Source organism: Cobetia amphilecti (genome assembly GCF_032923285.1).
Taxonomy (GTDB): Bacteria; Pseudomonadota; Gammaproteobacteria; order Pseudomonadales; family Halomonadaceae; genus Cobetia; species Cobetia amphilecti.
In genome coordinates, this window is sequence record NZ_CP136695.1 from 805587 (window position 1) to 920929 (window position 115343).

Genomic DNA, 115343 nt, shown 5'->3' on the forward strand with positions numbered 1-115343 from the left:
AGATGACAATGGTACTGCCTATAAAAGACTGGTTACACATTGTGAGAAGCGAAGATACACATGCAAAGCAGAATCTTGGGTTGGATGTTGTTTTAGCCCAACTAAAGCTAAGCTCCGATTTTCTTCATACCACGAAGGCAAGTGGAGCCAATCAGATGAAATGGATAGGTTAGTTGCGGATCTAAAGCCTATTTCACCAGAGCATCACATAGAAGACGTAAGAAAAATTTCCTTTGGTAAGCAGCCGCAGATAGAAGGTAGAAAAGTTGGAAGAAATGAACCTTGCCCATGCGGCAGTGGTAAGAAATATAAACGATGCTGTATATCTTAATTATGATTTAGTAGTAAAAATCCAGTCGTTTGTTAGCCTCGCATTCATCGCGAGGCTTAGTCGTATTAAAGCTGCTTATTGATTGAAAGAGTATATAAAGTCCATCTTGGGGAAAAGTGTATTTTGGGTTTTAGTAACAAGAGTCAATACCGCTTACTTTGATTCGATATTTAGGTTGCGTTCTTTAGGTTGCGTTATTTGGTTGAAGATTTGCTCGGTAATACCGGAGTGTTACTTGGAGTTTTTTGTTGTCACCTCGACGTTGATCTGGTTTGCCAGTAGACTTGTCTATTGATGATGGTCTTGGTTTCAAATCCATGATTTGACCCTTTTATTTAAGAAGGTTAATCTTGGCTGTATAATTTTTGTGCAGTATTGATGGCTTTCAAGATGTGTATGAAAATTAATACAAAAATATTCCCAAGGTCTATTGCTGGTAACTCATGATTTGGTGCGTTTTAAAAATGTACTGCGACAAGTTGGAAGTACAAGATGGATAGAATTACCTCGGGACCACGAATGCTTACTGTTGAAGAGAGGCAAGAGCTTCGTCGTGACATGGCAGAATCGTCAGCTTGGGCCAAAGCTGAACTAAAACGTCGACGAGCTGGAAATAATCAAAAAAATTTTGAGCATGGTATAGATGATGGTATCGAGAAAGGTGGCCTTTCTAACTAGCTGTTATTTCGATGTATTTTCTGCTCATTGATGTTCGAGTGGGAATGATCGCCTGACGATCACCCCTCGCTGAGCTGACGCAGCGTTTCGTCCTGACGGTCTCTTGAACTGATCGAGACGAGAACGCAGCAAGCAAAAAGCCCTTCTGGCCATTGGCCGGAAGGGCTTTTTTGTGGGCGCGATTCAGGAAACGCTTACCGCCTTGTTTACTCCAGCTCGGCTCATTCCTGCTTGGCTGGCGCCTGCCTGGCCTTGCTCAGGTCGAGCCGGACACCGTGGGCGGAGTGGAAGAAGCCGAAGTCGGCCATCAGGCGGGTGTCGCCTGCGGGAGTTTGCCATTCGACTTCGGCGCGGTGATTGCGGACTTCGTGCATCACGGCGTCGTATTTCAGCAGCAGTGAGTCCGGTTCGGCTTCCTCGGTCTTCACATCCCATTGTGTGACGACCAGCAGGTAGTCGCCGAGTTGTGGCTGATAGGTAGAGGTGAGATGCGCCTCGGTGAGCGTCAGCGGCAGCGCGTCGCCGTCCTTGGAGAGCGCCAAGTGCCGACTGAGATAGTCACCGAGTTGATCTGTCAGCGTCTGCGCCAAGGGGGCATCGGGCTTGGCGTCACCAAGCGCTGCCAGTTGTGGCGCGGCGATCAGCAGATCTTCACGCGGGAACTGGAGAGTGAGCTTGAGCGTGTGCTTTGGCTGCTGCTCAAAGATGAGCGTGCTGCCGGGCAGGGCATGGGCGTGAGCCGTCTGGACGATGCCCATGCCGCTGACTCCCATGCCGCTGATTCCCCTACCATTGCCGCCAAGCGTAGTCCCGCCGATCATCACCGCGAGCGTGAGCAGCGCCGCGCGCCACGGCGAGCAGCGGGTCATTCGTTCTGGCCGCCGTAGTCGTCGGTGCGGTCACGCCATACCGAGTGCGGATGGTTGCCGACCTTGTCGGTGGACTTGTTGGACTGCAACGAGAACTCGATCCACAGCGACGGGCCGTGTATCCGCACATAATCGTTTTCGGCGCTGACCTGCGGCGTGCCGGAGAAGCCGAGATAGGTCTCGGGAAGCTCGGAGGTGTACTTCTTCATGTAGGCCGCGGCTTCGGGGGCGGAGATGTCGTCCACGTAGGTCTCGATGGCCGTCAGCAGCAGGGCTTGCTGGTCATCATCCAGTTCGGAGACCGGCAGGCCTTCATAGCTTTCGGGGATGGCGTCGTCGGCCTGGGGGCCAGCGAGGATGTCGCGGTAGGTGCCTTCCAGCGTGGCCTCGGCCTTCTGGTCATCGGAGAGCGAGCTCAACAGGGTGGCGAAGGCATCGCGTTCCTGGGTCAGCGGCTCGTTCACGCGACCGTTCATCTCGAAATAGGGGAAGGGTTCCACGCCACGGAAGGAGGGCGTGGCACCGGCCAGCTTGCCGTCGGTGTAGGTGCTGGCGAAGGCCATGTGGTGGCCGCCGTAGTACAGCTCCCAGGTGCCGGTCTCGCCGGGCGTGCCGAGGAAGGCGAACTTGGTGTTGTAGGAGGAGTAACCGGCCTTGTAGTCGGTGCTGACGGTGTTGATGTAGTCATCGGCGTTGAGCGTCTGGAGCATCTCGTCGAAGCCTTCATCGGGCGCGTGGCCGGTGGCTTCCAGCATGATGGCTTTGACGAGGCCGCGCTGCTTGATGTTCAGCTCGCCCAGCAGCACGCCGGGGCGTTTCGGGAAGGCGCCAGCGGGCAGATTGCTCCAGTTCTCGGCCTCAGCGAGCGAGTAGTCATGCTGCAGGTTCTGCAGGATGTCATCGCCGGAGATATCCGCCTTGAGCAGGTCAATCAGGCACAGCATGCGCTCATAACCTGGCGTGTCGCCGCACTCGGCGGCGCTCTCGGGGATGGGCACGCTCTGCATCTGGGTGCTGGTATCGCCCATGCGCGCGCGCAGTGCCTCGCTCAGGGCCTGGTCTTCCGCTGACATCGGCGGCGGGCCATCGTGATCGGGCGGCGGCCCGTCGTGCCCTTGTTGTGCGAGGACGGGGAAGGACAGAAGCGCGGCCAGCGCGGCTCCTCCGGTCACTGCGAGACGTCGGGACATCGTTGGGCCTATTTTCCGGGGACAGGAGGAAAACCTTAGCCCGCCTGACGTCGAGCAGGAAGCCTTCACCCGATGATTTCTTTGTGCACATGCGGTGGGCTGTGCGTCGGCTGGCGACGACAGCCACGGGCCATGTCACGGCTCACGCCAGTGTCAGATCACCGTCGTATTCGAAGCGTCTTTCCTCGCCGGTGACGGGGTCAATGAACTCGAATCCCTTGGAGAGCAGCTGCAGGGGGCGCGCGTAGTCATCCGGCGAGAGCGGTTGCAGTACGGGGTAGTAGCGGTCATTCAGAATCGGCCAGCCCAGAGTCTGCATATGCACGCGTAGCTGGTGGGTTCTGCCGGTGACAGGGTGCAGCTCGAACAATGCTTGGCTCTCTGTCTGCTGCACGCAGCGAATCACCGAGTGGCTGTTGGCCGCGCCGTCGGTGACATGAATGCGGAAGCGTTGCTCGCTCTGCTCGAGACGATTCTTCACCTCCCACTGCTGGCCCACCAGGGATTCATCGCTGTGGGTCTCGGCGATGGCCTGATAGGTCTTGTGGATATTTCGTGACTTGAACAGCTGATGGTAGAGGGGGCGCGTGTCGGGATTGACGGAGCACAGCACCAGCCCCGCCGTGACTCTATCCAGCCGATGCACCGCCTGCAGCGCCTCTATTCCGGTGCGCTTGCGCAGCCGCTGCTGCAGGCACTCGTTCACGTACAGGCCGCCGGGCGTCACCGGCAAAAAGTGCGGCTTGTAGGCCACCAGAATGTGCTCATCCTGATAGAGAATCCGCTCCGCGAAGGGAATGCTCGGCTCGCTTGCCACCTCGCGGTAATAGAACACGCGCAGATGTGGTTGGTAGGGCGACTCTGGCGTAATCCGCGAGCCATCATCGCGATGCACCTTGCCCTCGGCCATGCGCTCGCGCCAGCGTGACTCGGCAATCGCCGGAAACTTGAGCAGCAGATACTCCAGCACCGTCGTCACACCGGGATTGACCTGAGGCAAGCTCAGCTTGGAAGGACGCGCGGAAATGGACATGGAAGGCCTGAGGTCGTGGGGAGCGGCTTGAGGGAGCCATTGTACAGGGTGAGGCGGGGAGCGGCGTTGTCAGTATTTTTGGCGCTGTTATAGGTAGGGAGTGCTGGGATCAAAGGTCTATTCAAGGCGCTGAGATACAACATCAAAAAAGCCCTCCCGGCGTCGCCGGGAGGGCTTTTTCATGCGTCTTGCGGATTACCTTCACCGATCGGGTGATCTGCGGGGTTCTACTGAGATCAGACCGTTACATCGGGTGTTGCTCTTCTTCGTAGAGCTCGGCCTTGGCGTCGCGTAGGACATCTTCGCAGGCGCTGTGGTTGGCCAGTTGCAGCATCAGATTCTGGCTGAGGGCGAAGCCCTTGCCCAGGCAGGTGTCGACCTCTTCGCGGGTGAGCGCCGGGGTGACATTGCAGTCAATCTTCATCGTACGACTACCGCCATCAAAGCGGTCGGCGAGGGCGCGCAAGCGCCAGGCAAGCCGTGTTTTCCAGCGGGCGGTGGGGTCGGGGCCTTCCGTCACGTCGAGCGTGCAACGCCATTCAGGTTTGTAGACCTTCATGTGAACCTCCTCGGCTGGTCGTTTTCAATGATCGATCGTGATGTTCTGCTCCGCGTGCTGTGCTTGATGTCGTGCCTTGTTGCTCGTACCAGAAATGCGTTCCAGTCGTGCATATGACAGTCGTGCTCGAGGCTCGCGCGTCATCTTGATCGACGACAGGCCGAGCCTCTCTCCCACCATACGAGTTTTGGCGCCGAGATACATCAGTCTGAGTGTAAACGTTGCTTATCCTGATGTATCTGCAACAGCTGCTCCAGCGCCAGATGCAGCCAGTCAAAAGTATCAAGTGGCCTCACGACCCGCGCTGGCACGCCACTTTGTTCAGCGGTGGCGGGGCTGTCAGGCGGAGTGTGCTCGCCCAGCAGCTCCGCCAGGCTCTCGATCTGGATGCCTTCGCGTAATGCGAATGTCTCAAGCTCGCCACTGGCCAGCCAGATCTCCTGAATCACCGTCGGCACCGCACTCATGGCACAGGCGTAGTCGAGAATCTCGCCGCGCTCGCGTTCTGCTGCAATGCGCGCGGCATGCGCCAGCAGTTGGGCGCTCAAGGCCGGAAAGCGCGCCTTTGCAATGCGTGCCGGCAGGCGAGAGTCGCCAAGCCCGGGCGCTTGCCAGCGGCGCAGCACAGGAGGGGGCTTGATTGAAGAGCCCGGCATTGAAGCGTCTGACGACGGGCAAGCAGACGGATGGTCAGTCTTGGAGGCCATGTGGATAAACTCCAGCGCGAAGGGCGAGCCGGCAGGCCGGTCGAGGGGCAAGTGGCAAGTGGCGAGGGTTGAGGGTCAGGGCGAGGCAGCAAAGGCCATAGCCGCTGATGAATCAGACAGCGAGAAAGGCAGAGTGTTGGATTGCGGGCGAGTCAGCGTCGCTTGCGCGGCAGTCACTGCTGCTGTTTTGCCCAACAATGGCAGCTCGGGGGCGCTAAGCCGGCAGACGAAGCAGGCGTTTGCGCCAAGTAGTCATGAGGCGGGGTGGGGCTGCCAAGTGATTAATTTTGCGAGAAAAAACATCAATCGATGCAACCAGACGGCCACTTCGTGCGTACACAGCAGCACGTGCCCGCTGCGTTGCAGCGCAGGCCCATTCCCCCTGGAGAGAATTGACATGACGAAGTACGCCGATCGAATCCGCATTTCCCTGTTGCTGCTGCGCCTCGGGGTCTTCCTCGTGATCACGATGTGGACACTGGACAAGTTCTTCAATCCTGGCCACGCCGCCGCCATCTTCGAGAAGTTCTATGCCATCGGTGGCATGGGCGAGGGCATCGTCATCGCGATTGCCGTCATCGAGATGGTGCTGTTGCTGCTGTTCGTCACCGGCGTGAAGAAGACCCTAACCTACGGTCTGGTGCTGTTGCTGCACGCCGGGTCTACCTTCTCTGCCTTCAAGCAGTATCTGGACCCGTTCGATCACCTGCTGTTCTTCGCTGCCTGGCCGATGCTGGCCGCCTGTGTCGCGCTGTTCATGCTGCGCGAGATCGACACCTGCTTCACCCTCGGTGGCAAGCAGGCGCGTCTTGAGGAAGAAGCGGCACGCTAAGTGACCGTGGCCGAGCTGGCTGCAAGGTTCGGCCACTGCCCTTGCTGAGATGACACACAAAAGCGCCGCTCGGGACATGCCCGGGCGGCGCTTTTGTGTGGGGAGGTATCGCCATCGTGCGTCTTCGTGTGGCCTTGCTTGCTTGCGCCGGGGAGAGTGGGGGTTCCAGCGTCGTTATGTGTTTTTTCTTGTTATGTTTATCCAAAAGGCAATCGGCTGGCTTATGTGCAGGTGATTAAGCCCATGATTGTGTCTGCTGTTCTCCATAATCAGCATTACGTAATCATCTGATGGCAAGGCCCACAGGCAGCACTGTGCTTGCTCAGGTCACGTCATGCCTTGCTACGCCATGCGGGATTTCTGCTGCAGGCCCAGTGAGTCACTCAGCACCTTGAGGGCGCTGGAGAAGTCCTCGGCTTCGCTCGCCTGTGCGAGGCTGTCCGCGCTGGACTTCTCGCTGACGACACTGTTTGCGCAGGTCTTGTCGCTGGTCATTCCACTGCCGCTGACGCTGGCCATGCCGCGATCGCTGGCGATCACCTGACCGACGGAGTGAGCAGTGTCGCTGCCGAGTGCGTCGTCACTGGCGTTGCGCGCGATGATGGCGTGGAGGGCCGGCAGGCTGGCGTGGTTGTGGAACTGCCAGACGCCGTAGATGCGGCCATCGAAGGAGGCTTCACTGCCCAGTGTCGGGTCGACGGCGAGACCGGCGCCCAGCCCGAACATGTAGAGGCCCGCAAGACGCTGGCCGTGGATATCGCAGGGGTTGCCGTTGGCATCGGAATCCAGCCCGCCATTCACTTCACGCAGCGTGATGGGCTGATGATGAGCGTCGCTGATGGTGGGTAGAATCGGCTGATAGCCGTTGCACTGCACCACGATGGGCGCGTCGGCGAGCACTTCGCTGGCCAGTTCCAGGCGTTGGGCACTGCCGGGGCCGGTCTGCACCAGCTGGATGTCCATCGCGCACTCTTCGATGCGGCCGGTGGCCAGAATTTCCTGACCGATGGCCAGCGCCCGGTAGCGCAGCCCGCCGGAGCGGTTGATGCGACCGCTGATCGGGCATACATCGCGCTCGGCATCATAGTGATAGCCTGCGGCGCGCGCTTCTTCGGCGTTCTCGAAGAACAGCCGAATCGGCGAGCGATGCAGCAGGGTGATCTCCTTGACGCGGGTATTGCGCAGCGCGTCGGCCAGCACGTCGAGCATCGAGAAGGCGCTGTGCGAGCCCCCCACCACACAGACGCGACCACCACGCCGCAGGCGCGGCAGCAGCAGGCTGCGCAGCTGTCCCGGCGGCATGCGCAACAGCTCATCGCCGCTGTAGATGCGTGCGCGCCGCGACGGTGTCAGTCCCTGACGATTGAGGCTCTGAGTCAGTTGCTCCGGGCACTGCTGGCCGCCCAGATTGAGCACCAGGTTCTCGGTGCGCAGCCGCGACGTGCGCTGGGCCACTTCCGGTTCATGCGAGAGAGTCAGAATGCTGGTGCCGTCGAGGTACTGCAGCGTGTCCAGGCTGGTGCCGCACCACATCTCGACGCCCGGCAGGGCGGTGATGTGCGCCAATACCAGGGCACTGGCGGCTTCCAGCAGCTCGCCGATCTCATCGAGTCGCGGGGAGGAATAGGGATCGGCCCGGATTCGCTCCAGGCAGGCTTCGCCTTCAAGCGGGGCCAGCACGTCGGCGAGTGCCGGGTCGCGCAGGCAGTCGAGGAACACATCGCCGACCGAGTTGGCGGTGATGCGATATTCGCCCAGTCGACCAGCGCCAAGCTTGCCGCTGGCGTGGGTACCGCCGGCATCGAGAATCAACAGTCCGTGGCGGGCCAGTGTCGTGATCTGGCCTGTCTTGAGGGCATTGAACAGAAATCCCATGCCTGCCGGGCCGACACCGGCCACGATACATCCGTAGCCCGTGATTCTTGAGAGGTCCTTCATGTCGTCTTGCTCCCTGGGTCGTAGTGACATCTTGTGGCTGTTTCGGTAGAGAGGTGTGATCCCCTCTGACAGCTGGCGGCTTGAAGACTGCGCCGCTCTATTGCTGCTCCCCTGTTGTCGGGGCAGCGGTGACCGTGGTGTTGCGGGTGGCAAAGATCGCCTGTCCGTGCGATATCATTTGCTCTTTGACGTGCTATTACAGCAACTTGCATGCGCGTTATGCCGTGCATTGCGGCAATGAAGCTGCCGGATTCACGTCAATGGTGTTTCCATGGTGTTGCCGGTTCTGAGTGCCGGTTCTGAGTGCCGGCGACCTGTGCCTTGCGCCGGGCTTGATGACCGGTTTCATGACCAGCGTGATGACCGGCTTCGCACGAGCTGTCAGTACGCTTGCAACGATCCAATTCGGGAGACCACCCCGAGATCGAAAACGCCTGTGCGACACAGACAGCATTTCGCTATCTGCAAGTCATTGATATTCATGACATCGATTCAGATGGAGCCTCTGGGCGCGCAGCGGCACCGCTGCGGTAGCCGAGCAATAGCCGAGCGGTATCCAGCAGCACATCACTGATGAGAGGTGGCATTCCTCATACCCGGCATGGGGATGGGCCCATCTCGGTATGCGCCAATCCTGGTGTGTCATTGGCACTGATAGTCTGAGGCAGATAACAAGAACGTCTTGATGATTATCCCGACACGAATGTCGGCGCCATTTTCGTGAAGTGCGCTGCAGGAAATGCACGGCGTGAAATATGCAGCGACTCAACCACCGCCTGATATGGGATTTCGTGACATGCCAACTGACCGTTGGTCATTTTGTTTAATTAACGATAATTAATAAATGATATTTGGCGGGAATCGAATCCTGTCGTGACGAAAATCATGCTTTGAGTTGAGTCACATTCGAGCTGGCTCATACGGTGTGCTGAGAGGTGAGTCTGGCGGGCAAGAGAGGGCGTTGCTCAAAAAGGCTATCTCGCCTGGGGAGCCGGTATCAGGTGCTGGCATCCGTGGCAGGCGTTAGTGGCCACGCTCTGCTATGCTCTGCGCCCGCGCGTAAGCCCGTTCGGCTCGTGCCTGTTCATCGATTGAAGGAATGTCCCCGTGACTGACGCCACCGCCACCCCTGCCTTTGCCTCTCTGGCGCTGGCGCCCGAGCTGCTCGACAACCTCGCCACGCTCGAATATCACACCATGACGCCGATTCAGGCGCAGAGCCTGCCGCCGATGCTGCAAGGCCGCGATGTCATCGCCCAGGGCCAGACCGGCTCCGGCAAGACCGCTGCCTTCGGTCTGGGGCTGCTGTCGCGTCTCAAGGTCTCGCGCTTCCGTGTGCAGTCACTGGTGCTGTGTCCGACACGTGAGCTGGCCGATCAGGTTGCCGGCGAGATCCGTCGTCTGGCGCGCGGCCTGCACAACGTCAAGGTGCTGACTCTGTGCGGCGGCGCCCCCTTCGGCCCGCAGCTGGGCTCGCTGGAACACGGCGCGCACATCATCGTCGGCACGCCGGGACGCGTGGATGAGCACCTGCGCAAGGGCAGCCTGAGCCTGGTCGAACTCAATACCTTGGTGCTGGATGAAGGCGACCGCATGCTCGACATGGGCTTCGCCGAGGTGCTGGATGCCATCGTCGCCGAGACCCCGGAGGAGCGTCAGACGCTGCTGTTCAGCGCGACCTTCGCCGATGGCGTGCGCCCGATCGCCGAGCGCATGCTGCGTGATCCGGTCAGCATCGAGGTGGCCTCCACCCACGATGACAGCAGCATCCGTCAGCTGTTCCACCGTGTCGCCGATGACGAGGCGCGCTTCGAGGCGCTGCGTATCCTGCTGCTCAAGTACCGCCCGGAATCCAGCGTGGTGTTCTGCAACACCAAGCGTCAGGCGCAGGAAGTCAGCGACGCGCTCAATGAGCACGGCTTCAGTGCCATGGCGCTGCACGGTGATCTCGAACAGCGCGAGCGTGACCAGACACTGGTGATGTTCGCCAACAAGAGCACCTCGATTCTGGTGGCCACCGATGTCGCGGCGCGCGGGCTGGATATCGAAGCGCTGGATGCGGTGTTCAACTACGAGATCGCGCGTGATCTCGACGCCCACGTGCACCGTGTCGGGCGTACCGGCCGTGCGGGCAGCTCCGGTATCGCCTGCACGCTTTACACCGAGAAGGAAGACTATCGCCTGACCAGGCTGGGCGAATTCCTCGAGCAGACGCTGGAAGTCGAGCCGCTGCCCTCGAAAAGCATGCTGACGCGCGAGCCGTTCCATGCGCGCATGGCGACGCTGCAGATCGACGGTGGCAAGAAGGACAAGCTGCGCCCCGGCGACATCCTCGGCGCGCTGACCGGTGACGGCGGCCTGGAAGGCAGCAAGATCGGCAAGATCAAGGTACTGGCGCGGACCACCTTCCTCGCCGTGGAGCGTGATGTCGCCAAGTCGGCACTCACCCAGCTGATGAATGGCAAGCTCAAGGGGCGCTCCTTCCGCGCGCGTCGTCTCAAGAGCTGAGGCGGGCGGCGTCGGCGCGATGCTCGAGCAGTGTCGGCGACGTGTCTGACCGGTAGCGGCGAGAAGCCTGAGAGGGGCTGAACCAGGCTTTTCATCTGCCATGCGACCTTGATATCACCCCAAGCGATGCCCGCCACCACGGCGGGCATCGTGCTTTTTGAGCAGCAGATTGACGCTCGCAGCCGCTGCGGGCGGTGGCTAAGCTTGAGGTAACGTCCCTGACCATCAGGGCGCTGATCCGGTACCTCGTGATGACTGCCAACGCCGTCGATAATCTTCGCATTCGTGAAGAACGTCTCATTGATCATGAGCGCATCTACCGCATTCATGAATCCGTCTTTGCCGGCCATCGTGAAGCGCGCCTGGGTGACAGATTGCGTCGAGGCAATCTGGCGCAGATTTCGCTGGTGGCCGAGCGTGTCACCGACCCGGAAACCGGCCGCCACCTCAGTGAAGGCGAGGGCGGCCTGCTGGGGCATGTGATGGTGTCGCGCGTGGAGCTTTCCGGCTATCCGGACCGCGTGCTGATGGCGTTGGCGCCGCTGGCGGTGCTGCCCCAGCATCAGCGTCACGGCATCGGCAAGCGGCTGGTGATCTCGGCAGTCAAGCGCTGTCGGCTGCTGGGGGCGGGGGCCGTGGTGGCGGCAGGCCATGCGGATTTCTATACCCATCTGGGCTTTCATCCGGCGTGTCATTACGGGCTCTACTGCCATCATGACGACGTGCCGGGTTCCTTCGTCGCCTTCGAGCTGCTGCCGGACTATCTGGAGGGGCTGGGCGGTGAAGTGCAGTTTCCCGATACCTTCTCTGAGCTGGGTATTTGATCAGCAACAGGCAACTCGGCGTTGCGTGACCCTTGAAACGGCAAGGCTCCCGCTCCATGTCATGGGTAACACCACGTGGCAGCCTGCGTGAGATGGCAGCTGTCGCGTCATTCCGACCGATGATTCAAGGAGAGACATCATGAAGCTCAAGACTCTGGGTAGTTCGCTGATGATTGCCATGCTCGGTCTCGGTGGCCTGTCGCTCGCCGGTTGCGAGGACGAAGGCCCGATGGAGAAGGCCGGTGAGAAGATGGACAACGCCGTCGAGGAAGCCGGTGATAGCGTCGAGAACGCCACCGATAGCTGAGGCTCGGCTGTCAGCGCCGCGATGAATCGCCGCTGACCTGAGCTGTCGACAGACACAAGAAGGCCCCGCCTCCCATGAGGTGGGGCCTTCTTGTGTCTGGCTAGGGGAGAAAGCAATCCGCTTATGCCGAGGCGGGCTGCTGCTCGCTCTGTTGCTTGCGGTCCGCGACGGCGGCGTCGTAGGCGCGGCTTTCCTCGGCTTCGGTGGCGGCGCTGAAACGCACCAGCAGCGCGAACAGCGAGATCACGATCACGCCCATGCCCAGGTACATCAGGCCTTCCTGGTAGGTCAGCTCCTCACTGCGGAACAGGAAGCCCGCGGCGACCGCGCCCGCGTTGCCGCCCGCACCGACGATACCGGCGACCGCGCCGAGTGCCTTGCGATTGACGAAGGGCACGATACCGAAGGTCGCGCCTTCCGCCATCTGCACGAAGAGGCTGAAGACCAGCATGATGCCGATGGCCACCGCGAGGGTTTCCATCTGGGCGAAGCCGACCAGCGCCACGCCTTCACACAGCAGCGCGATGAACAGCCAGCGCACGCGGCCCTTGAGGCCGGACTGGCGGGCGAAGAGATCAGAAAACACGCCGCCCAGGGTGCGGGCGAACAGGTTCATCAGGCCGAACAGCCCTGCGATGAGACCGGCGGTGGCGAGGTCGAGATCGAAGTGATCGAAGAAGTAGATGGCGGCGACGTTGTTGATGGTCAGCTCGACCCCGAAGCAGGCGCCATAGACGAGGAACAGGGCCCAGACGCGGATGTCGCGTGCTGCCGCGCCGAAGGTGGCGCGCATGCTGTATTCCTTCTCGGCCTTGGGCAGCTCACCGCGCTCACGCAGCTCGCTGAAGTTGCCGTCCGGCGCATCCTGGGTGAAGAAGTAGTAGGCGATACCGGTCAGGAACAGCACGATGCCCGGCACGACCATCGCCAGACGCCAGCCCAGGGTCTGCTCGACGCCCAGCATCAGCAGGCCGGCCATCACCAGCGGCATCAGCATCTGGGTGGTGCCGCCGCCCAGGTTGCCCCAGCCCGCGGTGGTGGCGTTGGCGGTGCCGACCACGTTGGGGCCGAACATCACGGAGGTGTGGTACTGGGTGATGACGAAGGAGGCGCCGATGGCACCGATGGCCAGGCGGGCCAGGAAGAAGGATTCGAAGCTGTCGGCGAAGCCGATGCACATCACCGGCAGCGAGCCGAGGCACAGCAGCCAGGTGTAGGCCTTGCGTGGCCCGATGCGATCACACAGCACGCCGATGGCGAGACGCACGATCACCGTGATGGCGACGGAGGCGATGATGGTGTTGCCGATCTGGGTCTTGGTCAGGCCGAGGTCGTCACGCACCACGGCCATCAGCGGCGCGATGCCGAACCAGCCGAAGAAGCAGACGTGGAAGGCGAACCACGACATGTGGAAGGCGCGCATTTGCGGGGTGTTGAAGCTGAACAGCCGGATGCGGCTGGCCTTGTTGCGGATATCCATGAGTGGGCTCCTGATTCAGCGTCGGTGCCGGGCACGAAGTCAGGTGTGCTCGGCGAGTGGTCGAACGGCTGTGAATGAACGACAGCAAGGGCGCCTCGTCATTGAGGGGCCTGGTTCGACGCACTCGTACTCCGAAGAGCCTGGTCCACGTCATGGATAGCGATGGCAGCAGTCGGTGATGCCATGGTTGCCGGCAGCAGAGCGTCTGTGCGGCAAGTGACAGGAACAAAGCAAGTAGCGCGCCAGTTGCGGGGGTGTGGGCGGGACAAGTCCCAGAAGATCAATGGCTTGGCGAGGGCAATAGGTTGGCATGCGCAGGCGGTGCCCCGGGCTGGGTGCGCGCTCGATGCGCGCTGGCGGTGCGTCATCGAGGCGCGAGGTACCAGTCTGGCGCACGCGAATGGCGCTGGGAGGGTCGGGCAGGCGCGTGCCTCATTGCAGTGCAGCGACGCTTTCGGCTCGGCCGCTCTGAAGGCCCTTGGCCGCAGGGTTGCACCAGATTGCGGCACGAATCCTGCTTGGGTGTACGGCAAGTCTCATGCCCGACCCAAGGAAACCTGACATGCCCGTGACCGTGCTGATCGTCGATGTCCGCAGTGAGCGCTCCGCCGCGCTGGAGCAGGCGCTATTGAGCGCCGGCTTCGAGGTGGCGCTGCGCGTTGACGAGCACGAGGACCTGCACGCGCTGGTCGAGCAGCATCAGCCCGATGCGGTGATCATCGACGCCGACCTGCCCAGCCGCGACACCCTGGAGCATCTCGGCCAGCTGGGGCGACGCTATCCCAAGCCGATGATCATGCTGGCCAGTGAAGATGCCCCGGACCTCGTGCGTGAGGCGGCCGGCGCCGGTGTCTCGGCCTATGTGGTGGACCACGTCATGCCAGCGATGGTGCGCAGCATGGTCGAGGTCGCCATCACCAGCTTCGAGGCGCACCGTGCGCTCAAGGGGGAGCTCAACCGTACCCAGACCACATTGGTGCAGCGGCGCAGCGTCGATCGTGCCAAGGCCGTGGTGATGGAGACGCGTGGGCTCAGTGAAGATGCCGCCTACCAATACCTGCGCAAGACCGCCATGAACCGGCGCCTGGCCCTGCATGAGCTGGCCGATGAGCTGCTCAAGGCCGCGCGTCGGCGCTGAGCCGGTCGCCGTACTGTCCTTCTCTCTCGATCGTTCAAGAGGTGTGCGTGATGCCCACAGATGTACCCCTGAATGGCCATCAGCTGACGCTGGGCCTGATGCCACTCAATGATGCCGCGCCCTTCGTGGTCGCTGAGCAGTTGGGGCTTTTCCGCGAGGAGGGGCTGGCGGTGACACTCAAGTGGCAACCCTCGTGGGCGGCGTTGCGTGATGACCTGCAGACCGGTGTGCTGCAGGGTGCGCAGATGCTGGCGCTGATGCCGCTGACCTCGACTCTGGGCCTGGATGGCCGCGCCACGCCGGTGATCAGTGCCATGACGCTCAATCTGGGCGGCAACTCCATCACGCTGTCGCGCGCGCTGATGGCCACCCTCGGCGAGGACGGCCACGACCTATCCAGTCCGTTGCAGGTCGCGAAGGCGCTGGCGGCGCATGTGCGCGAGCGCAAGCAGCGCGGTGAGCCGCTGCTCAAGCTGGCCAGCGTGCACCCGTTCTCCTCGCACCGTTATCTGTTGCGTTACTGGCTGGCGGCGGGCGGCATCAATCCGGACCGCGACGTCGAGATGCGCGCCGTGGCGCCGCCGCTGATGGCGGCGCAGCTGGCCAGCGGTGCGCTGGATGGCTTCTGTGTCGGTGAGCCCTGGAACAGCCTGGCGGCGGCGCAGGGCATGGGGCAGGTGGTGGCGGGCAGTCACGATATCTGGCGCTTCGGGCAGGAAAAGGTGCTGGGCGTGCGCGAGGACTGGGCGGAGCAGCATCCGCTGGCGCATCAGGCGCTGATTCGCGCGCTGCTCAATGCCTGCGCCTGGCTGGACCGCCCCGGCAATCGGGCCAGAGCCGCCGAGTGGCTGCACGACGAGGGCATGCCGGAGGTGCCGATGAGCGTGGTGACGCGCGGGCTGGAAGACGTCGATGTCGAGCAGTCGGTGGACGACTTCCAGCAGCACAATCCCGGCTGGACCATCTTCCATCGCTATGCGGCCAACTTCCCGTGGCGTTCCCAGACCCGCTGGTACATCGCCCAGATGCAGCGCTGGGGGCATCTGCAGGGCTTCAATGACGAGGATCTCGAGGCGACGCTGACACGCTGTGTGCGCCCGGACCTCTACCGCACGGCGGCCCGCAAGCTGGGCATGGTGGTGCCGGTGGCGGATGAGCGCAGTGAAGGCACGCATCCGGCACCCTGGTGGCTGAGCGGCGAGGCAGGCCAGGTGCCGATGCCGGCGGATGGCTTCATCGATGGCGCGGTCTTCGAATGATGTCGCAGGCGCGGTTCTTGCCGATCCGCGCTGGCGCGGGATTGCACAGCACTTGCAGAGTCGCCATCTCCTTTGCCGGATGACAGGGCAAACCTGACGGCTCAGACATGTTGGCAGTGCGGTTGTGATATTCTCATCGCACTGCCAGCACCGAGTCAGGGGATCGCATGACCACTCGCAAGTCTCAGATTCGCAAGGATAATGTCGGCCGCATCCTGCTCGCCGCCGAAAAGATCTTCGCTCTCAAGGGCTATGTCGGCGCCAGCATGGTCGATATTGCCGCCGAGGTAGAGCTGCCCAAGTCCAATTTGCATTACTACTTCAGCACCAAGGAAGCGCTGTATCGCGCGGTGCTCGATGGCCTGTTGGCGCTGTGGAAGGAAGATGCGCTGTGCTTCGAGGCCTACGACGACCCGCAGCTGGTGCTCTCCACCTACATTCGCGCCAAGATGATGCACTCGCGCCAGCGCCCCTATGGCTCCAAGGTGTGGGCCAGCGAGATCATGCAGGGTGCGCCGGTGCTGGGCGAAGAGCTGACGGTGTGGCTCGACGAGTGGGCCGAGATGAAGAAGTCACGCCTGCGCCAGTGGATCGGCGAGGGCCGCATCGACAACGTCGATGCCTCCGCCTACCTGTACATGATCTGGGCCAGCACCCAGCACTATGCCGACTTCGATCATCAGATCGCGGTGCTCAATCAGGGCAAGGCGCTGAGTGATCGGGAATTCGAGCAGGCGGTGCAGAACGTGACGCGGGTGCTGCTGAAGGGGGTCGGTTTGTCCGCCTGAGTCAGCAGGTGACTTCATGGTTTTATTGTCCTTAAGCTAATTATGGTCATCATTGGTGGGCCATAAAGCCAATCAAAAAGGGGCTGCCATTGCTGGCAGCCCCTTTTCCATTCTCATCTATTGCTAGCTGTTTCCCGGGATCAGAGGAGCACCTGACGATCAGGCCGCGCGATGCGGATTGCGTGGGTCCTCCATCCAGTTCATGTACGGCTTGCCGGTGTCCTGCACTTCCATGGTGATGCAGTCCTCGACCGGGCAGGTGATCTCGCACAGGTTGCAGCCTACGCAGTCGGCGTCCTTCACCTCATAGCGGGCGGTGCCGTTGTCCTTGGCCAGATGCATGATGGCCTGGTGCGAGGTGTCCTCGCAGGCGATGTAGCAGCGTCCGCAGCCGATGCACTTGTCCTGGTCGATGCGGGCGATCACCTGATAGTTCATGTCCAGCTGCTTCCAGTCGGTGGTGTTGGGCACCGCCGCGCGCGAGAACTCGTCGATACGCTGATAGCCCTTGCTGTCCATCCAGCGCCCCAGGCCGTCCTTCATCTCCTCGACGATGCGGAAGCCGTGCAGCATCGCCGCCGTGCACACCTGCACGCTGCCCGCGCCGAGGGCGATGAATTCCGCGGCATCCTCCCAGTTGGAGATGCCGCCGATGCCGGAAATCGGCAGGTTGGCGGTTTCCGGCGTGCGCGCTATCTCGGCCACCATGTTCAGCGCGATGGGCTTCACGGCGCTGCCGCAATAGCCGCCGTGGGTGCTGCGGTCACCGACGATGGGATGCGCGACCATGCGGTCGAGATCCAGATGGGTGATGGAGTTGATGGTGTTGATCAGCGAGACGGCATCGGCGCCGCCACGCCAGGCGGCCTTGGCCGGTTCACGCACGTCGGTGATGTTGGGGGTCAGTTTGACGATCACCGGCAGCGAGCTGTAGGTCTTGCACCAGCGCGTGACCTGCTCGACATACTCCGGCACCTGGCCCACCGCCGCGCCCATGCCGCGTTCCGGCATGCCGTGGGGGCAGCCGAAGTTGAGTTCGATGCCGTCACAGCCGGTGGCCTCGACCTGCGGCAGGATGGTCTTCCAGGCCTCTTCCTCGCACGGCACCATCAGCGAGACGATCAGCGCGCGGTCCGGCCAGTCCTTCTTGACCTGGGTGATCTCGCGCAGGTTGATCTCCAGCGAGCGGTCGGTGATCAGCTCGATGTTGTTGAAGCCGCTGACCTCGCCATTCGGGCCATAGTGCGCCGAGTAGCGGGAGGAGACGTTCACCGCCGCCGGGTCTTCACCCAGCGTCTTCCAGACCACACCACCCCAGCCGGCCTCGAAGGCGCGCACCACGTTGTAGGCCTTGTCGGTGGGCGGAGCGCTGGCCAGCCAGAAGGGGTTGGGGGCGCGGATGCCGGCGAAGTTGACCGACAGATCGGCCTTGTAGCTGGCGACGTGATCGCCGCTTGATCCAGCACCTGCCGGGTGGGCGTTGTCGTCATTGAGCGGGGTATGAATGGTCATCAGGCGGCCTCCACCTTGAGCATCAGATCGTGATGGATGGCCTCGGCGGCCAGCTTGCCGTGGGCGACGGCTTGAACGGTCAGGTCCTGCCCGCGGGCGATGCAGTCACCGCCGGCATAGACGCCGGGCAGACTGGTGCGCAGCATCTCGTCCACCTCTATCTTGGCCCCCTCGCGGGCCAGCCCTGCGGCATGCGCATCGCTCAGGCTCGCGTCATCGAAGCCCTGACCGATGGCGGTGAAGACCCCATCGCAGGCCAGCGTGAAGGTCTCGCCGGTATCGACGAGGCGGCCATCCTCGACCCGCGTGCGCGCGAACTGCATCGCACTGAGCGCGGCATCACCACCCTCACTGCCGCTTGCCACATCGATGGCCAGCGGGCGCGCCCAGGTGTGGATCATCACGCCATTGGCGCGCGCGATTTCCTGTTCGTGATGGGTGGCGGACATCTGCTCCTCGCCACGCCGGTAGACCAGGTCCACCGTCTGCGCGCCCAAGCGTTTGGCCTGCACGGCGATGTCGATGGCGGTGTTGCCCGCGCCGATCACCACCGCGTGCTTCGGTACTGCCAGGGCGTTCAGTTCGCCGCTCTGACGCAGCACCTTGATGAAGTCGGTGGCCGCCATCAGGCCGCTGGCATCCTCGCCGGTCAGGCCGAGGGCATGGCTGGTGCCAAGGCCGAGGCCCAGGAAGACGCTGTCGAATTCGCGTGTCAGAGAGGCTAGCGCCAGGTTGTCGCCGAGGCGCTGACCGTGGCGGATCTCGATGCCGCCGATCTCGAGCAGGAATTCGACCTCGCGGGCGGCGAAGTCATCGGTCAGCTTGTAGCGGGCGATGCCGTATTCGTTGAGACCGCCGGCCTTTTCCTCGGCCTCGAAGACCACCACGTCGTGGCCGAAACGCGCCAGACGATGGGCGCAGGAAAGCCCGGCAGGCCCGGCGCCGACCACCGCGATACGCCGACCGGTACTGGCGCCACGCGTGAACGGATGGGCTTCGAACTGGGCGTTGTCCAGCGCATGTCGCTGCAGCAGGCCGATCAGCACCGGCTGGCACTCATCGCCCTGATTGCGCACACAGGACTGCTCGCAGAGGATCTCGGTGGGGCAGACGCGGGCGCAGCTGCCACCGAGGATATTGGCATCCAGAATCTCGCTGGCGGCGCCTTCGAGATTGTCATCGTGGATACGGCGAATGAAGGTCGGGATGTCGATGCTGGTCGGGCAGGCCTTGATGCAGGGTGCATCGTAGCAGTACAGACAGCGCGAGCTCTCGATGAAGGCCTGGCGCTTGCTGAGCGCCGGATGCAGGTCTGTGAAACGCGCACTCAGCGCCTCTTCCGCGAGCCCGCTCGGGGCCCAGTGGGAAGGAGTGGAGGATGTGGTCACGGTGTGGCTCCTGCCCGCGCTCAGGCGCGGGGTCGTTGTTGTTGATCTTGCAGGCGAGTCGGGTTGCGCTTCTTGGCTGGCAGCGGCTTGTTTGGAAGTGCTAAGGGACCGGCAGCGCGTCAGGTGCGCCGCCAGGTCGTCGTTCAGTCGTGCCGTACTGGTCTCAGCCGTTTCGTACTGTTCTCGGGTGGGTCGTTCGCCGACCGTCAGCTGCGATCCACGGCACTGACGACGTTGCTCTCGGCGCGGGCCTTGAGCTGGTCGAACACGCTGGGGTAGGCCGGACGCTCGACATACTGGCCGTGGCCGCGCTTGGCATGCAGTTCGCCATCGCGCCATGCCCAGTCGCCGCGGCTGATGGTGTGGCGCGGAATGCCCTTGACGGTTCGGCCTTCGAAGATGTTGAAGTCGATGTTCTGGTGGTGGGTCTTGGCCGAGATGGTGCGCTCGGCGTTGGGGTCCCAGACCACGATGTCGGCGTCGCTGCCGACGCGGATCGCGCCCTTGCGCGGATAGAGATTGAAGATCCTGGCCGCATTGGTGGAGGTCAGGCCGACGAAGTCCTCGGCGGAGAAGCGCCCGGTGTTGACGCCTTCGTGCCACAGCATCGCCATGCGGTCCTCGACCCCGGCGGTGCCGTTGGGAATCTTCGAGAAGTCGTCCTTGCCCATTTCCTTCTGCTCGGCGCAGAAGCAGCAGTGATCGGTGGCGGTGGTCTGCAGATCACCGGACTGGATGCCGCCCCACAGTGCCTGGCGGTGCTCCAGCGAGCGGAACGGCGGGCTCATCACGTGGCCGGCCGCGAATTCCCAGCTCTTGTTCTGATAGACCTCTTCATCGATCAGCAGATGGCCTGCCAGCACCTCGCCGTAGACCGGCTGACCGTGCTCGCGGGCGTAGCGGATCTCCTCCAGCGCATCGGCGGTGGAGACGTGGACCAGATACACCGGCGTGCCCAGGGTTCCGGCGATGCGGATGGCGCGGCTGGCGGCTTCGCCCTCGACCTGCGGCGGGCGCGACAGCGGATGCGCCTCCGGGCCGGTGATGCCGTCGGCCAGCAGCTTCTGCTGCAGGTGGTAGACCAGCTCGCCGTTCTCGGCATGCACGGTGGGAATCGCGCCCAGTTCCAGACAGCGCGCGAAGCTCGAGACGAGGGTGTCGTCCGGCGCCATGATGGCGTTCTTGTAGGCCATGAAGTGCTTGAAGCTGTTGACGCCGTAATCGGCGACCAGCGTCGCCATGTCCTGGCTGACGCTCTCGTCCCACCAGGTGACGGCGACGTGGAAGCTGTAGTCGCAGCACGACTTCTCGGCCCATTCGCGCCAGGTGTGATAGGCCTCCATCAGTGGCTGCTGCGGGGAGGGGATCACGAAATCGATGATCATGGTGGTGCCGCCGGCCAGCGCCGCGGCGGTGCCGGTCTGGAAGTCTTCGCTGGCCACGGTGCCCATGAAGGGCAGCTGCATGTGGGTGTGCGGGTCGATGCCGCCGGGCATCACCAGGCAGCCGCTGGCGTCGATCACCTCGCAGTCGTCCGGTACGTCCAGGTCGGTGCCGATGGCGGTGATGGTCTCGCCGTCACACAGCACATCGGCGGTGTAGCGCTCTTCGTGGGTCTGGATGCTGCCGCCCTTGATCAGGATTGCCATGAGTCTCTCCCGGCCGCATCGCGCGGCCTTGTCCGGCATTGAGTGTCAGGTCGTCTTGTTGTTGTCGTGCGGGTCGTCAGTCCGTCACTCGCCGTCGGTGAGGCGGGTATAGGCATCGGGGCGACGGTCACGGAAGAACTGCCAGTTGTTGCGCACCTCGCGCACCATCGCCATGTCGAGGTCGTGGATCAGCAGCTCATCCTCGGTGGCGCTGGCCTGGGCTTCGATCTGGCCGCGTGGATTCACGAAGTAGGAGGAGCCGTAGAACTCGCCGATATCCCAGGGCTGTTCATGGCCGACGCGGTTGATGGCGGCGATGTAGCAGCCATTGGCGGCGGCGGAGGCGGGCTGCTCCAGCTCCCACAGGTATTGGGAGAGGCCCGCGACGGTGGCGGAGGGATTGAAGATGATCTCGGCGCCGTTGAGCGCCAATGCGCGCCAGCCTTCCGGGAAGTGGCGGTCGTAGCAGATGTAGACGCCGATGCGCCCGTAGGCGGTGTCGAAGACCGGCCAGTCGGACTTGCCCGGCTTGAAGAAGAATTTCTCCCAGAAGCCCGCCACCTGCGGGATGTGGGTCTTGTGATACTTGCCCAGATAGCTGCCGTCGGCATCGATGACGGCGGCGGTGTTGTAGTACACCCCCGGCTGCACTTCCTCGTAGATGGGCACGATGATCACCATCTGATGCTTCTTCGCGTACTGCTGCATCAGGGTGACGGTGGGGCCGTCGGGCACGCGCTCGGCGGCGGCATACCATTTGGCATCCTGGCTCGGGCAGAAATAGGGCTGATTGAAGACTTCCTGGAAGCACAGGATCTTGACGCCTGCCTCACCGGCCTGGTCGATCAGCGGCAGGTGGGCCTCGTTCATGGCATCGCGGATCTGCGCGGGCTCGAGGTCGGTGGAGACGTTGAGTCCCATCTGGATGACGGCGCAGCGCAGCTTGCCGGCATCTTCGGTATAGGAGATGCGGGAATCGTTCGACATGTCTTCCTCATCGGGCGCTTGGCGCCGGTTGTTGTTGTCTTCAATGAGTGCTGGTGGACTGAACGGGTGGGCAGGGATAGCGCGAAATGGCTCCAGGAAAAACACGCCGCCTGCCTGGCAAGTCTGCATGCCGCTGGCAGGCATCGTGGGTCAGGAAAGGTCCGATTTAAATCCTGTCTCACCAGTCAGCTTAATGAACATTAGACAGTGTTCCCGCGTTCGGCAAGATGAAGTGTCAAATAAAGTCTTTTGGATTTATCTTGTTGTTATCAAAGAGTTTTTGTCCAAGAAAAGGCCATGTTTCACCATTGTGGTGCCTGGGGGATCAGCGTGGTTCACGCGATTTTCAAGGCAAAAGGCGATGCACAACAGTGGCTTGTGATCGTTTGCAGGGGCATTGCGCAAGACCGCCTTGCACCAGCTTGGAACCTGACCATACTGACAGTTGTCGCGAACACGGCTTGTCGCCACCTGACAGGCGTCATGCATGAAAATACACGCCATTGCATCTCAAGTTGTCTTGCAAGACAGGTTTGATTTGTCGGCAATAATCCGGCCGGCGGCATGCGATTTGCCACAGGGTTTTACACGTGAACTGCGCAAGGTGTTTCTTCTACACGGCCTGCCATAGATTCGTCTGCCGCAGATTCGTCTGCCGCAGATTCGTCTGCCGCAGAATCTTCTGCATCGGAATTTTCTGCATGCAATGCCGAATGAAGTGAGCCTGATGAAGTGTGCCGAACGGGGAGGAGCGAAGAGGAGTCAGGAAAGCGACGGAGAAGGTGAGGAAGACAGGAAACGACAAGTGACACAAGGCAAGCGCAGTGCATCACCCTCAACAATAACAACAGCTGAACAGGTGAGGACTCATGGCCCCGACACAGACGCGCTCGCACATGGTGCGCAGCAATGAGGAAATGATCGAGCTGGTGGTGGCACAGGATGTCGCCCGCAGCCCGCGTTACAACGAGGATATCGCGCCGACCAAGAGTGCCGAGCGCACCTGGTCGCGCTGGAACATCGCCGCACTGTGGGTCGGCATGTCGATCTGCGTGCCGACCTACACCCTGGGTGGCGTCCTGACCGCCTACTTCGGTCTGAGCGTCGGCGAGGCGCTGTTCACGATTCTGGTCGCCAACCTGGTGGTACTGATTCCGCTGACCCTCAACGCCTTCCCCGGCACGCGCTTCGGGATTCCCTTCCCGGTGGTACTGCGCTCCTCCTTCGGCATCATCGGCTCCAACGTGCCATGCATGATTCGCGCGGTGGTCGCCTGTGGCTGGTTCGGTATCCAGACGATGTTCGGCGGGCTGGCGATCCACCTGCTGCTGTCGAGCCTCTCGGCCGACTGGAAGGCGCTGGGTGGGGTAGGCGAGGTCATCGGCTTCTTCGTGTTCTGGGCGCTAAACCTGTTCGTGGTGATTCGCGGCGCGGAATCCATCAAGTGGCTGGAGACGCTCTCCGCGCCCTTGCTGCTGGCGGTGGGTGTCGGCCTGATGGTGTGGGCGCTGCCGCATACCTCGATCAGCGAGCTGCTGGCCCAGCCGCCGAATCGTCCCGAAGGCGATGGCGTGGCCAGCTACTTCATGGCGGGCCTGACCGCGATGGTCGGCTTCTGGGCGACGCTGTCGCTGAACATTCCTGACTTCAGCCGTTACGCGAAGAGCCAGAAGGACCAGATCGTCGGTCAGATCATCGGCCTGCCGCTGACGATGTTCTTCTTCGCGGCGCTCGGCGTGGTGCTGACCGCGGCGTCCAGCTCGCTGGTGGGCGAGACCATCTCCGACCCGGTCAACCTGATCGGTCGTATCGACAGCCCCGGCTGGGTCGCCATCGCCATGGTGCTGATCATCATCGCGACGCTCTCCACCAATACCGCGGCCAACATCGTCTCGCCGACCAATGACTTCCAGAACATCGCGCCGAAATTGATCAACCAGACGCGCGGCGTGCTGCTGACCGGGCTGGTCGGGGTGCTGCTGATGGGCTTCGAGCTGATCAAGAAGATGGGCTGGATCGTCTCGGACGTGAGTCTCGAGAGCCTCTATTCCAACTGGCTGCTGGGCTATTCGAGCCTGCTGGGGCCGATCGCGGGGATCATGATCGTCGACTACTTCGTGATCCGTCGTCAGTCCTTTGATCTGCCGGCACTCTATCTGGATGGCAGCACCTATCCGGCCTTCAATCCGGCGGGCTTCATCGCCTTCTTCGTGCCGGTGGGACTGACGGTGATCAGCTTCTCGCAGCCCGGACTGTCCTGGTTCTACGACTACGGCTGGTTCACCGGCTCGCTGCTGGGCGCACTGGTCTACTTCGTTTCCAGCAAGCTGCTGGTCAAGGCGCCGCCGGTGCACCTGCCGGAGGCGGTGCCGGGCAGCGGAGCGCAACGCGCCTGACGCCGCTGGTGAACACGGTGAGTACAACGACAGACGGGCTGCCCATCGGCAGCCCGTCTATCGTTTGTCGTCTATCGTCTATCGTCTATCGTCTATCGTCTGTCGGGGGTGTCAGCCCGCGAGTCCGGGAATGCCGTGCTCGAAGCGCTCGACCATGAAGTCGACGAACTGGCGCACCTTGGGCGAGAGGTGACGATGGCGGGGATAGACGATCCACACCCCGGTATCGCGCACCTGGTACTCATCGAGCACCGAGATCAGCTTGCCGCTGGCCAGGTGGGGCGCGACGTAATAGTCGGGAATCTGGGCAAGGCCAAGGCCCTTGAGCGTGGCGTCCAATAGCGCCGGACCGGAGTTGGCCTGCCAGCTGCCGGTGATGCGCACCTCACGACGCTGGCCCTCGACCTCGAACAGCCACTCGCGCTTGGAGCCGGCCAGACAGCGGTGGCTGGAGAGCTCGGCCAGCGTGTGCGGGCGCGGCGCCTGCTGGAAGTAGTCATGCGAGGCGACGACGAATTCGCGGCGGTCCACCAGCCGCCTTGCGATCAGCGAGGAGTCCTTGAGCACGCCCATGCGGATGGCGACGTCGAAGCCCTCGTCGATCAGTTCCACCGGACGGTTGGTGAAGTGCATCTGCACTTCCAGTTGCGGGTGCAGCAGCTGGAAGTCGTTGACCAGCGGCGCGACGTAGCGCTCGCCGAAGGTGGTGGCGCTGGTCAGCTTGAGCACGCCGCTGGGGCGGGCATGAAAGTCACCGATGGCCTGTTCGGCGGCGCGGAAGCCATCGAAGAGGTGATGGCAGTGCTCGAAATACACCTGTCCGGCATCGGTGAGACGCGTCTGACGGGTGGTGCGGTAGAGCAACTGGGTATCGAGCTGGGCTTCCAGCTGGCTGATCAGACGACTGACATGTGAGCTGGACACCCCGAGATGACGGGCGGCACCGGAAAATGAGCCGATTCTGACGACTTCCACGAAGGCTTCGATACGGTCCCAGCGCTGCATGCTGGCTCCTCTTTCATTGTTGTTGAGTGGCAATAATCATCTGAGTGCCGACGGCTTAATCCCACCCGCATGACTGCGTAGACTGTGTTCCATGCCAAGCCCGCAAGGATGAACCGCAAGGACGAGCCCAGTGCCTGTCGCGTGGGGAGTCCCTCGGGCGACTCATCCATGCAACCTGTCAGGTGCTGCTACCTTTCAGGGTGGCCTCCGTGGTGATCGTCACCACACCAGGGGGCATGAGATTGGCAGCCAGTTTACCGCTATTGATGCTCACTAGGAGAGATTCATGAAATCACGTGCTGCGATTGCGCTGGAAGCCGGCAAGCCGCTGGAACTGGTCGAGATCGATGTCGAAGGGCCGAAGGCCGGTGAGGTGCTGGTACGCATCGTCAATACCGCCGTCTGTCACACCGATGCGTTCACCCTGTCCGGCGCAGACCCGGAAGGCCTGTTCCCGTCCGTACTGGGCCACGAAGGCGCCGGTATCGTCGAGGAAGTGGGCGAGGGCGTGACTGGCCTGGTGCCGGGCGACCACGTCATTCCGCTCTATACCGCGGAATGCGGCAAGTGCAAGTTCTGCCTCTCCGGCAAGACCAACCTGTGCAGCGCCGTGCGTGCCACCCAGGGTCGCGGCCTGATGCCGGACGGCACCTCGCGCTTCTCCCTCGATGGCAAGATGCTGCACCACTACATGGGCACCTCTACCTTCTCCGAATACACCGTGGTGCCGGAAGTCTCGCTGGCCAAGGTGTCCAAGGAAGCGCCGCTGGACAAGATCTGCCTGCTGGGCTGTGGCGTCACCACCGGTATCGGCGCGGTGATGAACACCGCCAAGGTCGAGCCGGGCTCTACCGTCGCCATCTTCGGCCTCGGTGCCATCGGTCTGGCCGCCATCCAGGGCGCGGTGATGGCCAAGGCGTCGCGCATCATCGCCATCGACATCAATGAAGACAAGTTCGACCTGGCCCGCAAGTTCGGCGCCACCGACTTCGTCAACCCGAGCAAGCTGTCCGTGCCGGTCCAGGAAGCCATCGTCGACATGACCGACGGCGGCGTCGACTACTCCTTCGAGTGCATCGGCAACGTCAATGTCATGCGTGCGGCGCTCGAATGCGCGCACAAGGGCTGGGGCGAATCCATCATCATCGGCGTCGCCGGTGCCGGTGAAGAGATCTCCACCCGTCCGTTCCAGCTGGTGACCGGGCGCGTCTGGAAAGGCTCCGCCTTCGGTGGCGTCAAGGGCCGTACCGAACTGCCGGGCTACGTCGACCGTTATATGGACGGCGCGATCAATCTGGACGACTTCATCACTCACCAGATGCCGTTCGAGAAGATCAACGAATCCTTCGATCTGCTGCACGAAGGCAAGTCGATCCGTACCGTGCTGAGCTTCTGATCCGGGGCTGAACTGCCGCCGGGCAACACGGAAGCACCTGTTGCCCGGTGAGGTCTGGAACGCGAAACGGCGTCGGCTTGCCGACGCCGTTTTCATGGGCGATATCACAAGGGAGAGCATGATGACCGCGACCGAACAACTCGAGCTGGTCAGCGCCAACAAGGTGCATGGCGGCTGGCTCAAGCGTTACCGTCACCGCAGCGGCAGCCTGGATTGCGACATGGTGTTCGCCATCTATCTGCCGCCCCAGGCCGAACAGGGCCCGGTGCCGATGCTGTGGTGGCTGTCGGGGCTGACCTGCACCGACGAGAACTTCATGCAGAAGGCCGGCGCGCAGAAGAAGGCGGCGGAGCTGGGCATCGCCCTGATCTGCCCGGACACCAGTCCGCGCGGCGTCAATCTGGACGGCGAAGACGACAGCTACGACTTCGGCAGTGGCGCAGGCTTCTACGTCAATGCCACCCGCGAGCCGTGGGCGCGTCATTACCGCATGTATGACTACGTCACCGAGGAGCTGCCGGCGCTCGTCAAGCGTCACTTCCCGGTGGATGGCGAGCGTGAGTCGATCTCCGGTCACTCCATGGGCGGCCACGGCGCGCTGATCTGCGCGCTGAAGAATCCGGGCCGCTATCGTTCGGTCTCGGCCTTCGCGCCGATCGTCAATCCTATGGCCTGCCCGTGGGGCGAGAAAGCCTTCAGCGGCTATCTCGGCGATGACCGCGCCCAGTGGGCGCAGTGGGACACCTGCGAGCTGGTCAAGCAGGCGAGCAAGAGCGGCGCCGCGCGTCAGGAGCTGTTCGTCGAGCAGGGCGAGAGTGATCAGTTCCTCGAGGAGCAGCTCAAGCCGGAGCGCCTGGAGGCGGTCTGCGCCGAGCTGGATCACCCGCTGGTCCTGCGTCGTCAGCCGGGCTACGACCACAGCTACTTCTTCATGGCCAGCTTCATCGATGAGCATCTTGCCTACCACGCGAAACACCTCCTTTGAGGTGTGAGTGTGGTAGCTGGTAGAGATGAATAGACACGCGAAACACCTCCTTTGAGGTGTGAGTGTGGTCGCCGGTAGAAATGAAAAGGCACGCGAAGTACCTGCTTTGAGGTGAGCCTCAGGCGTTGAGGTGTGAGAGTGCCAATCGCAGCTGATCGCTCGCCGAGCAGAGACACTGCGTGAAAGACAGAAACGACAGTCCCGCTACCGATTGATGGATAGCGGGACTGTCGTTTTTTCGTCATGAGAAGCGGCGTTTTTCAGAACTCCAAGGCATGAAAGCCCGTTCTGGTGGCGTTTGCTTATGCTGCGTCAGTGGTAGCCAACTCAGGCGTTATTCTGTGCCGTACGGCAACGATGATTTGCTGCACAGCGGCGATAAAGTCACTGCGCCAGGCAGGCGCGATGGTTTACTGTCGAGAGGTGGACAACGCACGACGTCCAGGCAGTGAATCACGACATCCCTGACGCTATCGGAATTGCAGAGGTCGCTTATTGACCTCCCCCTGATGGGGCCGATCGCCGATGTCGTCGCTGCTGGAGCTGACCCCTCAGGGTTTGCTCCCTGCTGAGACCCAATAACGATAATACTGCGGACCCCCGCCGGCCTCATCAGGCCACGGGAGAGGGCATCACGAGGCCCCGGTCTGCCACTCAAGCAGATATAGAGAAGGACTCCCCTCATGGCATTGACCAGTGGCCGTTTCGCCCGCCCGTACGAAGCTCACTCATCCGCTGCAGGAATGGCCGGCGAGACGCGCCAGCCGCAGACCATCGGCTTCCTGCTGCTCGACAGCTTCACGCTCATCTCGCTGGCCTCGGCGGTGGAACCGCTGCGCATGGCCAATCAGCTGGCCGGACGCGAGCTGTACCGCTGGTATACCGTGACGCTGGAAGGCGCCCCCGTGCGTGCCAGCGATGGCCTGCAGGTCACGCCCGATACCTCCACCGAGGCCTGCCCGCCGCTGGATATCGTCATCGTGTGCGGTGGCGTCGGCATCCAGCGCTCCGTGCATCGCCCGCATGTCAGCTGGCTGCAGGCGCAGGCACGTGCCGGCCGCAAGCTGGGCGCCGTCTGTACCGGCAGCTGGGCGCTGGCCCAGGCGGGGCTGCTCGAAGGCCATGAGACCAGCATCCATTGGGAGTGTCTGGCCGCGATGCAGGAAGCCTTCCCGCGCGTGCCGTTGACCACACGACTGTTCTCCATCGATCAGGACCGCGCCACGGCCTCCGGCGGTACCGCGCCGATGGACATGATGCTGACCATGATCGGTCGCGAGCATGGCCGCGAACTGGCGGCGGGCATCTCCGAGATGTTCATCTGCGATCGCGTGCGTGGCGAGCAGGACCAGCAGCGCGTGCCGCTCAAGCATGTGCTGGGCACCACCCAGCCCAAGCTTCTGGAAATCGTCGCGCTGATGGAGGCCAATCTGGAAGAGCCCATCGGCCTGGACGAGCTGGCGCACTATGTCGATGTCTCGCGCCGTCAGCTGGAGCGGCTGTTCCAGCGGTATCTGCACTGCTCGCCGTCGCGCTACTACCTCAAGCTGCGCCTGACCCGCGCGCGTCAGCTGCTCAAGCAGACGGCGCTGTCGATCATCGAGGTGGCCTCGGCCTGCGGCTTCGTGTCCACGCCGCACTTCTCCAAGTGCTACCGCGAGTACTTCGGCATGCCGCCGCGTGACGAGCGCATCGGTGGCGAGCGCAGTGTCAGCGTGCTGGAGGTGCCGTGTCGCGCCGATGGCGATCACCAGCTGACCGGTGTCGCCAGTCTGGAAGGGCTGCTGCACCAGTCGATCGGCCAGAGCATGGTCGGCAATGCGCCCCTGCAACCGGCCAGCGAGTCCCCCGTTTCCTCGGCGATTCTGGCACTGGCCAATGCGCGCGGTGAGCCGACCTACGCCAGCGTGCGTCTGCAGGGCTGACGCCGCCGACTGACACCAGCCTCCCGCAACGTCCAACGCCTCTGCCGCTCCGGCAGGGGCGTTGTCGTTTTCACAGGAGCCACCGGCACGCTCTGGTACACTCGATGACACCAGGAAGCAGTGGCTGACACGACAATGGCTCGGCGGCGAGCCACGACACGCACGACAGGGGACGGCAAGGGATGGCACGAGGACAGCAACGCAGGCAGGAAGGCACGGAGCGTGTGGCGGGTGCTCGGCGCGGGGCGACACGCCGTCCGACGCCGAGTGCCGGCATGCGCCCGATGGAGCGCCTGCGCTGGCTGGCGGTGTGGGCATTCAAGGTCGTCGCCTGCTGGATGGTGGCCTGCATCGGCCTGGTGGTATTGCTGCGCTTCGTGCCGCTGCCGGTGTCGATGGTGATGCTCGAGAAGTGGGGCTATGGCCTGGTCACCGGCGAGCCGATGGCACTGCAGCATGACTGGGTGCCGATGGAGCAGATTTCCAACAATGCCCGTCTGGCGGTGATCGCCTCGGAAGACCAGAAATTCCCCGATCACTACGGCTTCGATGTCGATCAGATCGTCAAGGCCATCGATGCACGGCTGGCCGGTGAGCGTCTGCGTGGCGCCAGTACCATCAGCCAGCAGACCGCCAAGAATGTCTTCCTGTGGAACGGGCGCAGCTGGGTGCGCAAGGGGCTGGAGGTCTGGTTCACCATCCTGATCGAGATGATCTGGCCCAAGGAGCGCATTCTCGAGGTCTACCTGAATGTCGCCGAATGGGGGCCGGGGGTCTTCGGCGTCGAGGCCGCGGCCGAGCATCACTTCAATACCGATGCCGCCAGCCTTTCCGCCTACCAGGCCAGTCTGCTGGCGGCGGTATTGCCCAACCCGATCCGCTTCAATGCCGGCAAGCCCTCGGCCTATATCCAGCGCCGTGCCAGCTGGACGCGCCGTCAGATGAACAATCTCGGCATGGGCTACTTGAAGCGTCTGGAACAGCCGCGTGGCTGGCTGAGCTGGGACCTGCTGCCTTCGCTCAAGGAGCTGTCCCCCGCGCATTGACCGGCCTGACGCTTCACCATCGGCTGTCCCACGACGCCCCGGCTCTCTCGAGTCGGGGCGTCGTCGTTTCAGAAACGACAGCCCTGACGCGATTCGATAGCCACGGGTCGCATCTGGCGTCAGAGGGGAAAGAGGGCAGGACTATGCTGGCACAGCCTGCTGGAGATCGTGTTCCGGCAGGCCCTGTCCGCCGGGTACGGGCAGTGACCTGACTTCCAGAGCCGCCTGCCCAGCGCCGGAGCGACATGATGTCTGAATTCTCCTCCTCCTTCGGTGGGTCCGATGCGGCCCGCGCCCTGCACGATGACAGCATCGTCATCGATGGTCTGGTGATCGCCAAGTGGCAGCGCGAGCTGTTCGAGGACATGCGCAAGGGCGGTCTGACCGCTGCCAACTGCACTGTCTCGGTCTGGGAAGGCTTCCAGGCGACCGTCAACAACATCGTCAAGAGCAACCAGCTGATCGCCGAGAGCAGCGATCTGGTCTGCGTGGCGCGCACGGCCGCCGACATCCGCGCCGCCAAGGCCGCCGGCAAGACCGGCATCATCTACGGCTTCCAGAATGCCAACGCCTATGAAGACCAGATCGGCTATGTCGATGTCTTCAAGCAGCTCGGCGTGGGCATCGTGCAGATGTGCTACAACACCCAGAATCTGGTCGGCACCGGCTGCTACGAGCGCGACGGCGGTCTGTCCGGCTTCGGCCGCGAGATGGTCGCCGAGATGAACCGTGTCGGCGTGATGTGTGATCTCTCCCACGTTGGCTCGAAGACCTCCGAGGAAGTCATCCTCGAGTCCAGGGTACCTGTCTGCTATTCCCACTGCGCGCCGGCCGGTCTCAAGGACCACCCGCGCAACAAGTCCGATGCCGAGCTGCGCTTCATCGCCGAACACGGCGGCTTCGTCGGCGTCACCATGTTCACTCCCTTCCTCAAGGCCGGCGTCAACGCCACCGTCGACGACTACGTCGAGGCCATCGAATACGTGATGAACCTGGTCGGCGAGGATGCCATCGGCATCGGCACCGACTTCACCCAGGGTCACGGCCAGGACTTCTTCGAGTGGTTGACCCACGACAAGGGCTACGCCCGTCGTCTCACCAACTTCGGCAAGATCGTCAATCCGGAAGGCATCCGCACCATCGGCGAGTTCCCCAATCTGACCGAGGCGCTGCTGCGTCGCGGCATGAGCGAGCATCAGGTACGCAAGATCATGGGCGAGAACTGGCTGCGCACGCTGGAAAATGTCTGGGGCGGCTGAGTCTGGCTGCCTGTGCCCTTTATTGATCGCTCTTGCTTGATCTCTCTTTCCTGATCTCTCTTTTGCAATTCCCTCAAGCCCCCTTTGGAGGACACCGACATGAGCAAGATGGCCCCTGAACTGCCGATCGAAGTGGATAGCGAGACTGGCGTCTGGACGTCCGATGCGCTGCCGATGCTGTACGTGCCGCGCCACTTCTTCATCAACAACCATGTCGCGGTGGAAGAGGCGCTGGGCGTGGAGAAATACGCCGAGATTCTCTATCACGCCGGCTACAAGAGCGCCTGGCACTGGTGCGAGAAGGAAGCCGAGCTGCATGGCCTGGTCGGCGTGGAAGTCTTCGAGCACTACATGAAGCGCCTGTCGCAGCGCGGCTGGGGTCTGTTCATCACCGAGGAGATCGATCTGGAGCGCGGTACCTGCAAGGTGCGCCTGGAACACTCCTGCTTCGTCTATCAGCAGGGCAAGACCGGCACCAAACTCGAGTACATGTTCACCGGCTGGTTCGCCGGCGCGATGGACCAGATTCTGGCCGCGCGTGGCAGCGAGCTGCGCACCGTCGCCGTGCAGACCCAGAGCGGCGGTGAGGAAGGCTGTGACGTGGGGTATTTCAAGGTCGCTCCCGGAACAGTGTGACGTTTTCGGATCCGCCACTCTCTATTCCATGGCTCGGGTCAAGGCCCAGGCCCGGCCCAGGCAAAAGGCAACAGCACAAGCCGGCTGCCCGAGCATCTCTCTGTCACGACACTCACCACCCACAACAACGACAACGCAACGCCTGAGCGCCGCCTTTCCTGACATGCAAGACGCCTGACGCCGACCCCGCCGCCACCAGCAACGACTCGTGGCGGCGGGCAGGCCAGGCCAGCGTGACGAGGCGGCGCTCTCCCCGGCGAGGAGCTCTCACCATGGCATTCGACGCACTCTTCCAGCCGATCGAGATCGGCAAGCTGACCATCCGCAACCGCGTCGTCAGTACCGCCCACGCCGAGGTGTATGCCACCGATGGCGGCATGACCACCGAGCGCTACGTGCGCTACTACGAAGAGAAGGCCAAGGGCGGGTGTGGCCTGTGCATCTGTGGTGGCTCCTCGGTGGTCTCCATCGACAGCCCGCAGGGCTGGTGGAGCTCCGTCAATCTGTCGACCGACCGCATCATTCCGCATTTCCAGAATCTGGCCGATGCCGTGCACAAGCATGGCGGCAAGATCATGATCCAGATTACCCACATGGGCCGTCGCTCGCGCTGGGACGGCTTCGACTGGACCTCGCTGATGTCACCGTCCGGCATCCGCGAGCCGGTGCACCGCTCCACCTGCAAGACCATCGAGGTGGAGGAGATCCAGCGCATCATCGCCGATTTCGCCCAGGCGGCGCGGCGTGCCAAGGAAGGCGGCCTGGACGGCGTCGAGCTGTCCGCCGTGCACCAGCACCTGATCGACCAGTTCTGGAGCCCGCGCGTCAACAAGCGCACCGATGAGTGGGGCGGCAGCTTCGAGGGCCGCATGAAGTTCGGCCTCGAGGTGCTCAAGGCGGTGCGTGCCGAAGTCGGCGACGACTTCGTGGTCGGCATGCGCATCTGTGGCGATGAATTCCATCCCGATGGCCTGTCCCACGACGACATGAAGCAGATCGCGGCCTATTACGATGCCACCGGTCTGCTCGACTTCTTCGGCGTGATCGGCTCGGGCTGTGATACCCACAACAGCCTCGCCAACGTCATTCCCAACATGTCCTACCCGCCGGAACCCTTCCTGCACCTGGCCTCCGGCATCAAGGAAGTCGTCTCGATTCCGGTGATCCACGCCCAGAACATCAAGGACCCCAACCAGGCCGAGCGCATTCTGGAAGGCGGCTATGTCGACATGGTCGGCATGACCCGCGCCCACATCGCCGACCCGCACATCATCGCCAAGATCAAGATGGGTCAGCTCGACCAGATCAAGCAGTGCGTCGGCGCCAACTACTGCATCGACCGCCAGTATCAGGGCCTCGACGTGCTGTGCATCCAGAATGCCGCCACCTCACGCGAATACATGGGCCTGCCGCATCAGATCGAGAAGACCAGCGGCCCGGTGCGCAAGGTCGTCATCGTCGGCGGTGGTCCGGCCGGCATGGAGGCAGCCCGCGTATGCGCCGAACGCGGCCACGACGTGACGTTGTTCGAGGCCCGTGATGAGCTGGGTGGCCAGATCACCATCGCGGCCAAGGCGCCGCAGCGCGATCAGATCGCCGGTATCACGCGCTGGTATCAGCTGGAGCTTGCGCGCCTGAAGGTTGACCTGCGCCTCGGTACCCGAGCCGATGAGGCCACCATCCGTGACCTGCGTGGCGATGTGGTGATTCTCGCGGTGGGCGGTCGTCCGTTCATGGACCAGTTCGCGTCCTGGGGCTACGACGAAGACCCGGCCAAGAGCCTGATCGTCTCTTCATGGGACGTGCTGGATGGGCGCGTCGCACCGGGCAGCAACGTGCTGATCTACGACAGCATCTGCGAGTTCTCCGGGGTCTCGGTGGCCGACTATCTGGCCGACAAGGGCGCCAGGGTCGAGATCGTCACCGACGACATCAAGCCGGGTGCGGCGGTCGGCGGCACCACCTTCCCGACCTACTACCGCAGCCTGTATGCCAAGGAAGTCGTGATGACCTCCGACATGGTGCTGCATGAGGTCTACCGCGAAGGCGAGGGCCTGGTGGCGGTGCTCGAGAACGAATACACCGGCACGCTGGAAGAGCGCGTCGTCGATCAGATCGTGGTCGAGAACGGCGTGCGCCCGGATGAAGCGCTCTACTACGCCTTCAAGGACGGCTCGCTCAACAAGGGCCAGATCGACGTCGAGTCGCTCTACGCCATCAAGCCACAGCCGTGCCTGAGCCAGGCCACCGAAGGCAATGATTATCTGCTGTTCCGCCTCGGTGACTGCAACGCACCGCGCAACACCCACGCCGCCATCTATGACGCCCTGCGTCTGTGCAAGGACTTCTGATGACGTGATCTGCCGAGCCGGCCGCACCTATGCCGCCGGCTCGGCAGTCGTCCGGTCGACAGCGGGCTTGAAGAAAGAGGGTGAGCAGCATGAATGACACGATCTTGTCGGTATTGATCTTCGCCGCGCTGGCGCTGGCTGCCATCGGCGCGGTCAAGCGCGTCGGCCTGTGGCGCCAGGGGCGGGCGGACGCCACGTCCATGAGCATGGGAGAGCTGGTCGCGAGCCTTGCCAAGGTACCGCGTCGCTACGGGGTGGACCTGCACCACGTGGTCGCGCGGGACCGCTACATGGCCAACACCCATGTCGCCACCGGGGGTGGCTTCGTGGCCGCGGCGCTGCTGATGGTGGTGGTCTACGGCTTCGGCATCGACTCCGCCTGGCTGGGCGTCTTGCTGCTGCTGGCCAGTGGCGCGATGTTCAGTGGCGCGCTGTTCGTGCGTCGTCGTCGCCTCGACCCGCCGGCGCGCCTGTCGCGTGGCCCGTGGATGCGTCTGCCCAAGAGTCTGCTGGTGTTCTCCGCCAGCCTGTTCGTGATGAGTCTGTCACTGGTGCTGCCGGAAGGCGTCGGCGGCATGATCTCCGGCGGCATCCTCGGGCTGGTGCTGGTAGCGGGCATCGCCTGGGGGCTGCTGGAGATGATCGTCGGCATGACCGGCGGCGGCTCGCGCATCACCGGGCCGATGAAGCATGCCTTCGCCGGCGCGCTGCATCTGGCCTTCCATCGGCGTCCGGCACGTTTCAGCACCCGTGACAGTGCGGGCATCCGCGACAGCGCATTGCTGCCGCTGGATTTGACCAACCCCGAGGCACCGCTGGGTGTCGGCAAGCCGTCCGATTTCAACTGGCGTCAGCTGCTGGGCTTCGATGCCTGCGTGCAGTGCGGGCGCTGTGAAGCGGTGTGCCCGGCGTTCGCGGCCGGTCAGCCGCTCAATCCCAAGAAGCTGATCCAGGACATGGTGGTCGGCATGGCCGGTGGCAGCGATGCCGCCTACGCCGGTTCGCCCTATCCGGGCGATGAGCCCAGGCGCGCGCCCGGCCAGCATGGCGGCGGCCCGCAGCAGGCCATCGTCGGGGCCTCTCCGCATGCTCGCCCGGCAACTCAGGCAGCGTCATCCGGACCGATCCAGATCAAGGCAGCTGCGGGTGAGGCGACAGATGGCGACAAGCTGATCCACGAGTTCAAGGTACTGGTCGAGCCGGAAACCCTGTGGGCCTGCACCACCTGTCGCGCCTGCGTCGAGGAGTGCCCGATGATGATCGAGCACGTCGATGCCATCGTCGACATGCGCCGTCACATGACGCTGGAGCAGGGCGCGACGCCGGGCAAGGGCGTCGAGGTGCTCGACAACCTGATCGCCACCGACAACCCGGGCGGCTTCGCGCTCGAAGCACGCCTGCATTGGGCGGCGGATCTCGACCTGCCGCGCATCGCCGAGCTGCAGGCCGCCCGCGAGGCAGCGCGTGATCCGCGTCCGGTGGAAGCGCTGCTGTGGCTGGGCGATGGCGCCTTCGACATGCGCAATCAGCGCACGCTGCGCGCCTTCGTGCAGGTGCTGCGCGCCGCCGGGGTGGATTTCGCCATCCTGGGTGCGGAAGAACGTGACAGTGGCGACGTGGCGCGCCGCCTGGGGGATGAGGCGACCTTCCAGTCGCTGGCCACGCGCAATATCGCCACCCTGTCGAAGTATCGCTTCGCGCGCATCATCACCTGCGATCCGCACAGCTTCCATGTGCTGGGACGTGAATATGCCGCCTTCGGTGGCGACTACCTCGTCAACCACCACACCAGCTACATGAACGAGCTGCTGGCGGCGGGTCGTCTGAGCCTCGATGCCACCAGACTGGCGACGCTCGGCGCGGTCACCTGGCACGACCCCTGCTATCTGGGTCGCTACAACGGTGAATTCGAGGCGCCGCGTAGCTTGCTGGCGGCGCTGGGACTGGAAGTGCGCGAGATGCAGCGCTCCGGTTTCCGCTCGCGCTGTTGCGGCGGTGGCGGTGGCGCGCCGGTGACGGACATCCCCGGCAAGCAGCGTATCCCCGACATGCGCATGGGCGATGTGCGCGAGACCGGTGCCGAGGTCGTGGCGGTCGGCTGCCCGCAGTGCACCGCGATGCTGGAAGGCGTGGTGGCTCCGGCCGGTGAAGCCGAACCCCAGGTGCTGGATCTGGCGGAACTGATGGCGCGGGCGCTGGTACTGGAAGCGTCCACGCAAGGCTTGGCGGCGTCGACCACGCAGCCCACTGACGCGGAGGTGGCGGCATGACGATTCCCGTCGATCCACACGCATCCGAGCGCGAGTCACTGCCACGCCGTGACCCGCGCCTGGAGCAGCAGGCACGCAATCGCCTGCACCCGCAGCATCTCATCGCGCTGCAGGCGCTGGGCCGCGGCGCGGCAGCCCCTCAGGAACGCTGGATGGGCCCGCAGGGCGTGATGCGTCGCGACCCGCACGTCGGCCACTTCATCGCCGCCAATGGTCGCAAGCGCATCGACCGCAGTGGCCGCTCCGGGCCTGCCGCGGCGGGTGCTGGCCAGCCCGCGGTCGTGGCCAAGGCGCGCGTGCTGCCGCTGATCGAGATCGCATCACCCGCCTTCCTGATCGCGGTGGTGCCGGACATGACCGGTGGGCGACTCTCGAGTCACGACCGCGATGTGCTGGGGCTGGCGCGTCAGATCGCCGATGCCGACCCCGCCCATCAGGGTGCGGTACTGGCCGTTACTTTCGGCACGCTGCGTGAGGATGGTGACGCCGCCGACAGTGTCGGGCTCGGCGCGGCGGGTGCCGATCGCTGGCTGCATTTTGCCGATACCCTCCACGATGGTTATGCGCCTCTGGCCCAGCTGGCGGAGCTTGAGGCCATCGATGGCAAGCTGGCACCACGGCTGTGGTTGCTGCCGGAATCCCGCACTGGCGGCGGCGAACGCGGCCGACGTCTCGGTGCGCGCCTGCTGTGCCAGGGCGATGCGCTGGCGCGGCCCAGCGGCAATGCCTATCAGCTCGACGGCGAGCTTGCCGCCATCGGGCGTGGCGAGCTTGCCGAGGTGAACGTTACCGGGCGCAGCGGCAATGGTCAGCAGGACCTGACCCGCCCGCTGACCCGTATCGTGCTGTGCGAGGCGGAATGCGCCGAGCCGGTGGAAGATGTGCGCCACGCCGCGCTGCCGCTCGAGTGGGAGGCGGCCAGTGCCGCGCGCGCCGTGCCAGACGTGATCGAAGATCTTGGCCCGGTGGCCGTCGATCCCTCCGCGATCGCGCTGGGCGAGGCCGAATTCATTCTCTCGGCGGGCAACGGCATCCGCGATTGGGATGGCTTCCACCGCGCCGCCAGCCTGCTGGGCGCCACCGAAGGCGCCTCGCGGGTGGCGGTGGATGACGGCTTCATGCCACGTGCCCGCCAGGTCGGCGCCACCGGTACCTGGGTGACGGCGCGGGTCTATGTCGCGGTGGGCATCTCGGGGGCCATCCAGCATCTGCAGGGCATCCAGCGCTGCGACAAGGTGGTGGCCATCAACACCGATGGCGGCTGTGACATGGTCAAGCGTGCCGATCTTTCGGTGATCGGTGACGCCGGGGCGATTCTCGCCAGTCTCTGTCAGCAGCTCGAGGCCGAACGCAGTGCCGGCGGTGATGCCTCGGTGGCGGGTCAGGTGCCTGCCGCGGCCTCGGCGTCATCCAGTACGTCATCCGCCACGCTTGCCGCCGACGCGGCCTGAACTCGCGCCTGCGACAGGGGAAAGGAGAAGGACATGAAGGCAGATCGTTCGTCCGTTGCGCAGCAGGCCTCGGCGCCGCTTGAGGTCGTGAGTCTGGTGTCGCTGGGGCAGCACCCGGTTTCGGGACGTCTGCGGCGCGCCGAGCAGGACGCCCGCGCCCTGGAACTGTGTCTGGCGATGGAGCGTCAGTCGGCACCCGGTGCCGTAAGCCTCAGCGCCTGGCACGCCAGTGGCAGTGAGATCGCGCTCGGCAGCGAGCAGGATCAAGCGCTGCGCGGTTATCTGGGCATGGGGCTTGAGTCGTTGACGCTGGTGACGCCGGATGTTCCTGGCGCTGACCCGCTCAAGGCTGCTGATTCGCTCATGGCTGACAATTCGTCGCTCAAGGCTGCTGATCAGCCGGTCATCGATGCCTGGCCGCTGCTGGTCACGCGCCTCAAGCAGGCGGCACCGCAGCTGGTGGTGTGTGGCGGCCAGGGCGAGACCGGTGAGGGCAGTGGTCTGCTGCCGCATCTGCTGGCGGAGAGTCTCGGCTGGCCGCTGGTGGAGGGTATCGTCGCGATCGAGAGCTGCGATGGCGCACATCTCACCGCCTTGCAGGCGCTGCCGCGTGGCCAGCGGCGACGGTTGCGCGTGAAGCTGCCGGCACTTGTCAGCGTCGATTCCGCGGCGCCGGCGGCGCGTCAGTCGGCCTTCGCACAGGCGCGCCGCGGTGAGCTTTCCTCACTGGCCAGCGGCGAGCTGGTGCATGATGCGCAGGCCGAGGCCTTCGGCGTGGCCCCGGCTCGCAAGCGTCCCAAGCGCTTGAAGCGCATCAAGGCGACCAGCGCGCGGGACCGCTTCAAGGCCGCGGCCGCCAAGGCCGAAGGGGGTGGTGGCAAGCGGCTGGAAGGCGTGAGCGCCGAGGAGGGCGCGGCGGAAATCCTCAAGCTGCTGCGTGAGGAAGGCGTGCTGCGCTGAAGTCACGCAGACGGTAAAAAGCCCCTGTCAGCTCGGCTGGCAGGGGCTTTTTCATGCATCACAGAAGGTCGTTTCTCACAGAAGGTCGCTCCTTACAGAAAGGTCACTCCTCCCACTGCCAGTCCTCATCGTTCAAGGGGTCGGGCGAGGTGTGTTCGTCGGTGCCCTGGGGGGGCTTGCGCGCTGCCTGACTGGCTTCGCGCTGACGCATCGGCATGTTGTCGATCACCTGATAGATCTGGTCGGGGGAGACGAAGCCTTCCTGCTGCATCTTCTTGCCGCCGTCTTTGCCCATCAGGATGACGGTGAAGGGCGCGCCCTCGCGCAATTGCATGGCATCGCGCAGGGCACGCACCTCCTCGAAGCTCATCGGCACGCCATCGTGGATGCCGCGCGTGCCCATCAGCGTATAGAGCGTCATGTCGCGTTGCTGCATCTCGCCACGCGTGGCGCGCAGTTCCTCGCGTTGACGCTCGAGGTCCCGGTCCTGCTCATCCGGCGCGATCAGCACCAGCGAGCGTCGGTTCCAGGTCTCGCCCAAAAGCGGGTTGGCGGCGGGGTCGACATTGGCGGCGGTCATGGTGGTCTCCGCGGTGTCCGGTGAGGTCGGGGGCGGTGGTGCGCCAGTGGATGTCTCGGCGGGCGCGTTCAGGTCGGCGTCCGAATCCAGCAGGCTGATGGCATGTACCGGCGAGCTCAGCAGCAGGGCCGGCAGCAGGGCCAGCAACAAGAGGCTCATCAGGCCCGGCATCAGCCTGTGATGCGAGAGCAGTCGAGGCAGCGCGGGCAGTATCTGTTTGGTCAGTCTCTGCGTGGACGGTATGTGCGTGGACATGGCAGTCCTCCGGCAACGAATGTTATGAGCTGGGCGTGCCAGCCTGGGCTGCAGAAGCAGGTTGTACAGGAGAATGGCACACCCGGATGACAGCCTCTCCTTCAAGACTAAGACAGTCGCCGAGAGTTTGCTGCCCGTTGGCGCGCGATTTATGTGGTACTTCACGACATGCCGCCCTCATTCAGGCTATGAAAAGGCCAATGGCGACATACCGATAGCGGCGGCAACAGGTGGCATGCCTGTCTAGAGCGCGTAGCGATCGCAGAGGCATGTCTGTATCGAGGGCGGGTCGAGTGCGTGGCGGGCAGACTTCACGCGGCTTGCTGCAGATATTTTCACGATCGTGGTGCAAGCTGTATGCGTGTCCAGCCGTCATGACGCCCGCCATGCGCGGCCCCGCGGGTTTTACGTTGCTGATCTGCGACTCATGTAACTCTGGCGATACAGAATGTTTTCAAAGAGTTGCATGAAAAAATGAACATCCTGTCGTCAGGCCCGTCTGAGTTAGGGCAAACACTTATTGATCACTGCTGGAGGCTGCAATGAAACGGATGACTGCATACATGACGGCTGCCCTGATTTCCGCGGGCATGATGTCGGCACCGGCGTTCGCTGCTGACGCACCGGCCCAGGGTCAGCCTACTGCCCAGGCGGCACAGGCTCAGGCTGGCGATTTCACTGACGCTCAGCTGGAACAGTTCGCAGCGGCCTCTCAGGACATCGCACGCATCTCTCAGGAATTCGCCGGCAAGCTGCAGAAAGCCGACGACGAGACTGCCAAGCAGAGCGTGCGTCAGGAAGCCAATGACGAGATGGTCAGCGCTGTCGAAGACTCCGGTCTGGAAGTCGCCACCTTCAACTCCATCGGTCAAGCGGTCCAGAACGACCCGGACCTGATGAAGAAGGTGCAGAAGCTGGCTCAGGAAAACTCCTGATCTCGCCTGGATGACGTTCGGGTCATCCAATGAAAACGCCGCCCCCGGTTGCCGGGGGCGGCGTTTTTTTGTGCCCATGTCTTGCGGCCTGTCAGTCAGCGCCGCATGTCAGGCGCCGGCGACCGGACGAATGAGCATGTCCTGTGCCTTCTTTTCCTGCATCAGACCACGGAACAGCGAATAGCACATCACCAGCAGTACCAGCGTGAACGGCAGCCCCGTGGCGATGGCGCCCGCCTGCAGCGAGCCCAGCGCAGCGCTTCCGCCGCCATAGAGCAGGGCACCGGCGATCAGGCCTTCCATCGCTGCCCAGAACATGCGCTGGCTGATCGGTGCATCCACCTTGCCGCCGGCGGTGATCGAATCGATCACCAGCGAACCGGAATCCGAGGAGGTCACGAAGAACACCAGTACCAACAGGATGGCGATGAAGGACGCCACACCGGACAGCGGCAGGTTGTCGAGCATCTGGAACATGGCCAGCGACACGGAATCGATGCCATTGGCCAGCGCGCCGACGCCATTGATGGCCTGTTCCAGTGCGGTACCGCCGAAGACTGACATCCACACGATGGTGACGAGTGTCGGCACCAGCAGCACGGCGGTGACGAATTCGCGTACGGTGCGGCCGCGCGAGACACGTGCGATGAACATGCCGACGAACGGTGACCAGGAAATCCACCACGCCCAGTAGAAGACGGTCCAACCGTGGAACCAGCTTTCATCGGGGCGGCCGATCCAGTTGGACAGCGGAAGCAGATATTCCACATAGCTGAGGGTGGTGGTGCCCAGGCCCATGAGAATGGCGAGTGTCGGCCCGAAGATGAGGATGAAGATGATCAGGACAGCGGCGATGATCATGTTGATGTTGGAAAGCAGCTTCACGCCGCCATCCAGGCCACGACTGACCGAGTAGATGGCCACCAGCGTCACCAGGATGATGATCGCGATCTGGGTCGGCAGGCCATCGCCGACGCCGAACAGGTAGTCCAGCCCCGATGCTGCCTGAGCGGAGCCCAGCCCCAGCGAAGTCGCCAGACCGAAGATGGTCGCCAGCACGGCGAGGATATCGACGATATGCCCCATCCAGCCCCAGGTGCGCTCACCGAGTATCGGGTAGAACGCCGAGCGGATGGTCAGCGGCAGGCCCTTGTTGTAGGTGAAGAAGGCCAGCGACAGCCCGACCACGGCGTAGATGGCCCAGGGATGCAGGCCCCAGTGATACATGGTGGCACCCAGCGCGGCGCGTGCTCCTTCCGGCGTCCCGGCGGGTGCGTTCAGTGGCGTGCCGTACCAGTCGGTGTAGTAGGCCACCGGTTCGGCGACGCTCCAGAACATCAACCCGATGCCCATGCCAGCGGCGAACAGCATCGCGAACCAGGAGCGTGTCGAGAACTCGGGCTTCGCCTTTTGACCGCCCAGGCGCAGCTTGCCCACTGGGTGCACGATCAGCAGCAGGCAGAACAGCACGAAGAGGTTGCCGGCCAGCATGAACAGCCAGTCGCCATGTGCGATGGACCAGGCCTTGGCGCCGCCCAGGGCACTTTCCGCGCCCGCTGGGAAGAGGATGGCAAACAGGATGAAGCTGACGATCAGCACGGCGCTGATCGCGAAGACGGGGTTGTGAACATCGAGACCCATGACCTGGACATTGTCCTGGCCGATCTCGTAGTCCGTGTCATACGGATTCGATGACATGTGGTGACCTCATGTTGTTATTGGTGTCGCCAGCCGGGCAGGGCAGCTGGCGTGAAGCGAGGTGTTGTCGTGGGTGTCTCCCGGGGCTGCGATGTGGGAAGGGGGTGGAATGGCAATCCGGAGCGCGGTGGCGAGTCTGACTGCGGGGCAGGTCGCCACCGGCCCTCGTGATTGTGTGAGGGCTGGGCGAGAGCGAGTTAGCTGGATACGACGCCGGCATATGCGTGACTGACACAGGGGGCGATTCAGCGCTCAGAGCGGTTGTCGCAGGTGTGCCCGCTTTGTAGATTGCGATCTACAGTGAAGGAAAGTGGTGCGTACTCCCTGACCGCGCACCACTTTCGCGCCCGAGACTTCACTCCTCGCGCGATACGCCAGTCCTTGCCTGCTCCTGCCCAATAACAACACCGTGGTGCCGCCATGACGCCTGAGACCCTGACCGAGCCGACACCTGTCGCTCGCCGCCGTTCGCGCAGCCAGTTGCGCGGCCGTCCGCTGGATGCCGAGGCCTGGGCCGAGGTACAGCGCCTGCTGGGCGATGCCCCGGCGCAGCGTGACTTTCTGCTCGAATATCTGCACGTGCTCAATGATGAGGTCGGCTACCTGACGCTGGCCCATCTGCGCGCGCTGGCCGAGTGGATGCGCCTGCCGATGGCCGAGGTCTACGAGACGGCCACCTTCTATGCCCATTTCACCGTGGTTCGCGATGGCGAGACGCCGCCCGCGGCGCTGACCGTGCGCGTCTGTGATTCGCTGTCCTGCCAGCTGGCCGGCTCCGAAGCCTTGCGCGCCGGTCTCGCCTCGGGGCTGGACCCCGAACAGGTGCGCGTGCTGCGTGCGCCCTGCATGGGGCGCTGCGACAGTGCGCCGGTGGCGGAGGTCGGGCATTACCATCTCGGCCACGCCAGCGTGGAAGGCGTCACGGCGGCGATTGCCGAAGGCCATGTGCATGCCGCGCCGGCAGCGAGTCTCGACTATCCGCGGCTGGCGGAATATCGCGCCAGTGGCGGCTATGGGCTGCTCGCCGCGCTGGATGGCGGTGAGGTCAGCATCGAGGACCTGGCGCAGATGATCGAACAGGCGGGCCTGCGTGGCCTGGGCGGGGCGGGCTTTCCGACGTTTCGCAAGTGGGGCTTCGTGCGTGCCGAGGCGGGGCCGCGCTATTGCGTGATCAACGCCGATGAAGGCGAGCCCGGCACCTTCAAGGACCGCTGCTATCTGGAGCGTGAGCCGCACACCTTCCTCGAGGGCGCGTTGGCCAGTGCGCATGCCATCGAGGCCGAGGCGCTCTACCTCTATCTGCGCGACGAATACCCGACCCTGAATGAGGTGCTGCGCGAGTGCATCGCGGAGCTGGAAGCCGCAGGCCTCGTCGCGCCGGGCTATATCCAGCTGCGGCGTGGCGCCGGCGCCTATATCTGTGGCGAGGAATCGGCACTGATCGAGTCGCTGGAAGGCAAGCCCGGCAAGCCGCGTCAGCGTCCGCCCTTCGTGGCCCAGTGCGGGCTGTTCGGTCGTCCGACCCTGGTCAACAACGTCGAGACGGTCTATTGGATCGCGCGGCTCCATCGCGAAGGCCATGACCACTACGTCGCGTCCGGGCGTCAGGGGCGTCAGGGGCTGCGCAGCTTCTCGCTCTCCGGGCGTGTCAAACGCCCGGGCATGTATCTGGCGCCGGCTGGCATCACGCTCAGCGAACTGGTCGAGGAATACGGCGGCGGCATGGCCGACGGCCATCGCCTGCGTGCCTATCTGCCCGGCGGGGCTTCCGGCGGCATTCTGCCGGCCAGCAAGGCGGACCTGCCGCTGGATTTTGACACCCTGCAGGCCCACGGCTGCTTCATCGGCTCGGCCGCGGTGGTGGTGCTGTCGGATAAGGACGACCTGGCAGCGGTGGCGCGCAATCTGATGAGCTTCTTCATGGACGAGTCCTGCGGCCAGTGCACGCCGTGTCGTGTCGGCACGCGCCAGATGCTGGCGGCGCTCAGCGGCGATGAGTGGGATGAGACGCTGCTGACGCGCTTGTCGCAGGTGATGATGGACGCCTCGATCTGTGGGCTCGGTCAGGCCGCGCCCAATCCGGTGCTCGGCCTGCTCAAGGACTTCCGGGAGACCCTCGCCAGCAGCGGGGTACGCTTGATCGCCACGAGCCATGCGGCTGACAGCACGGGAGGTGAGGCATGAAGGCGCTGACAGGATTGGGCAACTCATCCTCGGATGAGCAGCCGCTGCGCGAGGATGGCTTCACCATCACGCTGGATGGCGCCGAGGTGACGGCCTATCCCGGCGAGACGCTGTGGAAGATTGCCAAGCGTGCCGGCGAGACGATTCCCCACCTCTGCTACAGCGAAGCGCCGGATTATCGCGGCGATGGCAACTGTCGCGCCTGCATGGTCGAGATCGATGGCGAGCGCACCCTTGCTGCCAGCTGCATCCGCGAGGCGCGGGCGGGCATGGTGGTGCGCAGTGCCAGCTCGCGACGTGCCGGCGGGGCGCGCGCGATGGTGGTGGAGCTGCTCGCCGCCGACATGCCCGCCGAGGCGCACAACCCCGATGTCAGCAGCCACTTCATGGCGATGGCCGAGCTGCTGGCGGTGGATGTCGGGCACGCGCGCGAGACCCTGGGCGGTGCCCGCGAGACGGTCCGAGAGTGGCTGGGGGATACGGTGGAGGAGTGGTTGCCGATGCAGGCCAGCGCTCTCGATTACTCCCACACCGCGATGGCGGTCAATCATGATGCCTGCATCAGCTGTGGCCTGTGCGTGCGCGCCTGTCGCGAGGTGCAGGTCAATGACGTGATCGGGCTGGCGGGGCGCGGCAGCAATACGCGTATCGTGTTCGATCTCGAGGACCCGATGGGCGACAGCACCTGCGTCGCCTGCGGCGAGTGCGTACAGGCCTGCCCGACCGGCGCTCTGATGCCCGCCGCCCAGGTGGATGAGCAGGGCTTCGGCGACAGCGCCGCCGTCGATGAGCGCGTCGCCTCCATCTGCCCGTACTGCGGCGTGGGCTGTCAGCTGGAGTATCAGGTCAGTCGCGGCAGCGGCGAGGCATTGAGTGTCGAGGGTCAACCGGTCGCGACCCTGGCGGATGCCCAGCAGAGCGTGGCGGACGGCGACTCCCTCAAGACTGACAAGCGCCGGCAGCGCGTCGCGGATACGCGGCTGGACAACATCATCGCGGTCAGTGGGCGCGACGGGCCATCCAACCACGGCCGGCTGTGCGTTAAGGGGCGCTTCGGCTTCGATTATCCGCGCCATCCGGAGCGCCTGATCCGCCCCCTGATCCGCCGTGACGGTGTGGCCAAGGGGCTGGATGCGAACTTTGACCCCGCCCACCCGCTGACCCACTTCCGTGAGGCCAGCTGGGACGAGGCCCTTGAGGTCGCGGCCGAGGGGCTCATGCGCCTCAAGCGCGCGCATGGCCCCGACAGCCTGGCGGGCTTCGGCAGCGCCAAGTGCACCAACGAGGAGGCGTGGCTGTTCCAGAAGCTGGTGCGCACCGGTTTCGGCTCCAACCATGTCGATCACTGCACGCGCCTGTGTCATGCAAGTTCGGTGGCGGCGCTGATGGAAGGCGTCGGCTCGGGCGGCGTGAGTGCCTCCTTCATGCAGGCCGAGCAGTCCGATCTGATCGTGCTGACCGGCTGCAACCCGGGCGTCAATCATCCGGTGGCGGCGACCTTCTTCAAGCGCGCCGCCAAGCGTGGCACGCGCATCGTGGTGATCGACCCGCGTGCGCTGGCGCTGCGTCGTCAGGCGCATCGCTCGATCCAGTTCACGCCGGGGGCGGACGTGGCGCTGTTCAATGCCATGCTCAACGTCATCATCAGCGAGGGGCTGGCCAATCAGGCCTATATCGAGGCACACACCGAGGACTTCGCCGCGCTGGCGGAGCATGTCGCGGCGCTGACGCCGGAGGCGATGTCGCCGCTGTGTGGCGTGGCGGCAGAAGAGATTCGCGCCGTGGCCCGCGAGTATGCGACCGCCAGGCGCGCGATGATCTTCTGGGGCATGGGCATCTCGCAGCACACCCACGGCACCGACAATGCGCGCTGCCTGATCGCGCTGGCGCTGGTGTGTGGTCATGTCGGGCGTGAAGGCACCGGCCTGCACCCGCTGCGCGGTCAGAACAACGTCCAGGGCGCCTCGGATGCCGGGATGATTCCGATGGTGTTCCCGGACTATCAGCCGGTGGGTGACACGGCGGCGCGCGAGCGGCTGGAAGCGCTGTGGCAGACCCCGCTCTCGGCGACGCCGGGCCTGACGGTAGTGGAGATCATGCACGCCATCCACGCCGATCAGATCCGCGGCATGTACATTCTCGGCGAGAATCCGGCGATGTCGGACCCGGATCTCGAACATGCGCGCAGCGCGCTGGCGCATCTGGAGCACCTGGTGGTGCAGGACATCTTCGTCACCGAGACGGCACAGTTCGCCGATGTGGTGCTGCCCTCGTACGCCTGGCCGGAGAAGGACGGCAGCGTCACCAATACCAACCGGCAGGTACAGCGCGGGCGGGCGGCACTGCGCGCCCCGGGCGAGGCGAAGCCGGACTGGTGGATCACCCAGCAGCTGGCGCGGCGCATGGGGCTTGACTGGGATTACGCCGGGCCGGAGGAGATCTACGCCGAGATGCAAAAGGGCATGGATTCCCTCGACAACATCGACTGGGCGCGGCTGTCCGAGGAGAACTCGGTGACCTATCCGTGCCTGACGCCGGGAGGCGAGGGCGAGGATGTGGTGTTCGGAGAGGGCTTCCCGCGCGCCAGCGGCCGTGCCCGCTTCGTGCCTACCTGGCCCACGCCGCCGGATGAGACGCTGGATGACGACTATCCGACGGTGTTGACCACCGGCCGTCAGCTCGAACACTGGCATACCGGCTCGATGACGCGCCGCGCGGCGGTGCTCGACAATCTCGAGCCGGCCGCCGTGGCCACGCTCAATCCGGTGGAGCTGGAGCGCCTGGGCATCACGCCGGGCGAGCCGCTCTCGATCACCACGCGTCGTGGCCAGATCACTCTTGCTACCCGCGCCGATCCGCTGACGCCAGCCGGCATGGTCTTCGTGCCTTTCTGCTACGCCGAGGCCGCCGCCAATCTGTTGACCAATCCGGCGCTCGACCCGGTGGGCAAGATTCCCGAGTTCAAGTACGCCGCCTGTCGTCTGGCCAGGGCCGAACCCGCCTCGGCGGGTGTGGAGAGCTGAAGCGGACATGTGAGGTGGGCATGGCAAGCGGGCTGGACCGAGCGGCCAGATCGAGGCAATAGACCGCAACCGAGCCAGACGCGCCTGACGCAAATGCCTACGCCAGTGGCGTGGGCAGGCACGCAGAGGGCGCCCCGGTCTGACCAGAATGTCGGAGACAGCCCGTCGTGCATTTCGGCTATCCTCAGAAAGGCTATGCTCAGAACAGAGTGGGTCAATACCAATGACAATGCCCGCCGTCAGCGAGCAAGGAGAATGACGATGATGATCGTGGAGCTGATTGATCACGAAGACTTTCGTGAGCGGCTGGTGGCGCTGGGCGTGCAGATTTCCGAGCATGCCTGCGCGGATACCTGCGCGCGCATGGCACTCAGAAAGCATGCCGAGGTGGGCGTGCCGGGCCTGCAGGAACTGGTGCGCGAGCTGGTGATGCACTCCGATATCCTGCTGCCGTCGGTGCGCCAGGCGCTGGACAAGTATCTGCTGCCGGGACTGCGCTAGGCGCGGCACTCCTGAAAGATTGCGCGCCGCGCGCTGACACTGATTGCCAGATGAACAAAAGGGCCTGTCGACTGACAGGCCCTTTTGCGTGGGTGCTCACTCGCCTCTTTTCACTGCGCGCAGTGGCTCAGGTCGCTGCGTTGGCGCGATCGTATTCGCGCTTCTCCCAGCGCAGACCGCGGAACAGCGAGAAGCACATCACCAGCAGCACCACCGTGAAGGGCAGTCCCGTGGAGATGGCGCCCGCCTGCAGCGCACTCAGTGCGGTGCTGCCGCCGCCATACAGCAGGGCACAGGCGATCAGGCCGCCGGCCGCTGCCCAGAAGATGCGCTGGCGCGTCGGAGCATCCTGCTTGCCACCGGCGGTGATGGAATCGATCACCAGCGAGCCGGAGTCGGAGGAGGTCACAAAGAACACCAGCACCAGCACGATGGCGACGCAGGAGGTGATGGAGGACAGCGGCAGGCTGTCGAACATCTGGAACATGGCCATCGAGGGAGTGTCGATGCCCTGGGCCAGCTCGCTGCCGGCGGCTCGTGCCTCTTCCAGTGCGGTGCCGCCGAAGACGGTCATCCACACGATGGTGACCAGGGTCGGTACCACCAGCACGGCGGTGACGAATTCGCGCACGCTGCGTCCGCGCGAGATACGCGCGATGAACATGCCGACGAACGGCGACCAGGAAATCCACCAGGCCCAGTAGAAGATGGTCCAGCTATGGAACCAGCCTTCGTCGGGGCGATCGATCCAGTTGGAGAGCGGCAGCAGATATTCCAGATAGCCGACGCTGGTGGTGCCGAGTCCGGTGATGATGTCCATGGTCGGGCCGACGATGAACAGGAACACCACCAGCAGCGCGGCCAGCATCATGTTGAGATTGGAGAGGCGTTTGACGCCGCCATCCAGGCCGCGACTCACCGAGTAGATGGCCGCGAGCGTGACCGCCACGATCACGCCGATCTGACTGACCAGCCCATCGCCGATGCCGAACAGATGGTCCAGCCCCGAGGCCGCCTGTGCCGCGCCCAGCCCCAGAGAGGTGGCAAGGCCGAACAGGGTGGCGAGCACCGCGACGATATCGATGATATGGCCGCTCCAGCCCCATACACGTTCACCCAGCAAGGGGTAGAACACCGAGCGCAGCGTCAGCGGCAGGCCCTTGTTGTAGGCGAAGAAGGCCAGCGACAGGCCGATCACGGCATACATGGCCCACGGGTGAAGCCCATAGTGGAAGACGGTGGCCGAGAGTGCCGCCGTTGCGCCTTCCGGCGTACGCGGTGGTGCGTTCAGTGGCGTGCCGGACCAGTCGGTGTAGTACGCCACTGGCTCGGCGACCCCCCAGAACATCAGGCCGGTGCCCATGCCGGCCGCGAACAGCATCGCGAACCAGGCCATCCGGCTGAATTCCGGCTTGGCGTCGCGTCCGCCCAGACGCAGGCGGCTGACCGGGTGCAGGACCAGCAGTAGGCAGAACAGGATGAAGAAGTTGCTGGAGAGCATGAACAGCCAATCACCATGGGTGATGGACCATGCCTTGGCGCCGCCCAGTGCCGACTCGGCCGACTCGGGCATCAGCAGCGTGAACAGGATGAAGCCTACGATCAGCAGCGCACTGATGGTGAAGACCGGCTTGTGGACATCCAGCCCGAGTCGCTGAACATTGTCCTGACCGATCTGGTAATCCGTCACATACGGATTCGATGACATGGAGTTACCTCGTATGTTTTCTTTCGATAGCCGCTCCTGTGGGCATCTCGAGTCAGAATGAGGGACCTTGTCCCGCCTGGTGGAAGCGTTCAGACCTTGGTCTGAAGCCTTGTGCAACATGCGCCTTTCTGCCAGTTGCAGGTGGTGGCGTCAAACCTTGAGCCATCCTTGTCGTGCGCTGAAAGGCATTGATTGTATTAAGGTTTATGGATTTCCTATCCGTGCCGGAAAGTCATTCGGGGCGCTGTAAACTGAACAGGCTATCCGTGCGTGCATAGTCACTGCCGGCCATGCGCCCGATGGCACGCAGCACCTCATTGTCGACATGCCGCCCATCCCAGACCGCTGCGTCGGCATGCATCACCACCACCTCGGCCAGCACCAGTGAACCGGCCAGCGGCTGATCACCGAACGAGATGATGTCGCGCAGTCGACAGCCGAAGGCGATCGGGGCGCCCTCCACGCGCGGGACCGCAAGCGGCGGCATGGCCACCTTGTTCAGGCCCGCGTGGGTGAACTCATCCTCGTCGGCGGCGAGACTGGCGCTGGTGAGATTGAGCGCCTCGCTCATCGCCTCGCCACCGATGTGAATGACGCATTCCGCGACCTGCCCGAGGTTGTTGAGGGTGTCCTTGGTCTTGCCTTCGCCATTGCGCAGCGGGCTGAAGGCGAGCACCGGCGGATTGATGCTGGCGATGGTGAAGAACGAGAAGGGCGCGAGGTTGGTGTTGCCTGCCGCATCGATGGTCGAGACCCAGGCGATCGGCCGGGGCGCGATGCTGCCCGAGAACAGGCGATAGAGGATGCCTGCGGGAAGCTGGTCGGCGGCGATGAGGGAATGCGTGGTCGAGGAGGCAGTCATGGTAGGGCTCTCGTTGCAGGGCTGTTGTTGTAGAGCTGTCATTGCAGAGCTGTAGCTGTAGAGCTGTCATCGCAGAGCTGTCATCGCAAAGCGGGCGTTTCAGGGCATGGCTCTCGACCCGCTCAGGCAGCATGTCGCACGGCCCTGACATTGGAGAGAGTGTGAGCCCGCCAGGCCCAGAGCCCGATAAGCCAAGAGACCCGGCAAGCCAAGAGACCCGGCAAGCCAAGAGACCCGGCAAGCCAAGAGACCCGGCAAGCCAAGAGACCCGGCAAGCCAAGAGACCGCTAGACCGAGAGCTCGAGAATCTGGCCGTCGCGGCGAGTGGCGGCCGCGAATCATCGCTGATGGGGAACGCGAATCGCGCCTGACCTCAGGCCGGTGGTGCTGGTGAAGAGAGACCTGTGTGGCCGCTGGGCGTGGAAAAGGTCCCGGGAAATTCTCCCAGATCATTGTCCCTATTTTTGGTGTGGTCAATTGTCGCAGGTCTTGACCTTTTTCGAGGATGTTGTTCCTGACGCCGCGGTCGAGTTCATTCCTTGTCTGACTCAAGTCACACAATGGGGGCGGGAAACCGGATTTTTGTGCAAAATTGGTAACCAGAAGGTTTCTGAGGTGTGTTTATTTGTGTATTTTTTATGATGGAAGGCTGGGCGTCATCTGGCGGAAAGGTGGTGAGTCCGCGTAAATGAATGACGGAAAATGACACTCATCAGGCCATTTGGTTCGGCATTGATCATGAGAATGGCATGCCAAGGTTGCGAAAAAGTGTCCCCTGTTGATCGGGAATGCCAGCATCATGTGAGACGCATCATGGTGCATTTACCTGTCAGGTAATGATCGATAATGATGCATGTTTTCTCGTCAATGAACGCCGGCCTCATACAAGTATCATGTCGGGAAAATGCCTCTCTCGCCCGGGTTGGGGGAGTACTTCAGCAACTTTTGAAAGGCTTATCGGTACAATTTTTGGCATTTAATTTCAAGCAGTGGCCATTTATTGGGTTTTTGTTGCGCAGTATCGTGTGGCGGTAGTGGTTGCTTCGACGCCACCTGGTGCGCCGATGGCGAGGACATCTGTGGGGATGCACTGAATTGTGACGCGACAAGGTCGTGATTCTCACGGGCATCATCAAGCAGGGCAGGGGGGCTGGCATCGCGGAGAAGGCCGGTGAATGACGAGCTGTCTGGCCCTGCAAGGCATGCACTGTCGCGACATCATTGCCGTGAGTGTCGGCTTCGCCACCCGATCCCGCTGCCTTAACCTCCCTCGAGCGTGAGAGAACTCATGCCGCTCAAGGCATGATTGGCGCGCACCGGATGGCCGAAGTCATCCGCATGTGGCCCCTGGTGCGTCATCCTGCCCCGTAGTCAGCCCCCCTGTCTTTTCTCTATCCTGTGCCCGCCTGCGGGAAATCTTCTGATTTCGTTCGAAAGATCGACGGCTTCCTGTTGGTCATTTCTTCGAACGCTGTGTTCCACATGTGGGCTCGTCATGACGCCATGGCGTGTTCCAACGAGGTCGTGAGATGAGAAAAAGCCTAATGCGGGGGGCTCTGCGGGGACTCCCTATCCTCGCGGGATTATTGATGCTGTCCGGCTGTGACGCCGTACTCTTCGATCCCAAGGGGCCTATCGGTGAATCCGAAAAGTCGCTGATCCTGACTGCTACCTACCTGATGCTCGTGGTTGTTATCCCGGTCATCTTCATGACGCTGTGGTTCGCCTGGCGCTATCGCGATACCAAGCAGAGCAAGGCGACCTACACGCCCAACTGGGCGCATTCCACCAAGATCGAGATCGTGGTCTGGGGCATTCCGTGCCTGATCATCCTCGCTCTGGGCATCCTGACCTGGAAGAGCACGCACGAGCTGGACCCGCGTGCCGAGATCGTCGACGGCGGTGAGCCGATCGAGGTGCAGGTCGTGTCCATGGACTGGAAGTGGTTGTTCATCTATCCGGAGCAGGGCATCGCGACGGTCAATGAACTGGCCATGCCGGTGGATCGTCAGGTTCGCTTCCACATCACATCCGACACGGTGATGAACTCGTTCTTCGTCCCGCAGCTCGGTAGCCAGATCTATGCAATGGCGGGGATGGAAAACCGTCTGCACCTGATCGGCAGTGAAGTGGGTACCTACGACGGTATCTCTGCCAGCTATAGCGGCGCCGGCTTCGCCGACATGCACTTCAAGGCGCATGTCATGAGCGAAGGCGACTTCGACGCCTGGATCGAGAAGGCACGCGGCAGCAGCAAGGTGCTGGATGACGCTGGTCTTGCCGCTCTCAAGGAGCCGAGCGAGGACGTTGCCCCGACCTTCTATGGTCAGGTCAAGCCGAACCTGTATGAGCAGATCATGGCGCCCTACATGGACGGCATGGAGCTGGGCATGAGCGATGATCAGATGCGCCACATGAAGAAGGGTGGAATGCATCACGACAGCGCCGAACACGGCATGTCCGATCATGACGCTTCTGGTCACGCTGAATCTGCGATGGCAACCGAGGAATAAGCAATGCTTGGAAAACTCACAATAGAGGCTGTTCCGTATCACGAGCCGATCATCATGATCGTGCTTGCGGCGGTAATCCTCGGTGGTGCAGCCCTTGTCGGCTTCATCACGGTAAAGAAAAAGTGGGCCTACCTGTGGAATGAGTGGTTCACCTCTGTCGATCACAAGAAGATCGGCATGATGTACATCATCGTCGCGTTGGTGATGCTGATCCGTGGTTTCTCCGATGCGATTATGATGCGTTCCCAGCAGATGCTGGCGTCCAGTGGTGGTCAGGGCTATCTGCCCCCGGATCACTACGACCAGATCTTCACTGCCCACGGCGTGATCATGATCTTCTTCGTGGCGATGCCGCTGGTCATCGGTCTGATCAACGTTGTCGTGCCGCTGCAGATCGGCGCACGTGACGTGGCCTTCCCGTTCCTGAACTCGCTCAGCTTCTGGCTGTTCGTGGTCGGCGCGCTGCTGGTCAACATCTCTCTGGGTCTGGGTGAGTTCGCCAAGACTGGCTGGCTGGCCTATCCGCCGTTGTCGGGGGCCAATTACAGCCCCGGGGTCGGGGTGGATTACTGGATCTGGTCATTGCAGATCTCCGGTGTCGGTACCCTGCTGACAGGTGTCAACTTCATCGCCACCATCCTCAAGATGCGTGCGCCGGGCATGTCCCTGATGAAGATGCCGGTCTTCACCTGGACCGCACTGTGCGCCAACGTCCTGATCGTCGCGGCCTTCCCGATTCTGACCGCTACCATCGCGATGCTGACGCTCGATCGCTACCTCGACTTCCACTTCTTCACCAATGACCTTGGTGGAAACATGATGATGTACGTCAACCTCATCTGGGCCTGGGGCCATCCTGAGGTGTACATCCTGGTGCTGCCGGTCTTCGGTGTGTTCTCCGAAGTCATCGCCACCTTCTCCAAGAAGAAGCTGTTCGGTTACACCTCGCTGGTGTGGGCGACTCTCGTCATCACCGTCCTGTCGTTCATCGTCTGGCTGCACCACTACTTCACCATGGGTGCCGGCGCTGACGTGAACGCCTTCTTCGGTATCGCGACGATGATCATCTCGATCCCGACAGGTGTGAAGATCTTCAACTGGCTGTTCACCATGTACCGTGGTCGTGTCGAAATGACCTCTCCGGTGCTGTGGACCCTGGGCTTCATCGTCACCTTCACCATCGGTGGCATGACCGGCGTTCTGCTGGCCGTTCCGGGCGCCAACTACGTACTGCACAACTCGCTGTTCCTGATCGCCCACTTCCACAACGTCATCATCGGCGGCGTGGTCTTCGGTGCGATGGCCGGTATTACCTACTGGTTCCCGAAAGCGACCGGCTTCATGCTGTGCGAGAAGTGGGGCAAGCGTTCCTTCTGGTTCTGGATCACTGGCTTCTACCTCGCCTTCATGCCGCTGTACATCCTCGGCTTCATGGGCATGACCCGTCGTCTGCAGCACGTCGACAACCCGCTGTGGGTGCCGTACCTGGTCGTCGCCTTCATCGGTGCTGTCCTGATCCTGATCGGTATCGCGTGCACCGTGATCCAGATCGCGGTCAGCATCAAGAACCGCAAGCAGCTGCAGGACACCACTGGCGATATCTGGGGCGGTCGTACCCTGGAGTGGAGCACCACTTCACCGGCACCGTTCTACAACTTCGCTCACGAGCCGCAGGTTTCCGAGCTCGACGAGTTCTGGGAAATGAAGGAACGTGGCATCGAGCAGGAGGCCAAGAAGCCTTATGCGCCGATCCACATGCCGCGCAACGCCGCTGCTGGCGTCATCATCTCCGCCTTCAGCCTGGTGTTCGGTTTCGCACTGATCTGGCACATCTGGTGGATGGCCGTGGTCGGGCTGGTCGGCATGATCGCTACCTTCATCGTGCGCTCCTTCAACTACGACATCGACTACTACGTGTCCGTCGAGGAAGTGGAGCGTGTCGAGCGTGAGGGTCGCGAGCGTCGCGCCCTGCCCAGCGCCCGCACACCTAACGACACAGTGGTTCAGGGGTAATCATGGCGAATAATGCAATGACATCTCACGATGGGGCGCATGACGCCCATGACGATCACGAGCATCACGATACCAACGGCCTGAAGGTCTTCGGTTTCTGGCTCTATCTGCTGAGCGACTGCATCCTGTTCGCGATGCTGTTCGCGGTCTACGTGGTACTGAGCCAGGCCTATGCCGGTGGCCCGACGGGCGCCGAGATCTTCGAGCTGAACTTCGTGCTGGTCGAGACCGCGCTGCTGCTGGCCTCGAGCTTCACCTACGGCCTGGCGATGCTGGGCATGAACCGCGGAGACAGCTCCGCGGTGATCAAGTGGCTGATGATCACCTTCGCCTGTGGCGCAGGCTTCATCGCGATGGAAATCTATGAGTTCTACCACCTGATCGTGAACGGCCAGGGTCCGGACAAGTCCGCGTTCCTGTCTGCCTTCTTCACCCTGGTCGGCACCCACGGTCTGCACGTGACCGTCGGTCTGATCTGGATGGCGCTGCTGATCTTCCAGGTCAAGAAGAAAGGTCTGACGGAAGTGCATCGCGGTCGTCTGATGATGCTCAGCCTGTTCTGGCACTTCCTGGACGTCATCTGGATCTGCGTCTTCACCGTCGTCTATCTCACAGGAGTGATGCTATGAGCCATTCCAACAACGACCACAACGACAATCACGGCAGCGTCAAGCAGTACGTGACCGGTCTGATTCTCTCCATCATCCTGACCATCATCCCGTTCGGGATGGTGATGATGATGGATGATCCGGGTGTCGGCGTGATCTGGGCCATCTACGGTTTCGCCATCGCTCAGGTCTTCGTGCAGCTGTACTTCTTCCTGCACTTGGACGGCTCCAAGGAGCAGAGCTGGAATGTCATGGCCATGCTGTTCACCGTGGTGATCGTGGCAATCGTCGTTGGTGGTTCCATATGGATCATGATCGAGCTGAATCAGAACATGATGCCCATCTGATAGCGTGAGCCTGATGATCAAGGACTACCTGCGTACCACCAAGCCGGGCATTATCTTCGGCAACCTGATCACCGTCAGCGGCGGCTTCTTTCTCGCTTCCGGTGGTGAGGTGGATTGGGCGCTGTTCATCGCCACCCTGGTCGGGGTGGCGTTGATCGTGGCCTCAGGCTGTGTGTTCAACAACTGCATCGATCGCGATATCGACCGCCACATGGCACGTACCCAGGGCCGTGCTCTGGTGCAGGGCGACATCTCGCTGAAGGGGGCCTTCGTCTTCGGCAGCGTGCTGGGCCTTGCGGGCTTCTGGCTTCTGGCCGCGATGACCAATCTCATGGCGATGATCGCCGTGGGGCTGGGCTTCGTGATCTACGTCGGGGCCTACAGCATGTGGCTCAAGCGTGGCTCGGTGTATGGCACCCTCATCGGCTCACTGTCCGGCGCTGCGCCGCCAGTGGTCGGCTACCTGGCCGTCACCGGTCAGGCGGACATGGGGGCGCTGCTGCTGTTGATCATCTTCAGCATGTGGCAGATGCCGCATTCCTATGCGATTGCCATGTTTCGTGTCGATGACTATCGGGCCGCCAATATTCCGGTACTCCCGGTAGCGCGAGGCATGGAGCATGCCAAGCGTGTAGTGACGGGGTACATTGCCGGCTTCATCCCGGTGTCGCTGTTGCTGACACTGTGGGGATATACCGGCATCTGGTATCTGGTAGTCGCGACCGTCACGGGTGGCTGGTGGCTGTATCTGGCCGCCTGGCGCCTCAAGGATCAGCCTGATGCCTCCTGGGCACGCAAGCTGTTCGGCTTCTCCATCATCATCGTCATGGCGCTCAGCCTGATGATGAGTCTGGACACGCAGCTGTAATCCAGCCGTAGTACCTCTCGGGTGACCCGCCTTCGGCGTGTTGCCCGGGTGAAAGCCAAAAAAACCCGCCACCGGCTTGCCGGTGGCGGGTTTTTTCTTGCCTGTCTTTCAGAGCCTCAGGTTTCGAGGACTCAAGCCCTCAGGCCAGCTGCAGATGCGGCTCCTGCTGTTCCTTGAGCGCTTCCTGCATGCGCTCGGCATACCAGTCGACGAAGTCGACGACACCGAACTCGAAGGTCGCCGAGTAGGGGCCGGGCTGATAGGCGCTGGAGTTGACGCCGCGCTGGTTCTCTTCCACCAGCTGACGGTCCTGATCATTGGTGGCGTCCCACACCTTGCGCAGCTTCGCCAGGTCGTAGTCGACACCTTCCACCGCGTCCTTGTGCACCAGCCATTTGGTGGTCACGCGGGTCTTGAGGGGGCCGATCGGGTCGACCTGGAAGACCACGGCGTGATCGCCCATGAAGTGGTTCCAGGAGTTGGGCAGGTTGAGGATGCGCAGCGAGCCCATGTCGGGGCTTTGCAGGCGACCCAGCAGCTTCTTGCACGCCGGGGTGCCGTCCGTGGTCATCGAGACGGTGCCTTCCAGCAGCGGCGTGCGCGTCATGCGATTGCGGCGACCGAAGCGCACCAGTTGATAGGGCACCTTCTCGGCATCCCAGTCGGCCTGCTTCTTCGCGACCAGCGCCTTGTAGGCATCGGTGGCACGCGGGTCATCGGTGTCATCGAATTCCTGCAGGCTGTTGAGCAGCTCCGGGTGGGAGCCATCGCAGTGATAGCACTCGCGATTGTTCTCGATCACCAGCTTCCAGTTGCCTTCCTCGATGATGGAGGAGCTGGCCGCGACCTTGACGTTCTCCATGTCGTAGGGCTTGAGGTAGAACTCCAGCGTCTTGAAGAACGGCTCGCAGTTCTCGGGCTGCTCGGCGAGGTTGATGAACAGCATGCCGCCGGCTGAGCGCACGTGGACGGGGTGCAGGCCGTATTCACTGGTATCGAAGGTGGTACCCATGTCAGAACCGGCGAACAGCAGGCGACCATCCAGCTCATAGGTCCACTTGTGATAGCCGCACACCAGCTTGGCGACCTTGCCACGCTCGGTGCTGCACAGGCGAGACCCGCGATGGCGACAGACGTTATGGAAGGCATGGATGGCCCCGTTGTCACCGCGCACGATGATGATCGGACTGTTGCCTACATCCATGGTCATGAAGTTGCCCTTGAGCGGGATCTCGCTGCTGAGACCGGCAAACAGCCACTCGCGCTCGAAGATCTCCTTCATGTCGAGATCGAACAGGCGCTGATCATTGTAGAAGGGCTGGGGCAGGGTGTAGCCGGGACTGCGGGCCTCTAGAAGCCGCGCGGCGGCCTCGCGTACCGCCTGACGCTGCTGATCCTGAGCGTGTTCCAGTAAGTCGCTCATCGCGGTGTCCTCGCACGGTCGGTAGGCGCCGGGAGCAGGGTCGCCTTGGGTTGAGTGAGTGTGCTGATCATTGTTGTTGTGAAGCCGGGACAGAGGGAACGAGTGAACAGACCATTGCCGGGCAGCACCGCGGGGCGACATCGGGGCCCCATGAGGGAGTGCCGATGCATCGCGCGGTGCGTCGTCCCGTCCTGGTCGGTTCGGGTGTCGAGGGCGGCGCAGGCAGAGTGCCGCTCGCTCGACAGGATAGTCAGCGTGGAAGTTCAGGCAGCCCGCATGACGTCTGAGTGGCATTGCCACGCATGGAGCGCAGTGTGGCTGAGGTCAAGTCGCGACTTATGTCTGATGGCGACGCTCAATGATGTATTTCCGACGCCGGTCGTCTGCGCAGGGGCTTTGAGACACAGACAGGCGCAGCGATGAGGCGGGGGCAGGGCGCTGCGGGGGAGGGATTGGAGCGATCGGGCATGTTTCTGTCGTGCACGGATAAATGCTTGCCGGGCGCTGACTCGACAATCCTGAGCATGTCCCACCGTTGGCCGCGCACGCAGCGCAGGGTGGCCTGACACTGTCTCTTCAAGAACATGTCTCCAAGAACAACATGCCCAGCGAGGCCTTCATGAGCACCACTCTCAGCAACTTCAATCCGGTTACGACACAGACCTGGACCAACGGTCGACATAGCGTGCGCTGCGTGAAGGTCATTCAGGAAACCTGGGACGTTCGCACCTTCTGTTTCATGGCCGAACAGCCGGTGATGTTCTTCTTCAAGCCGGGGCAGTTCGTGACCCTGGAGCTCGAGATCGATGCCCAGCAGATCATGCGCTCCTACACCATCTCCAGCTCACCGTCGGTGCCCTACAGCTTCTCGATCACCGTCAAGCGCGTGCCGGGCGGCCTGGTCTCCAACTGGCTGCACGACAACCTCAATGAAGGCGATGTGCTGGCGGTGCACGGCCCGGTCGGCAACTTCAACTGCATCGACTACCCGGCGGAACGCATTCTGATGCTGTCCGGTGGCGTGGGCATCACGCCCTTGATGTCGATGGCGCGCTGGTACTTCGATACCAATGCCAACGTGGACATCTCCTTTGTACACAGTGCGCGCAGCCCGCGCGACATCATCTTCTGGCGTCAGCTCGAGTTCATGGATTCCCGCGTGCCGGAGTTCAACATGCACGTCATCTGCGAGCGCTTCGAGACCGGCCAGACCTGGTCCGGCTATCGCGGCTATCTCACCGACGCGATGCTCGAGATGATCGCGCCGGACTTCATGGAGCGCGAGATCTTCTGCTGTGGCCCCACGCCCTACATGAATGCGGTCAAGCATCTGCTGCGCAGCCACGGCTTCGACATGAGCCGCTATCACGAGGAATCCTTCGGTGCCACGCCGGTCGATGTCGAGGAAGAGGCCATCGTGCAGGCCGAACAGGCCGAGGTGCTGGCCGATGAGCTGGACCGCTCCGATCTCACGCGGGTCGAGTTCTCCGCCACCGGCAAGTCGGTGCAGATCGCCCCGGGCGAGACCGTCCACGCCGCCGCCGCCAAGCTCGGTCTGCATATTCCCAAGGCCTGCGGCATGGGCATCTGCGGCACCTGCCGGGTGCAGAAGGTCTCGGGCGAGGTCGAGATGGAACACAACGGCGGCATCACCGATGAAGACGTCGCCGAAGGCTTCATCCTGTCTTGCTGCAGCGTGCCCAATGGCGATGTGGTGATCGATTACTGATCCACAACCTGGCCTCCCGCCCTGCTGGCTTTCGCGAGCGATATTCACGGGCGGGCGCAGGCGCTGGATAAATGCGCTGGCTAAATGAGAGGACATGTCGCATTCGCGCGGTTGGATGACGCAGCCAGTCAGCCGCGACTTCCCGGGTCCCATTAGCGTTAGGGGTACAAAAAGTACAACTAACTAATGGAGCAAGACATGACTCGGGACGTGAAGACCCCACTACGGCCATCGCTCAAGATGGCCTGCCTGCCTATCGTGGCCACCCTGGCCGTTCTTGCATTGCAACTGTTCGTGTTCGGCGAGTTCACTCCGCATGTACCGCTGGTATGCGGTGTCGCCATCACGGCGCTGATCGGCTGGAAGCTGGGCCACGGCTGGTCGGCGATGGAAGAGGGCATGATGCGCATCGTGCGTGTCGGCCTGCCTTCCATCGCGATCCTGATTCTGGTCGGCATGACGGTCGGGGTGTGGATCGCCTCCGGCAGCGTACCGATGATCATCTACTACGGACTCAAGCTGGTCTCGCCGGAATACTTCCTGGCGGCGGCCATGCTGCTGTGCGCGGTGGTCTCGGTAGCGCTGGGTACCAGCTGGGGCACCGTGGGCACGGTGGGGCTTGCGCTGATGGGCATCGGGGCCGGCTTCGGCATTCCGCCGTGGTGGACCGCCGGTGCGGTGGTGTCCGGCGCCTTCTTCGGTGACAAGGTCTCGCCGCTGTCGGATACCACCAATCTGGCGCCGGCGGTGACGGGCGTGAATCTGTTCGCGCACATCCGCAACATGATGCCGACCACCATTCCCGCCATGCTGATCGCGCTGGTGATCTACCTGATCGCCGGCAACCTGCTCGCCGCCGGTCAGGTGCTGGATCTCGAGCGCATCACCGCCATCACCGAAGGGCTTTCCGGACACTTCACCTTCAATCTGTGGGTGCTGATGCCGCCGCTGCTGGTGATGACGCTGGCCGTTGCGCGCATGCCGGCACTCCCGGCGCTGTTCGTCGGGGTGCTAGCCGGAGCGGTCGTGGCATTCGGCGTACAGGGCGAGGCGGTCAAGGCGCTGTTCGGCTATATGCAGGGCGGCTACGCCTTGAGCACCGGCGTGAGCGAGATCGACAGCCTGCTCAATCGCGGCGGCATCATGTCGATGGCCTGGGTCATCCTGCTGGTGATGATCGCACTGGCCTTCGGGGGGATGCTGGAGGTGATCGGCTGTCTGGAGGTGCTGTGCGCCGCGGTGCTGGTCAAGGTGCGCGGTATCTTCGGTCTGCAGGTCGCGGCCAGTTCCACGGCGGCGCTGACCAATGTCATCGCGGGCGACCCCTACCTTTCGATTGCCCTGCCGGGGCGCATGTACGCGCCGATCTATCGGGGTGAGGGATATTCGACGCTCAACCTGTCGCGCTCACTGGAAGAGGGCGGCACCCTGATCTCGCCGCTGATTCCCTGGAATGCCGGCGGCGCGGTGGTGGTCAGTTCACTGGGGCTGATGGCCGGTGGTGCGGGCATGGAGGGGCTGCTCTACATTCCGCTGGCCTTCGCCTGCTGGCTGTCACCGTTGCTGGGGCTGCTCTACACCCTGCTTGGACGCTTCATCATTCGGGCCGATGATGATGAGCGCGCCGAATGGCAAGCCAGGGGACATGCCGTGACAACGCTGGCCCAGCTACGTCAGCAGCAGGCCGAGGGCCTGGCGGGACTGCAAGCCGCCGCGCCCGAGGTGCGCTGACAGTCTACTCGGCATGAGTGCTCTAAGACTTCATGCTCAGGTTCATGAGCAAGTCGACTCGCGCAGGAAGACGGCACAAACCATCTGGAGGTGCAGACGACTTCGGGGCTACCCTTCAGATGTTGCCACGTGAATGAGCGCATGCAGTGCAGGGGGCTCTGCGGGAAGTCCCGCCAGGCCATGCCAGGGTTCGCCCTGGTGCCATAAGCACAAGGCCCCGTTGGGCTGCATGCCACCTTCAGCTGCGGGTCGAGAGCGGAGAGCGTTCACGTCAGGTCCACGACTGCCACTCCAGTCACGGGTTTGGTCAAAAGGGCAATGATGACACAGGGGAACAGTGCGCCACCTCCAGGCCGGGAGCGGGTGCCAGCAGGACTACAAGGCTGATCGTCGCAACAGGAAGCGCCGTGCTGCTCAATATCGGGATGGTGCAATACCGTCTTCTTCACGGCACGGCAGTTTCCGCAGGAAGGTGTCACACGACCACGCAAGCTCAGGCTCGCGTGGTTTTTTTGTGCCTGTCATTCACAGCGGAAAGGCTCGGGCAGCTTCCGTCGGTTCAGCCCAGTGTCGCCCCCATCGCCGCCAGCAGCATGGGCAGATAGAGGAAGGCGGCGAGCGTCGAGCAGAACACCAGCGTAGCCACGTACTCCGGCTCACGCCCGGCCTTCTGGGCGAACATGTAGTTGTAGACCGCCACCGGCATGGCCATCTGCATGGTCAACACGTGCAGCGCCAGCGGAGGCAGGTCCAGCAGGGTGCCGATCCCCCAGGCACATAGGGCGGCAAAGGGAATGCGCAGGACACTGAAGCCCACGCCCGCCGCCAGATTCTTGACGCGAATGCTGGCCAGCGACACGCCCAGGGTGATCAGCATCAGCGGCACGGTGAAGCCGGAGATCAGCTCCAGGCTGTTGGTGACGAAGCGCGGCATGTGCACATCGCAGAGCAGCATGAGGGTGGCGACGATGCTGGCCCAGATGGTCGGCGAGCGCACCACGCTGCGCAGCGGGTTGCCGCTGGTGCTGGCAAGCCAGGCGCCGAGGGTGAACTGCAGCAGCGACATGGTGACCATGATGGTGATGGCGTAGGCGAAGCCGGCCTGGCCGAAGGCGTAGAGCGAGACGGGCAGGCCCATGTTGCCGACGTTGGAGAACAGCAACGGCGCCACCGCAACCTTCCAGGGTTTGCCTATCAGGCGCGCGAAGGGCCAGCTCAGCGCCAGCAGCAGTGCCATCACGGACAGCGTCGCCAGGCCCGTACGCAGGAAGCTCGAGTTGTCGATCTCGGCGCTGCCCAGCGCATTGAGGATCAGCGCCGGCGTGCCGATGTAGAGCACCAGCCGGGTGACGAAGGCCATCGGGTAGTCGTTGCCCAGCCTGACCCAGAAGAAGCCGATGGCGGCGCCACACAGTACCGGTGCCATCACCGCCAGCAATTCCATCAGCATATTCTCAACTCCCTTCCTCAGGCGCGCGCTTGCATGGATCAGTCGTCATCCGGCGCCTGATCGCACGATATCGGTGTCTAGCATACCTGCCCGCAGGGGCTTCGGTGTAGCGCCAGTGGCGGGCAGCCACTATTCGCAGCAGCTCTGTGCGAGCCATCGGGATGTCGCTTTTGCCTGCCGATGTCGCATTCGCGCTGCGGGGTGACGCTGACAAGCAGTTTGCCGCAGGGGGGCAGGGCTAGTATCGGGTCAAGACAGCCACTCAAGGCCTTGGCGCCGGCTGACTCGACAGGATTTGAGCGAACAGACGATCACTGATCACCCTTCATCGACCCACTCCAACAACAACGATCCGCTTACCGGAGGCGCGCAATGTCTCAGCAACATGGCTACACCCGTGATGACCGACTGGCCAGACTCGACCCTGCACTGGCCGAGGCCATCCTCGAAGAGACAGCGCGTCAGGAAGCGCATATCGAGCTGATCGCCTCCGAGAACTATGCAAGCCCGCTGGTGATGGAGGCTCAGGGCAGCCAGCTGACCAACAAGTACGCCGAAGGCTATCCGGGCAAGCGCTACTACGGCGGCTGCGAATTCGTCGACAAGGTCGAGACGCTGGCCATCGAGCGCGCCTGTGCGCTGTTCGGCTGTGACTACGCCAACGTGCAGCCGCACTCCGGCGCCCAGGCCAACGCGGCCGTGTTCATGGCACTCGTCTCGCCGGGCGACACCATCCTCGGCATGAGCCTGGCGCATGGCGGCCACCTGACCCACGGTGCGGCACCCAACTTCTCCGGCAAGCACTACAACGCCATCCAGTACGGCCTGACCGAAAGCGGCGAGCTGGACTACGAGGAAATGGAGCGTCTGGCGCGCGAGCACAAGCCGAAGATGATCATCGCCGGCTTCTCCGCCTACTCGCGGGTGGTCAACTGGCGTCGCTTCCGCGATATCGCCGACGAGATCGGCGCCTGGCTGATGGTCGACATGGCCCACGTGGCCGGTCTGGTCGCGGCGGGTCACTACCCGAGCCCGCTGCCCTACGCCCATGTCGTCACCACCACCACGCACAAGACGCTGCGCGGCCCGCGCGGTGGCCTGATTCTCTCCGCCACCGGCGATGAAGCGCTGCACAAGAAGCTCAATGGCGCCGTCTTCCCCGGCCAGCAGGGCGGTCCGCTGATGCACGTCATCGCCGCCAAGGCCGCGGCCTTCAAGGAAGCGATGAGCCAGGACTTCGTCAGCTATCAGGCCCGCGTGATCGCCAATGCCCGCGTGATGGCCGAGGTCTTCATGGCGCGCGGCTATGACGTGGTTTCCGGCGGTACCGATGACCACCTGTTCCTCGTCTCGCTGATCCGTCAGGGCGTGACCGGCAAGGACGCGGATGCCTCACTGGGCCGCGCCCATATCACCGTCAACAAGAACAGCGTGCCGAATGATCCGCAGAGTCCCTTCGTGACGTCCGGGCTGCGCATCGGCACTCCGGCCGCCACCACGCGCGGCTTCGGCGAGGCGGAATGCGAGGCACTGGCCGGCTGGATCTGTGATCTGCTCGACGCGCTGTCCACCGGCGAGAGCGCCAAGGTGGAAGCCGAGGTGCGTGGCAAGGTCGAGGAAGTCTGTGCACGCTTCCCGGTCTATGCATCGAACAGCGTGACCGACCCCGCCGCGCTTGCCTGAACGCTTGCCTGAACAAGGCGCTGGCGAGAGACAACGATAACAACGACACATGCCGCAAGCGCAGAGACATCACTCGGGTGACAACAACAGACATCACTCGGGCGAGAGCACCGGACAGCGCTTGCGGTGGCAAAGATGTGAGGAGGGTGGCAAATGCAGCGTTACTCGGGATTCGGGCTGGTCAAGCATGCGCTCAGCCACCATGAGAACTGGCAGAAGGTCTGGCGTAGCCCAGAACCCAAGAAGGAATACGACGTCGTCATCGTCGGTGGCGGCGGGCATGGTCTGGCCACGGCCTACTATCTGGCCAAGGAGCACGGCATCACCAATGTCGCGGTGATCGAGAAGGGCTGGCTGGGCGGCGGCAACACCGCGCGCAACACCACCCTGGTGCGCTCCAACTATCTGTGGGACGAGGCGGCGGCGCTCTACGAGCATTCCATGAAGCTGTGGGAAGGCCTGTCCCAGGATCTCAACTACAACGTGATGTTCTCCCAGCGTGGCGTGCTCAACCTGGGCCACACCCTGCAGGACATGCGTGACATCCAGCGCCGCGTGAATGCCAACCGTCTCCAGGGCATCGATGGCGAAGTGCTGGACGCTCAGCAGGTGCAGGAACTGGTACCGGCGATGGACTGCTCGAGCCGCGCACGCTACCCGATTCTCGGTGCTTCCTGGCAGCCGCGCGGTGGCGTGGCGCGTCACGACGCCGTGGCCTGGGGCTTCGCGCGTGGCGCCGACAGCCTCGGCGTCGACCTGATCCAGCAGACCGAGGTCACCGGCTTCCGCAAGCAGGATGGCGCCATCGTCGGGGTGGAAACCTCGCGCGGCTTCATCGGTGCCAAGCGTGTCGGAGTGGTCACCGCAGGCAACTCCGGGGTGATGGCCGAGAAGGCCGGCTTCCGTCTGCCGCTGGAATCCCACCCGCTGCAGGCGCTGGTCTCCGAGCCGCTCAAGCCGATTCTCGACACCGTGGTGATGTCCAACCACGTCCACGGCTATGTCAGCCAGTCGGACAAGGGCGACCTGGTCATCGGTGCCGGCATCGACGGCTACGTGGGCTATGGCCAGCGTGGCAGCTACCCGACCATCGAGCACACCCTGCAGGCCATCGTCGAGATGTTCCCGATCTTCTCGCGGGTACGCATGAACCGTCAGTGGGGCGGCATCGTCGACACCTGCCCGGACGCCTGTCCGATCATTTCCAAGACGCCCGTGAAGGGGCTCTATTTCAACTGCGGTTGGGGTACCGGTGGCTTCAAGGCCACGCCGGGATCCGGCAACGTCTTTGCCTGGACACTGGCCAAGGGGCGCACCCATCCGCTGGCAGAGCCCTTCTCCTATGACCGTTTCAACACGGGCAAGCTGATCGACGAACACGGCGCCGCTGGCGTCGCGCACTGAACCTGCCGTCAGGAGACGACCGACCATGATGCATATCTTCTGTCCCTACTGCGGCGAGCTGCGCGAGGAAGAGGAATTCCACGTCAAGGGCCAGGCGCATATCGAGCGCCCGAAGGACCCCGAAGCCTGCTCCGATGCCGAGTGGGGGGATTATCTGTTCTTCCGCAACAACCCGCGTGGCGTCCACCACGAGCTGTGGATTCACGCCGTGGGCTGTCGCAAGTATTTCAACATCACCCGCCACACCGTGACCTACGAGATTCTCGAGACCTATCGCATGGGCGAGCAGCCCACCATCACCGGTGAGACGAAAGCCGATCCGACCACGCAAGCCAAGGGGGTGAGCGCATGAGCCAGCAAGACAACCAGACCGCCGCTGCCCCGCGTCGTCTCGCCTCGGGTGGACGCATCGACCGCGCCACGCCGCTGACCTTCACCTTCAATGGCAAGCGCTATCAGGGCCTGGCAGGCGATACCCTCGCCTCGGCACTGATGGCCAACGGCCTCGACGTGCTCAACGCCAGCTTCAAGTATGCGCGTCCGCGCGGCCTGGTCGCCGCCGGTGCCGAAGAGCCCAATGCCATCCTGCAGCTGGGCAGCACCGAAGCCGGCCAGGTGCCCAACGTGCGTGCTACCCAGCAGGCGCTCTACGACGGCCTGGAAGCTCACGCCGTCAGTGGCTGGGTCAAGGCGCAGAAGGACCTGATGAGCCGCTTCCTGCCGCAGGTCGGCAAGCTGGGCGGCAAGTTCATGCCGCCGGGCTTCTACTACAAGACCTTCATGGCGCCGGCCTCACTGTGGATGACCTACGAGAAGTACATCCGCAAGGCCGCCGGTCTCGGGCGTTCTCCGCTCGAGGAGGATCCGGACATCTATGATCACCTGCATCAGCACACCGATGTGCTGGTGATCGGCTCCGGCCCGGCGGGCCTGATGGCAGCGCTGGTCGCGGCTCGCAGCGGCGCGCGCGTCATCCTGTGTGATGAGCAGGAAGAGCTGGGTGGCTCGCTGCTCTCCATGTCGGCGGACTGTCTCGATCAGACCCTGGACGGCAAGCCTGCCATCGAATGGCGTGACGCCGTACTGGCGGAACTCGAAGCCTGTGAGGATGTGCAGCTGCTGCCGCGCACCACCGCCAACGGCTATCACGATCACAACTTCGTGACCCTGCACGAGCGCCGTACCGAGCATCAGGCCGACCTCGCACCGCGCAATGCACGTGGCGCTCAGCAGGCACGTTCCCGCCTGCACCGCGTGCGCGCCCATCGCGTCATCATGGCCACCGGCGCCCACGAGCGGCCGCTGGTCTACAGCCACAACGATGTGCCGGGCAACCTGCTGGCCGGTGCCGTCACCACCTATCTGACCCGTTACGGCGTCGCCGCCGGCGACAAGCTGGTGCTGTCGGTCAACAACGACCACGCCTATCGCGCGGCACTTGCCTGGGCGGCAGCCGGTCGTGAAGTGGTCGCGATCGCCGATGCGCGTCCGGCGCCTTCCGGCGTGATGGTCGAGGCGGCGCGTGCCGCGGGCATCCGCATCATCGCCGGCGCTGCCGTGATCGAGGCCAAGGGCGAACGCCGCGTGACAGGCGCGCGCATCGCGGCCATCGATATCGACGCCTTCAGCGTGACGGGGGCGGTGGAAGAGCTCGCCTGCGACACCATCGCAAGCTCCGGCGGCTACAGCCCGGTGGTTCACCTGGCGGCGCACACCGGTGCGCGTCCGGTATGGAGCGACGAGATCCACGGCTTCCTGCCCGCGCTGGGCGCCCCGATGCTCAAGGGCTTCGATGCCTGCGGCGCCGCCAATGGCAGCTTCGCGCTGGAAGATGTGCTGGTCGCGGCCTACGCCAGCGGTGTCGCCGCGGTGGAAGCCTGCGAGTTCGAGACCGCCCAGGCCGAGGTGCCTGCGGTCTCTAAACTTGCGGAAACGCCGATGCTGCCGCTCTATCAGGTGCCGCATGACAAGCCCACCGCTCGCGCGCCCAAGCAGTTCGTCGATCTGCAGAACGACGTCACCGCCGCCGGTATCGAGCTCGCCACCCGCGAAGGCTTCGAGTCCATCGAGCACGTCAAGCGCTACACCGCGATGGGCTTCGGCACCGACCAGGGCAAGCTGGGCAACATCAACGGCATGGCGGTCGCCGCGCGCTGTCTGGGGCAGACCATCCCCGACACCGGTACCACCGTGTTCCGCCCCAACTACACGCCGGTGACCTTCGGCGCCATCGTCGGCCGTCACTGCGGCGAGCTGTTCGACCCGATCCGCTACACCGCGATGCACGAATGGCACGTAGCGCAGGGCGCCAGGTTCGAGGATGTCGGCCAGTGGAAGCGCCCCTGGTACTACCCGCAGGGCAGTGAGGACATGCATGCCGCGGTGGAGCGCGAGTGTCTGGCGGTGCGCGAGAAGGTCGGCGTGCTGGACGCCTCGACCCTGGGCAAGATCGACATCACCGGTCGCGATGCGCGCGAATTCCTCAACCGCATCTACACCAACGCCTGGGCCAAGCTGGGCGTCGGCAAGGCGCGCTACGGCCTGATGTGTCACGACGACGGCATGGTGATGGACGACGGTGTCACCACCTGCCTGGCCGAAGACCACTTCCTGATGACCACCACCACCGGTGGCGCGGCCTCGATCCTGGAATGGCTGGAGCTGTGGCACCAGACCGAATGGCCGGAACTGGACGTGCAGATGACCAGCGTCACCGATCACTGGGCGACCCTGACCGTCACCGGCCCCGAGGCGCGTGCGCTGGTCGGCGAGCTGACCGACATCGACCTTGATCGTGACAGCTTCAAGTTCATGGAAGTGCGTGAAGGGCTGATCGCCGACATTCCCGGGCGCATCTTCCGCATCTCCTTCACCGGCGAGCTGTCCTACGAGCTCAACGTGCCGGCCAACTACGGGCTGCATGTCTGGAAGCGTCTGTTCGAGTGCGGCAAGAAGTACGGCCTCACGCCCTACGGCACCGAGACCATGCACGTGCTGCGCGCCGAGAAGGGCTTCATCATCGTCGGTCAGGACACCGATGGCTCGATCACCCCGGAAGATCTCGGCATGCAGTGGTGTGTCGGCTACAACAAGCCGTATTCCTGGATCGGCAAGCGTGCGCTGTCGCGTCCGGATACCCGCCGCGATGACCGCAAGCAGATGGTCGGCCTGATTCCGACGCGCAAGAAGGCCGGCGATGAGCGCATCGTGCTGCCGGAAGGCTCGCAGATCGTCTTCGACCCCGAGCACGCCATCCCGATGCCGATGGTCGGCCACGTGACCTCCAGCTACTACAGCCCGACGCTGGGACATGGCTTCGCGCTGGCGGTGGTCAAGGGCGGTGCCAAGCGCATCGGCGAGACGGTGTTCCTGCCGCAGGCCGATGGCACGACGCTGGAAGCCGAAATCACCTCACCGGTGTTCTACGACAAGAAAGGGGAGCGCCAGCATGTCTGATGCCACCACACTCGACCCGCAAGCGGGTGCTGCCGTCGATGCGCAGCCGCAGGACATGACAAGTTCTCAGACGTCGGTGATCGACCAGCGCCCGACGCCCGAGGTCCACGCTCAGTGCGCCCGCTCGCCGCTGGCGCATCTGTTCACGGCCCGCGATGACGGCGATGCCGGCGTCGTGCTGCAGGAGAAGGCGTTTCTCGGTCACCTGACGCTGCGCGGTGACCCCGCGCAGCCGGGCTTCGCCGAGGGTGTCGAGGCGGCGCTGGGTCTGGCGCTGCCGTTGACGCCGGCGACCCTCCACCACAATGAGGACGGCCGCTCGATCCAGTGGCTGTCACCGGATGAGTGGCTGATCCTGGTGCCCGGCGAGGAAGCCTTCACTGTCGAGAAGGCGCTGCATGAGACATTGGCCGGCCGCTATCAGGTGGTCAACGTCAGCGGTGGCCAGACTGTCATCTCGCTGAGTGGCGACCAGGCGCGTCAGGTGCTGATGAAGTCGACGCCGACTGATGTGCACCCGCGTGCCTTCCCGGTCGGACGTGGCGTGCCGGCGGTGTTCGCCAAGGCGACACTGGTGCTGCGCCGCGTCAGCGAGAGCGAATTCGAGCTGGTGGTGCGCAGAAGCTTCGCCGATTACCTCGGCCGCTGGCTGCTGGATGCCAGCGAGGAATTCGGGGTCTGCATCAAGGCCTGAGGTCTGAGGCCTGAGGTCTGCGTCTGAAGAGATCTGCGTCTGGAGAGAGGTCTGTCACAGGCGCGCGCAATGACCTGAATCGGCTGCCAGGGGCCTTGCCCGGGCCAGGAGGCGGGCTTCAGAAATACTGAAGCCCGCCTCAATAATATTGGTTTGTCGCGCAGGGCCTCGGATGCAACCCTGACGTTGCTGCTTCCAACAATAGATAATCCTTACATGACAGGCACCTACGTATGCGTGATACCTGGATTCTGACCGCCCAATGTCCCAGCCGCATCGGCACGGTGGACGTCGTGACACGCTACCTGCGCGAGCAGGGCTGCTACATCACCGAGCTCAATTCCTTCGATGACCGCCTGTCGGGGCGCTTCTTCATCCGGGCCGAATTTCGTCCGCAGACCGAGGCCGGTGCCCTCGATGACGGCTTCGATGCCGCGAGTTTCGAGCAGGGCCTGGACACGCGTGCCGCCGACTTCGAGATGGACGTCAGCCTGAGTGCGCCGGATGAGCGCATGAAGGTGGTCATCATGGTCTCGCGCTCGGACCACTGCCTGAACGACCTGCTCTATCGGCATCGCATCGGCCAGCTGCCGATGGACATCACCGCCGTCATCTCCAACCATCCGGACATGGCACCGCTGGCCGAGTGGCATGGCCTGCCGTATCACCACCTGCCGATCACCGCCGAGACCAAGGCCGAGCAGGAGGCCAGGGTATGGCAGATCGTGCAGGACACCGGGGCTGAGCTGGTGATTCTGGCGCGCTACATGCAGGTGCTGTCGAGCGACATGTGCGAGAAGCTCTCGGGGCGGGCGATCAACATCCACCACTCGCTGCTGCCGGGCTTCAAGGGTGCGCGCCCCTATCACCAGGCCTACGAGAAGGGCGTCAAGCTGGTCGGCGCCACCGCGCACTACATCAATGATGATCTCGATGAAGGGCCGATCATCACCCAGGGCGTCGAGACGGTGGATCATGCCCACTATCCCGAAGACCTGATCGCCAAGGGCCGTGATATCGAGTGCCTGACCCTGTCGCGAGGTGTGCGTTATCACCTCGAGCGTCGCGTCTTCCTGCATGACAAGCGTACGGTGGTGTTCGGCAACTGAGCCCGGGCTGCGTCCGTCAGTTCACTCTGTTCACGCAGTACATAAGCTCCACAACGTCCATAAACGATGAAGCCCGCGACCTTTCGGTGGCGGGCTTCGTCGTTTGTGCATGTGCGTATGCGTGTCAGCTTCTGCGCAGGCTCCACAGGAAGTAGCTGCCGCCGATCAGCGAGGCCATCAGGCCGGCGGGAATCTCGTAGGGCGACAGCAGCTGGCGGCCCAGCCAGTCGGCCAGCACCATCAACAGCGCGCCGCACAGTACCGCGCCGAGCATGTGCTCGCGGGCGCGGCTCAGCCCCAGCAGGCGCGCCAGATGCGGGGCCAGCAGGCCGACGAAGGACAGCGGGCCGACGATCAGGGTCGCCAGCGCGGTCAGCACCGCCACCGCGCCCAGCAGCACCAGGCGGGCGCGGGTCACGCCGATGCCCAGCGCACTGGCGCTCGCCATGCCCAGTGGCAGGATGTCCAGCCAGCGCGCCAGCGGACGCACCAGCAGGACCGCGATGATCGCCAGCGCGAGCACGCCGACCGCCGCGGAGAGACCCACGTAATAGGTGGAGCCGGACAGCCAGGCCAGAATCTGCTGACCGCGCGGGTCACCATCGGCAAGGATGATGCCGCGCACCGCATCGTAGAGCGCCGTGATCGCCACCCCGCACAGCAGCACGCGTTCGGGAATGAAGCCACTGCGATGATTGAGCACCACCAGCAGCGCCAGACAGGCCAGCGCCCCGCAGATGCCTGCGCCCAGCAGGGTCAGTTGCCCCGGTGACGGGACCAGCAGCAACGTCAGCATCAGGGCGATGGCGGTGCCGCCGCTGATGCCGAGAATCTCGGGGCTGGCCATCGGGTTGCTGGTCAGGCGCTGCAACAGGGTACCGGCCAGGGCCAGCAGCACGCCGGCGCCTGCCGCCGCCAGTACCCGTGGCAGGCGGAAGTCCAGCACGCTGGTCTGGCCGGCCATCATCTGTTGGAGCATGTCACTGCCCAGGGTCCAGCCATCGGCGCCATTGCCGACCAGCAGGGCCAGCATCAGGGCCACGCAGACCCCGGCCAGCAGCCAGCCGAGCAGGCGGTCGGGGCGGGGATGACGATGCGTCAGTGACATGCCGTGATGGCTGGCGGGGCCAGCCCCCTGCGCCATCTTGAGGCGCGGAATCAGCCACAGCAGCAGTGGCGCGCCGAGGGCCGCCGTCATCGCGCCGGTCGGAATCAGGTTGGGCAGCAGGCCATCGAGACTGGCGACCACCTGGTCCGTCACCGCCAGCAGCAGCGCCCCGAACAATGGTGCCCACAGCAGGCGCTGGCCCAGGCGGCGCGCGCCCATCAGACGCACGCAGGCCGGCGCGGCCAAGCCGATGAAGCCGATGATGCCCAGCACGCTGACCACGCAGGCGCTCAGAAATACCGCCAGTCCCAGACTCATCAGGCGCAGCTTGCGCAGCGAGACGCCCAGGCTTCTGGCGTTGGCCTCGTCGAGGTCCAGCACCGCCAGCGGACGCATCAGCACCAGCGCCAGCAACATGCCCGGCAGCAGGCGGGTGAGCAGCGTGATCACGCCATCCCAGCTGTTCTGAGCCAGCGAGCCTGCGCCCCATACCAGGGTGCCGTGCAGGGCTTCCTGATTGAACAGCAACAGCACCATGCCCAGTGCGCCGATGTAGAGATTGACCACCAGCCCTGCCAGCACCACCACGGTCGGCGACATGCCTCGCGCCCAGGCCAGCGCGAACACCAGCCCCATGGCGGCCAGGCCACCGGCCAGCGCGACCCATTCACGGCCCAGCTGGAAGCCGTCTCCCCCAAGACCCGTGCCGGCCATCAGCGCCGGGGCGAACAGCGTCGCCAGCATCATCGCCAGACTCGCGCCACTGGCGACGCCGAGGGTAGTGGGCGCGGCCAGCGGGTTGCGCAGCACCTGCTGCATCAGCACGCCGGCCATGCCCAGCGCGCCACCGGCCAGCAGCGCGCAGACCAGACGCGGCCACCAGCTGACATGGGCCACCAGCTGCGCGGAGAGCAGCGCGCTGTCTGCCTGGCCGAGACTGGCCGCTGCGCTGAAGTCGGGCGATGCCCACAGTGCGGTCAGGCCCTGCATCAGGCTCAGGCCTTCACGGTTGAGCGCGAGGCTGCTGAGCACCACAAGGGCCAGGGCCAACAGGCTGCAGGCCCGGCCCGGCGTGAGGTGCAGCGGGCGACGGCCTGATGCGGGGCGAGTGCTCATGGCCTGCTCAGTGGTTGCCATCGGTGGTCTCCCCCTCAAGTGTCGCCTCGTCGTCAATCAGATGGCTGGCGAGCAGTGCGGCGAAACGATTGGCCGAGGGCAGGGCGCCGAAGCTCCAGACCGGCGGCAGGAACAGCGGCGCCGAGGCCTGGCTGTTCTCGCGTACGCCGGGCATGGCCTGCCACAGACCGTTATGCGCCAGTGCCTGGTGTCCGCCGGGCGGCAACGGTTCCACCACCACCATGCGGCCCTTCAGCGTCACCAGCTTCTCGAGACTGACGGTGGCGAAGCCCCAGGCGTTGGTGTCCCCTTGCCAGGCGTTGTCGATGCCCATGCGCTCGATCACGGCCTGGAACAGGCTGTTGTCGCCGAAGATGCGCACATGGCGGTCATCCATGAATTGCACCATCAACAGCGGCAGGGGCGATTGGCCCTTGCGTGCCGCCTGCTGGCGCAGCGCGGCGTTGTAACCGGCCAGGCGAGCGGCGCTCAGGCGAATCAGCTGTTCGGCCTGGGGCTCGCGCTGCGTCAGCTTGCCCAGCTGGCGGGTCGCCTTGACCAGTGTCTGCCAGGTGTCGGCGTCCGGGGTATAGATGGCGATGCTGGTGACCGGCGCGATGGCCGACAGGCGCGGCGCGAGGCTGGACAGCATCGGGCTGATCAGGATGTCGGCGGGGGCGAGAGCGGCCAGCTGCTCCAGGTTCGGCTGGGTGCGCAGGCCGAGATCCCGCGTGCCCTGCGGCAGCGCCGGTTGGTTCACCCAGCTCGCGTAGGTCGCGACCTGGCCCACGCCCATGGCGCGCACTCCGATTCCGGTCAGGGTCTCGGCCAGGGTCCAGTCCAGTGCCACGATGGGGCGATCGACGAAGCCGGCCGGTGGCTGGGCTGTATCGTCCGTCGTGGCAGCGCTGGCGGCCCCCACCGCCAGCAGGCTCAGACTGATCAGTGCCAACAGCCACTTCATAGCGGCACCGCGATCTGCTGCTGGCTCTGCGGCGGGGTGATCACCTGCATCTCGACGCCGTAGATATCCTTGAGCGTGGCGGGGTTCATCATCTCGTCGGGCGCGCCTTCGGCCAGTACCTGGCCGCCGTGCAGCGCCACCAGGCGATCGCAGTAACGCGCCGCCAGATTGATGTCGTGCAGCACGATGATGATGCCCAGCCCGAGGGTGTGGCTCAGGTGCGAGACCAGTTCCATCACCTCGATCTGATGGGCGATATCCAGCGCCGCCAGCGGTTCATCCAGCAGCAGATAGCGACTGCCCTGGGCCAGCAGCATGGCCAGCCACACGCGCTGACGTTCGCCGCCGGAAAGGGTGTCGACCTGCTGTTCGGCGAAGGCTTCGGTGTGGGTCAGCGCGATGGCGCGCTCGATGGCTTCTTCATCCTTGGGGCCGGGACGGCCGAGCAGGCCGTGCCACGGATAACGGCCGAAGGCGACCAGCTCGCGGCCGGTCAGCGCTTCGGCCGCCGGCAGGTGCTGCGGCAGGTAGGCCACCGCCCGCGCGAATTCCCGACTGCCGAACTGCGAGAGCGGGCGATCATCCAGCGCCAGCTTGCCACTGGTCGGGGTGTTCTGACGCGCCAGCAGCTTGAGCAGTGTCGACTTGCCGGAGCCATTGTGGCCGATCAGGCCATGCACCTGGCCGGGGGCGAAATCGAGAGACTGCGTCTTGAGCAGGCAGCGCTCGCCGAGGTCAAAGCGCAGGTGGTCGAGAGTGAACATGAAAGCATCGTCATCCGTGGTCAGGGCGTCAGGCTAAGGGCGATTCATTCTGGGCGACATGACGCGGAGACGTTCGCCCATCCGTACTCCGCGGGGCCATCAGTGCTGATCGCCTCTTGCTGTCGGGCTGTCATCACGCCGGCTTCGTCGTCGCGCCTTGCCGGGCGCGGCTGACGTTTGGCGCATGGCTGGCGGCGAATCCGCGGTGTCCTGCTGGCAGGCGGCACAGTCGCGGCTGACTTCATTGCGATAACAGCCCGCCGCGGCCAGCCGCATCTCGCAGTGCTGCTGCGCCTGGGTGACGTAGCGGCCTGCCATGCGCTCGGACACGCCGAGTCGCTCGCCGATCTCGCGCTTGGTCAGGCCCTCGAGGCGATACCAGGTCAGGGCGAGGCGAAAATGGCCCGCCAGCTCGGAGAGTGCCGCATCGACGACCTGCAGCTTCTGGCGGCGCGCCAGGCTCCTCTCCGGGTCCAGATGGGCGGCCGCCACGCGCTCATCGCCCTCGGACACCGATTCGAATTCCGGTGCGCGGGACTGGTGGCGGTGATGATCGATGATCAGATTGCGAGCGATGCGAAACAGCCAGGCGCGCGGGTTGGAGGGCCAGTCTCCGGTCAGGCGCAGACGCAGATAGACCTCATGGCTGATGTCTTCCGCCAGCTCATGCGAGCCCAGCTGGCGCACGAGAAAGCCGGTCAGTTCGTGACGATGCTCGGCAAACAGCTGGTCCAGCGAGTGGCGGTATTGCTGTGCAGCACAAGCCTGCAGCTCAGCGGGCGTTTCAGCTTCTGGCCCGTGTGCGTCAGGCGTTCGCTCATCCGTGTCGCGATGAGGTCGAACTGGGGGCTTGGCGTGAGAGGACATCCACGGCTCGCAATGAGATCTGTCGTGATGGGAGGGTAATGGTATTGTTGTTACGAATCATTATCAATGATTGAGTGTCAGGCGCGCCAAGGACCGCCCCCGTGCATGACGAGGGCGGTCCCGGTGCTGCTTGTTCGTAGTTAGCTGGTCGTAGTTAGCTGGTCTTGGCTGACGGGTCATGGCGATCACCAGGTCATCGCGACCTGGTGATCGCCAAGTGTCACCGCTCAGCGGCGGGCGAAGGCCGCGATGGGGTTATCCAGCTCGCCCTTGAGCTGCAGGGCGCCGGACGGATCGGTGAGATCGACCATCTGCTGGTTGTTGCGCAGCTGCAGGCGGTTGAGGCACGACAGCGTGAAGCGCGGCGCGAACAGATCATGACGCGCGAACTTGTCGGCCATCTCCGGATGGGCGTCCTGATAGTCATGGATGCAGGCCGCGACGCGAGACCAGAAGGCCTCCTCCGTCATCACCTGCTCGCGCACCAGCAGCGGTACCGCGAAGCGGAAGATGCAGTCGAAGACATCGGTGAGCAGCGACAGGATACGGATCGGTTCCGGCACCTCGACCACCAGACGCTCGACCCCTGCCGGCAGTTCGAGTGCACGGGTCTCCTCGGTGGCGAACAGCGCCGCTTCCTCGGCGATGTCCTTCATCAGCGCACCGCACGGCACGCCATCGCGCAGACGCATGATCAGGTTCTCGCCGTGCGGCATGAACACCAGGTCGTGCTTGAAGTAGCAGTGCAGCAGCGGCGTCATGTAAGCCGTCAGCCACTTGTCGATCCACGCTTCGGCGCCGATGCCGGAGCGCTCGATCAGCGCCGGCAGCAAGGCCTTCTCATCGTTGTCGACATGCAGCAGCGCGGCCATGGTCATCAGGCGCTCGCCTTCATCCTTGACGTCTTCCGGGCTCTCGCGCCACAGGCTGGCCAGCATCTTTCGATAGCCGACGGCTGCCGGGTCCGCGTCTTCCAGCACATCATCGCGATAGCCGATGGCCGCGACTTCACGCAGCAGACGGAAGCCCCACTTCTCGAAGGACGGGTCCGAATCGATCAGGCCCTGCAGCCACTGATTGATGACCGGAGTGGCACGCATGTAATAGGGCGACAGGCCGCGCATGAAGCCCATGTTGAGGATCGACAGCGCGACCTTCACATAGCGGCGATTCGGCTGATTGCGGTTGTAGAGCGTGCGGATCGACTGCTGCGCCTGATAGCGGTCCTCCCCCAGCCCGAGACAGACGATGTGCTGACTGGCGATCTCGGCGGCGAAGGTGATCGCCAGCTTGTGGCTCCACTGCCACGGATGCACCGGCATCATCAGGTAGTCGGAGGGCGCAAGGCCCTTCTCGGTCAGCTGCTGCTCCAGGCGGCCAAGCTCGGCTTCGCCCAGCTCTTCCTCGAGCAGGCGGCGCGGATCGAGACCATCCACGGCCGAGTAATGGGCGTTGTCGCGATGCACGGCGATCCACACCAGCGCGAAGGGCTGCGCGGCTTCCGGCGCGTAGGCGCGATAGTCCAGCGCATCGAAGCCCATGCGGCCATTGTTGGCGACGAAGCACGGATGGCCTTCGCTCATCGCCGATTCCAGGGTCTGGAAGGAGGCACCTGCCAGCACGCGGGCGGACTGATTCTCGCGCACGGCGCGCTGCATCTTCCAGGCGCTGGAGGCGAGCGTGGCGCTGACCTCCTCGAGATAGACCGGCAGCAGACGTGGCGGAATCTCCAGCACGTCGTTGAGTTCCAGAATCAGCTCACGCGCGTCCAGCGGCAGGGAGTTGCCGTCGGCATCCAGGCGCTGGATGGAGGCGGCATCGATCAGCCAGTGATCGAGCTGGAAACGGCGCGCCACGAAGCGATATTCCGCTGCGCGGCGGCTGACCGGCGGCGTGTCGCTGACCTGCGCCGCCAGCGGCAGGCGGAAGTGATGCCAGTTGTCATGGCTCTGGCAGGCGGTGCGGGTGCCGCAGTCATCGGCGCATTGCGGGTGGATCAGACGCTCGTGGCTGAACTCGGCCAGCGCCTTGCGCACCAGCAGGCGATTGGCCTGCTGCCAGTCCGGGCCGGTGAGATGTTGGCTGGCCGCGGCCGGGTTGGCGGTCACGCCGCGGTCCAGACGCGGGCTGCGAGTGGCCAGGGCGGCACGGAAGTCCTGCGGGGTGCAGAAGCACAGGCGCGCCGGCTTGCCGTCGAGATCCAGCGGGCCATGATCGACGAAGCCCACCGCGGCATTCAGCGGATGAATGGCGCGATTGCGGCTGTCCGGCTCCACCACCACACGGGTCACGGGACGGACTGCATCTTTCCCTTCATCGGCATGCTCATCGCGGAACTGGCCGGCGAAGATCATCGCCATGATCGATTCGATCACCGCCCGCGAGAAGCCGCTGATGGGGGCCTGGTCCTCGCTACGCGGCGCGACGAGGAAGTGCATGCCGAAGTCGCCGGGCTGCACACTGTAATGCTTGCCGAGCGGGTCGTGCGCCGGGTCATAGAGCTCGACCAGAAAGGCCGGCTGGTCATTGTAGAAACCGACCCAGCCCTGGGCGTGCTGGCTGTCTTCCAGGCCCTGGTAGAAGTCGTACTTGGTGGTGATGAGGTCATCACTCATGCCCCAGAAGCTGGCGCGTTCGCCGCTGGTCCACTCATCCACCATCGCCATGTCGGCGGCAAGGTCGAGCGGGCGCAGCGCGAATTCGGCGCGCTCGCTGGTGCTGTCGTCCTGCGGCTTGCGCAGGCGAGCCTGGGCTTGCTCCAGCTCCACCGCGCGGCGGGTGAAGCGCGTTCCCGGTGCCGGGCTGAGCAGATTGATCGTTGCGGGCGCGGCGAGTGAGGTCATCCCGAACAGCTGCTGTGACGGTGTCGCTGCACTGTGAGAACTTGCCGCGCTGCTGGACTGTTCGGCGCTTGCGGCGCTGGTGATGTCGACTGGCATGTTCATGCGGTGGTCTCCCGGTGTTGCGGTGCAGCGGTGTGAGTCGTGTCGGCCTGGGTGTCAGAGGCGGTGCCGGCAGAGGAGCTGTCGGTAGAGGAGCTGTCGGTAGAGGCGGTGCCGGCAGAGGATAGGCCGGTAGAAGAGGTGCCAGCGTGAATATCCGTCTCGCCGTAGGGCAGGTGTGCGGCGGGCAGCGGTGTGAAGCCATTGCCACAGCCCTTTTCAGAGCCGGGCGCGCCGAAGCTCTGGAAGGCGATGCGGCGCTCGATGGTATAGACCTCACGACCGGTGATGGCGCGCAGGATGCAGCTGTTGCGATAGCAGGCCATGCCCAGGTCCGGCGCGGCCAGCGAGTGGGTATGCAGCTCGGCATTCTGGACGAAGATCTCGCCGGCGAACGGTGATTGATCGCCCTCGTGGCCGTCGGCGTCTGCGGTGCTTTGCGTGTCGACGGCGTAGAAGCGACCGACGGCGTAGCGGCCTTCCTCGTCACGACGAATGCGTGACTCGATGCTGCGCAGGAAGGGCGGCGCCACGTAGTGATAGCCCGTGGCCAGCACCACGGCGCTGGTGTCATGACGCCAGGCCTGCTGCTGTTCGCGCTGATAGAGCCCCAGCGTGAAGTCGCCGTCGGTCTCTTGTTTGTTCAGCGAGGTCAGTTCGGTATTGGTCATCAGGGTGGTGGGCACCACGCCTTGCAGCTGCTTGGCGTAGAGGGTGTCGTAGATCTCGTCGATCAGCTCGAGATTGATGCCCTTGTAGAGGCCCTTCTGGGTCGCCAGCAGGGTGTTGCGCTGCTCACGCGGCAGGGCGTGGAAGTAATCTATGTAATCCGGTGAGGTCATCTCCAGCGTCAGCTTGCCGTATTCCAGCGGGAAGAAGCGCGGCGAGCGCGTGATCCAGTTGAGCTGGTAGCTGTGCTGGTCGATCTCGCGCAGCAGGTCGAGATAGATCTCGGCGGCGCTCTGGCCGGAGCCGATGATGGTGATGGCCGGTTGGGAGGTCAGCTCCTCCTTGCGCGCCAGATAGTGGGCGTTGTGGCACACGCGGCTGCCCGCGACCGGCACCACGTCACGCACGGTATCAGCGGCTTTCGGCAGGTAGGGCTGGGTGCCGGTGCCCAGCACCAGCTTGCGTGCGCGATAGGCGAAGGCTTCGCCGGTACTGGGGCGAGTGCCGCGTACGATATAGATGTCGCCGACATGCTGGATGTCCTGGACGTCGTGATCGAAGCGCAGGCAGCTCAGCTCGCGCGCCGCCCACTGGCAGTACTGGTTGTACTCGCGGCGCAGCAGGAAGAAGTCTTCGCGGATGTAGAAGTTGTAGAGCTTGTCATGCAGCTTCAGATAGTTGAGGAAGCTGAAGTGGCTGGTCGGGTCGGCCAGCGAGACCATGTCCGCCATGAAGGGCGTCTGCATGCTGGCATCTTCCAGCAGCATGCCCGGGTGCCAGTCGAACTCGGCCTTGCGCTCGAGGAAGACGCCCTGGACGTCTTCCAGCGGCTCGCTCAGGCAGGCAAGGCTGAGGTTGAAGGGGCCGATGCCGATGGCAACGAAATCCAGCACATCATCGCGCGCTTCCAGAGTGTCTGTGACGTGAGGGTTCGAGGTGTCATGCATGACGGCTTTCCTTGGCTTCTGTGGTGTGACTGCGACGGCTGGCGGCCGGAATGTCGGCCAGTGGTGCGCCATGGTTCGGTTGGGCGGTGGTGCTGACGGCCAGCTGATGCGCCTTGACCAGCGCCTGGCCGTGCTGACGGATCAACTCGACCACGGCGGCCAGGTCTTCCTGGCGCGTTTCCGGGTTCAGGAGGGTGAACTTCAGGTACTGACGGTCCGAGACCTTGGTGGCGGCGACGATGGCCTCACCGCTGCGTGACAGGCGCTTGCGGATCTCGCGGTTCAAGGCGTCCCACTGCTCGGCGCTGAGGGTCTCTTCACTGGCGTCATGGAAGCGGAATACCAGGGTGCTGAGCTCCGGTGCCTGGACGACATCGATGTCCGGCGCCGCCTCGAGCAGCTGGTAGCCCTCGCGGGTGAGATCGATCACGCAATCGAGCATGTCGCCGAGGGCATCGGCGCCCATCAGGCGCAGTGTCATCCACAGTTTCAGGGCGTCGAAACGGCGCGTGGTCTGCAGACTCTTGTTGACCTGATCCGGCGTGCCTTCGCGGGCCTGAAGCTCCGGGTTGAGGTAGTCGGCGTGATAGGTGACGTGGCGCAGCTGGGTGCGATCACGTACCACGCAGGCACTGCAGCTGACCGGCTGGAAGAAGGTCTTGTGGTAATCGATGGTGACGGAGTCCGCCATCTCGGTGCCCTTGAGCCAGTGACCGTGGCGGCGCGAGGTGATCAGACCGCCGCCATAGGCGCCATCGACATGGAACCAGATGCCGCGGGCGTGGCATTCACGACCGATGGCCTGCAGCGGGTCGATGCTGCCGAAGTCGGTGGTACCGGCAGTGGCGACCACGGCCATCGGGATCAGGCCTTCGGCGCGGGCGTTGTCGAGGGCGTCACGCAGGGCCACGGGGTCCATGCGGCGGCGCTCATCCACGGCGACGGGGATGACGGCATTGTGGCCGAGACCGAGCAGGGCACAGGCCTTCTGCAGACTGAAATGACTGATGCCGGAGGCGAAGACGCGCAGGCGTCCGGCTTCCGGCGGCAGGCCGTGGGTCTGGTTGCCGGGGTGGTTGGGCAGCTTCTCGCAGACCGCGTCACGCGCCAGCAGCAGTGCCATCAGATTGGATTGGGTGCCGCCGCTGGTGAAGATGCCATCGGCGGTCGGGCCCAGGCCCAGGCGCTCGGTGGTCCAGTCGATCAGGCGCTGCTCGATCAGGGTGCCGCCGGCGCTCTGGTCCCAGGTGTCGAGTGAGGAATTGATCGCGCCCAGCAGGCTCTCGGCCCATACACCGGGCAGCACGACCGGGCAGTTGAGGTGCGCGATGTAGCGGGGATGATGGAAGTAGACGGCATCCTTCAGGTAGAGCGACTTGAGCTCCTCCAGACCGGCTTCGAGGTTCTCGAGGGGCGTCTCGAGATCGAGGTCGGCAAAGGCCGGACGCAGGGCCTCCGGGGTGATGCCACTGAACGGCTGCTGGACACTGTCGAGCTGTTCAGCCACCAGCTGGCTGATGCGGTTCATGCCTGTCTGCCAGGCATCCATGTTGGCAGGCGAGAACAAGGCGGCGCGCGGCGAGCTGGACAGTGAGCGCGCACAGGCGTCGGTCTGGGCGTCAGACACGGAGGATCCTGCGGCAGCGCCGTAGGTGGCGGCGGAATCTTGAAGGCTGTGCATTACATAACCTTATGCGAATGTTCGCAGATAAAGACTTGGAAGAGACTCGCAGCCAGCTGGGACAGATGGCTCAGGTGCGAGGACCAGTCAGGACATTCATCAAGTGCCGCGTTTGCGGTCGTTGTTGTTGGTGAAGCTGTTGGTGAAGCTGTGGGTCAAGCCATTGGCAAAGCGGTCGGCGTGGTCAGTCACGTCTGCCGTGGGCATCGGCAGAGAGTGAGTCGTCACCGAGCGCCCCTGTGTCAGGCAATCTCGGTGTCATGTGGGGTACACGCCAGAGGTATCAGACGATGAGTGATTCAGGGCGATGGTGCCGGCGACATCCTTGCCGCCGGCGGGTCGTGCGGGTCGATTCAGAATCGACGGACTGCGGACGTGTCGGAATCAGAAATCATAAGTCAGGCTGGCCGTGATGCTGCGTTCTGCGCCGTAGTAGCAGAAATCAGTGCTGTTATAGCAGGAGGCTACGTATTCCTTGTCGAGTAGATTGTTGACGTTGAGGCGTGCGCTGACTCCTTGTGCGCCGAGTCTACTCAGGTCATAGCCAATGGTGGCATCTACCAGCGTGTAGTCTGGCACCTTGGCCGTATTGGCATCATCAGCGTAGATATCTGCGTAATAGCGCACGCCAAGGCCGGTGTCGAGACCTGCGAGAAGACCTTCCTTGAAGACATAGTTGCCCCATACGCTGGCCTGATGGCGTGGTATCTGGCTTGCTGTATTACCTTCTGTGCCATCGGCGGCTTCCACATAGGTGACATCGGTGTAGCTGTAGCCGGCCTGCAGAGAGAAGTTATCGGTCAATTGTGTATGTGCTTCGAGCTCTACGCCCTGAGACTGTATTTCACCAATAGGGCGATAGAAGCTCTCTTGAGGGCGCTTGGATGCTACGTTCTCTTGGTTGATACGGAACAGAGAGATGCTATAGCGATCGCGGGTGCCGTGGGGCTGGAATTTCAAGCCGGTTTCGATCTGCTTGCCTTCAGTGGGATCCAGCAGGTTGCCGTTCTCGTCGGCGTAGGAGTTTGGCGAGAATGAGGTCGAATAGCTGACATACGGAGCTATTCCATTATCAAAGGTATACATCAAGCCAGCACGGCCTGACATCTGGGTGTCATCCAGCTCGCTTTTGCTGTCAGTTGTGGTGTTGTTGTTCTCGATGTTGACCCAGTCCTGACGCAATCCGAGCGCCAGATTCCAGCGATCCATGCTCAGCTGGTCTTGTATATAGACGCCAGTCTGATCCAGTTCTCGCTTTTCGTCATAGGAGTAGGTAATCGTACGATTGGAGCTGTTGTTACCACTGGTGACGTCCAGGCTGTCGGCCGATCCCGAATCGTAGGTCGTATCGTTGCTGCGATCCTGGTAGTCGGCACCGATCAACAGAGTGTGGCCGATAGGTCCAGTTGAAAATTTGCTTTCCAGCTGATTGTCCACCGTCCATGCATGCAAGCTCTCGCGACCGCCTGTGTAATAGCGGTTGAGTTCTGTATCCGAGGCCCAGCCGTAGGCATAGACCTGCTCGAGCTCTACATCGGAGCTAAGGTAGCGCAGCTTCTGGCGAGCTATCAGGTTGTCACTGAAGCGGTGTTCGAAGTCGTAGCCGAGCATGCGTTCGGTACGTTCGAAGGTGTCGTAATCGTCATCACCTTCATAGAAATTATTGCCGAGCTTGATGCCGTTACGGCTGTTCACTGTCCCTTCATAGGGTAGGCCGGAGTGATAGCCACCTTCGGGGTCTTTCTGCAAGTAAGCCATCAGCGTGACGGTCGTGCTATCCGTGACATCCATGGTGACCTGTGGCGAGAAGGCATAACGAGACTGCTCCGCAGGGCCGAATTGGGTGTCTTCGGCGCTGGCGAGGCCCGTGAGGCGATAGGCGATGCGCTGTTCATCGTCTAGCGGGCCGGTCAGGTCAAAGGCTGCGCCGCGCTGATTGTTATTGCCGACGGTCAGGCGGATCTGCCCAGAATCCTGGAATTCTGGGCGTTTGGACTCCATGGCGACCAAGCCACCGGGAGAAGAGCGCCCGTAGAGTACGGAAGAGGGCCCTTTGACGATTTCGATACTGTCGAGGAAGTAGGGGTCGATGGTCATCGAGCTGTAGGAGCCCGAGTCACCCATCAACTTCAGGCCGTCCAGGAAGGTATTGCTGACACTGCCATCGGAGAAGCCACGCAGCACGATGTAATCATATCGATTCGAGGCCCCTAACTGATTGGTATAAGCTCCGGGTGTGTAGTCCGCTGCGCGCTGCACTGTCTTGGAGCCACGCTTGTCCATATCTTCACGGGTGATGGTAGAGACGGACTGGGGGGTCTCGAGATAGCTGGTATCGGTCTTGGTAGCCGCTGTGGTGGTCACCGTCATGGTGTCGAGGGTCTCGTCCTGAGACTCACGGTGGTCGGCCGCCATGGCCTGACCGGCGAAGGGCAGGCCAAGGCCAATCGCCAGTGCCAGAGGGTGCCTGGGCAGGGTCATCAGCAAGGAGCGAGTGGCTTTATGTGCGGCGGAGTCTTTCATGAGCGCGGTGTTCCATCCGGAATGATTTATATAGGAATGATTCTTGTTCGTCGTTCTCTCCTGTGGGTAGACGTTCAGATGACAGCTTTCTGAACCATGAATGAGAATTATTTTTATCATTCTCTTATGTCGTGGTGTCATGAGGGCTGACCATCGCCGTCATGCGCGCTCTCGCTGGCTGGCGCAGGCTTCATCCTCGGCTGCTACCGACACAAAAAAACCGCCCCGTGGGGCGGTTCTGATGACGCGATGCGCAGGCTTGCGATTGGGTCGCGCTCGACTGGCGGCGTCGCGCTGTGCTGAAGGTTACTGGTCGACCATCTCGCCCTGCAGCGTGACGGGAATGTCGCCTACCAGCGTGCCGTAGCCCAGCAGGTTGAGCAGGGTGCTGCCGACCTGATTCCTGGCGACTTCTGCACTGTCCAGTGAGATGGGGTCGGCGTTGATGAAGGTCAGGTGGGTGGCATCCTGACGGGTGACCTCCAGCGGCAGGGTCTCGCGGTGGGTGCGGTTGCCATCGGTGGCCGAGAAGGGCACCTGCATGCGCGTCGTCTGACCGGGTTCCAGTGCCGCGATGGCCAGCGGGTCAAGATTCAGGGTCAGCGTGGCCAGGCGCATCTGGCTGACGCCGGATAGCCACGGCGGCAGCTCGCCGACCTTGTCGAGCAGGTCGGTCTGGCCGACGCTCAAGGGAATGCTCATCTTGCCGTCATCTCCCACGGTGCCGCTCAGGCCATTGAGGTGATGCACGTGCTCCACATTGCCCTGGCTGCCCTGCGCGGTCAGCGTCGCGGTGGCGCCGCTGCTGTCGGGCACCAGCTGCCAGGCGGCCTGTGTCGGCAGACTCACACCGATGCCACTCATGGCGAAGGCCAGTGCCGCGGCCTTGATCGGGGCGCCGAAGCGGCTTTTGGCGGCTGTGGCGGTGAGGCGGCTGGCGGGTTTACCGGTCGAGCGACGCGCAAGCGTGCGACGCAGGGCGCGGGTCCAGCGAGAGAAAGGCAATGACATGTCATGACTCCTGATGGCCAGGGGCTTGATCGGGCGAGGCCCGCCATGAGCGCCTGGAAAAGATTCGATGCTGCAGATGGGACATTGGACAGGCGGCGGCTCCAAGGGTTCGCGACACTCGTCGCAGCCGCAGGCTGACGGGGATGATCAACGCACATCTCGCGGCGCAGCTGGGAGGGGGGAATCGCTATGTTGTTGAGTTTTCGGGCTTTCCCGAGGCTCATGCTTTCGCTATCATATGCGCGCTGCATGGGCCCATAGCTCAGTTGGTTAGAGCACTCGACTCATAATCGATTGGTCGCAGGTTCAAGTCCTGCTGGGCCCACCATGCATGCCTTCCAGTGGGGTTTCATTCTGCAGATGCTCGAAAGATCCAGTGCCCCGACAAGTCGCCAATGGCGGCTTTTTTTGTGCCTGTCACTTCGGTCTCTCTTGCTGTTCTTTCTTTCCCTTCTTTCCCTTCTTTCCCCCACCAGTGCATCAATGGCGTGATTTCTCGCGGTCCTGAACCACGAACGCCCCATGCCGTGAGGCATGAGGCGTTTTCCTCTGCATTGGCGCGGATCATCCGGTTCGGGTGATCTCTTGCAGGGGCGCTATCACTGAGTCTCTTCTGCCATTTCCTGCTCAGTGTCATTGGCGGCACCGCTGATGGCGTTGCCGGCGGTGGTCAGCGCATTGGCAGTTGCCTGACGAGTGTCCTGCCAGGCGCTGGCAGCGGTGTTCTTGGTTTCATCCCAGGCCGCTGCGGCGCTCTTGCGCGTGTCCTGCCACCAGTCGGTGGTGTAGTTCGGCTGCTGCTCGAACTCGCTCACATCCATGTCGAGGTGGATGCGGTATTCCAGGGCATCCAGATCATCGCCCTGTTCGGTCTCGAGGGTGAACTTGCCCGTTTCCACGACGTACTGGTTCTCGTCCAGCCCCATGGAGTCATCGCTTTCGACGACCAGAGCGGCGACCTGCATGTTGTCGTCGAGCAGGATGTCCTCGACTTCACCGATCACGTTGTTGTCATCGTTCTGCAGGTAGACATCGGCATCCATCAGCTCATCTGCGGAGTAGAGCCCCTGCGGACTGGCCATGGCCATGCTGGTAGTGGACAGCAGCGTGGTCGCGGTGATCGCACCCAGAATCTGTTTGCGGTTCATATTGCTCATGCCGTACTCCTTGCGTGTTGAATCGGTACTTCTGGTCCGGTCCCTCAAGCGCTTCCTTCTCGCTCGTGGCGCAAATGATTCGCCAGAACCATGACCTTACCCATTGAGATCCTGACGAGACCGACAAGTTTCAAGGGGGTGAAAGAAAAACTTGTACGAGAATTCCCCTGTCTGTCACATGCAAGGTGTAAAGGGGCAATGTCGTCGTGCCAAGAGAGTGAGCTTTCTGATGCTCCGTACCTGTCGCGAACAGGCCGCCCGCAAGCGCTCTGTCAGCAGGGCCCTGACGAAGGGGTCGAGTAGAGGGGGCGAGCAGGGAGGTTAGGTGCTGAAGGATTGCATGGATATCAATGCTCACGCCGTTCAAGGCAAGAAGTCGAGACAAGGCACGTGGATATGCCGCAATCAGTGCGCGTTCAAGGCTTTTTCTGCTCGCTGATTGGCTGCCTGAAGAGTGGAGCAAGATGTTTTTGCAAGTCAAAAGAGGCTTTTTTGTAGCGAAGTGTTACACGGCTCTGGCGGGGCGTTCTCGTGCCACAGCGGGCGCATGGGGAGAGGTAAACGCTTGATCAGCGCACACGAAAACGCCTGCCAATGCGTCTACATTAGCTATACAGATACGTTCTGATACGCGTTAAAACTTGTACACGGTTTTGGAAGTGTCTAACTTTGCAACTGTCGAAGCACGGCGGGGCAGGCAGGAGATCACCTGATACAACATTGATGGAGCCGCAGAGCCGCTTTTTCAATCCCTTGTCAGGTTGCCGCAAGTTTTTACATCGTCATGCCGCCCGCTCCACCGGTTTCGAGCACAAGGTTTTCATCATGGATCCAATGGAGGGCATCGAGATGAACACAGTACGCAAGGTTCCCATGGAGTGTTCACGCTGTGGCAGCAACCGGGTTCACCTCGAAGATTCCCCGGCAGATGATGACATCGTCAGTTGTGCAGAATGTGATGAGTTTCTGGGTGTCTGGTTCATGTTGCGTGATCGCCTTGAAGTCAGCGCCCGCAAGCGAGCTGCGATTGACCCGGCCCTGATGGCGCAGAAGGTGGTCCAGCAGCTGGACGCCTCGGCCTGAAGCAAGCGCCGGTAAGGCCCAGTGTTCGCCAGTGCGTGTGAGGGCGCACAAGAATTTTTACCTCAGTGCCAGTCGGATTCGCTGTTTCGCCCTGGTCGCGGGCTTGTTGCCCGGGGCAGCGAAACTGAATTTATGGCACTGCAGGTGGAGTCGAGATTTCCGTGATACCGCTGACGACTGTTCAGCGTCCTGGTCGACCTGCGGCGAGCCGCGTTGCTTCCGCGATAGGTCCTGTTCTGCCTGAGAGTGTTTTCCCGGCCTTTGGTCGGGATTTTTTTGGCTTCAAGCCCATGAATACCCGTCTGACGCCCGTCTGAAGAACGGTGCGGCGGACACCCCCTGATCTGGTATGCGTTTGATCTGCGTCATTCGCGAGGTGTTATCAGACTGTAAGATAGTGCTGTCAGACTCTTGCCCGTCGCGCTGCCATGAAGTGTGTTCCGCGCTCTGCGCGATACCTTCCGCAGCCGTGAGCGCAGAGACTGACCAGCGATAAAATTGTGGCATCTAACCGAAAGTGCAATGGAGTCTGTCGCTATCTGTCTCCATCATGCGCACGCAAACCGAGCCACGTCTTGATGTTTTCTGTACTGAGAATCTGGTCATGACATCGTCATCTTTTGCGTCGAAAAGGAGTTCGCGCATGTTTACCCCATCAGTCCCGACCCGTAATGGCCCTCAGTGTCCCGAATGCAACGAAGCGCTGGATTGGCCTGCCCGTGATCTGCCGGATGATCACATCCTCAAGTGCCCGAACGGCCATGCGTTGTGTTCGATGGGCGATTTTCGCCTGGCGGCACGTGAGATGGCGCTGCAGGAAGAATTCCGCCTGACGCGTGATGGCGCCAGGTCACACGGCCAGCACCGTGTGCCGGAGCACCCCGTCGCGCGCATGTCCAACACCACAAGCCACGCCACCAGCCATGAGTCGCTTGCCGGCAGCATCAGCGCCGCGTGACATCTGTCTGTTCGCGTCTGCCCCTCAAGCCCCGGCCACCGTGCCGGGGCTTTGCGTCTGAGCGCAGTGCCTGGCAGTGCCTGGGCGAGGTATCTCGGTGAGGTAGCTCGAGCCGAATGACGAGCGACTCCCCGCCAGCGGGGTTGCATGCCATGTAAGTGGCCCCATGTCTTGGGGAGACGCCAATCGACCAGCTTCAAGGCGAGCGGCCCAGACACCGAACAGGAGAATGCTTCATGTCAGATCTTTCCGAGGAACTGCGTATTCCCAAGCCGTGCCCGGACTGTGGCAGCCAGCGAGTCCGCGTCTCGCAGGTCCACAATCCCGACGACAAGGTGTTCTGTGCATCCTGCGGTACCTACGTCTGTCTGTATGCCGATGTGGCCAGGATGCGAGAGGAGGGCGCGAGCAGCGAAGCGGAAGAGCTGCTGGAGCAGGCGTCCAACAAGGGCATGAAGAAGTGACCTGATCTCTGGCCGAGACACCGACAAAAGAAAAGGCCCCCCACCGTGAGGTGAGGGGCCTTTTCTTTTGTCGGGCACATTTCATGTCAGGCGTATTTCATGTCAGGCGCAGGCCCTATGCTTGCGGGCCCGCGCCTTGTTCGCGTCTAGCTCTCGTCACCCTGACTCGGGGTAGAGGCCTTGGCGATGGCGCCAGTGTTGTCGGCGGCTTCCAGCTTGGCCAGCATGTTCTCTGACTGACGCTTGAAGTTGGCGAGCGCCTTGCCGGACAGAGACTTGTTGTTCGGCAGCTGAACGCGCATGGCATCGACCTGGCGGTTGTTGACCATCACCTCGTAGTGCAGGTGCGGGCCGGTGGAGCGGCCGGTGTTGCCTGACAGGGCGATCTTCTCACCCATGGTCACGCGCTCGCCTTTCTTGACCAGCGGGCGTGACAGGTGCAGATAACGGGTCTTGTAGCCGTTGTCCATGCGCAGCACCAGATAGCGACCGGCCAGCGGGTGGTTGCCGACCAGCTCGACGACGCCATCCGCGGTGGAAAGCACCGGCGTGCCGATACGCACCGCGAAGTCAGTGCCCTTGTGCGGGCTGATGCGTCCGGTCACCGGATGGCGACGGCTGAGGTTGAACGGCGAGCTGATGCGCGCCTTGTGCGCCAGCGGATAGCGATTGAAGGCCGGGTCGAGGCCCTTGCCATCAGGGGTGTAGTAGCGGCCATCGCTGCTGTTGCGCACCACGGTCAGTGACTTGCGAGAACCTTCGTAGCGTGCGGCGAGGATGCGGGAATCCATGCTGGTGCCGTCGATCATGTCGGACTCGACCAGCACCTGGAACTTGTCACCCTTGCGCGTATCGCGACGGAAGTCGATCTTCTTGCCCAGCACCTGGGTCAGCTGGCTGACTTCCGCGACGCCCAGGCCAGTGGCTTCCGCTGACAGGGAGAAGCTGCCACTGACCGTACCGGCGAACATGCGCTGAGTGGCCTGAGTTGCCTTCTCGATCTTGGCGACATTGAAGCTTTCACCGCCGGCCTCACGCTTGACCATGAAGCCGCGACGCGCGTCCTTCATGATGCGCAACGCCAGCAGGTTGCCGTCTTCATCCAGCTTGTAATCGAAGTTGTCGCCGATGCGCCAATGGGTCAGCACGCGCTTGTCAGGCAGCGCCTTGAGGATGCGCGTGGTCTCGCTGTAGCCAAGGCCCAGCGAGCGCTCCGCCATCACGGCGAAGGTATCGCCGGCCTGCACGGTATAGGTCTGCCACTCGGGCACATAGACTTCCTCGGCCGCCAGCTCGGTCTGCAGCGTCGGGCTTTCGCCGAGCTCGACCGGGTCGACGGAGAGGTCGTCATAGGAGGTGCCGCCGGCCTGTTCGTCGGTCGCGGTGCCGATGACGGCTTCTGCGGTCTTCACTGCCGCCGGCGCCAGTGCCACGATCGGGCCTGCCGTCTGGCTGTCGGGATGATAGTTGGCATCCGTCAGCAGCGTCGGCATGTCGAAATCGATGGCGACGATCTCGCTGGGCGTCAGCGCTGCCAGCGGAATGTCACCGGAGGTCGAGCTGGTCGCCGTCTGATTGGCGAGCTGCGCCGGGCTCAGGGGAGACTGAGTGTCATCGGCGGCAGCAATCGCCAGCGGCAGCTTGGCCGGGGTGCTGGAATTTGCACTGGCCAGGTCGATGGCGATGGACTGTGAGGCCGTAGAGACATCAGGAGCATCGAATGTTTCGAGAAGCTTGTGAGCACCCAGCACGGTAACCATGGTGGCAACAGGTAAAAGAAGATACTTGTGCGCGCGAGGGAGCGAATGAAGGATTCGCAGCATATGTGACCGATAAAGTTATGTGAAATGAAAAGATGGCAACAATGAGGCATTCGAACCTTAACCAAGGTTCCCATCGTTCGATAGGCTGGACGCATGTCCAGTATGAGTAATTCAACCCTGTTTAGATCATTGACGGCGCAATTGGCGGTACCGGCAACATGAGGTCTGGCGAAAATAGCGCCATTTTTGCTTAGGAAACGCTGTTCAGGCAGTAAATCCTGCTTGGTGTTAAATTTTGTAAAGTTACGCAAAATAGCGTATTTGGCCTCCTGCATTTCAGAGGATGCCGTCCTGATGTCCGAGGATTGCGACCAGATGTCGGGAGTCTGACAGCACAGAATGCTCTTTTGCTCCCGTCGGGTTGCAGTATCAGGTGTCTGGTTTTTTGCGTCTGGCATGTCAGGATTGCCCCGTGCATTCCCGTACGTTCTGCAAGAGGAATCCTGATGTCGTCACGCGTGACACTGGCTCAGTGGCAGATGCTGGCCGCCGTGGTGGACCACGGCAGCTTCGCGCGCGCGGCGGCCGCGATCCACAAGAGCCCATCGACCCTGAATCACGCCGTGCATCGCCTCGAGGCCTTGCTGGGCGTGCAGGTGCTGGAGCCGGTCGGGCGCAATGTCCGGCTGACCGAGGCGGGTGAATTGCTGCTGCGCCGGGCGCGTCAGCTGATCGAGAATGCGCGGGCACTCGAGGATGTGGCCGATGCGTTGTCGGCAGGTATGGAGAGCGAGATCGCCATCGCAGTGGATCAGCTGTTTCCGCCGGATGTGCTGGCACGGGCGCTGGAAGCCTTCTCGACGGCCTACCCTCAGGTGCGTGTCCAGCTGCACGAGACGACGCTGACCGGCGGGCGCGAGCTGTTCGAGGAGAAGGAAGCGGACCTGTTGATCAGCGGCCTGATGCTGGATGGCCATCTCGGCACCCCGTTGCTGCGTGAAACCTTCATCGCCGTGGCAGCGCCGGGGCACCCGCTGCACGCCCTCGGGCGGCCGCTGGATCTGCGTGATCTCGTGCAGCATCGCCAGCTGGTGGTACGCGACAGCAGTCGTTCCAGCGGCATGGATGCCGGCTGGCTCAAGGCCGAGGCGCGCTGGACGGTGAGCCACCTGGCCACGTCAGTCGATCTTGCCGAACGCGGGCTGGGCTTCGCCTGGTTGCCCCGCACCCGCATGAGCGAGGCTCTGGCCCGGGGGCGGCTGCTGCCACTGCCGCTGGCCAATGGCGGCGAGCGCGAAGTGTCGCTGATGCTCTATCTGCCGGACGATGATCGCGCGGGCCCCGCCGTCCGGGCGATGAAGGCGCAGCTGCACGCTGCCGTCGAGCGGGATGCCAGCGAGCGGCGTTCCTGAAAAGCGTGCAGAGCTTGAGAAAAGCACAGGGCTCGCACAACGTGATCGTTCGAGAAACTCGATCGTTGCCACGCAGTGAATTCGCTTGCGCTGTCGCGCTCGACTCTTAGGCTGGGGGCATCCCCTCAAGCCATATAAGGAGTGTGCAAGATGGGCTTACTGGTCGACGGCAAGTGGCAGGATCGCTGGTATGACACCGACAGCACCGGCGGTGAATTCAAGCGCGAGAGCGCGCGGCTCAGGGATTGGGTCGTGGCGCCCGATGCCCCGCTCGAGGGGCCGCAGGGACAAGCGGCCGTGCCCGCCAGCGCAGACCGCTTCCACCTCTACGTCTCGCTGGCCTGCCCCTGGGCGCACCGCGCGCTGATCATGCGCTCTCTCAAGGGGCTCAAGCCGCTGGTCGGCATGTCCTACACCAGTCCATTGATGCTCGAACATGGCTGGAGCTATCTCGAGGAAGAAGGCTCCAGCGGTGATCCGATCAATGGCGTGCGCTATCACCACCAGCTCTACACCCTGACCGACCCGCACTACACCGGCCGTGTCACCGTGCCGGCGTTGTGGGACAAGCAGACCGGTCGCATCGTCAACAACGAGTCGGCGGAACTGGTGCGCATCTTCAATGACGCCTTCGATTCGCTGACCGGCAATGATCTGGACTTCTATCCCGAAGACCTGCGCGGCGAGATCGATGCCATCAATGCCGAGGTCTATGACAAGGTCAACAATGGCGTCTACAAGACCGGCTTCGCCACGCGGCAGGAGGTCTACGAGCGTCACTTCACGGCGCTGTTCGAGTGCCTGGATTCACTGGAGCGCCGACTGGCCGACTCGCGCTATCTCACCGGTGAATGGCTGACCGAAGCCGACATCCGCCTGTTCACCACCCTGATCCGCTTCGATGCCGTCTACTTCGGGCACTTCAAGTGCAATCAGCGCCGTATCGCCGACTATCCCAATCTCTCGCACTATCTGCGTGAGCTGTATCAGTGGCCGGGCATCGCCGAGACCTGCGATCTTGCGCATATCAAGACCCACTATTACGCCAGTCAGCAGACCATCAATCCCACCGCTATCGTGCCGCTCGGCCCGAGCCTGGCGCTCGATGCTTCCCATGACCGCGAGCGTCTGCCGGGCCAGGGCATTCGTCGTCACGCCTGAGGTATTGAAGTGTGAGCTGATCGCGCCCGAGTTGATGGCGCCCGAGTTGATGGAGAGCAGCGGCGGTTGGATCAGGCGCGCGGTGTCGGGCGTCTGATCTTGGCCAGCCAGCGGTCCAGTGCATTGCCGAAGTCGCGTTGCTCGCGCTGGCCATAGGCGGACGGGCCGCCGGTGTGCTCGCCGCTGGAGCGCATGCTCTCCATGAAGTCGCGCATCTGCACCTTGGCGCGAATGTTGTTGCCATCCAGCGCCTCGCCGCGGGTCGTCATCACCAGCGCGCCTTTCTCGATCGCTTCCAGCGCCAGCGGCAGGTCGGAGGTGATCACCATGTCGCCGGGGTGGGCGCGCTCGACGATCAACTGATCGGCAGCATCTGCTCCTTGTGGGACCGACAGCGCCTTGACGTGCATCGAGCGCGGCAGCGGCACCTGATGATTGGCGACGAACCAGGTGGGGGTCGCGGTGCGTTCCGCCGCGCGCACCAGGATGTCACGCGCGGCGCGCGGACAGGCATCGGCGTCGACCCACAGCGTGGTGACATGCTCGGCGGGATGTTGTGGGGAGGGGGCGTCATGGTCTTGCGCGTCAGTCATGCAGGCTCCTGTCAGGTGGCTGTTCAGCGAGTCGTGATGGCGGGGCGCATGCCTGCCCGAGGGCGGGCGGCCTGCGACCAAGGTCAAAAGAAAGGATGCAGAATGCGTGAGAGGCTGCTAGAATGCCAGCTCCTCGCATGTAGTGACCCACCATCCTGAGTAGCCGAGCCCGACGTGATCGCCGTTTCTTGTGGCCATCAGCCGGTATTTCGCGCCTCCCGGACCGCGTGGCGTAGCTTGCCCCAGCCATCCGTGACCCCTCGATTCGATCGATGTCCGGCCGCCGCGATGCAAGACCCGTCCCTGTCCACAGTGTGCATGATGGAGCGCCCCGAGACTCTGAGTAGAAGAGCCTCTGGTTGCTGTACGGTCGCCGCAGCGTTGTGCCTGAAAGTGGAATTGCGTCCACCTTCAGAGCAACCCGGGCCCGTCCATGCCAAGACGTCCAGCACTCGTACGTTTTTTCTGATGATGCCAGCGCCTCGTGCCTGACTGCATCGCCAGACGGAGCCCTTACGCTTCGTGTCGGTTCAACCCGACCCATTCTTCAGCTGCAAGCCTTACTTGTAGCCATTTAGGTGTGAGATATACATGACCACGACTTCCGTCGTCGATCGCTTCAGCGATCTTGCCCTGCTGCCTGCCGTCCTGACCTCTCTCGAGAAGCTGGGCTACGAAACTCCGTCCCCGATCCAGGCTCAGACCATCCCGAGTCTGCTCGAAGGCCGTGACATGATCGGCCAGGCACAGACGGGTACCGGCAAGACCGCTGCCTTTGCACTCCCGCTGTTGACCCGTCTGGACCTCGACCGCCGTGAACCGCAGGTTCTCGTGCTGGCCCCGACCCGTGAGCTGGCCCAACAGGTCGCCGTCAACTTCACACGTTACGGTCAGTTCATGCGTGGCCTGGAAGTGGCCACTCTCTGCGGTGGTCAGGACTACCGCGAGCAGATGCGTAGCCTCAAGAGCGGCGCGCAGATCGTCGTCGGCACCCCGGGTCGTGTCATCGACCACCTGGACCGCAAGAGCCTGAACCTGAACGGCCTGAAAGCCCTCGTGCTGGATGAAGCCGATGAGATGCTGCGCATGGGCTTCATCGATGACGTCAAGCGCGTCGTCGCCGATACCCCGAAGGAAGCGCAGCGCGTCTTCTTCTCCGCGACGCTGCCGACCGAGATCGAGCGTATCGTCAACCGCTACCTGGTTGATCCGGTCAAGGTTGCCATCAAGTCCGAATCGCGTACCGCTTCCACCATCGAACAGATGATGGTGCGTGTCGAAGGCGGCGCCAAGCTGGAAGCGCTGTCCCGTCTGCTGGAAGTCGAGACCGTCGATGCGGCCATCGTCTTCGTGCGCACTCGTGCCGCCTGTACCACTGTCGTCGAACAGCTGATCGCTCGCGGTATCTCCGCGGCAGCACTGTCCGGTGATCTGGACCAGTCCCTGCGCGAGCGCACCGTGACTCGCCTGAAGCGTGGCAAGGTCGACGTGCTGGTCGCGACCGACGTCGCCGCTCGTGGTCTGGACGTGGCGCGTATCACCCACGTCTTCAACTACGACCTGCCGGGTGACAGCGAATCCTTCGTCCACCGTACTGGCCGTACTGGCCGTGCCGGTCGTGAAGGTCGCGCCATCACCTTCGTCAGCGGTCGCGAAATGCGCAAGGTTCGCTGGATGGAGCAGGCCCTGGGCCAGCGCATCACCGAACGCCAGCTGCCGAGCGAAGAAGAGATCCGTGGCCACCGTGACGCCGCCTTCCGTGCTCGCGTCGTCGAAGCCCTGGGCAGCAGCTCCAACGGTCACCGCGCTCTGGTCCAGAGCCTGGTCGAAGAAGGTCACGACCCGGTCGAGCTGGCCGCTGTCTTCGTCAAGATGGCTCGCGCCGAAGAGACGCCGATCCAGTCTCTGCCGAAGCCGGGTGCGCGTCGCAACGAGCGTTCCGAGCGCGGTGAGCGCACCGAGCGTCCGGAACGCGGTGAGCGTCGCAACTCCGCGCCGGTCGCGCGTGAAGGCATGAAGCTCTACCGTGTGGCCGTCGGCCACCGTGACGGCGTCAAGCCGGGCCAGCTGGTTGGCGCTCTCGCCAACGAAGGCGGCATCGAAGGTTCACGCATCGGTCGCATCGACATCCGCAACACCCACAGTGTCGTGGAACTGCCGAGCGGTCTGCCGACCAGCATCGTGTCCAAGATGGCGCGTGCTCGCGTCGCTGGCCGTCCGCTGGAACTGGCAGAAGACGGTGCGGGCGCTCGTCCGCAGCGCCGTGAAGGTGGCAACGACGACCGTCGTCGCGCCTGATCAGGCCTGAGTCGGGCCGGCACTGATCGCAGTGCTGGCCACGGCTTCTGAAAAGACCGGTACCTCTCACGAGGTGCCGGTTTTTTTGTGCCTGGACGAAAGGCACCACCGGGGCTGGTATCCTGTGCTGGCGTAGGTCCACCGCTCAACATAGGTCCACCGCTCATCATAGCTCCACCGCTCATCATTTCCCGAGGATGCCCACATGATCTCTTCATTCGACGCCTTGCGCCGTGGCCTGCAGGCCATGCCTGCCCGCCAGCTGATGCTGTGCGCTCTGCTGGCGACACCCTGGCTGTCGCTCAGTGCGGCCCACGCCGAGTCCGACATGCCGGCCAGCAGCGCCACGCCGGAGATTCGCGTCCCGCTGGTCTCGCTGGAGGCCCTGCGTCTGGCGCCGGTGGTCTCACCGCAGGGCGAGGCGCTGGGCAAGGTCGAGGATGTGCTCAGCGACACCCGTGGTCAGATCCATCGCCTGCTGATTCGCCCTGACGGCGGTGACAAGGCGGCCAGCATCGACTTCGCGCGCTTCACTCGTGAAGCGGTCAGTGACCCGCTGGCGGCCGCGGCGCCCGGCGACATCCGTTACCGCCTGGTGCTCGACATGACGCCGGAGCAGCTGACGGCCCGCGCGGACCAGCCGCTTTCCAATCGCCTGTCACGCCAGCTGGAGCGCAGCATGGGGGAGGTCGGCAATGGGCTGGACACCTTCCGCAATCAGGCGGCGGAGGTGCTGCGTTCACTGGGCAAGCAGCTTGAAGGTGAGGGCGATCGATAGCATCTGAGGGAGAGAGACCCGCAACCGCCGAGAGGGAATGCATGAGTGAGTGGATGACAGCACTGCACGATTGGAATCTCGACCCTGCCGCCGCCGTTGCCAAGCAACGCGAAATGGCCACTCGACTGACGCTGACGCCGCCCTGGGGAGCAAGCCCCGGCGAGTGGCCAGCGACCATCACGGGAGTCGATATCGGCTTCGAGGATGGGGGCGAGGTGACACGTGCGGCGGTGGTGACGCTGGATCTGGCGACGCTGGAGCCCCTCGAGCAGCAGCTGATCCGTCAGCCGACACGCATGCCGTATATTCCGGGCTTGCTGTCGTTTCGGGAGCTGCCCGCCGCCATCGCCGCCCTCGAATCGCTGGAACGTGCGCCCGAATGTCTGATGGTGGACGGCCATGGCATCGCGCACCCGCGCCGCCTGGGCGTGGCGGCGCATCTCGGCCTGTGGTGTGACCTGCCATCCTTCGGCGTGGCCAAGAAGCGTCTGTGCGGCAAGCATGGTGAACCGGGCGATGAGCGCGGCGACTGGGTCGCGCTGACCGATCGCGTGCGTGAAGCGGATGGTGAGCTCGGCATCATCGAGAATAGCGAGCTGCCCAAACGCGAACAGCGCAGCCAGCTGGGCGCCGTGCTGCGCTCACGCGCGAAGGTCAAGCCGGTGTTCGTCTCGCCGGGCCAGCGCATGAACCTGGATACGGCGCTGGCGATGACCCTGCATTGCCTGGGCAAGACCAAGCTGCCCGAGCCGACCCGACTGGCGGACCAGCTCGCCAGCCGGCGCCTCAAGCGGCTCCGCGATACCTAGCTGCCTCAAGCGGCTACGCTGAACTTGGCCTCGTGACGCCTGACCGCCGCTAGCCCTCGATCTCCAGTCGGCTCTGGCCGTTGCCCGATGGGCGCACCGCGATACGCACCGGAATGCGTTCATGCATCTCGGCCACATGCGAGATGACCCCGACGCGACGGCCGCTGGCCTGCAGGCCATCCAATGCCTCCATCGCCAAGGCCAGCGAATCCGGGTCGAGGCTACCGAAGCCTTCATCGATGAACAGCGATTCGATGCGCAGCTCACCGGAGGCCATGCCCGCCAGGCCCAGCGCCAGCGCCAGTGAGACCAGGAAGGTCTCGCCGCCGGACAGCGAGTGCACGCTGCGCAGCTCGTCACCCATCTCGGTATCCACCACCACCAGCCCCAGCGGGCTGGCGCCGCGCGCCAGACGATAGCGACGAACCAGATTGGCCAGATGCAGATTGGCATGCTCGATCAGGCGCTCGAGATTGAAGGCCTGGGCGATGGTGCGGAACTTGGCACCGCTGGCACTGCCGATCAGCTCCGACAGCGCGCCCCAGCGTTCATGGACTGCGCGGGCGCGGGCCAGCTGCTCGCCAAGTTCGGCGCTGCCGCTGCGGCGTTGGTCATCATTGAGTATCGCCGCCTGCGCCGATTGATGGGCCTCGCGCACGGCAGTGAGGGGTGTCTTGAGCGCCGCGATCAGAGTGGCCAACGCCTCGCCAAGCGCGTGGGTGTCTTCCTCGGGCTGTGACTGCGCATCCTCCGGCTCTCCAGTGGCATCTTCTTGCGGGGGTTGCAGATGAGTCTGCAAGCGAGCATGCAGCGTCAGGGCCTGCTGGGCCTGGGCGCGGATGACGCCCGTCTCTTCAGTCCCCGCCGTGCCTTCTCCCGCCACACCTTCTCCAGCGGTACCTGCTCCCGGCGTTTCCACGGCGGGCGCTGCCAGCTGTTCGAGTCCTGCCAGCTGCTCGAGTACCGCCTGCCAGCTGGAGGTCCGAGCGGCCTGCCAGTGGGTGAGCTGACGCGCATTGCGCTCCTCACATAGGGCATCCGCGCGTGCGACGCGCTCGTGGGCGCTGCGCAGTTGCTGGCGCAGTGCCTGCAGCTCGTGATCCTCGACGGCCAGCAACTCCGCGATGCGCGCGTCATCCAGGCCGGGATTCGCTGCCTGCCAATGCGCGCGTTCGCGGTCGAGCGAGTCTTGCTCCTCGCGCAGTTCCGTCTGGCGTTGCTGCAGGTTGGCCTGCTGCTGCGTCAGCTGCTGTTGCTGGTCGCTCAATTCCTGCAGTGCCTGCCGCGCATCCTCTTGTTCGTTGCGCATCCGGGTGGTCAGCGACTCGATCCAGTCGGACCAGTCGCCCACGCTGGCATGCTGTCGCTTGGGGTCTGCGCTCAGCTGCTGGGCAAGCGTGGCGCTGAGTTGTTCGATCTCGCGCGCCAGCGCAGTGATCTGCGTCTCGCACTGTTGAAGCTGCGCCTCGCCATGCTGGCATTGCGTCGTCAGCGTGGCGTGACGTGTTGCCAGTGCCTGGCGTTGCTCACGCAGCGGCGTCAGCTGACGCAGTGTCGTCACCAGTGTGTTCTGGCGGGCGTCCAGTTCCCCAAGGCGCTGCTCGATCAGTTGCAGTGCGTGGGCAGCTGGCAGCTGCGGCAAGGGGGCAAGCTGGGGTTGCTCTGACAGCGAATGCCGGGCCAGAAGCTCGGTCAGGTTCGTCTGGCAGCTCTGCGCCTGCTGCTGCAGGCGTTGCAGCTCCGTGTGCAGCTGAGTCTGTTCCTGCTGCAGATAGCCGAGCTGCTCCTCGAGGCGGGCGTGCTCGTGACTGGCCGTCTCCATGGCTTGCTGTGCGGTGGCCGTGGCCTGGCGGCGCTGGTCAAGGCGCTCGCGGGCCTGCTGCTCCAGTTGAGCGATCAGCGCCTCGGCCGGTGCGGCCTGGCCGGCGGCGGGGTGCTCGTGGCTGCCGCACACCGGGCACTCCTCGCCCTGGACCAGCCCGCGGCGCAGCGCCATCACGTTGTCGCTGCGCGCCAGACGCTCCTGCTCCTGCTGGCGGCGCTCGGCGTCTTCCTCGTGACGCGCCTGATCGCGGGCCTGCAATGCCTGCGCCTGCCGGGCAACCACATCCCGCAACGCCTGTTGCTGTCGGGGCAGTTGCTGCTCCAGCTCGACAAGACGCTGCTGCACCTCATCACGGCGGGCCAGGCCACTGATCTGCTCGCTGAGTACGGGCTTGAGCTCCAGTAGCGCATCGCGCTGACGTTGCAGTCGGTCACGATAATCTTCGGCATCGCGCAGCGGCTGGCCTGACTCGTCGACCAGCGTCGCCTGCAGCTGCTGGAGTTGCTGCTCCAGCTGCTGGCGCTGGCGATCCTGTGTCTCCAGCTCCTGCTGATGTTGGACGAGCGTGTCGCGCAGGCGGTGCTGTTCACTCTGCTGGCTGGCGTGTGCTTCGCGTTGTTGCGAAAGACGCGAGGCCACCTGACGTGCCTCTTCAAGCTTCGGCAGTTGCTCGCCGCGCCAGGTATTACAGCGCTGCATGCGTTCATCGGCGGTGTGCCTGGCGGCTCTGGCCTGCTCAACCCTGGGCGACAGGGTGTCGAGCTGCTGCTCAAACTGGGCCAGTTGCGTGACCAGCTGCGCATGCTGCGGCGCGATCGCCTTGAGACGCAGCAGGGCAGGGCGAATCGGCGCGAGGGCTTCCAGGGCGCTGAGTTGCTCGCGCTGACGGGAAAGTGCATCGCTGGCGGCGTGAGCCTCGGTCTGCTCCTGCTGCGCCTGACGCAGGGCCTGTTCGAGTTCGCCCGCCGTGGTGGTCCACTGGTGATAGGCCGTCAGCGCATCATGCTGTTCGCTGAGCCGGGTCATGGCCGTCTGGCGCAGACGCACCTCCTCCTCGAGCGCCTGGCGTTCCTGCGGGCTGGCCGGCAGCTGGCCCTCCAGCTTGCGCTCCAGTTCATTGACGGTCTCGCGGGCGGCGCGCTCGCGCTCATGGGCGGCCATCGAGATCTCGGAGTAATGACCGGTATCGGTCAGCTTTTCCAGCAACTCCGAGCGTTCATTGTCATTGGCACGCAGGAAGGCGCTGAACTCGCTCTGCGCCAGCAGTACGGCGCGGGTGAACTGCTCGAAATTCAGCCCCAGCCTGTCGATGATCAACGCCTTGGCGTCATTGCTGGTGGTGTTGAGGGTCTGAGCCGGCTGGGTGTCATCGCCGGTGGGCAGCAGCTGGAGATGTTGCTTGGCATTCTGCAGGCGCCCGCCGGGCTTGCCGCGCGCGCGGCTGACCGTCCAGCTGGCGCGATAGCGCAGGCCATCGCGGCCGATGAAATCCACCTCGGCCTTGCCTTCTCCACAGCCACGCCGGAGCAGGCTGCGCGGGTCCTTGAGCGTCAGCTGATGCTCGCCGACATCCTCCAGCTGGCCGCCACTCGGCGTCTGGCGCAGGCGCGGCGTGGTGCCATAGAGCGCCAGACACAGGGCATCGAGCAGCGTGCTCTTGCCGGCCCCGGTGGGGCCGGTGATGGCGAACAGGCCAGCATCGGACAGCGGCGCCTTCTCGAAGTCGACTTCATGTGCGCCGGCAAGCGACGCCAGGTTGTCGAGGCGCAGGGCGAGAATCTTCATGCCTGACCTCCCTTGGCCTTGTCTGCCGAAGCTGTCTTGTCTATCGAAGCCGCCTTGTCGGCCTTGCGAGCGGGCCGGGTGGCCGACTCGCCTTCGAGGCGCGTCTCGCGCGCGGCCTCGACCTCCTCGAGCAGCTGGGCGAAATCCTCGATCAGCGTCGGGTCCGGCTCACTGTCATAGGTGGCGCGATAGTGACGCTCGAACAGCCCCATCGGCCCCAGCTCATCGAGCTTCACGCCCTTCGGCGCGCGATGCTCGGCACTGGGCGCCGGGTAGCGGGTGACCAGCTTGATCAGACGCAGCGGCGCGTCTTCCAGCAGTGCCTCGATGCGGGCGCGCAGGTCGATAAGGGGGGCTTCCAGCTGCACAGTCACTTCCAGCCACGGCCAGCGTGTCGGCTCGAGATCCGTCTGCGCTTCGGCGACCAGCGCCGTGAGCTGGGTGGTGATCTCGGCCAGGGGCGCAGGCCCGACGCGCGTGAGCGCGACATGGCAGGGCACGCGATGCTCCTCGACCTTCTCCAGGCTTTCATTGTTGAGCGTGACATCGAGGATGCGGTGACCGTAGTCGACCTCGGAGAAGTCCATCGCCAGCGGCGTGCCGCAATAGCGGATGCGCTCCTCGCCGCCCACGCGTTGCGGGCGATGCAGGTGGCCCAGTGCCACATAGGCGATGTCGTCGGGGAACAGGCTGGTCGAGAGCGCCTCTTCGCCGCCCATCAGGATCGGGCGCTCGCTGTTCTCGGACACCTCGCCGTCACGCATGTGGGCATGACCCATGGCGATCAGTGCCTCGCCGGGCTGGCGGGCGGCGCGCGCAGCACAGACCAGCTGCTGGTGCACGCGGGCCACGCCGTCGCGGTAGGCCTCGCTGCGGGTGCGTTCGGCCTTGCCTGCTGCTTTTCCTTCCTGCTCGGCTTGCTCGCCGCTGCTCAGGCCGGTGACCTCGGCCGGGCGCAGGAAGGGCACCGCCAGACACAGGGCGCGGCGCTTGCCGTCACGATCATGCAGGGGCACCAGCAGATGCTGGCAGTCGAGACTGTGGGCATCGCCGCCGTCGGCGGAGTCATCCACCCAGCGCACGCGACCCAGCGCATGGGTCTTGAGACGTGCCAACAACGCGGCCGGCAGCTCGATGCGCGAGCCGGAATCGTGATTGCCGGCGATCATCACGATCTCCAGCGCCACGTCCTGCTCGTGGGCGCGCACGATGAAGTCGTAGAGCAGTTCCTGGGCGGCCAGGCTCGGGTTGACCACATCGAACAGGTCTCCGGCGATCAGCAGCGCATCCGGCGCCAGAGTCTTGAGCTGCCCGAGCAGCCAGTCGAGAAAGGCAGCGTGCTCGACGTGTCGGCTCTGGCCGTGAAAGCTCTGGCCGAGATGCCAGTCGGAAGTGTGCAGAAAGCGGAAGCTCACGATGGGGTCCTTGCGAAGTCGTCTGGCCGGCGGCCGGGGCTGGGGCTGCGTATGGGGCAAAGCCGGGCCGGGTGAAATGCTGCCCAGTGTACGGTCTGGCTTCGCTGGGGCGGAAGAGGGCACGGCCTCAAGCCGCTCAAGGTGCGGCGCATTATCAGGCAGATGATCTGGATCAAGGCCTTCCACGGGCAAAATCGACAAAAGTCGCTACGCTGAAAGTCGAGGCCCTTGTCATTCACCGACAAGCCCACGCGATGGCAGCGTGTGGGAGTTGCCTCAGCGAATCACATCAGCGGAGAAGCCCGCATGGGGCTTTCTTGCGCACAGTCTTCGCAAAGTCTTCAAGCTGACTTGGATAACAATCAGGCTGGTGGTGACAGAGGATGCTGTTACCGACGCCCAGAGATGACAGGAAGGATTCGAAATGCGCCAAGGTCTTTTTGCTTCACCTCGCCCCGACAATCTCGGCCTGCATGATGGCATGCTGGCTCCGGCCCCCAGCACCCCCAACGGGGTCAGTTCCCAGGCCACTGACAGCAAGCATTATGTCGCGCCACTCCCGATGCCGCAGGATTGCTGCGTCAGTGCGATGGAGAAGTTGCACGGCATCATAGAATCGATGGGTCATGCTGAAATCGTCAGCGAAGATGGCGGCTATCTGCACGCCGAGTTCCACACCCCCGTGCTGGGCTTCGTCGATGATGTGGAAATCGTCTGCAACGAAGAGGAGGGGGTCTGTCATGTGCGCAGCGTCTCGCGCAGAGGGCATTCCGATCTCGGCAAGAACCGCCAGCGGGTCGAGGACATTCGCCAGCGCCTGGAAGGCTGGGGCTACTGCAGCTGACGCTTGTCGATGAACCTGAACCTGAACCTGAGCTTGAATCCAGGTCTCGGGCGTCGCCCGGCAGGCGAGAGAAGATGACTCACCGCATGACGCCCACCACGTCCCTCATTGCTTGAACTGCACAGGATGACGTTCACCACCCCGGTCCGCCTTGTCGAGGCGCCGGGGTTTTTCATGCCAACTCTTGGCAAGGTCGGCGTGATTTCCCGCAAGACCCCTGCCAAACAGTGAGCGAACGCTACCCAGCCAAGGTCGCCTTTGCTACTCTGGACGCGATACATGAGACGCATGATTGCATCGATCTGTATTGTGTTTTTTGCAATACAGTGATGCGTCGTACGCTGGCAGGATTCCGCATGATCGCCACGCCTCCGGGGCAACCCCGGTGCTTTCAGTCATCATCAGCACGACTTCCGCTCCGTGATCGATGATGTCTCTCGGTTGGATGATGTCTCTCGGTTGGATGATGTCTTTCGACAGGATGATGTCTCCCCGACTGAAAGCCTCCAAGACAAGATGTGCGACGCGTGAATCACCCTTGACCATCGCTGGACACCAGCCCCCGCTAAACAGAGATCCATGAACGATTCCGTCCCCGCAGCGGGCTCCGCTCCCGCTGCTCACGATTTGCCCAACGAAAATTCGCTCAAGCGTGGTGACATCAAGGTACTCGGTCTGTCCGCTCTCGGCGGCGCCCTCGAGTTCTATGACTTCGTCATCTTCGTGTTCTTCGCCACCGTCGTCGGCCAGCTGTTCTTCCCGCCCGACATTCCCGAGTGGCTGCGTCAGGTGCAGACCTTCGGCATCTTTGCCGCCGGTTATCTGGCGCGCCCGCTGGGTGGCATCATCATGGCCCACTTCGGCGATACGCTGGGCCGCAAGAAGATGTTCACGCTGTCCATCTTCATGATGTCGCTGCCGACCCTGCTGATGGGCATGCTGCCGACCTATGCCGTCATCGGCATGTGGGCGCCGCTGCTGCTGATCATCCTGCGTCTGTTCCAGGGCGCGGCGGTCGGCGGTGAGGTGCCGGGTGCCTGGGTGTTCGTCAGCGAGCACGTCGCACCGCGTCACAATGGTCTGGCCTGCGGCACGCTCTCGATGGGTCTGGTGGGTGGCATCCTGCTCGGCTCGCTGATGGCCAGCGCCATCAACAGTGTCTACACCCCGCAAGAGGTCAGTGATTTCGCCTGGCGGATTCCGTTCATCATCGGTGGCGTGTTCGGGCTGTTCTCGGTCTATCTGCGTCGCTGGTTGCACGAGACGCCGGTATTCGCCGAGATGCAGCAGAAGAAGGCGCTGGCCGCCGAGCTGCCCTTGAAGATGATCCTGCGGGAACAGCGTCCGGCGATTGCCGTGGCGATGGCGGTCACCTGGATTCTGACCGCTGCCATCGTGGTCGTGATCCTGATGACGCCGAGCCTGATCGCGGGCCTCGAGGGCCTGAGCCGTGCCGCGGCCTTCTCCGCCAACAGTCTGGCGATCGTGGCGGTGTGCATCGGCTGCATCGTCTCCGGTTACATGGTCGATCGCATCGGCGCCGGCGTCACCCTGGTGCTGTGGAGCGCCTTGTTGGGCATCACCTACTGGGTCTTCCTCGCCACCATGCACTCAGACCCCAGCCTGCTGGTGCCGCTCTACTGCTTGACCGGCTTCAGCGTCGGCATCGTCGGCGCGGTGCCGAGCATCGCGATCCGCGGCTTCCCGCCGGCGGTGCGCTTCACCGGCCTGTCGTTCTCCTACAATGTCGCCTACGCCATCTTCGGTGGCTTCACGCCGATTCTGGTCTCGCTGATGATGACCGTCTCGCCGCTGTCGCCGATCTGGTACGTGGCGGCGCTGTCGCTGATGGGCGTGGTGCTCGGCCTGTGGCTGGCGATCAGCCCGCGTGGCCGCGAACTGATGCGCATCGTCTGATCAGCGTATCCGGCATCGCAGGATGAGAGGCAGGCCCTTGTGGCCTGCCTCTGCCTGAAAACGCGCATCACCCTCTGGGTGGTGCGCGTTTTTCGTTTGGGCCGGCGCCACGGCGACGCTAGGATAGAGCCATTCATTGTCTCTTCCGCGCAGCGGCTTGCCACGGCCACGATGGCCGGGTTGTCACTCCCAGCAGGATGCCCGCATGTTTACCGTTCTTCACGCCAATCACCTCGAGGACCTGCGCGATCTGGCCCTCAAGGTGATCAAGGCCGCGCCTCAGCCTCCGCTGGTGCCGGAAACCTTCCTCGTCCAGTCCAACGGCATGGCCCAGTGGCTGAGATTGTCATTGGCCGAGGCCGATGGCATCGCCGCCTCGGTGGATTTTCCACTGCCCTCAAGTTTCGTGTGGCGTGCCTATCGCGGGGTATTGGGTGGCGTGCTGGGCGACGAGATTCCGGAGCTGTCGCCCTTCGACAAGGGCCCGCTTGCCTGGCGTCTGCTGCGCCTGCTGCCGGGGCTGCTGGCCGATGAATCCCAGGCCGAATGCTATGCGCCGCTCAGGGATTACCTGTGCCGCGACGAACGTGGCCAGTTGATCGAGGCGGTCGGTGAGGACGCATTGCCAGCGCTGCCCGAAGGCCCGGAGGCCGAACGTCAGCAGTGGCAGCTGGCCTGCCAGCTGGCGGACCTGTTCGATCAGTACCTCAACTATCGCCCCGAGTGGGTGCGCAGTTGGGAGAGCGGGCTTGAAGACGACAACTTCCGGGATGCCTTCGCGCGCCAGCAGGCCGCAAGCGAGCTGCCGGCCAATCTGCTGCCCGACAACCTGCCGGACAGCCAGCAGTGGCAGCCGGCACTTTGGCGCGCGGTGCTGGCCGATGCGCCATCCAGCAGCCGCCAGCATCACCGCGCCGCCCTGCATGGTCGCTTCGTCGCGGCGGCGCGCGCGCTGGAGACACTGCCCTCGACACGCCGTCATCCGCTGCCGCCACGCCTGTTCGTGTTCGGTATCTCGGCGTTGCCGGGCCAGACGCTGGATGCGCTGCATGCGCTGTCCGGTGTGATGGACATCTACCTGATGATCACCAATCCCTGCCGCCATTACTGGGGCGATATCGTCTCCGACCGTGAAGCCGTGCGGCGCAGTTCGCGAGCAGACAGCCAGCGCATGGACAGCGAGCGCCTCGCGCAACAGCGTGCCCGTCATCCCGAGGCGCCGGCGCTGATCGGGCTGGCGGAGGAGGAGTTGCACCTCAAGGCCAACCCGCTGCTGGCAGGGCTTGGCGCACAGGGGCGTGACTTCATCGTCAGCCTGTATGAATTCGAGAGCGCGCTGTCGGGGCGTGACAGCGGCTTCGATCTCGAGCTGGACGTCTTCGTGCCGCGCATCAGCGAGGACACGCCACCCGAGCAGGCGCCGCTGCTGCAGCAGATCCAGGACGAGATACTCGAACTGGTCCACCCCGGCGAGCGTGCGCTGGCCGAGGGCAGTCCGCGGGCGCTCGCGGCCGATGACGACTCCATCAGTCTGGTCAGCGCTCACTCGGCGCTGCGTGAGGTCGAGATCCTCCACGACCGCCTGCTGGCGGCCTTCGAGCGGGCCCATGACGCCGAGAAACGTGGCGAGGGCGAGCCGCTGCGGCCGCGCGACATCCTGGTGATGGTGCCGGACATCGACCGATATGCCCCCTATATCGAGGCGGTGTTCGGTCAGCTGCCGCCGGGCAATCCACGCCATATTCCCTTCACCATCGCCGACCGCGTGGCCAGTCAGGCCAACCCGCTGCTCGGGCTGGTGCTGATGCTGCTGGAACTGCCGGAGCGCCGCCTCGGCGTCAGCGAGGTGCTGGATGCGCTGGATGTCGCCGCCTTCCGGCGTCGTTTCGCCATCGAGGAGGGCGAGCTCGAGCGTCTGCGGCGCTGGCTGGCCGACAGCGGCGTGCGCTGGGGACTCTCCGGTGAGCACCGGGAGCAGCTCGGCTTCATGCCCCTCGACGAGAACAGCTGGCGCTTCGGCCTCGAGCGCATGCTGCTGGGCTACGCTACCGGCGCCCCGGCGGCCGGCTCCCCGACGCAGGGGGGAGTTGGCGATGAGCAGAGCGCCGACCTGATGGATGGCCAGGTGGATGATCTGATGGACGGCCTTGTCGACATGAACGGCCTGAGCTTCGACGGCGTGGTGCCCTTCGATGAAGTGGCTGGTCTCGAGGCCGAGCTGGCAGGCAAGGTCGGCGAGCTGATCGAAAGCCTGGATCGCTGGCGGCGCTGGCTGGATACCTCGCGCACGCCGGCGGATTGGGCCACCACGCTGCAGCGGCTGTGGGAGGAGAGCCTCAGCCCGGACAGCGCCGAGGAATTCGACATTCTGGCGCGTCTGCAGGCGGCGCTCTCACGCCTCGACAAGGGCTGGCAGCAGGCCGGTTTCGAGGGCTGCCTGTCGCTCAAGGTGGTGCGCGAGGCGCTGCGCGGCGAGCTGGACAGCGGCGGTCTCGCCCAGCGCTTTCTCGCCGGGCGGGTCAACTTCGCCACCCTGATGCCGATGCGTGCGATTCCCTTCCGCGAAGTGCACCTGCTGGGCATGAACGATGGCGACTATCCGCGGGTGCGCATGCCGCAGGATTTCGACCTGATGGCCAGCCGCCCGCAGGCGGGCGACCGTTCACGCCGCGACGATGATCGCTACCTGTTCCTGGAGGCGCTGCTGGCGGCGCGGGATCGCCTGTCGATCTCGTGGGTCGGGCGTGACCAGCGCGACAACGGCGAGCGGCCGCCCTCGGTGCTGGTCGGTGAACTGCTCGACTACATCGAGCTGGGCTGGGAGCCCGAGCAGCCGCACTCCGCCAAGCGTTCGCGGGAGGCGGTGCTGCGTGAGCGGCTGATCACCGAGCACCCGCTACAGCCGTTCTCGCGGCGCTATTTCCATGCCTCCCAGGCGGCGGCCGTCGATCTGTTCAGCTATGACGCCAGCTGGTCGAGCCTGTATCGCGCGGCGGGTCAGGCTCAAGTGACTGAAACACTTCAGGAAAACCCAAGCAATGCCAGTCAGGTGAAAGCGGCGGCAGCAACTGCCTTGAAGCAGCTGGTGGAGCAGGCGCCGGAGTTCCATCTGCGCCTCGGTGCCGATTCACTGGCGCGCTTCCTGCGCCGCCCCTGGCAGCTGGGGCTGGACCGCGTCGGCGTGCGCTTCCGCGATGCCGAGGTGCCGGATGAAGACAACGAACCCTTCGCCCCCGACGGGCTGGAGAACTTCACCCTGACTCGCGAGCTGCTGGACGCCGCGCTTGCCGGGCAGTCACTGCCGCTGGCCGCCGAACGTCTGCGCCGGGCCGGGCGGCTGCCGGCGCTGGGCTTTGCCGATGCCTTGATCGAACCGCGCCTCAAGCGTCTCGACCAGCAGTTGGCCAGCTGGCGTGACCAGCTCAGCGATGCCCTCTCGCTGCCGCCGCGCACCCTCGAGGTACCTCTGGTGATGCAGGATGAAGGCGGCGAGATGCTGCGCGTGACCCTCACCACGCGTCTGATCAGCCGTCAGCAGCTGCGCGATGACGCCGAGGGCGAAAGCCGCCTGCTGGCCACGCTGGAGGCGACCCACTTCGGCACCCTCAAGCCCGGCAAGGAAGGGCGCTACAAGAAGCTCGGCAAGCCGCATCGTCTGCTGGCCGGCTACCTCGACTGGCTGATGGCCAACGCGCGTCCCGGCCTCGGGGAAGTGGCAGGTGATCAGGGCGCAAGCCGTGAGGGCTATCAGTGGCTGGCGGTGTTCGAGGACCGCTGGCTGCTGTTCCCCGCGCTGCGCATCGAGCAGGCCGAGGCCGCGCTGCGCCATCTCGTCAAGGCCTATGCCCAGGGCTGGCAGGCGCCGCTGGCGGCCGCGCTGGAACTGGCGACCACCCTCTGGGAGGTGGTGGGCGAGGAGGATCGCAATGCCTTGTTCGGCGCGCTCAAGGCGCAGGCCGCTGACGGCAGCGCAAACCTTGAGACGGCGCTGGCCGCCATTCACAAGCCCTGGCTTGGTGAGAGTCTGACGCGTGCCATGGAAACCCGCTTCAGCGAAGACATCTTCAAGGGCCCCCAGGCGCTCAGACGTCAGGAAGGCGCACTGGGCGAGCTGTGGCCGGAGTTCGAGGCCTTTGCACAGGCCGGCGGCGTGCTCAACAGCGTGCAGCTCTATCAGCCACTGATCGAGAGCATGATCGGTGTGCGGCAGGGCATTCTCGGCGAACGCGCGGTGGAGCTTGCCACCGGGAAGGCGACGCCATGAGCGATACCAGGGTGGAAGACATGCGCGGTGTGGAGAGTGGCGTGAGGAGTGGCATCGCTCAGGACAAGGAAGCGGCAATGAGTGACGAGATGGATCAGAGCCAGCAGGGCCAGGCCCTCGATATTCCGATGCTGCCCCTGCTCGGTCAGCACCTGATCGAGGCGAGTGCCGGCACCGGCAAGACCTTCACCCTCGCCGCGCTCTACGTGCGGTTGGTGCTCGGGCCCTTGCCCGGCCAGGACGCGGGCGTCTGCTATCCGCGCCCGCTGACGCCGCCGGAGATTCTGGTGGTGACCTTCACCGAAGCCGCCACCGCGGAGCTGCGTGACCGCATTCGAGCGCGCCTCAAGCAGGCACGAGAGGCGCTGCTGGAGCGTGCCAGTCCTGATCCGGTGCTGGCCGAGTTGCTCGCGCCGCTGCTGACACCATCACCTGCCGAGGACGCACCGCGCCTCAAGGCTGCCGCGGCACGGCGCCTCGATCAGGCCGCGCGCCTGATGGATGACGCCGCCATCTTCACCATCCACGGCTTCTGCCAGCGCATGCTCAGCCGGCATGCCTTCGATGCCGGCGGGCGCTTCGGCGCCGAGCTGTTGCAGGACGGCCAATCGCTGCTGGCGCGCTGCGTCGAGGATTACTGGCGCTGCGAGTTCTATCCGCTGGCCCGCGAGTGGCAGGCGTTGATCCGTGGGCGCTGGGCCGGGCCCGACGCGCTGGGTGAAGAGCTGCGCGGCCTGCTGCGGGATGGCACGCCACGCCCGCTGTACCGCGACGGCGAATGTCTTGAGGCCCCGCATGACCTGAGCGAGCTGCTCGGCAATGCCGAACAGTGGCGTCAGCAGCAGGAGGCCGCCCGGCGCGCCGTCGAGGAAAGCTTCGATGAGGCGGCCATCCGCGCGGTGATGGGCGAGGCCTTCGCCAGCAAGGCGCTCAACGGTAACAGCTACAAGGAGGCCGAACTCGAGCCTCGCCTGGCGGCGACGGCCGCCTGGTTGGCCAGCGGCGAGCACGACTTCGCCGCCGACATGCTCGACAGCAAGAAGCTGTGCTGGCTGAGTCAGGCCAAGCTCGAGAAGGGCACCAAGAAGAACTGCCAGACGCCGCGCCATCCCTTCTTCGAGGCGCTGGACATGCTGGCCGAGGTGCCCGCCCCGGACGCCGTACTGCTGGATCAGGTCGCCGTGCATGCGCGTGACAGCGTCGCCCGCGCCCTGATCTGCGAGAAGCGCCGCCTCGGGCTGTGGGAATTCTCGGACCTGCTCAATGATCTCGATCACGCACTGGACCCGACGCTCAATGGCGAGGCCAGCCAGCGTCTGGCGCGCCAGATCCGTCAGGAGCTGCCGGTGGCGATGATCGACGAATTCCAGGATACCGACCCGGTCCAGTACCGCATCTTCCGGCGCATCTATCCGCAGACGGCGGGCGATGCTCCGTCCGACGACGATGCCATCGGCAACGATGCCGTCAATGGCAATGCTGGCGAGGCGCCCAGCACGCTGTTGATGATCGGTGATCCCAAGCAGGCCATCTATGCCTTCCGCGGCGCCGATATCGACACCTATCTGGCGGCGCGCAAGGTCACCAGCTCGCGCTTCACCCTGCCGCGCAACTTCCGCTCCAGCGCCGCGATGGTATCCGCGGTGAATGCCCTGTTCGCCCAGCATCAGGCGCCCTTCGGCAGTGAGGACATTCCCTTCCAGCCGGTCGAGGCCCAGGGCACGCGCACCCGGCTGGTGCTGCGTCATGCGGATGGCCGCGAAGAGGCCGCCTGCGCGCTGAATCTGTGGTGGGCCAGCGGTGAGCGTCTGAGCGCCGATGACCATCGCCGCGCCATGAGTGGTGCCTGTCGCGCTCAGATCCAGGCCTTGCTGGAAGGACAGCAGCGTCTGGCGGCGGGCGAGCCGGGGCTGGTGTTCATGGACGAAGGGGATGCGACGCCACGTGGCGTGGTCGCCAGCGATATCGCCGTGCTGGTGCGCAATGGCCGCGAGGCCGCAGCGGTGCGTGGCGCGCTGGCCGAAGGCGGTATTCGCAGCGTCTATCTGAGCGAGAAGAGCTCGGTATTCGACACGCCGGAGGCCTTCGAGCTGCTGCAGCTGTTCGAGGCTGTGGCCCATCCGCGTGATGACCGCCGCCTGCGCGCGGCGCTGGCGACGCGGCTGCTGGCCGAGGATCTCTCGCTGGTCGAACGCCTCGCGGTGGATGAGCTGGCCTGGGAGCGTGAGGTCGAGCGCTTCGATGGCTATCACCGCGACTGGCAGCGGCGCGGCGTACTGCCGATGCTGCGCGGCGTGATGCGTGACTTCCGGGTCGGAGAGCGGTTGGCGGCGCGCGCCGGGGGTGAGCGTGCCCTGACAGATGTGCTGCATCTGGGTGAGCTGGCCCAGAATGCCGCCCAGCGCCTCGATGGCGAGCAGGCGTTGCTGCGCTGGTGGCATCAGGCGCTGGAATCCGGCCATGAAGCGCTGGACAGCGACAGCCTCAGTCAGCGGCTGGAAAGTGATGAGGGGCTGGTGCGCGTCGTCACCATCCACAAGTCCAAGGGGCTTGAGTATCCCATCGTGCTGCTGCCGTTCATGGCCAGCTTCCGCGCGGCCGAGCCGGACAGGAATTTCGGCCTGCTGACCCTCAAGCAGCGCTGGCTGGCTTCGGCTGACGTGGAAGGTGATGACGAGGGAGGCGATGACGAGGAAGACGATAACGAGGAAGTGCCTGCTCGGGGAGTCGATCAGGAGGATGACGCTCTCGATGACAGCATCCTGGTCAAGAAGCCCTCTAGGGAGGCCATCGCGGCGGCCGATCATGCACGGCTGATGGAAGATGTGCGTCTGCTCTACGTGGCGCTGACGCGTCCCAAGTTCGCCTGCTGGCTGGGGCTGGCGCCCATCGGCAAGGGCGGTTTCAGCAAGCAGCTGAGCCTGCCGTCCACCGCCGTCGGCTACCTGCTCGGCCTGAGTGACACCCCGGATATCGAGGCCAGCGCCATCGAGGCCGCGCTGCACGGCTGGTGTGATCAGCAGTCTGCCGGCCTGGCGCGTGTTTCCGGCCTGCCCGCACCAGCAGGCCACGAATATCAGCCCCCGGCGGAGCGCGATCAGCACTTCCACGGCGCGCGCCACTTCGCGGGTGGTATCGAGGATGACTGGTGGATCGCCTCCTACACCGCCTTGCTCACCGATGCCCGTCAGGTGACGGCGGCGCTGGAAGACACCGCCGATGCCGCGGATGACCGCGTGCCCGAGGGCGCCACCGAGATCGCGCTGGAAGAGGGCGAGCAGGGCCTGACGCGCCCGGACCGCGAGGTGGCCGGGCAGTCCGGCCCGCTGCTGGCCGGCGGCCTGCCGATGACGGTGGGCGAGATCCATCTGCATGATTTCCCGCGCGGACCGCGCCCGGGGACCTTCCTGCATGGCCTGCTGGAGGCGGTCGATCTCGATCGCCTCGGTGCGGATGACTATCGCGGCGAGCTTGAACGGCTGGTGGGCTCACGGCTGCATTTCGGTGGCTTCGATGCCAGTTGGCAGCCGCGCCTCACCGACTGGCTGGAGCAGGCGCTGACCCGCCCGCTGCAGGGCTTCGAGGGCGAGCCTATCCTGCTCAACCGGCTGGAGGCCTGGCTGCCGGAGCTGGAATTCTGGCTGCCGGCCGTGCACGCACGCAGTCTGCCGCTGGATGCCGTGGTCACCGCGCTGGAACCGTTGCCGCGCTCACGTCCCAGACTCGCGCCACGTCGCATGCACGGCATGCTCAAGGGCTTCATCGATCTGACCTTCCAGTCCGGCGGGCGCTGG

At 63.7% G+C, this 115343-nt stretch carries 83 protein-coding genes and 1 tRNA gene (2 of these 84 cut by a window edge); 50 read left to right on the forward strand and 34 right to left on the reverse strand.

The window, feature by feature from the left end; all coding sequences use genetic code 11:
• Both R1T44_RS03580 and R1T44_RS03585 read left to right on the forward strand, forming a co-directional pair.
• A protein-coding gene (locus tag R1T44_RS03580) for an SEC-C metal-binding domain-containing protein (protein WP_317292585.1) crosses the window boundary here: on the forward strand, positions 1-331 show its final stretch. The gene continues 1877 nt to the left of window position 1, outside the view; only the last 331 of its 2208 coding nucleotides appear in the window; the start codon falls outside the window, past its left edge; it ends in the stop codon at positions 329-331.
• Between the two features lie 492 nt (positions 332-823).
• A complete protein-coding gene (locus tag R1T44_RS03585) occupies positions 824-1009 on the forward strand; it encodes a hypothetical protein (protein WP_175090163.1) in 186 nt (61 codons plus the stop codon).
• A gap of 221 nt (positions 1010-1230) precedes the next feature.
• Here the strand turns inward: R1T44_RS03585 and R1T44_RS03590 are convergent, their stop codons facing one another.
• From R1T44_RS03590 to R1T44_RS03610, 5 genes are all read right to left on the reverse strand, one after another.
• A complete protein-coding gene (locus R1T44_RS03590) occupies positions 1231-1878 on the reverse strand; it encodes a hypothetical protein (protein WP_288989371.1) in 648 nt (215 codons plus the stop codon).
• Positions 1875-3068 carry a DUF3500 domain-containing protein gene (locus R1T44_RS03595; protein ID WP_217485900.1) on the reverse strand — a complete coding sequence of 398 codons (1194 nt, stop codon included), beginning with the start codon at positions 3066-3068 and terminating at the stop codon, positions 1875-1877. The genes R1T44_RS03590 and R1T44_RS03595 overlap by 4 nt, the downstream gene beginning before the upstream one ends.
• A 142-nt stretch (positions 3069-3210) precedes the next feature.
• A complete protein-coding gene (locus R1T44_RS03600) occupies positions 3211-4101 on the reverse strand; it encodes a pseudouridine synthase (protein WP_175090165.1) in 891 nt (296 codons plus the stop codon).
• A gap of 244 nt (positions 4102-4345) precedes the next feature.
• Complete coding sequence (locus R1T44_RS03605) at positions 4346-4660, reverse strand: hypothetical protein (RefSeq protein WP_043333722.1); 315 nt, start codon at positions 4658-4660, stop codon at positions 4346-4348.
• 203 nt (positions 4661-4863) lie between these two features.
• Entirely contained in the window at positions 4864-5316 is a 453-nt protein-coding gene (locus R1T44_RS03610; protein ID WP_175090166.1) for a hypothetical protein, read from the reverse strand.
• Positions 5317-5764: 448 nt separating this feature from the next.
• Here R1T44_RS03610 and R1T44_RS03615 point away from each other — a divergent pair, with 448 nt between their 5' ends.
• Entirely contained in the window at positions 5765-6199 is a 435-nt protein-coding gene (locus tag R1T44_RS03615) for a hypothetical protein (RefSeq protein ID WP_043333725.1), read from the forward strand.
• 342 nt (positions 6200-6541) lie between these two features.
• On the opposite strand, the gene R1T44_RS03620 is transcribed toward R1T44_RS03615, so the two are convergent.
• Positions 6542-8137 carry a pyridine nucleotide-disulfide oxidoreductase gene (locus tag R1T44_RS03620; protein ID WP_175090167.1) on the reverse strand — a complete coding sequence of 532 codons (1596 nt, stop codon included), beginning with the start codon at positions 8135-8137 and terminating at the stop codon, positions 6542-6544.
• Between the two features lie 1107 nt (positions 8138-9244).
• On the opposite strand from R1T44_RS03620, the gene dbpA reads away from it, so the two are divergent.
• The 3 genes from dbpA (at position 9245) to R1T44_RS03635 (ending at position 11776) form a co-directional block, all read left to right on the forward strand.
• Positions 9245-10645: an ATP-dependent RNA helicase DbpA gene (gene dbpA, locus R1T44_RS03625; RefSeq protein ID WP_317292586.1), complete on the forward strand. Its 1401-nt coding sequence runs from the start codon at positions 9245-9247 to the stop codon at positions 10643-10645.
• A gap of 251 nt (positions 10646-10896) precedes the next feature.
• Positions 10897-11469, forward strand: coding sequence for a GNAT family N-acetyltransferase (locus R1T44_RS03630; RefSeq protein ID WP_054555319.1), 573 nt, complete (start codon positions 10897-10899; stop codon positions 11467-11469).
• Positions 11470-11608: 139 nt separating this feature from the next.
• Positions 11609-11776, forward strand: a complete 168-nt coding sequence (locus R1T44_RS03635) for a hypothetical protein (protein ID WP_166019763.1) — start codon at positions 11609-11611, stop codon at positions 11774-11776.
• Positions 11777-11897: 121 nt separating this feature from the next.
• On the opposite strand, the gene R1T44_RS03640 is transcribed toward R1T44_RS03635, so the two are convergent.
• Positions 11898-13256, reverse strand: a complete 1359-nt coding sequence (locus R1T44_RS03640) for a NarK family nitrate/nitrite MFS transporter (RefSeq protein WP_043333727.1) — start codon at positions 13254-13256, stop codon at positions 11898-11900.
• Between the two features lie 562 nt (positions 13257-13818).
• Between R1T44_RS03640 and R1T44_RS03645 the strand changes: the two genes are divergently transcribed.
• The 3 genes from R1T44_RS03645 to R1T44_RS03655 all read left to right on the forward strand — a co-directional run bounded on the left by R1T44_RS03645 (position 13819) and on the right by R1T44_RS03655 (position 16441).
• On the forward strand, positions 13819-14394 hold the full coding sequence (locus tag R1T44_RS03645; RefSeq protein ID WP_054555320.1) for an ANTAR domain-containing response regulator: 576 nt from the start codon (positions 13819-13821) through the stop codon (positions 14392-14394).
• A 50-nt stretch (positions 14395-14444) separates the two neighbouring features.
• Positions 14445-15653 carry a CmpA/NrtA family ABC transporter substrate-binding protein gene (locus tag R1T44_RS03650; protein WP_286988941.1) on the forward strand — a complete coding sequence of 403 codons (1209 nt, stop codon included), beginning with the start codon at positions 14445-14447 and terminating at the stop codon, positions 15651-15653.
• 167 nt (positions 15654-15820) lie between these two features.
• Positions 15821-16441 carry a TetR/AcrR family transcriptional regulator gene (locus tag R1T44_RS03655; protein ID WP_043333730.1) on the forward strand — a complete coding sequence of 207 codons (621 nt, stop codon included), beginning with the start codon at positions 15821-15823 and terminating at the stop codon, positions 16439-16441.
• Positions 16442-16600: 159 nt separating this feature from the next.
• On the opposite strand, the gene preA is transcribed toward R1T44_RS03655, so the two are convergent.
• The 4 genes from preA to R1T44_RS03675 form a co-directional block, all read right to left on the reverse strand.
• Positions 16601-17953 (reverse strand): NAD-dependent dihydropyrimidine dehydrogenase subunit PreA, encoded by a 1353-nt coding sequence (gene preA / locus R1T44_RS03660; protein ID WP_175090170.1) that lies wholly within the window; start codon positions 17951-17953, stop codon positions 16601-16603.
• A complete protein-coding gene (locus tag R1T44_RS03665; protein ID WP_175090171.1) occupies positions 17953-19341 on the reverse strand; it encodes an NAD(P)-dependent oxidoreductase in 1389 nt (462 codons plus the stop codon). Before R1T44_RS03665 ends, preA begins: the two co-directional genes overlap by 1 nt.
• 206 nt (positions 19342-19547) lie before the next feature.
• Positions 19548-20990, reverse strand: a complete 1443-nt coding sequence (hydA, locus tag R1T44_RS03670; protein ID WP_317292587.1) for a dihydropyrimidinase — start codon at positions 20988-20990, stop codon at positions 19548-19550.
• A gap of 84 nt (positions 20991-21074) precedes the next feature.
• The gene (locus R1T44_RS03675; RefSeq protein ID WP_052384559.1) at positions 21075-21977 is read right to left on the reverse strand and encodes a nitrilase-related carbon-nitrogen hydrolase; all 903 of its coding nucleotides are present in this window, start codon (positions 21975-21977) and stop codon (positions 21075-21077) included.
• Between the two features lie 869 nt (positions 21978-22846).
• Between R1T44_RS03675 and R1T44_RS03680 the strand changes: the two genes are divergently transcribed.
• Positions 22847-24373 (forward strand): NCS1 family nucleobase:cation symporter-1, encoded by a 1527-nt coding sequence (locus R1T44_RS03680; RefSeq protein ID WP_175090173.1) that lies wholly within the window; start codon positions 22847-22849, stop codon positions 24371-24373.
• Between the two features lie 111 nt (positions 24374-24484).
• Here the strand turns inward: R1T44_RS03680 and R1T44_RS03685 are convergent, their stop codons facing one another.
• Positions 24485-25378: a LysR family transcriptional regulator gene (locus R1T44_RS03685; RefSeq protein WP_175090174.1), complete on the reverse strand. Its 894-nt coding sequence runs from the start codon at positions 25376-25378 to the stop codon at positions 24485-24487.
• Between the two features lie 286 nt (positions 25379-25664).
• Between R1T44_RS03685 and R1T44_RS03690 the strand changes: the two genes are divergently transcribed.
• From R1T44_RS03690 to R1T44_RS03735, 10 genes are all read left to right on the forward strand, one after another.
• Entirely contained in the window at positions 25665-26774 is a 1110-nt protein-coding gene (locus R1T44_RS03690) for an S-(hydroxymethyl)glutathione dehydrogenase/class III alcohol dehydrogenase (RefSeq protein WP_175090175.1), read from the forward strand.
• A 121-nt stretch (positions 26775-26895) separates the two neighbouring features.
• Complete coding sequence (fghA, locus tag R1T44_RS03695) at positions 26896-27759, forward strand: S-formylglutathione hydrolase (RefSeq protein WP_286988934.1); 864 nt, start codon at positions 26896-26898, stop codon at positions 27757-27759.
• 743 nt (positions 27760-28502) lie between these two features.
• Positions 28503-29684, forward strand: a complete 1182-nt coding sequence (gene gbdR, locus R1T44_RS03700; protein WP_043333766.1) for a choline metabolism transcriptional regulator GbdR — start codon at positions 28503-28505, stop codon at positions 29682-29684.
• Between the two features lie 284 nt (positions 29685-29968).
• Positions 29969-30730, forward strand: a complete 762-nt coding sequence (gene mtgA, locus R1T44_RS03705; protein ID WP_082388235.1) for a monofunctional biosynthetic peptidoglycan transglycosylase — start codon at positions 29969-29971, stop codon at positions 30728-30730.
• A gap of 248 nt (positions 30731-30978) precedes the next feature.
• Positions 30979-31989: a dipeptidase gene (locus R1T44_RS03710; protein WP_107335565.1), complete on the forward strand. Its 1011-nt coding sequence runs from the start codon at positions 30979-30981 to the stop codon at positions 31987-31989.
• 99 nt (positions 31990-32088) lie between these two features.
• On the forward strand, positions 32089-32625 hold the full coding sequence (locus tag R1T44_RS03715; protein ID WP_317292588.1) for a DUF5943 domain-containing protein: 537 nt from the start codon (positions 32089-32091) through the stop codon (positions 32623-32625).
• 272 nt (positions 32626-32897) lie between these two features.
• A complete protein-coding gene (gene dgcA, locus R1T44_RS03720; protein ID WP_043333738.1) occupies positions 32898-34976 on the forward strand; it encodes a dimethylglycine demethylation protein DgcA in 2079 nt (692 codons plus the stop codon).
• A gap of 89 nt (positions 34977-35065) precedes the next feature.
• On the forward strand, positions 35066-37246 hold the full coding sequence (locus R1T44_RS03725; RefSeq protein ID WP_317292589.1) for a (Fe-S)-binding protein: 2181 nt from the start codon (positions 35066-35068) through the stop codon (positions 37244-37246).
• A complete protein-coding gene (locus tag R1T44_RS03730; RefSeq protein ID WP_317292590.1) occupies positions 37243-38697 on the forward strand; it encodes an electron transfer flavoprotein subunit alpha/FixB family protein in 1455 nt (484 codons plus the stop codon). Before R1T44_RS03725 ends, R1T44_RS03730 begins: the two co-directional genes overlap by 4 nt.
• Positions 38698-38730: 33 nt before the next feature.
• Complete coding sequence (locus R1T44_RS03735) at positions 38731-39657, forward strand: electron transfer flavoprotein subunit beta (RefSeq protein ID WP_317292591.1); 927 nt, start codon at positions 38731-38733, stop codon at positions 39655-39657.
• Positions 39658-39760: 103 nt separating this feature from the next.
• Here the strand turns inward: R1T44_RS03735 and R1T44_RS03740 are convergent, their stop codons facing one another.
• Positions 39761-40492 carry a DUF4174 domain-containing protein gene (locus tag R1T44_RS03740; RefSeq protein WP_317292592.1) on the reverse strand — a complete coding sequence of 244 codons (732 nt, stop codon included), beginning with the start codon at positions 40490-40492 and terminating at the stop codon, positions 39761-39763.
• Positions 40493-41034: 542 nt separating this feature from the next.
• Here R1T44_RS03740 and R1T44_RS03745 point away from each other — a divergent pair.
• On the forward strand, positions 41035-41427 hold the full coding sequence (locus tag R1T44_RS03745; protein ID WP_317292593.1) for a DUF4168 domain-containing protein: 393 nt from the start codon (positions 41035-41037) through the stop codon (positions 41425-41427).
• 108 nt (positions 41428-41535) lie between these two features.
• Here the strand turns inward: R1T44_RS03745 and R1T44_RS03750 are convergent, their stop codons facing one another.
• Positions 41536-43125 (reverse strand): BCCT family transporter, encoded by a 1590-nt coding sequence (locus R1T44_RS03750; RefSeq protein ID WP_043333742.1) that lies wholly within the window; start codon positions 43123-43125, stop codon positions 41536-41538.
• A 420-nt stretch (positions 43126-43545) separates the two neighbouring features.
• Between R1T44_RS03750 and R1T44_RS03755 the strand changes: the two genes are divergently transcribed.
• The 3 genes from R1T44_RS03755 to R1T44_RS03765 all read left to right on the forward strand — a co-directional run bounded on the left by R1T44_RS03755 (position 43546) and on the right by R1T44_RS03765 (position 48833).
• On the forward strand, positions 43546-45309 hold the full coding sequence (locus tag R1T44_RS03755) for an NADH-ubiquinone oxidoreductase-F iron-sulfur binding region domain-containing protein (protein WP_317292594.1): 1764 nt from the start codon (positions 43546-43548) through the stop codon (positions 45307-45309).
• A complete protein-coding gene (locus tag R1T44_RS03760; protein WP_279835325.1) occupies positions 45306-48332 on the forward strand; it encodes a molybdopterin-dependent oxidoreductase in 3027 nt (1008 codons plus the stop codon). Before R1T44_RS03755 ends, R1T44_RS03760 begins: the two co-directional genes overlap by 4 nt.
• 261 nt (positions 48333-48593) lie before the next feature.
• Positions 48594-48833: a hypothetical protein gene (locus tag R1T44_RS03765; protein WP_043333148.1), complete on the forward strand. Its 240-nt coding sequence runs from the start codon at positions 48594-48596 to the stop codon at positions 48831-48833.
• 127 nt (positions 48834-48960) lie between these two features.
• On the opposite strand, the gene R1T44_RS03770 is transcribed toward R1T44_RS03765, so the two are convergent.
• Both R1T44_RS03770 and R1T44_RS03775 read right to left on the reverse strand, forming a co-directional pair.
• A complete protein-coding gene (locus R1T44_RS03770) occupies positions 48961-50541 on the reverse strand; it encodes a BCCT family transporter (protein WP_043333147.1) in 1581 nt (526 codons plus the stop codon).
• A 232-nt stretch (positions 50542-50773) separates the two neighbouring features.
• Entirely contained in the window at positions 50774-51403 is a 630-nt protein-coding gene (locus R1T44_RS03775; protein WP_052384477.1) for a flavin reductase family protein, read from the reverse strand.
• A 1544-nt stretch (positions 51404-52947) separates the two neighbouring features.
• Here R1T44_RS03775 and cyoA point away from each other — a divergent pair.
• From cyoA to cyoE, 5 genes are read left to right on the forward strand one after another with little or no spacing between them, the layout of a single operon-like run.
• Positions 52948-53916, forward strand: coding sequence for a ubiquinol oxidase subunit II (gene cyoA / locus R1T44_RS03780; protein ID WP_082388205.1), 969 nt, complete (start codon positions 52948-52950; stop codon positions 53914-53916).
• 3 nt (positions 53917-53919) lie between these two features.
• Complete coding sequence (gene cyoB / locus R1T44_RS03785; RefSeq protein WP_279835327.1) at positions 53920-55929, forward strand: cytochrome o ubiquinol oxidase subunit I; 2010 nt, start codon at positions 53920-53922, stop codon at positions 55927-55929.
• A 17-nt stretch (positions 55930-55946) separates the two neighbouring features.
• Positions 55947-56558, forward strand: coding sequence for a cytochrome o ubiquinol oxidase subunit III (cyoC, locus tag R1T44_RS03790; RefSeq protein WP_378080002.1), 612 nt, complete (start codon positions 55947-55949; stop codon positions 56556-56558).
• Positions 56555-56884 (forward strand): cytochrome o ubiquinol oxidase subunit IV, encoded by a 330-nt coding sequence (gene cyoD, locus R1T44_RS03795; RefSeq protein ID WP_043333144.1) that lies wholly within the window; start codon positions 56555-56557, stop codon positions 56882-56884. The genes cyoC and cyoD overlap by 4 nt, the downstream gene beginning before the upstream one ends.
• Before the next feature lie 13 nt (positions 56885-56897).
• Positions 56898-57752, forward strand: a complete 855-nt coding sequence (gene cyoE / locus R1T44_RS03800) for a heme o synthase (protein WP_043333143.1) — start codon at positions 56898-56900, stop codon at positions 57750-57752.
• A 139-nt stretch (positions 57753-57891) separates the two neighbouring features.
• Here cyoE and R1T44_RS03805 read toward each other — a convergent pair whose 3' ends face one another.
• Positions 57892-59175, reverse strand: coding sequence for an aromatic ring-hydroxylating oxygenase subunit alpha (locus R1T44_RS03805; RefSeq protein WP_279835329.1), 1284 nt, complete (start codon positions 59173-59175; stop codon positions 57892-57894).
• Positions 59176-59794: 619 nt separating this feature from the next.
• Between R1T44_RS03805 and R1T44_RS03810 the strand changes: the two genes are divergently transcribed.
• Positions 59795-60904, forward strand: coding sequence for a hybrid-cluster NAD(P)-dependent oxidoreductase (locus R1T44_RS03810; protein WP_279835331.1), 1110 nt, complete (start codon positions 59795-59797; stop codon positions 60902-60904).
• A 198-nt stretch (positions 60905-61102) separates the two neighbouring features.
• Entirely contained in the window at positions 61103-62635 is a 1533-nt protein-coding gene (gene nhaC, locus R1T44_RS03815; protein WP_317292595.1) for a Na+/H+ antiporter NhaC, read from the forward strand.
• 559 nt (positions 62636-63194) lie between these two features.
• On the opposite strand, the gene R1T44_RS03820 is transcribed toward nhaC, so the two are convergent.
• Positions 63195-64085: an AEC family transporter gene (locus tag R1T44_RS03820; RefSeq protein WP_317292596.1), complete on the reverse strand. Its 891-nt coding sequence runs from the start codon at positions 64083-64085 to the stop codon at positions 63195-63197.
• Positions 64086-64457: 372 nt separating this feature from the next.
• Between R1T44_RS03820 and glyA the strand changes: the two genes are divergently transcribed.
• The 6 genes from glyA to purU all read left to right on the forward strand — a co-directional run bounded on the left by glyA (position 64458) and on the right by purU (position 72431).
• A complete protein-coding gene (gene glyA / locus R1T44_RS03825; protein ID WP_043333140.1) occupies positions 64458-65768 on the forward strand; it encodes a serine hydroxymethyltransferase in 1311 nt (436 codons plus the stop codon).
• 153 nt (positions 65769-65921) lie between these two features.
• Positions 65922-67172: a sarcosine oxidase subunit beta family protein gene (locus tag R1T44_RS03830; RefSeq protein ID WP_043333139.1), complete on the forward strand. Its 1251-nt coding sequence runs from the start codon at positions 65922-65924 to the stop codon at positions 67170-67172.
• Between the two features lie 25 nt (positions 67173-67197).
• Positions 67198-67524, forward strand: coding sequence for a sarcosine oxidase subunit delta (locus R1T44_RS03835; RefSeq protein ID WP_043333138.1), 327 nt, complete (start codon positions 67198-67200; stop codon positions 67522-67524).
• Positions 67521-70628: a sarcosine oxidase subunit alpha family protein gene (locus R1T44_RS03840; protein ID WP_317292597.1), complete on the forward strand. Its 3108-nt coding sequence runs from the start codon at positions 67521-67523 to the stop codon at positions 70626-70628. Before R1T44_RS03835 ends, R1T44_RS03840 begins: the two co-directional genes overlap by 4 nt.
• Positions 70621-71322 (forward strand): sarcosine oxidase subunit gamma, encoded by a 702-nt coding sequence (locus R1T44_RS03845; RefSeq protein ID WP_317292598.1) that lies wholly within the window; start codon positions 70621-70623, stop codon positions 71320-71322. Before R1T44_RS03840 ends, R1T44_RS03845 begins: the two co-directional genes overlap by 8 nt.
• 233 nt (positions 71323-71555) lie before the next feature.
• Positions 71556-72431 (forward strand): formyltetrahydrofolate deformylase, encoded by an 876-nt coding sequence (gene purU / locus R1T44_RS03850; RefSeq protein WP_317292599.1) that lies wholly within the window; start codon positions 71556-71558, stop codon positions 72429-72431.
• A 124-nt stretch (positions 72432-72555) separates the two neighbouring features.
• Here purU and fhuB read toward each other — a convergent pair whose 3' ends face one another.
• The 10 genes from fhuB to R1T44_RS03900 form a co-directional block, all read right to left on the reverse strand.
• A complete protein-coding gene (fhuB, locus tag R1T44_RS03855; protein WP_317292600.1) occupies positions 72556-74676 on the reverse strand; it encodes a Fe(3+)-hydroxamate ABC transporter permease FhuB in 2121 nt (706 codons plus the stop codon).
• Positions 74663-75607: an ABC transporter substrate-binding protein gene (locus R1T44_RS03860; RefSeq protein WP_317292601.1), complete on the reverse strand. Its 945-nt coding sequence runs from the start codon at positions 75605-75607 to the stop codon at positions 74663-74665. The genes fhuB and R1T44_RS03860 overlap by 14 nt, the downstream gene beginning before the upstream one ends.
• A gap of 8 nt (positions 75608-75615) precedes the next feature.
• Positions 75616-76383, reverse strand: a complete 768-nt coding sequence (locus tag R1T44_RS03865) for an ABC transporter ATP-binding protein (protein ID WP_287020507.1) — start codon at positions 76381-76383, stop codon at positions 75616-75618.
• 99 nt (positions 76384-76482) lie between these two features.
• A complete protein-coding gene (locus tag R1T44_RS03870) occupies positions 76483-77250 on the reverse strand; it encodes an RNA polymerase sigma factor (RefSeq protein ID WP_317292602.1) in 768 nt (255 codons plus the stop codon).
• A 227-nt stretch (positions 77251-77477) separates the two neighbouring features.
• On the reverse strand, positions 77478-80195 hold the full coding sequence (locus R1T44_RS03875; protein WP_317292603.1) for a GNAT family N-acetyltransferase: 2718 nt from the start codon (positions 80193-80195) through the stop codon (positions 77478-77480).
• The gene (locus R1T44_RS03880; RefSeq protein ID WP_317292604.1) at positions 80192-81808 is read right to left on the reverse strand and encodes a lysine N(6)-hydroxylase/L-ornithine N(5)-oxygenase family protein; all 1617 of its coding nucleotides are present in this window, start codon (positions 81806-81808) and stop codon (positions 80192-80194) included. The genes R1T44_RS03875 and R1T44_RS03880 overlap by 4 nt, the downstream gene beginning before the upstream one ends.
• On the reverse strand, positions 81801-83435 hold the full coding sequence (locus R1T44_RS03885; protein WP_317292605.1) for a pyridoxal phosphate-dependent decarboxylase family protein: 1635 nt from the start codon (positions 83433-83435) through the stop codon (positions 81801-81803). The genes R1T44_RS03880 and R1T44_RS03885 overlap by 8 nt, the downstream gene beginning before the upstream one ends.
• A 153-nt stretch (positions 83436-83588) precedes the next feature.
• Complete coding sequence (locus R1T44_RS03890) at positions 83589-83717, reverse strand: hypothetical protein (protein ID WP_317292606.1); 129 nt, start codon at positions 83715-83717, stop codon at positions 83589-83591.
• 156 nt (positions 83718-83873) lie between these two features.
• A complete protein-coding gene (locus R1T44_RS03895) occupies positions 83874-86012 on the reverse strand; it encodes a TonB-dependent siderophore receptor (protein WP_317292607.1) in 2139 nt (712 codons plus the stop codon).
• Positions 86013-86318: 306 nt separating this feature from the next.
• Positions 86319-87023: a hypothetical protein gene (locus R1T44_RS03900; protein ID WP_317292608.1), complete on the reverse strand. Its 705-nt coding sequence runs from the start codon at positions 87021-87023 to the stop codon at positions 86319-86321.
• Between the two features lie 251 nt (positions 87024-87274).
• On the opposite strand from R1T44_RS03900, the gene R1T44_RS03905 reads away from it, so the two are divergent.
• Positions 87275-87351 (forward strand) — tRNA-Ile (locus R1T44_RS03905).
• A 21-nt stretch (positions 87352-87372) separates the two neighbouring features.
• Here R1T44_RS03905 and R1T44_RS03910 read toward each other — a convergent pair.
• Both R1T44_RS03910 and R1T44_RS03915 read right to left on the reverse strand, forming a co-directional pair.
• Positions 87373-87591, reverse strand: a complete 219-nt coding sequence (locus R1T44_RS03910; protein WP_317292609.1) for a hypothetical protein — start codon at positions 87589-87591, stop codon at positions 87373-87375.
• Positions 87592-87622: 31 nt separating this feature from the next.
• On the reverse strand, positions 87623-88180 hold the full coding sequence (locus R1T44_RS03915; RefSeq protein WP_248380010.1) for a PRC-barrel domain-containing protein: 558 nt from the start codon (positions 88178-88180) through the stop codon (positions 87623-87625).
• A 669-nt stretch (positions 88181-88849) separates the two neighbouring features.
• Here R1T44_RS03915 and R1T44_RS03920 point away from each other — a divergent pair.
• The 3 genes from R1T44_RS03920 (at position 88850) to R1T44_RS03930 (ending at position 90685) form a co-directional block, all read left to right on the forward strand.
• Complete coding sequence (locus R1T44_RS03920) at positions 88850-89263, forward strand: hypothetical protein (RefSeq protein WP_317292610.1); 414 nt, start codon at positions 88850-88852, stop codon at positions 89261-89263.
• Positions 89264-89906: 643 nt separating this feature from the next.
• On the forward strand, positions 89907-90221 hold the full coding sequence (locus tag R1T44_RS03925) for a hypothetical protein (protein ID WP_317292611.1): 315 nt from the start codon (positions 89907-89909) through the stop codon (positions 90219-90221).
• 236 nt (positions 90222-90457) lie between these two features.
• A complete protein-coding gene (locus tag R1T44_RS03930; protein WP_043333131.1) occupies positions 90458-90685 on the forward strand; it encodes a hypothetical protein in 228 nt (75 codons plus the stop codon).
• 146 nt (positions 90686-90831) lie between these two features.
• Here R1T44_RS03930 and R1T44_RS03935 read toward each other — a convergent pair whose 3' ends face one another.
• Entirely contained in the window at positions 90832-92445 is a 1614-nt protein-coding gene (locus R1T44_RS03935; protein ID WP_317292612.1) for a peptidoglycan DD-metalloendopeptidase family protein, read from the reverse strand.
• 509 nt (positions 92446-92954) lie between these two features.
• Here R1T44_RS03935 and R1T44_RS03940 point away from each other — a divergent pair.
• Positions 92955-93860 (forward strand): LysR family transcriptional regulator, encoded by a 906-nt coding sequence (locus R1T44_RS03940; RefSeq protein ID WP_303594346.1) that lies wholly within the window; start codon positions 92955-92957, stop codon positions 93858-93860.
• 150 nt (positions 93861-94010) lie between these two features.
• A complete protein-coding gene (locus R1T44_RS03945; RefSeq protein ID WP_317292613.1) occupies positions 94011-95021 on the forward strand; it encodes a glutathione S-transferase family protein in 1011 nt (336 codons plus the stop codon).
• 71 nt (positions 95022-95092) lie between these two features.
• Here R1T44_RS03945 and R1T44_RS03950 read toward each other — a convergent pair whose 3' ends face one another.
• Positions 95093-95614: a YaiI/YqxD family protein gene (locus tag R1T44_RS03950; protein WP_317292614.1), complete on the reverse strand. Its 522-nt coding sequence runs from the start codon at positions 95612-95614 to the stop codon at positions 95093-95095.
• Between the two features lie 591 nt (positions 95615-96205).
• On the opposite strand from R1T44_RS03950, the gene R1T44_RS03955 reads away from it, so the two are divergent.
• From R1T44_RS03955 to R1T44_RS03965, 3 genes are all read left to right on the forward strand, one after another.
• Entirely contained in the window at positions 96206-97912 is a 1707-nt protein-coding gene (locus R1T44_RS03955; protein ID WP_043333127.1) for a DEAD/DEAH box helicase, read from the forward strand.
• 205 nt (positions 97913-98117) lie between these two features.
• Positions 98118-98690, forward strand: coding sequence for a hypothetical protein (locus R1T44_RS03960; RefSeq protein WP_317292615.1), 573 nt, complete (start codon positions 98118-98120; stop codon positions 98688-98690).
• Between the two features lie 53 nt (positions 98691-98743).
• Entirely contained in the window at positions 98744-99499 is a 756-nt protein-coding gene (locus R1T44_RS03965; RefSeq protein ID WP_317292616.1) for an endonuclease V, read from the forward strand.
• 49 nt (positions 99500-99548) lie between these two features.
• Here the strand turns inward: R1T44_RS03965 and R1T44_RS03970 are convergent, their stop codons facing one another.
• Together R1T44_RS03970 and R1T44_RS03975 are read right to left on the reverse strand one after the other, a co-directional pair.
• The gene (locus R1T44_RS03970) at positions 99549-103109 is read right to left on the reverse strand and encodes an AAA family ATPase (protein WP_317292617.1); all 3561 of its coding nucleotides are present in this window, start codon (positions 103107-103109) and stop codon (positions 99549-99551) included.
• Positions 103106-104524 (reverse strand): exonuclease SbcCD subunit D C-terminal domain-containing protein, encoded by a 1419-nt coding sequence (locus R1T44_RS03975; RefSeq protein WP_317292618.1) that lies wholly within the window; start codon positions 104522-104524, stop codon positions 103106-103108. Before R1T44_RS03975 ends, R1T44_RS03970 begins: the two co-directional genes overlap by 4 nt.
• Positions 104525-104948: 424 nt before the next feature.
• Between R1T44_RS03975 and R1T44_RS03980 the strand changes: the two genes are divergently transcribed.
• From R1T44_RS03980 to R1T44_RS03995, 4 genes are all read left to right on the forward strand, one after another.
• Positions 104949-105368, forward strand: coding sequence for a DUF1499 domain-containing protein (locus R1T44_RS03980; protein ID WP_043333122.1), 420 nt, complete (start codon positions 104949-104951; stop codon positions 105366-105368).
• Between the two features lie 579 nt (positions 105369-105947).
• Positions 105948-107285: an MFS transporter gene (locus tag R1T44_RS03985; RefSeq protein WP_317292619.1), complete on the forward strand. Its 1338-nt coding sequence runs from the start codon at positions 105948-105950 to the stop codon at positions 107283-107285.
• Between the two features lie 205 nt (positions 107286-107490).
• On the forward strand, positions 107491-111549 hold the full coding sequence (gene recC, locus R1T44_RS03990) for an exodeoxyribonuclease V subunit gamma (RefSeq protein ID WP_317292620.1): 4059 nt from the start codon (positions 107491-107493) through the stop codon (positions 111547-111549).
• Positions 111546-115343, forward strand: the 5' portion of a protein-coding gene (locus R1T44_RS03995) for a UvrD-helicase domain-containing protein (RefSeq protein WP_317292621.1). The gene runs 435 nt beyond the window's last position; 3798 of the gene's 4233 nt are visible here — the first part of the coding sequence; its start codon is at positions 111546-111548; its stop codon lies off the right edge, out of view. Before recC ends, R1T44_RS03995 begins: the two co-directional genes overlap by 4 nt.

Excerpts from the sequence above, each read along its gene's own strand:
- R1T44_RS03870 (WP_317292602.1), bottom strand. The coding sequence starts at position 77,250 with ATGTCCTCTCACGCCAAGCCCCCAGTTCGACCTCATCGCGACACGGAT.
- R1T44_RS03765 (WP_043333148.1), top strand. The coding sequence starts at position 48,594 with ATGATGATCGTGGAGCTGATTGATCACGAAGACTTTCGTGAGCGGCTG.
- R1T44_RS03725 (WP_317292589.1), top strand. The coding sequence starts at position 35,066 with ATGAATGACACGATCTTGTCGGTATTGATCTTCGCCGCGCTGGCGCTG.
- recC (WP_317292620.1), top strand. The coding sequence starts at position 107,491 with ATGTTTACCGTTCTTCACGCCAATCACCTCGAGGACCTGCGCGATCTG.
- R1T44_RS03945 (WP_317292613.1), top strand. The coding sequence starts at position 94,011 with ATGGGCTTACTGGTCGACGGCAAGTGGCAGGATCGCTGGTATGACACC.
- R1T44_RS03865 (WP_287020507.1), bottom strand. The coding sequence starts at position 76,383 with ATGTTCACTCTCGACCACCTGCGCTTTGACCTCGGCGAGCGCTGCCTG.
- R1T44_RS03730 (WP_317292590.1), top strand. The coding sequence starts at position 37,243 with ATGACGATTCCCGTCGATCCACACGCATCCGAGCGCGAGTCACTGCCA.
- fhuB (WP_317292600.1), bottom strand. The coding sequence starts at position 74,676 with ATGGCAACCACTGAGCAGGCCATGAGCACTCGCCCCGCATCAGGCCGT.
- R1T44_RS03875 (WP_317292603.1), bottom strand. The coding sequence starts at position 80,195 with ATGAACATGCCAGTCGACATCACCAGCGCCGCAAGCGCCGAACAGTCC.
- R1T44_RS03910 (WP_317292609.1), bottom strand. The coding sequence starts at position 87,591 with ATGATCCGCGCCAATGCAGAGGAAAACGCCTCATGCCTCACGGCATGG.
- R1T44_RS03930 (WP_043333131.1), top strand. The coding sequence starts at position 90,458 with ATGTCAGATCTTTCCGAGGAACTGCGTATTCCCAAGCCGTGCCCGGAC.
- R1T44_RS03640 (WP_043333727.1), bottom strand. The coding sequence starts at position 13,256 with ATGGATATCCGCAACAAGGCCAGCCGCATCCGGCTGTTCAGCTTCAAC.
- R1T44_RS03630 (WP_054555319.1), top strand. The coding sequence starts at position 10,897 with ATGACTGCCAACGCCGTCGATAATCTTCGCATTCGTGAAGAACGTCTC.
- R1T44_RS03955 (WP_043333127.1), top strand. The coding sequence starts at position 96,206 with ATGACCACGACTTCCGTCGTCGATCGCTTCAGCGATCTTGCCCTGCTG.
- cyoD (WP_043333144.1), top strand. The coding sequence starts at position 56,555 with ATGAGCCATTCCAACAACGACCACAACGACAATCACGGCAGCGTCAAG.
- R1T44_RS03845 (WP_317292598.1), top strand. The coding sequence starts at position 70,621 with ATGTCTGATGCCACCACACTCGACCCGCAAGCGGGTGCTGCCGTCGAT.
- R1T44_RS03615 (WP_043333725.1), top strand. The coding sequence starts at position 5,765 with ATGACGAAGTACGCCGATCGAATCCGCATTTCCCTGTTGCTGCTGCGC.
- R1T44_RS03655 (WP_043333730.1), top strand. The coding sequence starts at position 15,821 with ATGACCACTCGCAAGTCTCAGATTCGCAAGGATAATGTCGGCCGCATC.
- R1T44_RS03605 (WP_043333722.1), bottom strand. The coding sequence starts at position 4,660 with ATGAAGGTCTACAAACCTGAATGGCGTTGCACGCTCGACGTGACGGAA.
- R1T44_RS03940 (WP_303594346.1), top strand. The coding sequence starts at position 92,955 with ATGTCGTCACGCGTGACACTGGCTCAGTGGCAGATGCTGGCCGCCGTG.
- R1T44_RS03610 (WP_175090166.1), bottom strand. The coding sequence starts at position 5,316 with ATGCCGGGCTCTTCAATCAAGCCCCCTCCTGTGCTGCGCCGCTGGCAA.
- R1T44_RS03740 (WP_317292592.1), bottom strand. The coding sequence starts at position 40,492 with ATGTCCACGCACATACCGTCCACGCAGAGACTGACCAAACAGATACTG.
- R1T44_RS03715 (WP_317292588.1), top strand. The coding sequence starts at position 32,089 with ATGAGCAAGATGGCCCCTGAACTGCCGATCGAAGTGGATAGCGAGACT.
- R1T44_RS03690 (WP_175090175.1), top strand. The coding sequence starts at position 25,665 with ATGAAATCACGTGCTGCGATTGCGCTGGAAGCCGGCAAGCCGCTGGAA.
- R1T44_RS03900 (WP_317292608.1), bottom strand. The coding sequence starts at position 87,023 with ATGTCATTGCCTTTCTCTCGCTGGACCCGCGCCCTGCGTCGCACGCTT.
- cyoE (WP_043333143.1), top strand. The coding sequence starts at position 56,898 with ATGATCAAGGACTACCTGCGTACCACCAAGCCGGGCATTATCTTCGGC.
- R1T44_RS03680 (WP_175090173.1), top strand. The coding sequence starts at position 22,847 with ATGGCCCCGACACAGACGCGCTCGCACATGGTGCGCAGCAATGAGGAA.
- R1T44_RS03970 (WP_317292617.1), bottom strand. The coding sequence starts at position 103,109 with ATGAAGATTCTCGCCCTGCGCCTCGACAACCTGGCGTCGCTTGCCGGC.
- R1T44_RS03985 (WP_317292619.1), top strand. The coding sequence starts at position 105,948 with ATGAACGATTCCGTCCCCGCAGCGGGCTCCGCTCCCGCTGCTCACGAT.
- R1T44_RS03805 (WP_279835329.1), bottom strand. The coding sequence starts at position 59,175 with ATGAGCGACTTACTGGAACACGCTCAGGATCAGCAGCGTCAGGCGGTA.
- R1T44_RS03950 (WP_317292614.1), bottom strand. The coding sequence starts at position 95,614 with ATGACTGACGCGCAAGACCATGACGCCCCCTCCCCACAACATCCCGCC.
- R1T44_RS03820 (WP_317292596.1), bottom strand. The coding sequence starts at position 64,085 with ATGCTGATGGAATTGCTGGCGGTGATGGCACCGGTACTGTGTGGCGCC.
- R1T44_RS03755 (WP_317292594.1), top strand. The coding sequence starts at position 43,546 with ATGACGCCTGAGACCCTGACCGAGCCGACACCTGTCGCTCGCCGCCGT.
- R1T44_RS03835 (WP_043333138.1), top strand. The coding sequence starts at position 67,198 with ATGATGCATATCTTCTGTCCCTACTGCGGCGAGCTGCGCGAGGAAGAG.
- R1T44_RS03635 (WP_166019763.1), top strand. The coding sequence starts at position 11,609 with ATGAAGCTCAAGACTCTGGGTAGTTCGCTGATGATTGCCATGCTCGGT.
- R1T44_RS03895 (WP_317292607.1), bottom strand. The coding sequence starts at position 86,012 with ATGAAAGACTCCGCCGCACATAAAGCCACTCGCTCCTTGCTGATGACC.
- gbdR (WP_043333766.1), top strand. The coding sequence starts at position 28,503 with ATGGCCGGCGAGACGCGCCAGCCGCAGACCATCGGCTTCCTGCTGCTC.
- R1T44_RS03620 (WP_175090167.1), bottom strand. The coding sequence starts at position 8,137 with ATGAAGGACCTCTCAAGAATCACGGGCTACGGATGTATCGTGGCCGGT.
- cyoC (WP_378080002.1), top strand. The coding sequence starts at position 55,947 with ATGACATCTCACGATGGGGCGCATGACGCCCATGACGATCACGAGCAT.
- R1T44_RS03935 (WP_317292612.1), bottom strand. The coding sequence starts at position 92,445 with ATGGTTACCGTGCTGGGTGCTCACAAGCTTCTCGAAACATTCGATGCT.
- R1T44_RS03585 (WP_175090163.1), top strand. The coding sequence starts at position 824 with ATGGATAGAATTACCTCGGGACCACGAATGCTTACTGTTGAAGAGAGG.
- cyoB (WP_279835327.1), top strand. The coding sequence starts at position 53,920 with ATGCTTGGAAAACTCACAATAGAGGCTGTTCCGTATCACGAGCCGATC.
- R1T44_RS03775 (WP_052384477.1), bottom strand. The coding sequence starts at position 51,403 with ATGACTGCCTCCTCGACCACGCATTCCCTCATCGCCGCCGACCAGCTT.
- R1T44_RS03980 (WP_043333122.1), top strand. The coding sequence starts at position 104,949 with ATGCGCCAAGGTCTTTTTGCTTCACCTCGCCCCGACAATCTCGGCCTG.
- R1T44_RS03830 (WP_043333139.1), top strand. The coding sequence starts at position 65,922 with ATGCAGCGTTACTCGGGATTCGGGCTGGTCAAGCATGCGCTCAGCCAC.
- dgcA (WP_043333738.1), top strand. The coding sequence starts at position 32,898 with ATGGCATTCGACGCACTCTTCCAGCCGATCGAGATCGGCAAGCTGACC.
- R1T44_RS03880 (WP_317292604.1), bottom strand. The coding sequence starts at position 81,808 with ATGCATGACACCTCGAACCCTCACGTCACAGACACTCTGGAAGCGCGC.
- R1T44_RS03965 (WP_317292616.1), top strand. The coding sequence starts at position 98,744 with ATGACAGCACTGCACGATTGGAATCTCGACCCTGCCGCCGCCGTTGCC.
- R1T44_RS03590 (WP_288989371.1), bottom strand. The coding sequence starts at position 1,878 with ATGACCCGCTGCTCGCCGTGGCGCGCGGCGCTGCTCACGCTCGCGGTG.
- fghA (WP_286988934.1), top strand. The coding sequence starts at position 26,896 with ATGACCGCGACCGAACAACTCGAGCTGGTCAGCGCCAACAAGGTGCAT.
- R1T44_RS03810 (WP_279835331.1), top strand. The coding sequence starts at position 59,795 with ATGAGCACCACTCTCAGCAACTTCAATCCGGTTACGACACAGACCTGG.
- R1T44_RS03650 (WP_286988941.1), top strand. The coding sequence starts at position 14,445 with ATGCCCACAGATGTACCCCTGAATGGCCATCAGCTGACGCTGGGCCTG.
- R1T44_RS03735 (WP_317292591.1), top strand. The coding sequence starts at position 38,731 with ATGAAGGCAGATCGTTCGTCCGTTGCGCAGCAGGCCTCGGCGCCGCTT.
- R1T44_RS03915 (WP_248380010.1), bottom strand. The coding sequence starts at position 88,180 with ATGAGCAATATGAACCGCAAACAGATTCTGGGTGCGATCACCGCGACC.
- R1T44_RS03750 (WP_043333742.1), bottom strand. The coding sequence starts at position 43,125 with ATGTCATCGAATCCGTATGACACGGACTACGAGATCGGCCAGGACAAT.
- purU (WP_317292599.1), top strand. The coding sequence starts at position 71,556 with ATGCGTGATACCTGGATTCTGACCGCCCAATGTCCCAGCCGCATCGGC.
- cyoA (WP_082388205.1), top strand. The coding sequence starts at position 52,948 with ATGCGGGGGGCTCTGCGGGGACTCCCTATCCTCGCGGGATTATTGATG.
- R1T44_RS03840 (WP_317292597.1), top strand. The coding sequence starts at position 67,521 with ATGAGCCAGCAAGACAACCAGACCGCCGCTGCCCCGCGTCGTCTCGCC.
- R1T44_RS03710 (WP_107335565.1), top strand. The coding sequence starts at position 30,979 with ATGTCTGAATTCTCCTCCTCCTTCGGTGGGTCCGATGCGGCCCGCGCC.
- R1T44_RS03760 (WP_279835325.1), top strand. The coding sequence starts at position 45,306 with ATGAAGGCGCTGACAGGATTGGGCAACTCATCCTCGGATGAGCAGCCG.
- R1T44_RS03925 (WP_317292611.1), top strand. The coding sequence starts at position 89,907 with ATGTTTACCCCATCAGTCCCGACCCGTAATGGCCCTCAGTGTCCCGAA.
- preA (WP_175090170.1), bottom strand. The coding sequence starts at position 17,953 with ATGACCATTCATACCCCGCTCAATGACGACAACGCCCACCCGGCAGGT.
- R1T44_RS03600 (WP_175090165.1), bottom strand. The coding sequence starts at position 4,101 with ATGTCCATTTCCGCGCGTCCTTCCAAGCTGAGCTTGCCTCAGGTCAAT.
- R1T44_RS03675 (WP_052384559.1), bottom strand. The coding sequence starts at position 21,977 with ATGTCGAACGATTCCCGCATCTCCTATACCGAAGATGCCGGCAAGCTG.
- R1T44_RS03745 (WP_317292593.1), top strand. The coding sequence starts at position 41,035 with ATGAAACGGATGACTGCATACATGACGGCTGCCCTGATTTCCGCGGGC.
- nhaC (WP_317292595.1), top strand. The coding sequence starts at position 61,103 with ATGACTCGGGACGTGAAGACCCCACTACGGCCATCGCTCAAGATGGCC.
- R1T44_RS03645 (WP_054555320.1), top strand. The coding sequence starts at position 13,819 with ATGCCCGTGACCGTGCTGATCGTCGATGTCCGCAGTGAGCGCTCCGCC.
- R1T44_RS03685 (WP_175090174.1), bottom strand. The coding sequence starts at position 25,378 with ATGCAGCGCTGGGACCGTATCGAAGCCTTCGTGGAAGTCGTCAGAATC.
- R1T44_RS03595 (WP_217485900.1), bottom strand. The coding sequence starts at position 3,068 with ATGTCCCGACGTCTCGCAGTGACCGGAGGAGCCGCGCTGGCCGCGCTT.
- glyA (WP_043333140.1), top strand. The coding sequence starts at position 64,458 with ATGTCTCAGCAACATGGCTACACCCGTGATGACCGACTGGCCAGACTC.
- R1T44_RS03770 (WP_043333147.1), bottom strand. The coding sequence starts at position 50,541 with ATGTCATCGAATCCGTATGTGACGGATTACCAGATCGGTCAGGACAAT.
- hydA (WP_317292587.1), bottom strand. The coding sequence starts at position 20,990 with ATGGCAATCCTGATCAAGGGCGGCAGCATCCAGACCCACGAAGAGCGC.
- mtgA (WP_082388235.1), top strand. The coding sequence starts at position 29,969 with ATGGAGCGCCTGCGCTGGCTGGCGGTGTGGGCATTCAAGGTCGTCGCC.
- R1T44_RS03960 (WP_317292615.1), top strand. The coding sequence starts at position 98,118 with ATGATCTCTTCATTCGACGCCTTGCGCCGTGGCCTGCAGGCCATGCCT.